Source organism: Nocardia canadensis (assembly GCF_032656385.1).
Taxonomy (GTDB): domain Bacteria; phylum Actinomycetota; class Actinomycetes; order Mycobacteriales; family Mycobacteriaceae; genus Nocardia; species Nocardia canadensis.
Window position 1 is genome coordinate 979,829 of the sequence record NZ_JAVCWB010000010.1, and the last position, 114,118, is coordinate 1,093,946.

Here is a 114,118-nt window from a genome sequence, read left to right on the forward strand (position 1 = left end):
ATACGCGACCTACGCCGTGGGGAAATGGCATCTCGTGCGGGACGCCACGATGAATCCGTCGGCGCATCGCGATTCCTGGCCGACGCAACGGGGTTTCGACCGCTACTACGGATCGCTGGAGGGGCTGAATTCGTTCTACTACCCGAATCAGCTGGTCTCCGACAGTTCAGTGGTCGATATCGAGGAGTACCCGCAGGGCTACTACCTCACCGACGATCTCACCGACAAGGCGCTGGCCTACCTCAAGGACCTGCGCGCCCACGATGCCACCAAGCCGTTCTTCCTGTACTTCGCGCACGTGGCGATGCACGGACCACTGCAGGCCAAGGCCGAGGACCAGGCGAAGTATCGCGGCCGCTACGCCGAGGGCTGGGACGAACTGCGCCGCCAGCGTTTCGCCCAACAGCTGGCCCAGGGCCTGTTCCCGCCCGGCACGCAGCAGAAGCCGCGCAATACCGAGCCCGGTTACGAAGCCGCGGAATGGGATTCGCTCTCCGACGACGAGCGCAGGCGCTACGCCAAGTACATGGAGGTGTACGCGGGCATGGTCGACAGCATCGACCAGAGCCTGGGCCGCATCGTCGATCTGCTCGAGGACCTGGGCGAACTCGACAACACCATCATCGTGTTCACCTCCGACAACGGCGGCACCGCCGAGGGCGGCCCCGAGGGCACCCGCTCGTACTTCGCCGAGTTCGCCCATATCGACGATCCGGACTGGGTCGGCGACGTCCCGCACGACGAGGACCTGATCGGCACCGCCGAGCTGGGTGTGCACTACCCGCGCGGCTGGGGTCAGGCGTCCAACACGCCGTTCCGCTTCTACAAGGGCCAGACCTTCGCCGGTGGCGTGCGGGTGCCGCTGGTGGTGTCGTGGCCGAAGGGCCTGCCGCGCACCGACGCCGACACCGGCATCCGGCACGAGTACGCCTATGTCACCGATCTGGCCCCGACCCTGCTCGAGCTGGCCGGACTGGAGCGGCCGTCGGTGCGTAACGGGCTGCCCGCCAAAGAGTTCGACGGTGTCTCGGCGGCCGAGCTGCTGCGCGATCCGGCCGCGCCGACCCGCCACACCGAGCAGTACTCGGAGATGACCGGGCATCGCGGGTTCTATCGCGATGGGTGGAAGCTGCTGTCGCTGTACGAGGCCGGGGCCGATCTGGACGCGCCGCACTGGCAGCTGTTCGATGTGCGCGCCGATCCGACCGAGCTGCACGATCTCTCGGCGCAATACCCGGACAAGGCCGCCGAGCTGGCCGCGGCCTGGGACGAATCGGCCTGGGCGAATACCGTGTTCCCGCTGCTCACCCGCGCCGACCTGTTCCGGCGCCGTCCCGAGGAAGCCCGGTTCGCCGCACCGGTGCGGCTGCTGCCCGGCACGCCGACCCTGGAGCGCTACCGCTCACAGCGCCTGATCGCCTACCGCGATTTCACCATCACCGCAGATCTCACCGGTCGCCGGGCGGAGTCGCCGACGCCCGCCGGGGACAGTCCCACGGTCACCGGCTTCCGGCCGGGCGACGAAGGCGTGCTCGTCGCGCACGGCGACCCGCTGGGCGGCTACCTGCTCTATGTCGAGAACGACGAGGTGGTGTTCGGCGTCAACAGCTACGGCCGCTACGCGTCGGTGGCGGCCGCGCTGCCGGGCGGGGCCGGGGAGATCACCGTGCGCGCGGCGATCCGGCCGCACCTGCGCTGGGACTTCGTGGTCGAGGTCGACGGGGCGGCGGTCGCCGAGCTCATCGATCAGGTGCAGCTGGTCGGCATGGCGCCGTGGACCGGTATCTCGGTCGGCGTCGACGCGCGTGGTCCGGTCGACGGGGAGCTGCGCGAGCGCCGTGGGCCGTTCCGGTACACGGGGTCGCTGCGGGCGATCACCTACACCCCCGGTCCGATCCAGGTACCGCAGGCCACGATCGACGCCGTGGAGCGCGAGGCGGAATACGTCGCCGAGTGACCGGGGCGACCGGGCCCGGGCTTCGTGCCCGGACCAGGTCGGATACCGTTTATCAGGCACGATGACCGACCCGAAGTAAGGACACCGATGGACGACAGCTCGCTCACCTGGGACGACGGAGCGCTGCTCACCATCGACCAGCGCGGGCTGCCGCACGAGGCGCGGCAGCTGCGCCTGGGTACCGTCGACGAGATCATCGACGCGATCACCACGCTGGCCATTCGCGGCGCCCCGGCGATCGGGATCGCGGGGGCGTTCGGCGTGGTCATCGCGACCAGGGCGCACACCGCGGGCGGGGTGGTGGACGAGGCCGCCGTGCAGGCCGAGGCCGATCGGATCGCGGCGGCCAGGCCGACCGCGGTCAACCTGGCCTGGGCGGTCGAGCGGGTGCGCGGGCGGATCGCCGACGGCGCCGACGCGGTGCTGGCCGAGACCCTCGACCTGCTCGCCGAGGACGGCCGGGTGAACCTGGCCGCCGCCACCCACGCCGCCGACCTGGTGCAGCGCCTGTGTGGCGACGGGCCGCTGCGGCTGCTCACACACTGCAACACCGGCCGCCTGGCCACCAGTGCCGTCGGCACCGCGATCGGCGCGCTGCGGGTGCTGCACGAGCGCGACGCGGTCGCGGACGTGATCGTCGACGAGACCCGACCGCTGCTGCAGGGCGCCCGGCTCACCGCGTGGGAGCTGGCCGAGGCAGGCATCCCGCACCGGCTGACCATCGATTCCGCCGCCGCCTGGGCGATGGCCACCGGGCAGGTCGACGCCGTGCTCGTCGGGGCCGACCGGATCACGGCCAACGGCGACGTCGCCAACAAGATCGGCACCTTCACCCTGGCTTTGGCCGCCCGCCACCACGGCATCCCGTTCATCGTGGTCGCCCCGGAGTCCACCCGTGACACCGCGATGGCGACCGGCGCGCAGATCGTGGTCGAGCAGCGGGCCGCCGCCGAGGTCACCGGGTTCGGCGCAGTGGCGACAGCACCCGCGGGTACCGCCGTGTTCAACCCCGCCTTCGACGTGACCCCCGCCGATCTGGTGACCGCCGTCGTCACCGAAAACGGTGTGGTCTACGGGATTTCGCAGCCGCATGCCACCCAGGGCGCGGCGATCGCGGCCACCGCGCGCCAGCTATACGAGCGCGGCTGGATGCCGGGCACCGCGGGCAATATCTCGGTGCGGGTCGACGAGGACGCGCTGATCACCGCGAGCGGGCTGTCCAAAGGCGAACTGACCGAACGGGATATGGTCCTGGTCGCCGTGGCCGACACGACGCCGCGCCCGGGCCAGAGCCGGAAACCGTCCGCGGAGACCAGCATTCACACCGCCGTCTACCGCACCCGCGCGGCCGGGGCCGTCGTGCACGTGCACTCGCCGTTCGCGACCGCGCTGGCGACCACCGCCGCGCGGCCCGGTGACGCGGTGAGTACGCTGTCGATCACCGGATACGAGCTGCTCAAGGGCTTCGGCCTGGCCGACCCGGCCGCGGTCGCGGTCCCGGTGTTCCCGAACTGGCCCGAGGTCGCGCGCATCGGCGCCGACATCGAGACCTATCTGCGCGATAACCCCGGCGCCCCACCGATTCTGTTCATCACCGGGCACGGCATCACCACCTGGGGTGACACTCTTGCCCAGGCGCGCGATCGCGCCGAATGCCTGGAAGCCCTGTGCGAGTTGATCGCCCGCACGGGGCGCACCGACGCCACGCCACTCGAGATCGGATAGACAATGACCCTGCTGCAAGTGATGGCCGCCGACAACGCCGCCGACGTGCGCGTACGCACCACCGATACCGCCGAGATCGCCGCCGAGCTGGACAAGCACGGCATCGCCTTCTCACGCTGGGACGTGCTGGCCGACGCCGCGAACACCGACTCCGACACCCTGCTCGCCCACTACGCTCCGCAGATCGGCGAACTCAACGCGGCGGGCCGCTACGAGCACATCGACGTCGCCCGGATCCACCCCGACGACGACAAACCGGAATGGCCCGCCACGGCGGCGGGCGCGCGGGCGAAGTTCCTCGACGAGCACCGCCACGCCGAGGACGAGGTGCGCTTCTTCGCCGCCGGTCGCGGCTGCTTCTACCTGCACCTCGGCGACGCCGTGCTGGCGACGGTCTGCGAAGCCGGCGATCTGCTCTCGGTCCCCGCGGGCACCCTGCACTGGTTCGACATGGGCACCCGGCCCGACTTCATCGCCATCCGCTTCTTCGAGGAGGCCGACGGCTGGATCGGCGACTTCACCGGCGACAAGATCAGCGCGGGCTTCCCGACGCTGGACGAACTGCTCGCCGCGTCGTGACCCGCGCCGTCGTCCTCGACATCGAGGGCACCACCAGCCCCACCGACTCGGTGCGCAACGACCTCTACGGCTACACCGAGCAGCGGCTGCCCGCCTGGCTGGCCGAGAACGCTGCCGGCGCCGCCGAATCCGTGCTCGCCCAGACCAGGGAGCTGGCCGGTGAGCCCGGCGCCGGCACCGACCGGATCGCCGAGATCCTCATCGGCTGGTTGCGTTCCGATGTCAAGGCCGAGCCGCTCAAGGCCGCGCAGGGCGCGATCTGCGCCCAGGGGTTCCGGGCGGGCGCGCTGCACGGGCGGTTCTTCGCCGATGTGGTGCCCGCGCTGTCGGCCTGGCACGCGGCCGGGCTCGACCTGTACGTGTACTCGTCGGGTTCCGAACGCAACCAACGGGATTGGTTCGCCTTCGCCGAGTCCGGCGACCTGTCCGGCTTGATCACCGATCACTTCGATCTGGTCAGCGCCGGCCCCAAGCGCGAGGCCGCGTCCTACGACGTCATCGCCGAGCGCATCGGCGTCCCGGCCGCGCAGATCCTGTTCCTGTCCGACCACCCGGACGAACTCGATGCCGCCGTGGCCGCCGGATGGCAAGCCGTCGGCGTGCACCGCGCGGGCGAACCCAACCCGCCGCGCCCGCCGCATCGCTGGGTCGGGTCGTTCGCCGAGGTCGAGGTCGGCGCGGCGGTCTGACCGATCGGCCCGGGCGCGGTCAGCTGACGTGCGCCCGGACCGCACCCAGCTTTCCGCGCTGCACCGTGGTGAATACCCGGCGGGCGTGCACGGCGACAGGGCTGGTCGACCACGGAGCCAGGGTGGTGGTGAACATCAGTTCGCACCAGGACAGGGCCGGGATCTCGCCCGCGGCGAGGGTGGCGATCAGGGAGAGCTCGGTGTCGTGGCCGAGCCAGGACGCCACCAGCCAGGAGGCGTCGAAGCGGCCGAGGAACTCCTCGGCGTCCTCGGGCGGGCCGTGCGGGGTGTCGACGGTGAGGTGGACGACGGCGGAGACGGCGTGGCGCATCTTGGCGTCCATGCCGATCGCGTCGTGCAGCAGCAGCCCCTCCAACGCCGAGCGCAGTTCCGACCAGTGATCCGTGGCGTTTTCGTGCATGACAGGCCCTTCCTGTGGTTCGGACTGCTGTTCGAGGCCGCCGGTGATCGAGCGGAGCACCGGCGCGCTCGGCGGCTCGGCGGGATCGACCAGGCTGGTCAGTGGGCCCGAGTTCCAGTCGAGCCTGCCGAAGGCATGGCACCAGTCCTGGGCTGGATTGTCCTCGGTGACAAGGAGATCGAGGGCCAGACCGGCCATCGATGCGGTGCAGGCCAGCGTGACGGCGTCGAGCTCGTCGTCGCTGACCGACAGGTGCAGGGTCGCCTTGTCGACGCCCGTATCGTCGCGGGCCCGGCCGGCCAGCCAGATCGCGCGGCCCGCGGCACCCATGGCCGCGGCGTGGCGGTCACCGCGTGGATGGTCGACATCGGCGTCGAGATAGGGGCCGTACCAGATGGCCCTGCCTTCCGCACCGCACACCGCGAAGGTGTCCGAGAGCCCGTCGCCCGCGGCGGCAAGCCATATATGTGCGTGATTTCCGTACTCCGTCACCCTCATCAGTTCACTCCCCGAAATTCTCTGATCGAGCCGTACGTCGTTGTCCTTCGATCCAATCGGCCGTGAACACATGTGTCCATAGCAGGCGGTAAATCGGCACACCCCCTCGAGGTACATACACTCGCCAGTGAATTCACAGAACCGGCGGTGACCACATTTCTGACGGCGGGGCGAAATGGTCGTCAGCACTTGTATGTTTCGAACATGCCTTATGTGCACTCCGACTCGGTGAACATCCATTTCCGTACCGGCGCGGTTCGCGGGCCCACCCTGCTGCTCGCCCACGGATTCCTGATGGACGAATCCATGTTCGATCCGATTCGAACCATATTGGCGCACAACGGCATCAACGTCATCGCCTGGGACGCCCGCGGTCACGGCCGGACCGGCTACGGCGCCGACCCGCGCTTCGACTACTGGGACCTGGCCGAGGACGGTCTGCGCGTGCTCGACGCGGTCGGCGTCGAAACCGCGGTGGTCGGCGGAATGAGCCAGGGCGGATACGCCGCCTTACGGATGGCGCTGCTCGCGCCGGGACGGGTCAGCGGACTCGCCCTGCTCGACACCGAGGCGGGCGCGTGCACCCGGGCCGACGAAACCTACTACGAAGAATTCTTCGACGAATGGTGCGGCACCGCGGAATTGGTGCCACTGGCCGAAGAATTGGCGCCCCAATTGATCGGGGGCGATCGCCCGGATATCTGGCGCTGGTGGATCACCCGCTGGCTGACCCACGATCGCACGGCCCTGCATCCGGCGGCCCGGTGCCTGATCGATCGGGATTCCGTGCTCGAGCGGCTCGGCGAGATCACCGTGCCCGCGCTCGTCCTGCGCGGCGAATACGACCACAGCAGCACCGCCGAGAAATGCGCGCGGCTGGCGGCGGGACTCCCCGGGGCACGCGGCGTGCAGACGGTGCCCGGCGCGGGTCACGGAGCCCCCGTGACCCACCCCGACGACGTCGCCGCCGCACTGATCGAGCTGGTCACCACCTGCACACCACACACCGCGGCACCGGTCGCCGTCGCCGGCATCTAGGCGCCGTCGGGTTCCCGCACCGCCAGGTAGTACTGGATGCGGCCGGGGTAGGCCACCGAGTCGAGGCGGAAGAGCTGGACGTCGACGGTGTAGTACTCGCCGGTGTTCAGATCACACAGCCGCATGGCGGTGTGCTCGCGGCCGTAGACGGTGTCGCCGTCGTCCCAGATCCGCCGGAAGTCCTGGTACTGGGCGAGCTCGTCGAGCAGCTCCGCCGCCCACTCACCGCCACCCTGCTGACCGATCAGACCGCGCAGCCAGTGCACGGTCAGGGTCGACTCCTTCTCCCATTCCACCATCACCTTGCGCGAGAGCGGGTTGCCGAAGAACCAGCGCAGGATGTTCACGTCCTCGACCAAGCCGGGGAACGCGCGATGATAGGAGTCGTTGCCCGCCAGCACATTCCAGCGCGTGTCGACATAGGCCGCCAGGTTCGGCTCCTGGAGGGCCAGCGTCCGGCGCATCTCGGCGTTGATCTCGGCGCGCAGGTCGTCGACCGACGGATTGTCCACGGGAGCGAGCCCGGCCAGATCGAACAGATGCCTGCGCTCGATGTCGGTCACCGGGGTGATCCGGTCGAGGTAGCGCACCAACGCCTCGACGACGGCCTGCGTCGGCCGGTCCCGGTCCCCGCTCTCCAGATGCGTGATGTAGCTCGAGCTGACACCGGCCGCGAAAGCCAGTTTTTCCCGGGAAATCCGCCGATCGTCGCGCAGTCGCCGCAGCAACCCGCCGAGTGTCGGCGGCTTCGGCGGACCAGCCGGCCCGTCGGACGATGACTTCGGTAGCACCCCAACCCTCCCTGTCTGCACCGCCCCATCCTGGATGACGTTTCAACCTCGAACCAATCGCCGAACGGAAAAGTTGCCGTTTCTTTATATTGACGCGTTGTCTATTGGGTAGTTACCGACCGGCAACTGTGGGCGCGATCACGAAACACCAAGGGCCGAGGCGAAATAAAAGGATTCGAATTCTTTCCGTACAGCAGTGCTATAGACTTCGCCGCCGCACGCCAGTCGACGCGCGAGCGACCTCGATCCACCCCTCCCGCACGGGCGCCGACTCCGCCGCGACAACCCCCGCGCAGTGTGCGGGCCGTCACATCTTCCCTGTTCAGCGAGCCCGCCGGATGTGTAAACAAATGTAAACCGCCCGAGAACCAGCGGTTTCCGAAGCATCACCGCGGGCCCGGGAACAGGCTCCGCGCGACTCCCGTTCAGCCAGGTCGCCGCCCGTTGACCCAGGTCGGCCCCGAATCGCGCGCCGCCGCCCGAGCCGCGTCCGTGACCACGAGATTTCGCCGACCTCACAGCTCACCGAGGGGTCACCGAGGATGTGAAAAGTTCGTTTTGCCGGAGCACCCGGTCTCTTTACAGTTGCCCCTATCAGCCCGAAAGCACAGCTCGAAGGGGGCGTCGTGGTTAATTCGCGCACTCATGGTCCGTCGCCCACCGATATCGGCGACACGTTGCTGAACCTCGGTAAATACTTTCAGCGCGGTGAGGTCTCGCCGGACAACCGGTCGGTGTACAAGGTCGGCGGTCGCGACGCCGACGCGTTCTACCGCGACCGCTGGTCGCACGACAAGGTGGTGCGCTCCACCCACGGCGTGAACTGCACCGGTTCGTGCTCCTGGAAGATCTACGTCAAGGACGGCGTGATCACCTGGGAGTCGCAGCAGACCGACTACCCCTCGGTGGGCTCGGACAAGCCGGAATACGAACCGCGCGGCTGTCCGCGTGGCGCGTCGTTCTCCTGGTACACCTACTCCCCCGCCCGGGTGCGCTACCCGTACGTGCGCGGCACGCTGCTCGACCTGTACCGCAAGGCCAAGGCCGAGCTCAAGGACCCGGTGCTGGCGTGGGAGTCGATCGTCGAGGACCCGGCCAAGGCCAAGGCCTACAAGACCGCGCGCGGTAAGGGCGGTTTCGTCCGGGCCGAGTGGTGGGAGGCCGCCGAGATCGCCGCGGCCGCGCACGTCTACACGATCAAGCAGTACGGACCCGACCGCGTGGCCGGCTTCTCGCCGATTCCCGCGATGTCGATGGTCAGCCACGCCACCGGCGCCCGGTTCGTATCGCTCATCGGCGGCTACATGCTCTCGTTCTACGACTGGTACGCCGACCTGCCGGTGGCCTCGCCGCAGGTCTTCGGCGATCAGACCGACGTGCCGGAGTCGGCCGACTGGTTCGACGCGGGCTACCTGATCATGTGGGGCTCCAACGTCCCGGTGACCCGCACGCCCGACGCGCACTACATGACCGAGGCGCGTTACCGCGGCCAGAAGGTCGTGGTGGTCTCCCCCGACTACGCCGACAACACCAAGTTCGCCGACGAGTGGGTCGCGGCGCGACCGGGCACCGACGCGGCGCTGGCGATGGCCATGGGCCACGTGGTGCTCAAGGAGTTCTTCCTCGAGAAGCAGACGCCGAGCTTTCTGAACTACATCAAGTCCTACACCGACCTGCCCTTCCTGATCTGCCTCGACGAGGCGGACGGCCAGGGCGGCGCGCTGCCCGGCAAGTTCCTCACCGCCGCCGACCTGGGCCAGACCGGCGAGGGCGTCGAGCACAAGCCGGTGCTGCTGGACCAGGCCGGGAACCCGGTCGTGCCCAACGGTTCGCTCGGCCATCGCTTCGGCGAGGGCGACGCGGGCAAGTGGAACCTCGATCTCGAGGGTGTCGACCCGCTGCTCACCCTGCTCGGCCACTCGGGCGACGCGCCCGCCGAGATCGCGCTGCCGCGCTTCGACACCGACTCCGCCGAGTCGATCATCCGCGGCGTGCCGACCAAGATCGTCGCGGGCAAGCGGGTCACGACGGTGTTCGACCTGCTGCTGGCCCAGTACGGCCTCGGCCGCGAGGGTCTGCCCGGCCAGTGGGCCAAGGGCTACGACGACGCCGAGTCGCCGTACACCCCGGCCTGGCAGGAGACCATCACCGGTGTGCCCGCCGTGCAGGCCGCGCGCATCGGTCGCGAGTTCGCCGACAACGCCGAGCGTTCCGGCGGTCGCTCGATGATCCTGATGGGCGCGGGTACCAACCACTGGTTCCACTCCGATCAGATCTACCGCGCGTTCTTCACCCTGACGCTGCTCACCGGCTGCCAGGGCAAGAACGGCGGCGGCTGGGCCCACTATGTCGGCCAGGAGAAGTGCCGTCCCGTCACCGGCTGGGCCACGCTGGCGTCGGCCTCGGACTGGCAGCGGCCGCCGCGCCAGATGCAGGGCACCGTGTTCTGGTACCTGACCAACGACCAATGGCGCTACGACCCGTTCACCTCCGACGCCTTCGCCTCGCCGCTGGGCAAGGGCAAGTTCGCGGGCCGCACCGCCGCCGACAACATCGCGCTGGCCAGCAGGCTCGGCTGGATGCCGAGCTACCCGACCTTCAACCGCAACCCGCTCGACCTCAGCGACGAGGCCGCCGCCGCGGGCACCACCGCCGCCGACCACGTCGTCTCCCAGCTCAAGTCCGGTGACCTGCGGTTCGCCTGTGAAGACCCCGACGCTCCCGAGAACTTCCCGCGCGTGCTCACCGTGTGGCGGGCCAACCTGCTCGGCTCCTCGGGCAAGGGCAACGAGTACTTCCAGAAGCACCTGCTCGGCTGCGGCTCCAACCTGCAGACCACCGACGCCACCGGCGTGCGGCCACAGGAACTGGAATGGCGGGAGGAGGGCGCGGAGGGCAAGCTGGATCTGCTGCTGGCGCTGGACTTCCGCATGACCAGCACCACGCTGTTCGCCGATATCGTGCTGCCGGCCGCCACCTGGTACGAGAAGCACGACCTGTCCTCCACCGACATGCACCCGTTCGTGCACGCGTTCTCCCCCGCCATCTCCCCGCCGTGGGAGGCCAAGACCGACTTCGAGGCGTTCCACCGGATCGCGCGCGGTTTCTCCTGGCTGGCCGAGAAGCACCTGGGCACCCGCAAGGACATCGTCGCGGTGCCGTTGCAGCACGACTCCCCCGACGCGCTCGCGCAGGCCGGCGGCAAGGTGCTGGACTGGAAAGCCGGTGAGTGCGAGCCGATTCCGGGCAAGACCATGCCCAAGATCGTCGAAATCGAACGCGACTACACCAAGATCGCGGAGAAGCTCGCGGCACTGGGCCCGCTGGTCGACACCCTGGGTGTGACCACCAAGGGCATCACCACCTACCCGGACAAAGAGGTGGCATACCTCGCGGGCAAGAACGGCACCGTCGTCTCCGGCATCGCGGCCGGGCGGCCGTCGCTGGCCAAGGACACCTTCGCCGCCGAGACCATCCTGGCGCTGTCGGGCACCACCAACGGCCGCCTCGCGGTCGAGGGCTTCCACCAGCTCGAGCGCCGCACCGGCACCAAGCTGGCCGATCTCGCGGCCGAGGCCGAGGGCAAGCAGATCACCTTCGCCGACACCCAGGCCAGGCCGGTCCCGGTGATCACCTCGCCGGAGTGGTCGGGCAGTGAGAGCGGTGGCCGCCGGTACTCGCCGTTCACCATCAACGTCGAGCGACTCAAGCCGTGGCACACCCTCACCGGGCGCCAGCACTTCTACCTCGATCACGACTGGATGATCGAACTCGGCGAGCAACTGCCGATCTTCCGGCCGCCGCTGGACATGACCGCGCTGTTCGCCGAACCGTCGATCGGCAATGTCGCCGGTGGCGGGGTGACCGTGCGGTACCTGACGCCGCACTCCAAGTGGTCCATCCACTCGGCCTACCAGGACAACCTGCACATGCTGACGCTCTCGCGCGGCGGTCAGACGATCTGGATGTCGGACCGCGACGCCGCCAAGATCGGTGTCGCCGACAACGATTGGATCGAGGCGATCAACCGCAACGGCATCGTCGTCGCCCGCGCCATCGTCTCGCACCGCATGCCCGAGGGCACGGTCTTCATGTACCACGCGCAGGACCGCGCGGTGGACGTGCCGCGCATCGAGGGCACCGAGACCACGACCAAGGAAGCCAAGGGCAAGCGCGGCGGTATCCACAACGCGCTGACCCGGGTGCTGATCAAGCCGTCGCACCTGATCGGCGGCTACGCCCAGCAGTCCTTCGCGCTGAACTACCACGGCCCCACCGGAAACCAGCGTGACGAGGTCACGACAATTCGCCGACGCAACCAGAACGTGGAGTACTAATCATGCGCGTAATGGCTCAGCTCGCCATGGTCATGAACCTGGACAAGTGCATCGGCTGCCACACCTGCAGCGTCACCTGTAAGCAGGCGTGGACCAACCGCGGCGGCACCGAGTACGTCTGGTTCAACAATGTGGAAACCCGTCCGGGACAGGGTTATCCGCGCCAGTACCAGGATCAGGAGAAGTGGAAGGGCGGCTGGACGCTGAACAAGCGTGGCAAGCTGTCGCTGAAGTCGGGCTCGCGGTTCAAGCGCCTGATGAACATCTTCGCCAACCCGGACCTGCCCACGGTCGAGGACTACTACGAGCCGTGGAGCTACGACTACGACAACCTGCTGGCCTCCCCGCCCACCGACACCACTCCGGTCGCGCGGCCGAAGTCGCTGATCACCGGCGAGGACACCAAGGTCACCTGGGGCGCCAACTGGGACGACGACCTCGGTTCCGGTCCCGAAGCGGTCGGCAAGGACCCCTTGCTCGGCAAGCTCGAGGACAAGGTGAAACTGGAGTTCGAAGAGACCTTCATGTTCTACCTGCCGCGCATCTGCGAGCACTGCCTGAACCCGTCGTGCGCCGCGTCGTGCCCGTCGGGAGCGATCTACAAGCGCGAGGAGGACGGCATCGTCCTGGTCGACCAGGACAAGTGCCGTGGCTGGCGCCAGTGCATCACCGGCTGCCCGTACAAGAAGATCTACTTCAACCACAAGACGGGCAAGGCGGAGAAGTGCACCTTCTGCTACCCGCGCGTGGAGGTCGGCATCCCGACCGTGTGCTCGGAGACCTGCGTCGGGCGGCTGCGCTACATCGGCGTGATGCTCTACGACGCCGACGCGGTGCTCGAGGCGGCGTCGGTGACCGACGACAAGGACCTCTACCCGTCCCAGCTCGGGGTGTTCCTCAACCCGCACGACCCGCGCGTGATCGCCGAGGCCGAGAAGGCCGGCATCTCGCCGGAATGGATTCAGGCGGCACAGGATTCGCCGGTCTACAAGCTGATCGTGGACTACCAGCTGGCGCTGCCACTGCATCCGGAATACCGCACCATGCCGATGGTCTGGTACGTGCCGCCGCTGTCGCCCGTGGTCGACGTGCTCAGCGAGACCGGGCACGACGGTGAGGACGCGGGCAACCTGTTCGGCGCCATCGACGCGCTGCGCATCCCGATCGAATACCTGGCCGAGCTGTTCACCGCCGGGGAGATCGGGCCGGTGCGCGCCTCGCTGCAACGGCTGGCCGGCATGCGCGCGTTCATGCGCTCGGTCAACCTCGGCGAGGAGCCCGAGCCCGGTATCGCGCCGTCGATCGGGCTCGAGCCCGAGGAGATCGAGGCCATGTACCGGCTGCTCGCGATCGCCAAGTACGAGCACCGCTACGTGATCCCCTCCGGGGCGACCTCCCGTGCGCACGAACTGGATTCGCTGGCCACCGGATGCAGCCTCGACACCGACGGCGGACCCGGCATGACCGCGTTCGACCAGGTGGTGGAGAAGTTCTCGCTGGCCGACACCAATCAGGCCGCGCCCGAGGAGAAGTCGGGCCGGATCAACCTGCTCAACTGGGACGGCCGCAGCACCAGCGGGCTCGTGCCGAGCGGCGACAAGCTTGCGCCCACCGCGAACGGCAACGGCGCCGACGCAGGGAGCAACGGCAACGGCAGCAACGGCGCTGCCGTGGCCGACTCCACGGTCAGCGGTGCGGCGCAATGAGTCTGCTCTCGATCCGCAAGCGACCCCAGCCGGTCACCGCCATGCCCGAGCACGATCGGCGGGTCGTGTGGCGGCTGGCCGCGCTGCTGCTGGACTACCCCGGTGAGTCGACGCTGGCGCTGCTGGACCAGATGTCCACGGCCGCGGCCGAATTGCCCGCCAAGGTGCGGGCGCACTTCGACGCGGTGCTGACCTACCTGCGGGAGACGCCCTCGATCGAGGTGGCACAGAGCTATGTCGAGACCTTCGACATGCGCCGCCGGGCCAGCCTGCATCTGACCTTCTACGCCTACGGCGACACCCGCAAGCGCGGCATGGCGCTGCTGCGGTTCAAGCATGCCTACCGGCAGGCGGGGGTGGAACTCGGTGACGAGGAACTGCCCGACCACCTGCCGGTACTGCTGGAGTTCGCCGCCACCGTCGACCCGATCGGCGGTGAGCGCCTGCTCGGCGAGCACGTTCCGGTCATGGAGCTGCTGCGACTGTCCTTGGGCGACAACGACTCGCCCTACAGCGGCGTGCTGGCCGCGGTGCTGACGACGCTGCCGCCGGTGACCACCGCCGACCGGCGCCGCATCGCCGAGCTCGCCGCGCAGGGGCCGCCCGAAGAGGAAGTCGGGCTGGAACCCTTCGCCATGGACCCCTCGTTGTTCGACGCCACGGAAGGCCGCCGATGAACGCCACCATCCCGCTCCCCGAAGGCCTGTGGCTGATCCTGCCCTATATCGCCGCCACGTCCTTCGTGCTCGGCCACATCTGGCGCTACCGGTTCGACCAGTTCGGCTGGACCACCCGGTCCTCGCAGATCTACGAGTCCAAGCTGCTGCAACTGGGCAGCCCGCTGTTCCACTTCGGCATGCTCGGGGTGTTCGGCGGGCACGTGATGGGTCTGCTGATCCCCGAGTCGTGGACCAGCGCGCTCGGCATCTCCGAACACGCCTACCACCTCGTCGCGGTGGGCGCGGGTTCGGTCGCCGGGCTGATGGTGGTGGCCGGTGTCGCCATCCTCTGCTACCGCCGCATCGTCGTTCCCGCCGTGCGCAAGGCGACCAGCCGCAACGACATCATGATGTACACCCTGCTGACGCTGGCCCTGGTCACCGGTCTGCTCAACACCTGGGGTTCCAACCTGCTCTGGGGCACCTACAACTACCGCGAGACCGTCTCCCCCTGGTTCCGCAGCCTGTTCACCATCAACCCGGAACCGGGGCTGATGGTCGGTGTCCCGTGGACCTTCCAGCTGCACGGCCTGGTCGTGCTGGCCCTGGTCGCGGCCTGGCCGTACACCCGCCTGGTGCACATGTTCAGCGCCCCCATCGGCTACCTCACCCGCCCCTACATCGTCTACCGCCGCAAGGAAGTCGACACCAAGGACAAGACCCGCTTCGCCAAGGCCTGGGACGCCCCGGTCACCCCCGACCGCTGGTAGGGCCCGGATTCGCTCGCTCGTACCCCCTGACCCGGGCCAGCGCCATACTGGTCCGGTCAGCTGGAACACCAACTAGCGAGGGGACCGATCTGGATCGTCTGACCGGCCTTCCCCCGCACACCGAGCTGATCGACGGGAGCCTCGTCTTCGGGAGCCGCAGATGGCGTTTCACATGCTGGTCATCGACTACCTTCGCGACAGTCTCAAAGCGCAGGCTCCACGCCATCTCCACGTGCGTCGGGAAATGACCGTGACGCTGTCCGCACGGCAGCGACCGGAGCCCGACATCATGATCGTCGATGCGGCGGCGAGCACCGGCCTCGAACAAACGACCTACGAACCACAGGACGTGCTTCTCGCGATCGAGGTCGTCTCCCCGGACTCGATCATCCGCGACCGCAAGCGCAAGCCGGTGCTCTACGCGGACGCAGGCATCCCGCACTTCTGGCGCGTCGAGAACGTCGACGGGCGCGCTGTCGTCTACGTCTTCGAACTGGACCCGGCCACCGGTCAGTACGCACCGACCGGGATATACCATGACACCCTCGACCTGACCCTGCCGTTCCCCATCACCCTCCACCTGGCCGAGGCCACGGCACCGTAGGGGGCGTACAGCACGCATCCGTGTCCTCACGGCCGACGCCGGCGAACGGACCATCGGGGTTGGCGGCCGTCGCGGCGAGATGGTCGATGCCCAGCACTGCGGCACCGGTCACGGAGCGCTGTGGACGCGCGGCGTGGGCTTGTTCTCAGCTCAGGACGAAGTGGGGCCCAGAGTTGCGCGGACGGCGTCGAACCAGGCCTGGGTGTCGACGAGGCCCTTCTCGTTGTCCTTGCGGCCGCCGGTGAAGCCGAAGAGGTCGGCGGCGAAGCGGCTCAGGACGGTCTTGTCGGTCTCGTCGAGTCCGGTGAGGACCTCGGTGTCGCCGAGCAGGTAGGCGACGACGGCTACCTGGCCCGCGGGCCAGGTCTCGCGGTGGGCCGACCAGCCGTCGGAGCGTACGGCGCGGGCCTTGCTCAGCAGGTCCTCGCGCAGGGCGTCGCGATCTGCGTCGCTGGGCCGACGTGGCTTGCCCCAGGTGATCCGTTTCGCGTTCGACATGGCGATCCTCTCGCTGGAGCGTCCCGGGGTCGACAACCCGGACTTGCCTCGACTGTCCCAGATCGAGGAACGCGGACAGCCCACCGGCCCGCCCCACGGGCGATTCGGTGGGCGGTCGCGCCGGCTACCCGGCGCGCAGGAACCGGCCGACGCGCTCGGTGCCGAGCACGGGATCCTTGCTACCCGCGCCGAACACGTACCGCCCGCCGACGAACACCGCGGTCACGGTCTCGTCGTTGCGGTTGACCATGCGCGGCAGGTTGTCGAACTCCGGGATCGGATTCTCCGCGTAGGCGTCGAGGCTGTCGTCGAGGTGGGCCGGGTCGATGACGACAGCGTCGGCGCGGTCGCCGACCCGCAGATGACCCGCGTCGAGCCCGTACCAGTCGGCCAGCTCGCCGGTGATCCGGTGCACCGCGTGCTCGATCGTCATGAACGGGGCGCCCGCGCGCTCCGCGTCGGCGACCCGCCGCAGCAGGCGCAGGCCGAAGTTGTAGAAGGCCATGTTGCGCAGGTGCGCGCCCGCGTCGGAGAAGCCGAGCTGGATTCCGGGATCGGCGGCGAGGACATCGAGCACCGCGGGCCGGTGGTTGGAGATGGTGGTGCGCCAGCGCAGCTTCGATCCGTGCTCGACGACCAGGTCGAGGAAGGCGTCGACCGGGTGCACGCCGCCGCGATCGAGGCCGACCTGGCCGAAGGTCTTGCCGACGACGGTGGGGTCGGGGCACTCGACGATGTCGGCGTCGAAGAAATCGCGGTGCCAGACCCGGGGACCGTACTTCTGGTCGTAGTCCTTGCGGAACCGGCGCCGGTACTGCTCGTCCTGCATGAGGTGGCGCTGCTCGTCGATGTGGTTCGACAGGTGTAGTGCCGCCGCGCCGGAACCGAATTCCTCGAAGATCGGCAGGTCGATGCCGTCGGAGTAGACCTCGAACGGCACCGGCAGGTGCTGCCACCGGAAGTCGCCCTTCAGCGCGTTGATCGCGCGGGCCAGCAGCGGAAACACCTTGGCCACACCGGGAATCGCCTTGATGTCGGCGGCGGAGAGCAGGCTCACCTTCAGCGGCTTGCGCCACAGGCCGATGCTGCTCGCCGCCATCGCGATCATCGTGTCGGCCCGGTTGACGTCGGGCCCGCCCTGGAGTGCGCGACCGCGAGTCCGCAGGATGGTGTTGAGTGTCTTGCGTTCGGCCCGGGTCGAATACGTGGAGGGCAGCGTGCGTGAGCGGCACATTTCGCCGTCGAGTTTGTCGAACAGCAGCCGCTGCGAGGACATCCCGACGAAGCCGGCGTCGAGCGCCTCGGTCAGCTTGGTGGCCATCGCGGCGAGTTCGATGTCACTGGGCTCGACGTCCTTGCGGGTCGCCCGGTCCAAGCCCATCACCGCGGACCTGATGTCGGAGTGCCCGATGAAGCTCGCCACGTTGGGTCCCAGTGGCAAGGTGTCGAGGGCGGCGGCGTATTCGGCCGCGCTGTGCCAGGACTTGGTCTCCTCCACCGCGCGCACCACGTGGGGGCGCGGAATCGCCTCGACCCGGCCGAACAGGTCACCGGCGATCTCGCCGTCGACGTGCACCGTCGACAGCGAGCACGAACCGAGCAGCACGGTGGTCACCCCGTGGCGCACCGATTCCGACAGCGACGGATCGAGCAGTACCTCGACGTCGTAGTGGGTGTGGATGTCGATCATGCCGGGCACGACCCACTTGCCGGTGGCGTCGACGACCCGGGCGCAGCCGGTCTCGTCGAGTGGCGTCGCCGAGATCTCGGCGACCTTGCCGTCCTTGATGCCGAGGTGGCGGATGGCGGACGCGGCCCCGGTGCCGTCGAACCAGCGGCCGCCCTTGATGATGCTGTCGAACATAACCGTTCCCTCTTACAGCGCGAGATCGCGTCGGGTGACTTTGCCTGTCGCGTTGCGCGGCAGGGCTTCGGTGGTGAACCGCCATCGGGCGGGCACCTTGAAGTAGGCGAGCCGCGCGGCGACGAAGTCGCGCAGTTCGTCCGGCTCGACCGCGCCGGGCTCGGCGACCACCACGGCCGCCACCTCCTGGCCGAGATCGGGATGGGCGACGCCGAAGACCGCGCACTCGGCGACGGCGGGATGCTCGGACAGCACGTTCTCGATCTCGGTGGGGTAGACGTTCTCGCCGCCGCGCAGGATCAGGTCGGTGCGCCGGCCGGACACGGTGAGCCTGCCGTCGGTGACAGTGCCGAAATCGCCCGAGCGCAGCCAGCGTGCACTGTCGATGGCCTTGGCGGTCGCGGCCTCGTCGTTCCAGTAGCCGAGCATCACGTACGGGCTGCGGATGCAGATCTCGCCCTCCTCGCCGTCGGGCACGACCGCGCCCTCGGCGTCGCGGATCTCCACCGCCACCCCGAAGATCGGCCTGCCGACCGAGGCGTCGTCGGCGACCAGATCCAGCGGCGTGGCCACCGTCGCGGCGGTGCCGCTCTCGGTGAGCCCGTAGCTGGTGGTCAGCGCGAACTGCAGGGACGGGATCTTCTCGCGCAGGCTGGCCAGCAGCGCGGGCGAGGACGGCGCCGAATTGAGCGACAGCGCGCCCAGCGAGGACAGATCGTGCTGGGAGACATCGTGATCCAGCAGCCGCGAGGCCATGGTCGGCACGGCGGCCCAGTTGGTGACCCGCTCGCGCTCGACCAGGTTCAGCACCCGGCCGACCTCGAACGCGCCGTGCGGGAACACCGCGGCCGCGCCGGTCACCAGCCGGGGAATGACCAGGTTGTGCAGGCTGGCGATGTGGAACAGCGGCGCGGTGACCAGGTAGCGGCGATCGCTCGGCGCGTCGCTGGGCGGCTGACCGGCGAACGCGGCGAGCATCGCGTCGGTGAAGCGGTGATAGTCGCTGATCGCCACCATGTTCCGCTGCGAGTGCACCACGCCCTTGGGCCTGCCGCTGGTGCCGCTGGTGTAGAGGATCACGGCCGGATCGTCTTCGCCCACCGGCGTATTCGGGATCTCGCCGCCGCCGAACTCGGTGATCAGGGCGGGCAGGTCGTCGTCCATGGTGAGGACCGGGATGTCGGTGCCGGTCTCGGCCAGCAGCGCGGCCCGCTTCGCGTCGGCGATCACCACGGTGGGCGCGGTGTGCTCGAGCCCGTAGGCGATCTCCGGCGGCGCCCACCAGGCGTTGTAGCCGACCGGGATGGCGCCCAGGCACTGCGCGGCCCAGAAGGCGATCACCCAGTCCGGGCCGTTGGCGGCCAGGATGCCGACCCGGTCGCCCTTGCCGACGCCGTAGCGGGTCGCCAGCGCGGTGGCCAGCGCGCCCGCCGCCGCGGCGTGCTCGGTGAAGGACAGCCGCCGGTCCTCGGTGATCAGGTAGTCACGCTCCCCCCAGCCCAGCGAGTGTTCGAGCAGTTCGCGCAGGCTGCGGCGGCGGTGCGCCAGCACCGGAATCGGCACGCCGAGCACCGGTTCGACGGTCAGTTCGAAGGGCGCGCCGGGCGCGGTCAGGCCCGCGGCGACCTTGGCCACGAATTCCTGTGGGTCCACTACATCGGTCATGGTCTTGTTCTCCATCAGGGAATGAGGACGGCGCGTCCGCGGATCGCACCCGCGTCGAGCCGGTCGAAGGCGGTGCGGGCATCGGCGAGGTCGAAGCGTTCGACCTCGGCGCGGACCTTGCCCGCGGCGGCCAGCGCGATGACGTCGACGAGGTCGCTTCTGGTGCCGCCGTAGGACTTACGCACCGTGGCACCCCAGGGCAGGCCGGGGCCACCGGCCGGACCGGAGTCGATGCCGGGGATGCCACCGGCCAGACCCACCATCCGGTAGGCGCCGTTGGGCGCGACGGTTCGCACGGCCAGCTCGGCCGTGGCGTCGGCGCCGACGAAGTCGAACACCGCCTCGGCGCCGCGTCCGCCGGTGAGCTCGAGAATGGTGGCCGCGGTGTCGTCTCCGGCGGTCAGCGCGATGTCGGCGCCGCAGGCGGTGGCCAGGGCCAGCTTGTCGGGATCGACGTCGACCGCGATCACCCTGGTCTCGGTGAGCGCCTTCAGCAGTTGGACGGCGACGTGGCCGAGGCCGCCGATGCCGATCGCGACCGCGGTCGCGCCCGGCCACAGCTGATCCAGCGCGCCGCGGATGGCGTGCATCGGGGTGAGCGCCGCGTCGGCCAGCGGGGCAGCCTGCGCGAAATCCATGTCGCCGATCGGGACGAACGAGCGCACCGGGATCCGCACGTACTCGGCCATGCCGCCGTCGGGGCCGAGGCCGGGGCACGGCGGCATGGCCGTACGCCCCGCCGCCAGACAGACGTTCTCGTTGCCGTGCAGGCACTCCCGGCACTCGCCACAGGACCAGCACAGGTAGACGAGCCCGCGCTCGCCGACCCGGCGGCCCGCCACCCGCGACCCGACCGCCTCGATGGTGCCCGCGATCTCGTGACCGAGGGTGAGCGGCTGCTCGCTCATCGGGAACGGCAGGCTCAGCACGAACGAATCCGAGTGGCAGATCCCGGCCGCACCGACCCGCAGGAGCAGATCGTCGGGTCCGAGATCGGGCACCGGCACCGTCCGCAGCTCCAGGGTGCCGGGCGCGGTCAGCTGCATGACGCGCATCGTCATCGCAGCTCCCCCACCGCGTCGAAGGTGGCCTTCAGGTACCGGTCGCAGCGATCGGAGCCGATCAGGCCGGTCGCCATCCGATTCATGGTGTAGGCGAAGGTGATCCGGCGATCCAGGTCGTTGACGACCATCGAGCCGCCGTAGCCCGCCCACCAGCACACCCGGCCGTCGGGAATGTGCGGGAAGGTCTGCGGCCGGGGCAGCCCGTAGCCGATGCCGAAACGCAGCGGAGTCAGCAGCGCCAGGTCGATGCCGTCGGCCTGCTCGCGGAAGATCAGATCGATGGTGGCGGGCGAGAGGAACCGCCTGCCGCTGAGCTCACCCGCGGTGGTGAGCAACGACTGGATCCGGGCCACCGAGCGCGCGTTGCCGTGTCCGTTGGTGCCGCCGATCTCGGCCGCCCGCCACTGCGGCGTCGCCGTCTCGCCGATCTCGAGCCAGGGACTGGTGAGCGTCTTGATCAGCACGCTGTCCTGGTCGAGGGTCGACAGGTCGAACTCGGGCAGCTCCGGCGGGATCAGGGTGGCGATCCGGTCGGCGTGCTCGGGGCCGGTGCCGATGTGGAAGTCGGCGCCCAGCGGGCCCGCCAGTTCCTCGGCGAAGAAGCGACCCAGCGAGCGACCGGTGATGCGGCGCACCAGCTCACCGATGAGATGGCCGTAGTTGATGGCGTGATAGCCCGACGCGGTGCCGGGCTCCCACCAGGGCGCCTGGGTCGCCAGCCGGGCGGCGGCGGCCTCGGTGTCGTAGATGTCGGACAGCTCGATCGGCTTCTCCCAGCCGGACACGCCCGAGGTGTGCGAGAGCAGGTGCCGGACCAGGATGGCGTCCTTGCCATTGGCCGCGAACTCCGGCCAGTAGGCGGCCACCCGCGCGTCGAGGTCGAGCTCGCCGCGGTCGACCAGCAGCAGCGCGCACAGGGCGGTCATCGTCTTGGTCACCGAGAAGACGTTGACCAAGGTGTCGGCACCCCACGGCATGGTCCTGTCCGGATCGCGGTAGCCGCCCCAGAGATCCAGGACCGGATCACCGTCCACGGTGACACACAGTGCCGCGCCGACTTCGGAGCCCGCGTCGAGCTCCCCGTCGAAAGCGGCGCGCACACCGGCGAATTCGTCGCGACAGAAGCCGGCGGCGCTCATCGGAGCACCCCGGTGGTCGCGCGCGCGGGCACCGGCAGCGTATTGCCCGCCGCGGCGGCGCGTTTCGCACCGCGCGCCATCTCCTTGGTCATCGCGCGCACATACGGCTCGAATTCGATCTGGATGGTGTGCCGGGGCGAGTCGTAGTAGCGACCGGTGCGCCGGGATTCCTGCTCGCGCAACACCGTATCGATCTCCGCGCGCGGCGGCAGGTGGTAGCGGCCGGTCAGGTACGCGGCGACCAGCTTGCTCTGCTGCTCGGCGAAGTTCACCAGCGTCGGCATCGGCTGGGCCAGGCCGAGATAGAACAGATTGTCCACGCCGGGCTTGTGCATCATCTGGAACAACGGGAACCGGTTGGCGGCGTCGGGGACCAGCGCGGCGTCGGTGAGGAACGGGAAACTGATGTGATAGCCGGTGGCGCACACGATCACGTCGATCTGTTCGCTGCTGCCGTCGGCGAAATGTACGGTGTCGCCGTCCAAGCGGGTGATCGCGGGCTTGCATTCCACGTCGCCGCAGCCGGCCCGGTGCAGGAATTCCTCGCTCGCCGACGGGTGCGCCTCGAACGGCTCGTGGTCGGGCGCCGGCAGGCCGTAGTTGCGCATGTCGCCGCGATTCTTGCGGACGAATCGCTGCTTGAGTTTCAGCGCCACCTTCGCCGGAATCCAGGACGGCATCGAACGCCGGTCGCCGACTTCGCCGTTCACGTACTTGGGCAGGACCCAGACACCGCGGCGAGCCGAGACGAACAGCTTCTCCGCGATGAATCGCTGGGACAGTTCCGAGGCGATATCGAGCCCGGAATTGCCCATCCCCACCACCACGACCCGCTTGCCGCGCATGTCGACCGGATCGAACGGGTCGTTGTAGGCGTGGCTGTGCATCAGCACGCCGTCGAATTCGCCCGGATAGTCGGGGAATCGGGGATTCCAGTGGTGGCCGTTGCACACGATCAGCGCGTCGTAGACCTCGGTGTCGCCCGCCGCGGTGGTCACCCGCCAGAGCCCGGCGTCGTCGCGCTCGGCGGCGGTGACCAGGGTGTTGAACCGGATGTGGTCACGCAGCTCGAAATGGTCGACGTAGTCCTTGAAGTACTGCAGCAGCTGGGAATGGTGCGGGAAGTGCGGCCATTCCTCGGGCGCCGGGAAGTCCTCGAACTGCAGGCGGTACTTCGAGGTGTCGATGTGCAGACTCTGATAGCAGGCCGACATCCCGTTGGGGTTCTTGTAGTACCAGTTGCCGCCGACTTCGTCGGACGCCTCGTAGCAGTCGAACGGAATTCCGTTCTCGGCCAGCCTTTTGGCGACGGTGATCCCCGAGGGTCCGGCGCCGATGACGCATACCCGGGGCAATTCGCGTGTATTCATGCACAACTCCTGAACAGCGCGGTCACCGATGACCGCGCCGAGTGACGTGAACCACAGCGTAGCGGCTCGCTAGACATGGTGTCTAGTGAATGGGCGGATCGTCTAAGATGAGCCGCATGCCGACCGAACCCGCTGCGCGCCGCGGCTCCCTGCGCGAGGAACAGAAGCGCCTCACCAGGAACAAGATCGTGGAAACCGCGCGCTCACTGTTCGAGACCGAGGGTTACTCCGCGGTCCGGGTCGACGACATCGTCGCCGCCGTCGGCTGTAGCCGGGCCACGTTCTACCTGCACTTCACGAGCAAGAGCGAGGTGCTGCGAGCGATCGCCAACGAGGGCACGCTGACCAGCGTCCGGGAGTTCTACGCCGACCTGGACCGGGTGCTCACCACCGGCTCCAGGGCGGCGTTCGAGGAGTGGATGACCCGCGCGATCTACTGGTTCCTCACCAACAAGGACATGCTCCCGGCCTGGGACGAGGCCACCGCGCTCGAACCGGAGTTCCGCGCGGTCGCCCGCGAGGGGATCATGACGCTGGCCGACAGCATGCCCGCCTACCTCGCCCGCTGGCCCGAACAGCGCCGCGACGAGGCCCGGCTGCGGATCGAACTGCTCGTCGCCCAGCTCGAGCGGTTCTTCACCCGGTGGGCCATGCAGGGCGTCATCGACGTCACGGCAGAGAAGGCCGCCACCGTGCTCACCGACGTCTGGTTCCCCGCGCTGCAGGCGCCGGTCGAGTAGCCGCTAGCGGGTGGGCCAGCCACCGTTGCGTTTGCTCTGATCGATCTCGTCGTCGCCGCCGGCCAGGTGCTGGATCCCGAGCTTCTCGGCGAACAGGTGCCGCTGGGTGATCCAGCCGAGCAGCGCCAGCCCGATCCAGGCCAGCACGGAGGTCACCTGCTGCCAGCCGGGCTCGGGATCGCGCAGGAACGCCAGCGAATCGCTCATCCGGCCCAGGCCGCTGACCACCATGCTGGCGCCGCCGATCGAGGTCAGCCACAGCAGCGCGCGGGCGCGGAACTTCTCGGCCAGGAACGCGCCTGCCACGCACATGGCCAGCGCGACGATCATGCTCAGCGCGACGTTCTTGTCGCCCGGCTGCAGGACCGTCGCCAACTTGGTGCCGATCATCGCGCCGGTCAGGCCGCCGATGAAATACGACGCGAAGCGGAACACCAGCGAGGTCACCACCCACGACGACACCGCGCCGATCAAGCCGACCAGCACCAGCCACGCCAGCGAGGCGTTGAACAGGTCGGCGATCATCCAGCCGAGGCCGAAGCCGATCGCCAGGATGCCCAGGTGGACCGAGCGGATCCCGTAGAAGCACAGCAGCGCTCCGACGATCACGACGACGATGCCATTCATAGCTTCCACGCTAGAACTCCGGGCGCCACCCCGGTTCACCCGATTCGGGTGAGGTGGACGCCGCCGGATCGGCGCACGATCAGGCCATGGGATCAACACCTGCGCTGGGCCCGGTCGATTTCCTCGTGCTCACCTTCCCCGGCACCGCCGTCGACGCGACCGTCGCCGACGCGCTCGCCGAGGTGGTCGGAAACGGCCTGGTGACGCTGCTCGACCTGATCGTGCTGACGATGGACGAAGCGGGCACGATCACCGAATCGGAGATCGACGACGACCTGGTCGAGGTGGGTCTCACCGGGCTCACCGCCGCCGACATCGACCTGGTCAGCGCGGCCGACGTGGAAGTCGTGCGCACCTCGATGGCGCCCGGCAGCACCGCGGTGATCCTGGTCTTCGAACAGACCTGGGCCGCGCGGCTGGCGGCCGCGGTACGCGACGCCAGGGGTGAGGTGACGCTGCACGTTCAGGTGCCGCGCGATGTCGTCGAGTCCGCGGTCTCCGCGGCGACGACCGGCTGAGGAGGAACCAGCATGCCACTACGAAGGGGCCGCGCCGGACGGCCGGGACTCCTGGGCACGATCGCCCGCACCGCGGTCGTCGCCGGCACCGCGACCGCCACCTCCAACGCCGTGAACAACCGGGCGGCCAGGAAACGCTCGGCCGAGCAGCAGACCGCCGCCCCGCCACCCGCGGCCGCCGCACCGCCGCCCCCGGCGTATGCCGCGCCGCCCCCGGTGTACGCCGCGCCGCCACCACCCGCCGCACCGGTCGATCTGGTCGGGAAGTTGAAGGAGCTGAGCGACCTGCATTCGGCCGGTGCGCTCTCCGATGCCGAGTTCGCCGCCGCGAAGGCACAGCTGCTCGGCTGAGACCCCGCGCGACAGCGCCCCCGGCCCTGGGCGGCCGGGGGCGCTGTTCATGAACCCCGAGCTGGGTCTCAGGGTGTGACGATCGGGAACCGCGGGTCGGGGGTCTCGATCACGCCGACCAGGGCCTTCAGGACCGACTGGTCGCCGTCGACCGTGACGCCTGCGAAGCCCTGGCCACCGAGCCCGGCCAGCAGTTGCGCCTTGGTCAGCGTCAGGGTGAGGTCGGCGGGACCGCGCAAGGGCGCGTACTCGGAGGCGGTCCGGTGGGTGAGCGCGCCGTTGGACATGGTCAGCCGGGTGACCGTGCCGCTGTCGGTCAGGTTCAGGTCCAGCACGAAGTCCGATTCGGCGGCGCGCAGGCCGTCGACCCGGATCGCGATCGAGTCGATGATCATGTCGATCGTCAGCGCCGCCAGCATCTGCGGATCGGCGGTGTCGAGGGTGACCGGGGTCGGGCCGTTGCGCAGCTCGGTCGCGCCGACCAGGAAGAAGTTGCGCCAGGTCCCGTTCTCGCTGCCGTAGCCGAGGGTCTGATAGACCTCGGCCAGCGCTTCCTTGGCCGCCGTGTTGCCCGGGTCGGCGAAGACGGCGTGATTGAGCAGCGTCGCCGCGAACCGGTGGTCGCCCTCGGCCGCGTACGCCCGCCCCTTGGCCACGACCGCCTCGACACCGCCGTAGTCGGCGACGTAGCGCTTGGCCTGCTCCACCTCGGTGTGCTCCCACAGATGCGCCGGATTGCCGTCGAACCAGCCGAGATAGCGCTGGTAGATCGCTTTCACGTTGTGGCTGAGCGAGCCGTAGTAGCCGCGGTTGGCCCAGATGCCGTCCAAGCCGGGCGGGAAGGTGAGGACCTCCGCGATCTCCGGGCCGTTGAGACCCTGGTTGAGCAGGCGCAGGGTCTGATCGTGCAGGTAGGCGTACATGTCGCGCTGACCGGCCAGCCATGCGGTCCAATTGTCGGCGCCCCAGGTCGGCCAGTGGTGGGAGGCGAAGGCGACATCGGCCCGGTCGGCGAAAAGGGCGATGGCTTCGTCGAGATAGCTCGACCAGATCCGCGAGTCGCGGACGAGTGCGCCGCGCAGGGTGAGCACGTTGTGCATGTTGTGGGTGGCGTTCTCGGCCATGCACAGGGCGCGGCGGTCCGGGAACAGGAAGTTCATCTCGGCGGGTGCCTCGGTACCGGGGGTGAGCTGGAAGAGGATGCGGACGCCGTCGACCACTTCCTCCTGGCCGGTGCGGGTGATGTCCACGGTCGGCGGGATCAGGGTGACCGTGCCGGTGGAGGTGGTCATCCCCAGGCCGCAGCCGAGCTGGCCGTCGGGAGCCTTGGCCAGGCCGGTGCCGTACATGAAGATCGCGCGCCGGGTCATCGCGTTGCCCGCGTAGACGTTCTCGCTGACGGCGTGCTCGAGGAAGCCCTCCGGGGCGATGATCGGCACCTTCGGATGCCCTTCGGGCACGACGCCGCGCGCGCCGCCGAAGTGGTCGGCGTGCGAATGCGTGTAGATCAGGCCGGTGACCGGGCGGTCACCGCGATGCTTGCGATAGATCGCGAGTGCGGCGGCCGCGGTCTCGGCGGAGATGAGCGGGTCGATGACGATCACGCCCCGGTCGCCCTCGACGATCGTCATGTTCGACAGGTCGAAGTTGCGCACCTGGTAGATGCCCTCGGTGACCTCGAAAAGGCCCTGGATGTTGCACAACTGGCTCTGGCGCCACAGGCTCGGGTCGGCCGTCGGCGGGCACCGGTCGTCGAGGAAATCGTAGGCGCCGATATCCCACACCACCCGGCCGTCCGCCGCGGTGATGACCGGCGGGTCGAGCTTGTCGATCAAGCCCCGATTGGCGTTGTCGAAGTCGGTCGTGTTCCCGAAGTCCGGATACGTGCCCATGGTCCACCCTTGCCTCGTCGGAATCCTGGCGGTCCCGCGACCGTATCCGCGCGGGACGGGCGGGAAATCACCCGTTGTGGGTGAGTTCGGGCGGTATCAGATCAGGCCGACGCGGCGGGCGCTGCCGATCGCGTCGGCGCGGGCGTTGACGCCGAGCTTCTGGTAGATGCCGCGCAGGTGGGTCTTCACGGTGTTCACCGAGACGCCCATGTTCGCGGCGATATTGATCGCGGTCATGCCGGACGGGAGCTGGCGCAGCACCGCCAGCTCGGTCTCGGTGAGCTGCGGCGCGTCGGTGGCGGGCGCGCGATGCGAACGGACCAGGTCGACGAAGGCGTCGAAGCGTCCGAACCGCCCGCCCAGGCGGTCGAGGGTCTCGGCCGCGCCGGGCACGTCGAGGAACGGGCGGATCAGCCGTTCGCCGCACGCGAGGGCGAGTGCCTGCTCGAACGCGTCCTCGGCCTTGCGCGGCCGGTCCAGCCGGTCGGCGGCGACGCCCTCCAGCAGCCTGGCGGTGACCAGGGCGCCCGCCGTCAGCCGCGGGGCTCCGCCGAGCAGCGGCTCGAGGATGGTCAGCGCCGCGCTGGGCCGATGGGTGTAGACGGCCAGGGCCGCCTCGGCGACGGCCAGCTGCGGGGTCGACCCGAACACCCGGGTCGCGTGATCGACCAGGTGCTGGGCGTCGGTCTTGGCCTGTAGACGCAGCAGCACCCACAGCACATCGGTGACCAGCGTGCCGATGCCGAAGGCCGCCGGGGAGTCGTCGAGCAGGCGGTGGGTCTGGGTACAGAGCAGGGTCGCGGCGGCCGCGCGATCGGGGGCCGCGTCGAACATCAGCACGCCGGTGATCACGGCGGCCTGCCGGGCGGGCGCCGGGGCGCTCGCCTCCGCCGCCGGCCCACCGGGCTGACCGGGCAGTGGCAGTTGCACGGCCTCGCCTTGCTGGTACGCACCGTAGGCCTCGATCAGCCGGGCGAACACGCCTTCGGGAGCCTGCGCCAGGTCGTAGCGATCGGCACAGTCGCGCGCGGCGGCGGCCAGGGCTCGCAGGTCTCCGACCCGACCCGCGTACCCGGCGGCGACCGCGACCGCGGTCCGGGCCCGCACCGCGACGCTGCCGAGCCCCACTTCCTCCGCGTGCACGATGGCGTGCCGCAACGCGGCGATGCCGCTGTCGATCGCGCCGCCGGTGACCTCGGCGGTACCGCAGTGCAGCGCGGCGTAGCAATCCAGGTCGGGTTGGCCGGTCACCGCGGGCAGCGGCCAGCTCATCGAGGCCGAATCCCCCACCAGCACAGCCAGCCCCGCGCTGACCGCCCGGTCCAGTGAGACCGTCCAGGCATCGGGAACCAGCCGCGAGACCTGCTCGGACCCGAGATGCGCGGCCTCGAGATAGACCTCGGCGGCGGCGATCTCGCCCGCCTCCACCGCGACCGCCGCGCGTAGCAGCCGCACGAAGGTGTCCTCGGTCGCATCCGGCAGATACTCCATGGCGGCGAGCACCTGCTGGCCCGCGCCGTCGAGGACCATGCGCGGGCCCCAGTCCCGCAGGAACGACACCAGGCCGGGCGCGCCCGGTTCGGCCAGGACGTGCTCGAGCGCGGGGCCCGGCAGCGCGGCCGCCCCGAACCACTCGGCGACGCGACGGTGCACGGTGGGCAGGCGGTCGGCCCGCGAGTGCGCGGCCTCGGCCAGCAGATACGCCCGCAGCAGCGGGTGGTAGCTGTGCCAGAGCTGACCCGCGTCGGCCACGGTCTGCATGGGGAAGTTGGCCCGCAGCAGTTCGTCGACGATCCGGGCCGCGTTCTCACCGGCCAGCTCCTCCGCCAGCGGCAGGCAGAACCGGGTGGGAATCGCGGTGACCAGCAGGAAATCCAGGGTCGACGTGGGCAGCGACTGCATCAGCTCCGCGACCAGGAAATCCGCGACCGCGTGTGACGGCCGGGCCAGCGTGGTGAGCGCGGTATCGCGATCCTCGCCATTGGCGGCCACGTAGATCGCGGCGATCCGGACCAGCGCGGCCCAGCCGCGGGTCAGCGAGTGCACCGTGGCGAGTTCGTCGTCGTCGAGCCGGCAGCCGTGCTGGGCGAACAGCTGGACGATCCGCTCGGGCGAGAGCGCCAGTTCGCCCACACCGATCCGGGTCAGCCTGCCCCCCAGCTCCAGCGCGTGCCAGCGCAATGGCGGATCGAACCGGCCCGCCAGCAGCACGGTGACCGTGCCGGGCAGGTGCGCGAGCAGGTACTCCAGGCCCGCCAGCTGCAGCGGGTCGGTGATCAGGTGGGCGTCGTCGAGCACCAGGACGGCGTGCTCGGCCCGCGCGGCCAGCGCGTCGACCAGGTCGGCGGCCTGGTCGGCCGGGGTGCGCAGGGTCGTGTCGACGGCGTCGGCGGGGCGGTGCAGGAGCCGCGCGATCGTGGGGAGCAGCTCGCCGCTGTCCGCCAGGCGCGCGGTGACGGTGAGCCAGCCGACGGTGGCCGCGCGAGCCTTGCGTGACCGGGTCACCCAGTCGACCAGGGCGACGGTCTTGCCGCTGCCCGCCGGGCCGGACACCAGCACCGTGTGCCCGCCCGCGGCGTGCGCGCGGTCGAGCCGGGCGGCGAGGTCGCCGGAGCGCACGGAGGCGAAGGACAGCTCGGGAATCTGGACACCGACCGCCGAGACGTCGTCAGCTAACGCGCGGTACGAGGTTGCCACCACCACACTCCTCAGCTCGTCATCTCCCCGCGGGGTCGATCCACCAGCAGGTTCGACGGTAGGCCAAACGCGACCAGCGCGTTCGCCGGTGGTGCGGCGTCGACGCGCTCGTTATGAGATCGACGTCATCGTGAGGGTTTGCCGCAACCGGCTATCGTTCGGCAACCTCACGATCAATCGGGCAGGCGAGACATTCCGAGCAGGGTGAGCCCGAGGACATCGATGCGGGCGAGCACGCCGCGCATGGCGGTGTTGTCGGCCAGCTCGCCGTAGAGGGTGGTGGTTCCGGTCGGCGAATGGGCGCTACGCCGAAGCTCCGGGAACGCGGCGACAGCACGTTCCGTGAGTTCGCCCTCGATGACGAACTGGTAGCGAACCGCATCCGACGTCGGCATGTGTCCAGTCTCGACGACAGCCGCCGCGATCGCCTCATCCGCACGGGATGATTCCGGCGTCACCTGTGACGAAGCGGTCGCGACAATTTTAAACAGTCGTTTTTCTGTTTCCCGGACAGCGCGGCGACCGGGTCGATAGTGTCGCCACACCCACAGCGGTGGGACAGCGCGATACAGGAGAACAACCATGCAGACCAACCAGGCTCGGCGGGCCGGCTTCGGACTCACAGCTTTCACCGCGGTCGCCGCGGCAGGCGTCCTGGTGGCGCCGCAGGCCTCGGCACTCGTCCAGGGTGTCACCGTCAGCGGCAGCACCCACTACGTCGGCACGGCCTACACCGTCACCGCCGATGTCACCGCGACGTCGTTCCTGTTCAAGGTGACCTTCACCGACAACGGCACCCAGATCGGCGAGCCGGTCTCGGTCTCCGACGGCAAGGCCACCATCACCTGGACCCCGACGACCCCCGGTTCGCACGAGATCAAGGCCGTGCAGGAACTGATCAGCTCCAAGACCGTCACCGTCGAGGTCACCACGAAGCCGACGACGCCCGGCGGCGGCACCGGCACCGGCTCGGCCGACCTGGGCGGTCTGCTGACCGGCTCGGCGGGCTGACCCGACCCGACACGCCTCGACGGCCGCCGCGGACTACCGATCCGCGGCGGCCGTCGACGTATCGGGCCTCAGGCCTGGTCGTAGGCCTGTTGCAGAGCGGCGATGTCGAGCTTGGACATCGACCGCAGCGCGGTGCCGACCGCGATGACCCGGTCGGTGTCGCCGCTCATCAGCTTCGGCAGCACCGAAGGCACGACCTGCCAGGACAGCCCGAAACGGTCTTTCAGCCAGCCACACGGGCCGGGCTCGCCGCCCTCGGACAGGGTGTCCCACAGCCGGTCGACCTCGTCCTGGGTGTCCACGACGACCTGCAGCGAGGCGGCGTCGGTGTGCGGATGCGCCGGTCCGCCGTTCATCAGCGTGACGGCCTGACCGTCGAGATCGAGGGTGACGATGAAGGCCGAGCCGTCGGCCTGCCGGGTGACCTCGACGACGCGCGAATTCGGCACCGTCGCGGCGTAGAGCTCACCGGCCGCTTCGGCGTCGGTATCGAACCAGAGGAAGGTGTTGACGGACATGATGTGCTCCTTCGGGAGGGTGATGCGCAGGCTTGCTGTCACCCACTGGTCGGAGCCGAGCACGCGGTCTCGACACATCCATCGAAGTTCTCTCTACTTTTTTCGCGGCAGGGTTCTGGCGTAGCTCACGCCGCGCTCGACCCACTCGCGCAACACCGCGTCGTCGGCGACGGCGGCGGTGTCGACCCGCAGCCAGCCCACCATCTCCCGCCCGCCCATCACCATCGGCGACACCGACAGCCCGTCGACGAGCGACTCCCCCTCGGCCCGGTCGACCCGCACCAGCAGCCCGCCCTTGCCGCTGGCGGCGACGGCCATATTGCCGCCGACCAGGAACGCGAGTCCACCGAACATCGGTTGCTCGACCAGATCCGGTCCGGGGTAGACGATCTCCCGGATGCGCTCGGCGAGTTCCTCGTCATAGGCCATGGACCCAGTGTGCGCCGGGGCACCGACAGTTTTCAGAGGCCGAGGGCGGCGGCGAACATCGGCCACGAATCGTGCACGTCGTCCTGCCAATACGGCCAGGCGTGGGTGCCCGCGGTCCGGAAACGCACGTCGGCGGGGATGCCGAGCTGGGCCAGCCGGGCCGCCATCGGGCCGGTGCAGCTGCCCGCGACTGCCTCCATCGTGCCGCCGACCAGCAGCCGGTCGACCAGCACGCCGAGATTGCCCGCGATGCTCGGATCGTTGATCGCCTCGTGCTGACCCGGGATGCCGTTGCCGGCGGACAGGTAGATCGCGGTGCCGCGCAGGCGTTCGGCCTGCACGACCGGGTCGTTGCCGATCCAGGCCGGGTCGATCGGGCCGCCCCACATATTGGTGGCGTCCGCGGCGAAGGTCGCCAGCTGGGCGCGAACCAGCGCCTGCGCCAAGGGGTTCGCGGTCTGAGTGCACCCGCTGAACGCGCCGACCGCGCGGTAGAGGCCGGGCGCGGCGATGGCCAGGTTCAGCGCCGAGGTGGCCGACATCGACAGCCCGGCGACCGCGTTGGCGCCGGTCATGCCGAAGCGCTGATCGAGCAGCGGTGGGAGTTCGCCGGTGAGGAAGGTCGTCCACTTGTTGCGGCCCAGGATCGCGTCGTCGCGCTGCCAGTCGGTGTACATGCTGGCCCGGCCGCCGATCGGGACCACCACATTGACCGGCTTGTCGGCGAAGAAGTCCACCACGTCGGTGCGGCGCATCCAGGGCCCGCCGCTCTCCCCGCCGTCGACCGCGTTCAACAGATACAGCGCGGGCGCTCCCGCGCCGGGATGCGACAGCCACAGCGTGATCGGGCGGTTCATCGCCGCCGAATACACGACCACTTCGTATTGCCTGCCACCGAGCGGCCGGACGTCGATGATCCCCGCCTCCGCCACCGCGCGCGGCGCGATCACGAACCCACAGCCGAGCAGCACGAGCACACCGCACAGGAGCCGAAGCATACCCCGAGCATGCCCTACCGAACGGCCGATATCCGGCATTGACGGGCTCGTGTCCGCCGTCGCGCACGGCGTCGGCAAACCTAGAGCATCCCCGCTGTCGCACCCTCGGGCAGGACCGCGCGCAGCACCTCGCCGAGCGCGGAGGCGGTGACGCCGAAGGTGGTGCGCAGTGCGGAATCGTCGGCAACGAACTCCCGGTGCGACATGTGCGCGGTCTCGAAGAGTTCGCCCCAGAACGGATCACCCTGCGCCAGTTCGGCGATCTCGGCGTCCGCCAGCACAGCGAGGTCGGGCTCGGGCGCACCGGCCAATGCCGCCAGCCGGCCCGCGACCGTGCGCACGGTGGTGGTGATCATCGGCGCGTGCCAGGCACGACCCCACGCGCGGTCGTCGCGGGCGACGGCGACCAGCGCCGTGGCGGCGTCGTCGATCGCGGTGAACGAATGCGCCAGGTCCAGCGCCTGCGGCACCTTCGCCGGTGCGCCCGCGAGCACCGCGGGCTGCACCAGCAGGGAGAAGACCGAGACCGCGCCCGCGCCGAGGAACTGGCCCGCCCGCACCTCGGTGACCCGCAGCCTGCCCGCCTCGTGCGCGGCCAGCGCCTCGATCCACATCCTGGCCCTGACCTCGCCCTTGCTGCCGGCGGCGGCCAGCGGTGTCGCCTCGTCGACGATGCCGTCGACGGGTCCGTAGCCGTAGAGATTGCCCATCATCACCAGGTTCGCGCCGGTGGCCTCGGCGGCGGACCTGATCGAACCGAACAGGGGCGGAACGGTTTCCGGCCACGTGTGATACGCGGGCATGGCGAGGTTGAACACGGTCTCGGCACCGGTGGCCTGCGCGATCAGCGCGGTGGTGTCGGTGGCGTCGAGGGCGACGCGGTCGATGCCGGGGTGGTCGGGACCGAGGCCGCCGCGGCTGATCATCGTCACGCGGTCGCCGGACTCGGCGAGGCGCAGCGCAGTGGCGGACGCGGTCGCCCCGCGACCGATCACGACATGCTTGGTCATGTGAATTCTCTTTTCCAGCAAAGTATTTCAGGCGATTCGGCGCTGTTCGCCGGGTGCACTGTCAACGATGCCGAGCGGGAGCGGGCTAGACTAGTGGCCGGAATGCCAGCTATCCCAAGGATCAGGCCATGAAGACTGTCGCCGTCGTCGCGGTTCCCCCGGTGAAGTCGTTCGATCTGGCCATGCCGGGATCGCTGATGGAATCGGTGACGATCGACGGCGCGCCCGGCTATCGCGTGCTGGTGTGCACCGCCGAACCCGGTGTGGTGCTCGCGAACTCGGGTGGGTTCGACGTGGTGATCCCGCACGGGCTCGACGTCCTCGAGTCGGCCGACACCGTGATCGTGCCCAGCACCGGCGCCCGGACCGACGCCGAACCGGCTATCCTGGCCGCGCTGCGCGCCGCCGTCGACCGGGGCACCCCGGTCACCTCGATCTGTAGCGGCGCTTTCGTCCTGGCCCAGGCCGGACTGCTCGACGGGCGGGCCGCCACCACGCACTGGGCGCTGGCCGACGAACTGGCGGACGCGCATCCGGGCGTCCGGGTGCGCACCGACGCGCTGTTCGTCGCGGACGGCCCGGTCACCACCTCGGCAGGCGCCGCCGCGGGAATCGACCTGTGCCTGCACCTGATTCGCCAGGACTACGGTGCCACCGTCGCCAACGAGGCGGCTCGGGCCGCCGTGGTGACGCCGGTGCGTCCCGGCGGGCAGGCCCAGTTCGTCGACACCGCGCTGCCGCCCGACGACGACCTCTCGCTCTCGGCCACCCGTGCCTGGGCACTGACCCGGCTCGACACTCCCCTGTCGCTGCGCGAACTCGCCGAGCACGCCACCACGAGTGTGCGCACGCTGACCCGGCGCTTCCACGAGGAGACCGGGCTCAGCCCGCAGAAATGGCTGTTGCACCAGCGCCTGCACCGGGCCAGGGAGCTGCTGGAATCGACGTCGCTGCCGATCGAGCAGGTGGCCAGGCACAGCGGGATCGGGTCGGCGGAATCGTTGCGGCAGCACATGATCCGCCAGCTCGGCGTCCCCCCGAGCACCTACCGGGCGAACTTCACCAGGGCCCGGTAGGCGGGTAGGGCTGGTATCCCGGCGGTGGGGCCGGGGCGAAGAAGGCGGCGGAGCGGGGGTTCCAGAGCAGGATCACCGCGGCGAGGCCGATGATCACGGTCACCACGGTGAAGGCCATCGATTGCAGGTCGGTCCGGGATCCGGTGGCGAACACGCTGATCACGCTGACAGCCGAGGACAACACATTGAGGCCGAAGAACACCGTGCCGGTGATACGGGCCCAGTTCTTGCCCGCGCGGCAGGCGAAGGCCATCCACACCCACAGCCCCGCCGTCACCAGCGAGACCAGGATCCCGCCCGCGAGCCCCGCGTACACGACGACGTCGAGGTCGTCGCCGCGGAAGACCCCGCCCGAGGCGTCGAGCGCGTCCGAGCGGATCCGGTCGATCGTGGTCAGCATGTAGGCGGCACTGAGGAGGGTGACCACCGCGCCGGCCAGCATCACGTAGAACGCGATCTGCACATTCTGCGGAACCACTTTCGGGCCCGCGCCGACCGGCGCTGCCGTTGGAAAGGGGGTCGCCGGCGGATAGGGCGACTGCCCGCCCGGCACCGCCGACGGATAGATCGCGGGGCCGGCGCCGGGCCCGGCCTGCGGGTAGGGCCCGCCCGGGTGACCCGTGGCGTGTGGATATGGCTGGTGCGCAGCCGGATTCGGGGAGGGAGCGCTCGCCGCATTCGGCGGGGGCGGGTACGGTGCCCCGGAACTCGGGGGTACCACCGGGGGCGGATACGGCGTGGGCCCCCCGACGCCACTCGGGGACGGTGGCACCGCCGCGCTCTGGTTGGCCGGTGCCTGCGGAATCGCGTCGGGATACGACGTCAGCTCGTCCTGGTGCGGTCGCGGATCCTCGTGGTCCGCCGACGAATCCTGCACGGTGCCCCCTCGCTGTGAAGTCGGGCCCAACTCTAGCCGCCGGAGCCCGTACTCACCGGGCAGCGGCGACGCGCGTCCGACGAGGTCCGCGCACCCGCGCGAGGCCGTCGCGCACAGCGGCGGCGGACCTCGGCGCGGACGCGGACAACTCGGTCAGCGCACCCGGGCGCGGACGAGTTCCCGTGCGGCCGTGCGGTATCGGTCCGCGATCAGGCGGACCACCGCGGGATGGACACCGATCGGCTCGGCCACCCCGTCGGCGCCCGCGTCGTGCAGGCGCTGGTGGAACAGGCCGTGGGCCAGCAGATAGGAGGCGACGAAGACCCGCCCCGCACCCGCTTCCCGCAGTTCGGCGACGACCTCGGGCACCCGCGGCGCCCCGGTCGCGACGTAGGCGATCCGCACCGGCACGCCGAGTTGTTCGGCCAGCATGCCCGCCGCCCGGCGGACGTCCTGGCGGGCTCGCGCGTCCGAAGATCCCGCGGCGGCGAAGACCACCGCGTCACCGGGACGCCAGCCGGCGGCCCGCAGCCGCACCGCCATGATCCTGGTGAGCGCCGGATCGGGGCCCATGGCCGCGGTGACCGCGACCTCGGCGTGTCCGCTCTCGGCGACTTCGCGCGGCACGTCCTGGTAGACGTGGTAGCCCGAGGCGAGGAAGGCGGGCACGACGACGGCCGGACCGTCGAGGTCGCGCAGGACCTCCGACGGTAACGGGCCGAGCACGTCGACGAAGGCGGTCCGCAGCGCCGCGTTGGGCGCCGCGCCGTCGGAGTCCGCGCCCTCGGCGCCGCGCCCCGAAACCGCGGCGCCGAGTTCGGCGGCCACCGCGTCGGCGAGCGCGGCGATCATCTCCACACCGCGCGCGCTGCGGGTGCCGTGCGCGACCAGCACCAGGGCCGGCTCATCCGGCCGCGCGGTGCTCACCAGACTCCGATCGGTTGCGCCGGGCGCGGCGACCGGGCGGGCGTGCCGATCCCGGCCTGGTGCGGCGGCTGCACCGGCGGGCGGGCCGCCGGGGTGTCCGAGCAGTCCGCGGCGTCGAGCGCCAGCCGGTAGCCACGCTTGACCACGGTCTGGATCGCCTTGGGCGTGCCCAGACCGGCACGCAGCCGGGCGATCGCGGTCTCCACGGCGTGGGTGTCGTCGCCGCCGCCGGGCAGGGCCGAGAGCAGGTCCTCGCGGGAGACGACCCGGCCGGGCTGACGGGCCAGCGACCGCATCAACGCCATCGGCGCGGGCGCCAGCTGACGCACCTCACCGTCGACGACGACGCAGCCACCACGCACGCTGATCAGGTGACCGGCCGCGTAGATCCGGCTCGCCCGGCGCGGCAGCTCCTCGGCGACGTGGCGGGCCAGCGCGCCGAGCCGCGCACGGCCCGGCATGGTGGTCGGCACGCCGAGCTCCTCCAGCGGCGCGGCGGTGATCGGGCCGACGCAGGCCGCGAGCACGCGCCCGCGCAGCGCGTGCAGCACGGACTCGAGCAGGCCGGTCTCCTTGGCCCGCATCAGCAGCGAGGCCACGGCCGGGGCGCTGGTGAAGGTGACACAGTCGAGACTGCCGGAGATGATCGACTCGATCATGGCGTCCATCGGGCCGCGATCGGCGGGCGGCTCCCAGCGGTACACCGGCACCGGGACCACGTCGGCGCCCGCGCAGCGCAGCACCTCGCAGAAGTCGGGAACCGGCTCCCACTCGGTGGTCGCGCCGTGCAGCTGCACCGCGATGCGGACGCCTTCGACGCCCTCGGCGAGCAGGTGATCGAGCACCTCGGCCGAGGACTCCGAGGCGGGCGACCATTCCTCGCGCAGTTCGGCGGCGCGGATCGCGCCCTTGGCCTTGGGGCCGCGGGCCAGCATCCGGGTCGAGGCGAGCGTGTCACGCAGCGTCTCGGCCAGACCCCAGCCCTCGGCCGCTTCCATCCAGCCGCGGAAACCGATGCCGGTGGTGGCGACGGTGATCTGCGGCGGATCGGCGATCAGCAGCTCGGTGACGCGCTCGAGCTCGGTGTCGTCGGCCAGCGGGATGATGCGGATGGCGGGGGCGGAGACCACGGTCGCGCCCTTGCGGGTGAGCAAGGTGCCGAATTCCTCGGCGCGGCGCGCGGCGGTCACGCCGATGGTGAAGCCGGCCAGGCCGGGGCCACTGTCGGTGGGAGCAGTCATGAAATCAGCCGTCCGAGGATTCGAGGGCCGCGACCTGCACCGGCTCGTTGGATACCGCGACGACGCCACCGTCGAGTTGCACGGCGTAGACCGGGAGGGACTTGGTCGGGTCGTCCAGACAACGACCGTCGATCAGCGAGAAAGCCTGCTTGAGCAGGGGCGAGGCGACGACCGGAATGCCACCGCGATCACCGACGATGCCGCGCGACATCACCGCGGCCCGGCCGAACGGATCGATGTTGCCGACGGCGGCGAGGGTGCCGTCCGTGAGTAGGAACAGGGCGGCCTGCTTGCCACCCTTGAGCAGGACAGCAACGCCGCGGCCCGGGATCAGGAAGTCGAGTCGGCACGCCTGTGTCCAGGTCGCCGTCTCCGTGGTGATGGTGGGTGTGTCGATAACGGTCATCGGTTCCTCCTCCGAACGCCTTACCTATTGGTACAGGCGCCCTGTTTCCGCAGGGTTAAGCGCTTATTTCCCGGCCGCTGCTGTGTCGGAGCCAACACCGGCGGGCATGCCGGGCAGGCCGAGAAGCACAGGCACCTTGCGCTCGCCGCTGTCGTCGAACGAGATGGTCGGGTCGGCTTCGCCAGGGGCGTTGACGAACGAGACGAAGCGCGAGAGCTTGTTCTCGTCCTCGAGCACGGCCGCCCACTCGTCCTTGTAGCCGTCGACGTGCTTGGCCATCGCGGCCTCCAGGTCGTCGGCGATGCCCAGGCTGTCCTCGCACACGACGGCCTTGAGGTAGTCGATGCCGCCCTCGAGCGCCTCCTGCCAGGGCGCGGTGCGCTGCAAGCGGTCGGCGGTGCGGATGTAGAACATCAGGTAGCGGTCGATGTAGCGGATCAGCGTCTCGTCGTCGAGGTCGCCGGCCAGCAGCACCGCGTGCTTGGGAGTCAGGCCGCCGTTGCCGCCGACGTAGAGGTTCCAGCCGTGCTCGGTGGCGATCACGCCGACGTCCTTGCCGCGGGCCTCGGCGCACTCCCGGGCGCAGCCCGAGACGGCCAGCTTCAGCTTGTGCGGCGAGCGCAGGCCGCGGTAGCGCTTCTCCAGCAGCACGGCCATGCCGACCGAGTCCTGCTGGCCGTAGCGGCACCAGGTGGAACCGACGCAGCTCTTGACGGTGCGCAGCGACTTGCCGTACGCGTGGCCCGACTCCATGCCCGCGTCGACCAGGCGCTTCCAGATCAGCGGCAGCTGCTCCACGGTCGCGCCGAACAGGTCGATGCGCTGACCACCGGTGACCTTGACGTAGAGGTCGAACTCCTTGGCGACCTCACCGATGACGATCAGCTGCTCGGCGGTGACCTCACCACCGGGCATCCGCGGCACCACCGAGTAGGTGCCGTTCTTCTGCATGTTGGCCAGGAAGTGGTCGTTGGTGTCCTGCAGCGCGGCCTGCTCGCCGTCGAGGATGTGATCGCTCGAGGTCGAGGCCAGGATCGAGGCGACGGTCGGCTTGCAGATATCGCAGCCGGTGCCCTTGCCGTGCTTGGCGATCAGCTCGGAGAAGGTGCGGATGCCGGTGACCTGCACGACCTGGAACAGCTCGGCGCGCGACTGGGTGAAGTGCTCGCACAGCGCCTTGGACATCTCCACGCCGGACTGCTCGAGCAGCTTCTTGATCATCGGCACGCAGCCACCGCAGGAGGTGCCGGCGTTGGTGCAGCTCTTGATGCCGGGGATGTCGCAGGCGCCCTCGGCGATGGCGCCGCAGATCGCGCCCTTGCTGACGTTGTTGCAGGAGCAGATCTGGGCGTCGTCGGGCAGCGCGTCGGCGCCCAGTTCGGCGCCGGCCGGCGAGATCAGCGCGGCGGCGTCGGCGGGCAGCGGACGGCCGACCAGCGGACGCAGGGCCGCGTACTGGCTGGCGTCGCCGACGAGGATGCCGCCGAGCAGGGTCTGCGCGTCGTCGGAGACGACCAGCTTGGCGTAGGTGCCCTTGGCCGCGTCGTGCAGCACGACCTCGAGCGCGCCCTCGGTGGTGCCGTGCGCGTCACCGAAGGAGGCGACGTCGACGCCCATGAGCTTGAGCTTGGTCGACATGTCGGCGCCGGGGAACTCGCCGGCGCCGCCGAGCAGCCGGTCGGCGACGATCTCGGCGGTGGTGTAGCCGGGGGCGACCAGGCCGTAGCAGATGCCCTCGATCGCGGCGCACTCACCGATGGCGTAGACGCTCGGGTCCGAGGTCTGCAGGGCGAGGTCGGTCAGGATGCCGCCGCGGGCGCCGATCTCGAGGCCCGCGGCCTTGGCCAGGGCGTCGTGCGGTCGGATACCGGCCGAGAACACCACCAGCGAGGCGTGGATCTCGGACTCGTCCGACAGGTGCAGGGTGACGTTGTTCGCCCCCTCCTCCTCGATCGAGACGATCTTGGCGGTGCCGACGCCGGTGTGCACGTTGAGGCCGATGTCGCTGACCAGCTTCTCCAGGATCGCGCCACCACCGGCGTCGACCTGGGCGGGCATCAGGCGGTCGTTGTACTCGATCACGTGCGGGGTCATGCCCATCAGCCGCAGCGCGTTGGCGGCTTCCAGGCCGAGCAGACCGCCACCGACGACGACGCCGTGCGCGCCGGGACCGGCGGCTTCGGCGGCGGCGCGGATGCCGTCGAGGTCGTCGATGGTGCGGTAGACGAAGCACTCGGGCAGATCGTGGCCGGGCACCGGCGGGACGAACGGGTAGGAACCGGTCGCCATGACCAGCGCGTCGTAGGCGATGACGTCGCCGTTGGAGCTGGTGACGGTCTTGGCCGCGGTGTCGATGGCTTCGCCGCGCTGGCCCAGCCGCAGCTCGACCAGGGCGTCGCCGTCGTAGGTGTTACCCGGCAGCGCCAGCTCCTCGGCCTTCCAGCTGCCGACGTAGTAGGACAGGCCGACGCGGTCGTAGGCGGGCAGCTTCTCCTCGGAGAGGATGACGATCCGCCATTCGCCTGCCTCGTCGCGCGAGCGCAGGGCCTCGACGAAGCGGTGACCGACCATGCCGTGGCCGACCACGACCACTGTCTTGCGAGTGCTGTTCATGAGAGTGACCTCCTTGGTAGTGGTCGGTAGTCAGCGAGCCGACGTCTTGGCCGACGAAGCGTTGGTTTCGGCCTCGAGGACCAGGGACTCGGCCTCGACCACGACATCGGAGTCGGTAGGCACGGACAGGCGGGGACGGCGCAGGAACACCGTCCAGGTGACGGCCGCGCAGACCACGTAGAAGGCGAGGAACACCCAGAACGCGGTGGTGGCCGAGGCGGTGGCGGAGTAGGACGAGCGCAGCACCATGTTGATGCCGACGCCGCCCAGGGAGCCGATCGCGCCGACGAAGCCGATCAGGGCGCCGCCGGCGTTCTGCGACCACGCGGCCTGCTCGGCACGCGGGAGCGGCAGGCTCTTGGACTTGGCCTCGAACACCGACGGGATGATCTTGGTGACGGCGCCGTTGCCGAAACCGGAGAGCACGAACAGGGCGATGAAGCCGACGACCAGGAAGGCCATGGTGGCGCCGGAGGCGACGCCGTTGTTGCGGTCGGCCATGGTCGAAGCAAAGATCACGATCAGCGCGGCGGCCATCATGGCGCCGAAGGTGCCGAGCGCGACCTTGCTGCCGCCGATCCGGTCGGCCATCTTGCCGCCGTAGGGGCGAGCCAGCGAACCCAGCAGCGGGCCGATGAAGGCGATCGAGGCGGCGTGCACGGCGGCCTGGGCGGCGGTGTCGCCACCGGCTTTGAAGCTGATCTGCAGGACCTGGCCGAAGGCGAAGCTGTAGCCGATGAACGAACCGAAGGTGCCGATGTACAGGAAGGCGATCGCCCAGGACTGCGGCACCCGCAGGGCCGTGCCCATGGAGGACAGGTCGGCCTTCTGGTTGGTCAGGTTGTCCATGTACAACGCCGCGCCGACCGCGGTGAGAGCGACGAGGACCAGGTAGATCGCGCAGATGAGGTAGGCGTAGTCGCCGCCGAGGGTGACCAGCACCAACAGACCGAGCAGCTGGATCACCGGGACACCGACGTTGCCGCCGCCCGCGTTCATGCCCAGCGCCCAGCCCTTGAGCCGCTGCGGATAGAAGGCGTTGATGTTGGTCATCGACGAGGCGAAGTTGCCGCCGCCGACACCGGCGAACGCGGCGACGACCAGGAAGGTCGTGTACGAGGTGCCCGGCTGGGTGACGAAGTACAGCGTCAGCAGCAGCGGGACCACCAGCAGCAGCGCGCTGAAGATCGTCCAGTTGCGACCGCCGAAGCGAGCGGTGGCCACGGTGTAGGGGATCCGCAGGAACCCACCGACCAGGGTCGGCATGGCGACCAGGAAGAACTTGCCCGCCGGGTCGATGCCGAACTTGTCGGCGGGCATGAACAGCACCATCACCGACCAGATCGACCACACCGAGAACCCGATGTGCTCGGCGAAGACCGACCAGATCAGGTTGCGCTTGGCAATGTCCTTGCCGCCGGCCTCCCAGGCCGCGACATCTTCGGCATCCCAGTGCTCGATGTCGTGGTTACGCTTCAGCGTGCTCAAGTTGGGCCTCCCAAAAGTGCGATGGCCCAACGGTAGGAAATGGGTATTGCCGGAATGCTGCGGGAAATGTCGCGCGAATCAACGGTTTCTCACCTACCGCACTTCGGGTAGGTGAGATCAGCCCGTTTGTTTCCGGCGTGTGACACAACGATTTCCGCAGGTAAGGAAGCGGCCAGAAATCGTCGGAATCACCCGTGAGGGTGTGACCTACACAGCATTACTCTCGACGCACACGCGTGCAACTCGAGCGGTGAGATTTTCTCGGCTCAATTCCAGGTGTCTTCGAGCATCCGCGGTTTGCAGGCCTGCCAGGCACCAGCCAGCAGCACGCCGAGGGCGACCAGGAGCAGGGCGAACGGGGCCGGCCAGCCGCCGGTCCAGGTGTGCAGCATGCCGAACAGCAACGGACCGACACAGGCGACGGCGTACCCGACGCCCTGAGTGAACCCGGACAGCGCCGCCGAGCCCCGCGGGGTGCGGGTGCGCAGGTTGATCAGGGTCAGCGCCATCGGGAAAGTGCTCGGGCCGAGGCCCAGCAGCACCACCCACAGCACCGGCGCGCCCATGGGCGCGATCAGCAGACCGGCGAAGGCGACGACGAACAGCACCATGCAGGCCACCACGACGGGGAACGGATTGCGCATCCGCGAGACCACGGTCGGCGCACCGAGCGCGGGGATCAGGCCCATCAGCGCGAACAGGCCGACCATGCTGCCGCCGAAACCGGCGCTCGCCCCCGCGTCGGACAGGATCTTGGGCAGCCAGGCGAACATGGCGTAAGTGGTCAGCGAGGTCATGCCGAACATCGCGGCCATCCCCCAGGCCACCGGCGAACGCCAGATCCTGCCGGTGTCCGTCGCTGAATCGACGGGCAGGGCGGTGACGTCGTGCCGGTCGCGGCCCTTGCGGTCGCGCAGGACGAACACCCACGGCACCGCGGCGGCGAAGCCGACCAGCGCCCACACACCCATCGAGATCCGCCACCCGTGGTCTTCCGCCAGCGGCACCGCGACGAACGCGGGGACGACGGTGCTCAACTGCACCATCACGATGTACAAGGAGCTGATCGCGGCCAGCTGATCGGCGAAATACCGCTTCACCAGCGGCGGGATCACCACATTGCCGATGCCCATCCCGAGCAGCACCACACCGGAGAAGGCCAGCAGCTCGCCCGTGCCCGCGGAGAACACGCGGGTGAGCGACCCCGTCCCGGCCAGCAGCATCGCGATGAGCACCGTGCGCTCCAGCCCGAACCGGCGCACCAGCAGCGGCGTCACCAGCCCGGCGATGGCGAACATCGCGGTCGGCAGCATGCCGAACACGCCGACGATCGCGGTCCCGTACCCGATATCGGCGCCGATCTCCTCCGCCAGCGGGCTGAACGCGGTGACCGCGGCGCGCAACGTCAGCGCGGACATGACAATGGCCGCCAGCACGAGCAGGCGGCCTTCGATCAGCGCGCGGGTACGACTGCGCGTACCGGAATCGGGCAGAGTTCGGGCATCGGGGAGGGTCGCGGTCACCGACAAATCATAGGATGACCCGATGACTAACGCCAAGGGACTGTGAGCGATCTCCAACGCGAGAACATGGACAACTCACCGGGGACGGGCTCACCCGACCCCGCACCCAAGGCTTGCCGCGGCCCCAGATCTCCACGCACCTGAGTCTGGCCGATATTCGCGGGGCGGCGGGTGAGTACCCTGGCTGACGTGCAACCCGTCCGGCGAACCAGCCTCATCGCTCAGGTCACCGAGCAGCTTCGGGCCGAGATCCGTTCCGGCCGTTGGCCCGTGGGCCAGCGAATTCCCACGGAACCGGAACTCACCGAGCTCACCGGGACCGGGCGAAACACCGTCCGCGAAGGCGTCCAGGCCCTCGTGCACGCGGGCATGCTCGAACGCAGGCAGGGCTCGGGCACCTATGTGATCGCCACCTCCGAGGTCGGCGGCACCCTGGGCAAGTTCTTCGCCGACGCCGAGGAGCGCGACATCCTCGAACTCCGCCAGGCGCTCGACACCACCGCCGCCGGCCTGGCCGCACGCCGCCGCGACGACGCCGACATCGCCACCCTGCGCCGACTGCTCGCCGAGCGCAGCAACCGCAACTGGACCGAACCCGACCCGGTCGCCATCGCCGCCGACGTGGAACTGCACCGCGCGATCGTCGTCGCCAGCCACAACGCGGTATACCTGGAGTTCTACGATTCGCTGCTGCCGATCATCGAGCAGGTGATCCACGCGCGCACCGCCCGCTCCGACGACGCCTACGACACCGAGCACGCCGAACTCGTGCAGGCCGTGATCGACGGTGACGCCGACAAGGCGATGCAGGCGACGCGTTGTTTCCTCGGCTCGCTGATCGCCGAGTACCCCGATCGCTGAGTACAGCGAACGGCGGCTGTCCTACATCCAGGTTTCCGGCCGGTCACCGGTCCGCGTTTTCCACGGTGAGCGTGAGTTGGCTGGAACGTCACCTGAGGCCATTGTCACGCAACAACCGGCTTCTACCTTTATCTCGACCCCGCAAGAAGCGCATCGAACGCCACGAAATCCGATGCGCCTCTATCGAGCCCGATCGAGAGGAAGCCGATGACCGCAATCGCCGCCACCGGCCAGGAGACGGAATCCCCGTCCTTCGAATATCAGAAGAAGGGTCGCTGGCTGACCCAGTGGAATCCTGACAATCCGGCGTTCTGGGAAGCCGGCGGCAAGCAGACCGCCCGCAAGAACCTCTGGTTCTCGGTCTTCGCCGAGAACCTGGGCTTCAGCATCTGGGTGATCTGGGGCTCCATCGTCACCGCCATGGGCGCGGCCGGCTTCGACTTCCTGGCCGGACTGGGCAAGGGCAACCCGACCGCGGTCAGCAACGCCCTGCTGCTGACCTCCATCCCGACCCTGGTCGGCGCCGCCCTGCGCATCCCCTACACCTTCGCCGTTCCGAAGTTCGGTGGTCGCGCCTTCACCGCCTTCAGCGCGGCGATGCTGTTCATCCCGACCCTGGGCATCCTCTACTTCGTCAATCAGCCCGGAACGCCGATGTGGGTCTTCCTCGTGCTGGCCTCGCTGGCCGGTGTCGGTGGCGGTAACTTCTCGTCCTCGATGGCCAACATCTCGTTCTTCTTCCCCGAGGGCAAGAAGGGCGCCGCGCTGGGCCTCAACGCCGCCGGTGGCAACCTCGGCGTCGCGCAGACCCAGCTGATCGTGCCGCTGCTGATCACCTTCGGCACCCACGTGATGGCCAAGGACGCGGGCGGCTACCGCTTCGGCATCACCCTGGCGGTGCTGTTCTGGCTGCCGTTCATCGCGGTCGCCACCGTGGGCGCGCTGTACTTCATGGACTCCATCGCCGAGGCGAAGTCCGACGGCAAGTCCTACAAGCTGGCCCTGACCAACCGCCACACCTGGATCATGGCCTTCCTCTACATCGGCACCTTCGGTTCGTTCATCGGCTTCTCCTTCGCCTTCCCGACCCTGATCAAGGCCACCTTCCCGGACCTGGCCAAGATCAGCTGGATCACCACCCTCGGTAACCTCGCCTTCCTCGGCGCGCTGGTCGGTTCGTTCAGCCGTCCGTTCGGTGGCTGGGTCGCCGACAAGGTCGGCGGTGGCGCCAAGATCACCGTCTACGTCTTCGGCGGCATGTCGATCTCGGTCGCGTTCATCGTCCTCGCGGTGGACCTGAAGAGCTTCCCGCTCTACCTGGTCGCCTTCCTGGCGCTGTTCGTCCTGGCCGGCATCGGCAACGGTTCCACCTACCGGATGATCCCGTCGATCTTCAACGCCACCTCCAAGAAGTACGCCGCCGAGCACGGCATCGACATCGCCGAAGCCGCCATCTCGGCCAAGCGTCAGGCCGGCGCCGCCATCGGCGTCATCGGCGCGGTCGGCGCCGCGGGTGGCTTCGTCGTCCAGCAGGCGCTGCGCCTGTCCAACGTCCACCTCAAGACCATGGCCCCCGCCTTCTGGGCCTACGCCGTGGTGTTCCTGGTGATGGCGGCGGTCACCTGGTGGTGCTACCTGCGCACCAGCTTCGCCACCGACCGGGCGCCCTCGCTGGCCTACGCCAGCGTCTGATCCACCCAGCGCGACCCCGAAAGCCACGTTCGGCTCCCCTCACCGAACGTGGCTTTCGGCTGTGTGACAACACTTTTCGTCCGTGGTTGTGGCCGCGATCACCGATCTGCGCTTACCCTGGAGTCCAGACTTGCACCGGGGCGGCAGAGGTGAGCGGTATTGAACATCTCGAACGAGCAGGCAGAGTTACGATTCCGATCCGCAACGGTCGATGATCTGGCCGCCATCGCCGAGCTCGAATCGAGCGAGTTCAGGCCACTGGCCTACCCCTATTTCGCCATTCGGCAATTGTTCGATATCCACGGATCACATTGGCTGGTGGCCGATGTGGATGGTTCGCTCTGCGGGTACGCGATGGTGGCCGTCGGACCGGATTCCGCCTGGCTGATCGGCCTGGCCGTCTCGGCGAATTATCAGGGCCGGGGACTGGGCCGGTCGCTGCTCGATCTCGCTGTCGCGCAATGTCGTTCGTCGCAGGTCGACGCCGTCTTCATCACGGTTCGCCCGTCGAACGTGCCCGCGGCGACGCTGTACAAGAATTCCGGCTTCGTCTGGGCGGGCTACGAGGACCAGTATTTCGGGGTGGGGGAACCGCGAGATCTTTTGGTGCACCGCATCGTTCCCGATTGGCCGAACGCCGATCCCACCGATCGCCGGTGGTACAAGGACCGTGGGCCGGTCGACGAGGGATGACCGACTACGCCGAACACGATCGGCTCGGCGACTTCGTCGCCTCCAAGACCACCCTGATCCGCAGGCACGCGGGCGCTTTCGCCGAGGTCGTCGCCGATTTCCTGCGCGCGCCCGGACCCGCGGGCGAATACACCCTGCTCGACGAGCTCAACCATCGCGTCGAGCAGTTCCTGGCCGACTACGTGCCGCCCTCGACCCGGCGGGTCGGCGACAGCCTGGTCTTCGCCCATCTCTACCGCGACGCCGATCCGGACATGCTCGACAACGCCGGGCGCGAGCTGTCCTGCGAGACCGTGCTCACCGCGCTGTTCGCCGCCGAGGTCGAATTCCGCGGTCCGCTGCGCCTGAGCCGCACCCAGTCCATCCTGCTGGCCGAGGTGTACGAGGAACTCGGCGCACAACTCTCGGCGCACAAGCTGCCCGCGCACGCCGCGCTCGCCTACCGGCAGGCCTACCGCCTGCACACCACCACCGAGAACCCGCGTGGCCAGGACCGCTGCGGCCTGAACATGGCCCGCGCCAAGACCAGGGCGCGCAGTCCGCGCTGGCGGCGGCTGCCCGGGATGACCTCGGATCTGCTGTGCGGCTACGGCTATCGGCCGTTCCTGCTGCTGGCCTGGATCGCGGTGGAGATCGCGCTGTTCGTCGGGGTCTTCTATCTGTCGAGCACCGGGATCGGCGTCAACACCGCCGTGCGGGTGGGACTGCTGAACTTCCTGAATCCGGTAGGCACCGACGATCTGCCGAAGCTGGGATCGTTCGCGCAGGCCACCCTGATCGTGGAGTCCTACGCCGGCATCGTGTCGACCTCGGTGTTCTTCGCGCTGCTGGTGCGCCAGTTGTTCCGGCTGTGATCACCACCGCGACTGGCTGCGGGTCAGCGCCCCGAGGGTCGCCACCGCGACCCGGTCGCGCAGCTGCCCGATCCGGGTATTCCACTGCACGGTGAAGCCGGGATCGGCCTCCAACCCCGTCCACAGGCCACGCAGCGGGGCGGGGGTGAACGCACCGGGCAGCCACAGGTGCACGAGGTGTTCCAGCAGTGGGGTGAGCACCTGGGCGGGCGAGCTACGCGACAGCTCGGCCATCTCGGCCTCGTCGATCACCTCGGTGAGCACCGTCAACAGCCAGTCGTGCATGGCCAGGTCCTCACAGAAGCCCTGCACCGCCGCCAGTTCCGCCTCGTCGCCGACCACGACCGAGGCCAGCCGAGTCTCCTCGTCGAGCAGCACGAACGACATGCTCGGCGCCTGCTCGCGGTCCACCCGCGCGGCCCAGCGCAGCCGCGACGCGCTGGTCTGGATCGGCGGCTTCTGATTCAGCATCGGATCGGTGCGGACCCGCATGTGCAGCCGGGCCGCGATCGCGCCCGGGTCCAGGGTGGCCGTCGCCGCGTCGCCGGGACCGAGGAAGCCGTCGGCCAGCTGCGCGCCGATGTCCGGCGGTATCCGGGTGAGGATCTCGACGATGCCGATCCGGCTCAGGTAGTGCCCCCAGCCGCGCCGGTGCGTGCCTTGCCCGGCGGTGACGGTGGCCGTGGCCGAGCTCTGCAGGATCCGCCCGCCCAGGACCACGGCGTGGGCAGCGACGGTCCCGACCGCGCGCACCCGGGTGCGCGTCGGGGTGGCGAGCCGGCAGTCGACGCCTTCGGAGATCACCGGTGACCGCGCCCAGCTGACCGGCCGTTCCCGTGATTGCACGCGCCTGCCCCGTACGAGGGTCAGCAATTCCGCGGCCGACCCGCGGCTCAGTGCCGCCGACTCCGGGAGCAGGCCGGTGCGCACTTCGCCCAGAAGCGCCAGCGGTCCACCGCTGAGTTGCATTGCTGCAGCGTAGCCCGTCTGCGCTGGGGACGGCATCGGATCAGAGGCTGCTGAGGAAGAAATGCGAGAGCCGGTCGGTGACGTCGTCGGTCATCGCGATCCCCTGCTCGCTCGCACGCCGGGTGATCAGCCCGACGACGGCGGGGTCGGGCTGCACATGGTCGAGGATCATCCGCACCGCGTGCTCGATGCCCACGTACCGCTGCGGCAGCAGCGACAGGGAGCGGAACGCGGCGAACGGCGCCGCCCGCTCCTGCAGCCGGATCACGCTCGGGAAGTCCGCCCAGCGCGCCGGCCATTCGTGGCCCGGCTGCCAGTACTCGGCGTCCACGATGGCTCTGCCCTCGTAGCGCAGCATCCCCAGGCGCAGCAGTTGCCAGACCGAGGCCAGGAACGGACACGACCACAGCACGTCTTGGCCGGCGCCCCGGTCCCGCCACATCTCGACGTCGAGGAAGATGTTGTGATTGCGCGCCGCGAACTCCACCGGCGGCCGATAGCTGACCTCCATGGCGTGGCCCGGCTCGTGGTCGCTGGACCGCTCGCCGTTGCACAGCCAGCCGGATTCCGCGGTCGGTGGCCTGCGCCCGGTACTGCCCGGCGCCGGTTCGGCCACGATCGAGTCGGCGACCATCTGGGCCAGCGGGATCCGCGGTTCGTCGTGCTGACGGCGCAGATACCGGCTGCACCCGGCCTCACTGGCCAGGTAGTCGATCCGGACGCCGCACTCCTGCGCGATACGCAGCAGTTTCGGCACGATCCGGCGCGGATCGGCGTCGGTCTGGAAGTAGTCGTCGAGCAGGAAGCAGGTGCTCACCCGCACCCGCGAGGCACCGCCTGCGGCCTCGGCGAAGTCCTGCCTGGCGATCTCGGTGAACGCCTCGAGCAGTGGTGCCACGCGCCGGAATTGGGCGGCGATCGTCGCTTCACCGTTGAGCAGATCCGACATGTAGAAGTGCCCGACCTCGATGGACACATGCGACAGCGGTACATCCTCGACACGCACTGACGCCGTCGACTCGGCGTAGACGGCGCCACCCACAACCACAGCCCCTGTCAACCCGTCCGGATAGAATCGTCGCGATTCTAGCCATCACGTCGGCGCGCCCATCGATCGGACACGCCCGATCGAATTTTCTCCTCCCCCAGTCCCTTTCGCAAGTTTTGTCGCGATTGCGCGCATCGTCCCCACCCGGCGTCTTCCTGCGGTTACACCCGCACCCACGTCGCGCGATCCCACAGCCGCCGCGCCAGTTCCTCGAACGCGTCGACGGTGGCGCGATTGGCGATACCCGCGTTCACATCCGCGTCGAGCACGATCTGCTCCCGCCACTGCAGCACGGGCTCGACCGGCGTCTCCCCCAGCAACGCGCCTGCCCCGAGCCGGTACTCGGCCGCCAGCGAGCGCAGCGCGTCGTTCTGCTTGAGCAGCCACGCCGCCTGGGGTCCGCCGTTGGCCGCGTGCTCGTCGGTGACACGCGGAACGGCGGTGCGGACGAAGCGGATCCGGGCCAGCAGGTCGTCGGGGGCGTAGCCGAGTTCGACGCCGGTCTTCAGCAGGCCCTTGGGCCCGTGCACCAGACCCTGGGCGGCCATCAGGTGCTGCCGAGTCCAGCGGTGGTAGACCAGCCAGCACACCTCCTTGTCCGGCATGTCCTGGGGACGCGTCGCTTCCAGCGCGATCTGCATGGCCACCGACCGGCCGGCGCTCAGGTCGACGATGACCACCTTGTAGGTGCTGTCCAGGTCGAGCAGCAGCTCGCGGCAGCGGCGCACCACGTGCGCGTCGTTGGCCGACATGGCCTCGCCGCCGCCCTCGTCGCCGGGCAGCAGGACCAGCTTGCCGCCGCGAGATCGCTGGCTGCGCAACGCGTCCCGGTTGGTGTTGGCCCGCACGTCGATGCGCTGCGGCAGGCTGTTGTGGCCGCGCAGGTACGAGTGCAGGCCGCTGCCGGAGGCGGTGCCCCGCTCCACCGCGCTGATCTCGAACAGCGCGCCCGCGGTCGGCGAGCCGAAGTCGAAGTCGAGGTAGGCCGTGCTGATCCCGCGCAATCCCAGCCGGTAGGCCAGATTGCAACTGGTCACCGACCGTCCGGTGCCGCCCTTGTCCGAGGTGGCGAAAACGATCATGGGATCACGTGCTCCTCATCGCGTCGAGACGAGCGTAGGCGAGCCGGTCGAGTTCGATCAGGGCCGCCGAGGCGAGCGTGAACGCCGTTCCCGGTTGCAGATTCACCACGTCTCTGGCCCGGGCCAGCTGCTGCTCGACACCGTCGAGCGCGATGCGGTTGGCCGAGGTGTCCTCGACGCTGACATTGAGCATCTCCTGGTTGAGCAGGTGCTCGGCCTCGTTGAGCAGTTCGACCGCGCGCACCACCATGGCCGGTGAGCGCAACGGCGCCTCCCGGTAGGTGCGGTCGGCGGTGACCAGGCATTCGATCACGCGCTCGGTCATGTACCAGGACGGCAGGGTCTGGCCCGGCTGGGCCGCGGCGCCGAAGGCCGCGCCGGGATCGTCCCACAGGCCCGCGGCGTCACCCTCGGTGATCATCCGCAGGTCCAGGTGGTCCATCACCTTCTTGGCGAGTTCCATCAGGCGATCGCGCGCGGTGATGTTGCCCGACAGCCGGGCCGCCTGCAGGCTGCGCTTGAGCAGCACCGGCGCGAAGTCCGAGGCGATCCACTCCAGCCGGGAACCGCCGCCGTCGACGAGTTCGCTGCCGCGCAGTGTCATCCGGACGCCGGGATGGTGCAGGGCCAGCGACGGGTCGTCCTGGGTGGGCCTGCGGATGATGCGGCCGCGGCGGGCCAGCTCGTCGAAGATGCCGATCGCGCGGGTCAGGTCGTCGTCGGAGGCGGTGCGGGCCACCAGTTCCTGGATCAGCACCGCGGACACGAGCAGGGAGAAGTAGTCCGATTCCTCGCCGTCGGAGGTGCGCCACGGGATGTCTTCCAGCGGCCAGGTGCCGCTACCGAATCGCGCGACGGTCGCCCAGTAGCGCTGGGTGATGTCCCAGCGGATGCGCAGCGCCTCGGCCAGGCGGTACTGGGTGTCGTCGAGCAGGTCGAGTTCCCGGGTGCGCTGGGAGAGCACGTCGTTGATGCCGTCGAGGGCGGTGATGGTGAAGTAGAGGTAGGGCCTGGGGTCGGCGTAGCCGACGCTGGAACCGATCGCGTCCGGGACGAAGTCGACCGGGTCGGCGCCCTGCACCACACCCCAGCTCCAGCCGCACTCGAACAGCAGATCCTCGTCGTCGAGTTCGGATTCCGGTGCCCGGCCCAGCGTGACGTCGTTGCGCAGCCGGGCGCGCACACGATCGAGGCTGCGGGCGACGGCGTCGACGACGACCTTCTCCGGCTGCCCCGACTGGTTGAGCATGCCCAGCATCACCTTGCCGGCCGGCGAGCGCGGCGAGGCCGTGTTGACCACGAAACTGCGCACCAGGCCGGTCATGGCGGCGGTCAGCCGGGTACTCAAACCGGTACTGAGCTCGGCGATCCTGGCGCTGATGTCCTTGCGCCGCTCGGTGCGCGCCCAGCGGTCGAACACGCGCGCGAAGCCCAGCGCCGCGATGCACAGCGTCACCGACATGGAGTAGCCGTCGACCACCTCGAGCGCGTGCTGGGCGGGCGACGGCTCGGTGTCACCGGTGGTGCGCAGGTAGCTGCCCGCGTCGAACCGGGGCAGGCCGTCGGGCGCGGTGTTGCGCGCCAGGTACTCCTCGACCAGGCCGAGCACGGTGATCCCGATCCTGGCCTGGCCGCCGAACGCCTCGAGGACGACCCTGACGTCGTCGGACATCGCCTCGGGACGGTCCAGCGCGAAGCTCTCGATCTCGGTGGCCGGATACAGCAGGCACAGCAACTGTTCGGAATCACTGATCGAATTGGCGCCGAGGACACCGTCCCAATGCCATTTCTCGTCCCGATAGCAGGCCGAGAGCATGGCGCTCCAAATATCCAGAATCTGTTGTCTGGGCTGGATTCTCACCCGCAGCAATCCTCACCGCTCGTGACGGGCCGCACGGGTCCCCCGGTCCGGCGCAGGACACATGGCGGCGATGCTCGATGAAGATAGCACGGGATATCCCAGGAAACGTTGGGTCTCAACGGATTTGAAATCACATCCGACCCATCGGTCACTATCGGCGCAATTCGCCCTTACAGTGCCAATCGGACCATGTCCGCCGTGCGGGCCAGACCGGGAAAGGCCTCCGGGGTCGAGCGCGGATGCAAGGCGTGTACCGCGAGCCGGAAGATCAAGGCGCGCAACAACATCTGCGGCCATTCCGGCAGACTGGCCCAGCGGTCGAGCAGTCCGTCGTCGCCACCGCCCCAGGCCAGGGCATCCACGACGACCACGCCGGCCGCCCAGGTGGCCGGGCGCCAGTACGGCGTGATGTCGGTGAGGCCGGGCGTGTGCGCGCCGGCGAACAGGACGGTGCCGAAGAGGTCGCCGTGCACCAGCTGATCGGGGCTGCGCACCGGCTTGCGCAGGGTGGCCAGCTGGCCGATCAATTCGAGGCTGCGCTGCCCGTCGGGGGTCGCGGCGATCGGGACGCCGCCCGCGCGCAGACTGCGCAGCGGCACCGATTCCCAGGCGGCCCGGTCGGCGGCGACGAAGACATCGACGTCCACCCAGGGCGCGACCGGCGGCTGCACCAGGAAACGCGGGCGTTCCAATTGCGCTGTCGCCTTGTGCAACCGCAGCGACACCGAGACCACCTCGTCGTGGCGCGGTTCCGGCGCGCCGTCGACGAAAGTGTCGGCCCGCCAGCCGGAGACCACGTACCGGCCATCGGTGGCGCGCACCGGGCGCGCCACCCGCAGACCGTCGACCGCGAGCGTCTCGCGCACCTTCGCCGACCACGCGGCCCGCGCGTGATCGGCGACCGGACTCAGCACCACGTCACCCAGCCGCCAGCCACCGTCCCAGTCACCGAGGGAGACCGGTGTCACTTCGCGAAGCCCGAATGTGGCCCGCACATGCTCGGGAGGTTCGACTGAGGTCACGGCCGTACCGTAACCCCGCGGCTACCGCCCGAGCCCGAAGGCACGCTGGCACACTCCACTTTGCGACCTCGCCGCAATCTTCGGCGAGGTCGGCAACAGCGTGGTTACCGGATCAGTACACCGGCAGCGAGGGATCGACCTGCTTGGCCCAGGCGACGACGCCGCCCTGCAGATGCGTGGCGTCGGCGAAACCGGCCAGCTTGAGCGCCGCCAAGGCCTCCGCCGAACGGATACCGGTCTTGCAGTGCAACACGATCGGCTTGTTCTGCGGCAACTCGGCCAGCGCCTCGCCGGACAGGATGCGGTCCTTGGGAATCAACGTCGCGCCGTCGATGTGGACGATGTCCCACTCCACCGGCTCGCGGACGTCGATCAACTCGACCTTGTCCGCGTCGAGCAGATCCTTCAGCTCAGCGGCGGTGATCGTGGACCCGGCCGCGGCGGCCATGCCCTCCTCCGAGACCACACCACAGAACGCCTCGTAATCGATCAGCCCGGTGATCGGCTGACGCTCCGGATCGCGGCGCAGCTTGATGGTGCGGTAGTTCATGTCCAGTGCGTCGTAGACCATCAGCCGGCCGAGCAGCGTCTCACCGATGCCGGTGATCAACTTGATCGCCTCGGTCACCATCACCGAACCGATCGAGGCGCACAGCACGCCCAGCACGCCGCCCTCGGCGCAGGAGGGGACCATGCCCGGCGGCGGGGCCTCCGGGTACAGGTCGCGGTAGTTGATGCCACGGCCGTCGGGAGCGTCCTCCCAGAACACCGAGACTTGGCCCTCGAAGCGGTAGATCGAGCCCCACACATAGGGCTTGCCCGCGAGGACGGCGGCGTCGTTGACCAGGTAGCGGGTGGCGAAGTTGTCGGTGCCGTCCACGATCAGGTCGTACTCGCGGAACAGCTCGACCGCGTTGTCCGGTTCCAGGCGGATCTTGTGCAGCCGCACGTCGATCCCGGAGTTGATCTCCCGGATGGAATCGCGGGCGCTGTCGGCCTTCGAACGGCCGATATCGGACTCGCCGTGGATGATCTGGCGCTGCAGGTTCGACATGTCGACCTCGTCGAACTCGACGATGCCGAGGGTGCCGACACCGGCCGCGGCCAGATACAGCAGGGCGGGTGAACCCAGACCACCCGCACCGATCACGAGCACCTTGGCGTTCTTCAGGCGCTTCTGACCGTCGACGCCCAGATCGGGGATGATCAGGTGCCTGCTGTAGCGAGCGACCTCGTCCTTGGTCAGTTCCGCGGCCGGCTCGACGAGCGGCGGCAGGGACCCGTTGAATGACACGTCAGAGCTCCTGTGCTTGTTGGCGGCTGGCGCCGCGGGTTTTCGGCCTCGTGACCTCGCCGTCGAGGGGCGAGGCTCCGGCTACGCCGTTACGCCTCGCCCCTCGACGGCGAGGCGGCCGAAAACCGTACGGGTTGGCATTGGTGACAACGTCGCCTGCCGCGGGGTTCTTCCCGTCCATGGTCGCGCATCACCGCGACCGTCACCCTCTCGGGTACGGCCAGGGGTTGAAGCGGCAGGTCTTGCCGTCGGCGGGGACCACGCCGTGCGGGTCGAGCAGGGCGATGTCGTTGTTCTTGGTGCCGAAGGTCTGCTGCATCATGATCGGCGCCAGGCCGCCGTCGGTCTCGCAGGGCTGGTGCCCGTGGTAGCCGATGGCGTGGCCGACCTCGTGGTTGATCTGGTACTGCCGGTAGGAGCCGATGTCGCCGTCGAAGGCGAGCGCGCCGCGCACCCAGCGCACCTCCGAGAGCACCACGCGGTCGAGGTCTGCGTTGTAGCAGGACGAGTCGATCGGGATCTCGAATCCGCACGCGGCGCGGGTGCTCTCGCGGGAGGTCAGCGAGAGCCGGAAATCGGGTTCGCCGGTGTCGACGCGCTGGAAACCGAAGCGCGGGTCGTGGGTCCAGCTCTTAGGGTTGGCCAGGGTGGTCTCCACCATCTTGGCCACGGCGGCGTCGCCGCCGAAGGGCGCGGTGTCGATGCCGTCCTCGACCTCGACGGTGTAGCGGAACACACGCTCGGTGCCCGCGCCCACCTGCGGGCTGGTGCCGGGCACCACGTGCCAGGTGCCCGCCGCGCGGTCGACGTACTCGCCGCCCTCGGGCAGCGCGCCCAGCGGCAGATCGGCGGGGAACTTCCCGTCACCGGGCGGGGCGCCGATGATGCCGGACTGGGCGATCTTCGGGCTCAGCGCGCCGAAACCGGGCTCGGTCGCGGCGGGCATCGGGCTCGCGCGCATCGCGTCGACGACGACGAACACGGTGACGGCCAGCAATACCGGCAGCGCGTAGGCGCGCCAGCCGTAGCGGCGCACGAATCGGCCGATCGCGCTCTGCTTCTTGGCCTCCCGCTGCGGGCTGCGCGGTCGGCCGGTGTCGGCGTCGGTGGGGTTCCAGTGGGCGCGCAGCGGCTGCCGCGACTTGTCGGCGGGCTGGTAGAGCCCGAGCGGGTCGTAGACCTGCAGTTCTCGCCCTTCTGGCGCCGACGTCACGGAACCGGACTCGGTGGGTTGCGTGGGGCGAGCGACATCGCGCCCGCCGCCGGATGGTCGTTCCGGTCGGTCGGTCACCCCACCAGATTCTCACAGTGCGCAAGCGCGACCTCGCGGCGGCCGCAGGAGATCACGCGGTTACGGCCCGGCGAACCCTGGGGACTGGTACTACATTTCCAGGGCGAAACTTGATGGGAACACCGTGCGGGTATCGTTCGTGGGACACCGGACCGCACCCCTGGGCCGGGGTAAACGACAAAGAGAGCCGAGATGACAGACCTCGTGGACCGCATGACCTCGCGCCGATCGGTGCCGGAAACGGTCCCGGCAAAGCGCGGCACCCGGCTGCCCCGTGACGAGCGACGCCAGCAACTGCTGCTCGCCGCCAGCGAAGTGTTCGTCCAGCGTGGCTACCACGCCGCGGGCATGGACGAGATCTCGCAGGTGGCCGGCGTCAGCAAGCCGGTGCTCTACCAGCACTTCGCGAGCAAGCTGGAGCTGTATCTGGCGGTGCTGCAGAACTATGTCGACATCCTGGTGTCGAGCGTGCGCCAGGCGCTGCGCTCCACCACCGACAACAAACAGCGCGTGCGCGCCGCGGTCGCCGCGTACTTCGATTTCGTCGACAACGAGATGCAGGGCTTCCGCCTCGTCTTCGAATCCGATCTGACCAGCGAACCGCAGGTGCAGCGCCGGGTCGAGCAGGCCACCGAGGCGTGTGTGGACGCGGTCTTCGACCTCGTCGCCCACGACTCCGGCCTGGACCCCTACCGGGCCCGCATCCTGGCCGTCGGTCTGGTCGGCGCCAGCCAGTTCACCGCGCGCTACTGGCTCGAGGCCGACCGCCCGATCCCCAAGGACGAAGCGGTCGACACCACCGTGGCGCTGGCCTGGGGCGGCCTCAAGCACGTCCCCCTGCACCCGATCGGCTGAGCGCACCGGCCCAGACCAGACGAAAAGCCCCGCACCGGAATCCGGTGCGGGGCTTTTCGGTGTCAGGACCTTCAGACCGTGGCGAAGCCGACGCGGCCGGTGGCGGGCGAGCCGATCTCGACGTAGGCGACCTTGGCCGACTGGATCAGGAACTTGCGCCCCTTCTCGTCGGTCAGCGACACCACACCGCTCGCGCCGCTCAGCGCTTCGGAGACCAGCGCCTCGATCTCGTCAGGGCTCTGCGCGCTGTTGATGATGAGCTCGCGCGGGCTATCCGAAATACCGATCTTGACCTCCACGGCCAAACCTCCGAACGTAAGAGTCCTGTGTTGTCGACTCCAGGCTAATGCAGGCGGGCGACGCCGGTGTCATGCCCGCCTGCGCTCTGAGCGAACGGGGTCAGGCGGGCTCGACCAGTTCGATCTCGAGCTCGATCTTCACGGTGTCGGACAGCATGCCCGGCATCGGGACGCCGACGCCGAAGTCGGTGCGCTTGATCGTGCCGGCGGCGGAGAAGCCGGCGTGGCGGGTGCCGTCGGGGAAGTCGGCGACGCCGCCCCACTCGACGTCGAGGGTGACCGGCTGGGTGACAGTGCCCAGGGTGGCCTCGCCCGCGACGGTGAAGGACTCGGCGACGCGCACCGGTCCGGTGGCGCGGAAGGTGAGGGTCGGGCGGTTGGCGACGTCGAGGAAGTCGGCGGCGCGGATGTGGGCGTCGCGGTCGGCGTTGCCGGTGTCGAACGAGTCGAGGGCGATGGTGGCGCCGATGGTGGCCGCGCCGGTCTCGTCGACCACGAACTCGGTCTCGAAGCGGGTGAAGCCGCCGCGCACCTTGGCGATGCCGAGGTGGCGCACCGTGAACGAGACCGAGGAGTGGTGGGTGTCCAGCGCCCACGATCCGGTCTTCAGCTGCTGGGTCTGTGTCGAGGAAGTCATGCCTCCACCCTCACCGGACCGTGGTCCGCTAACCAGACCGCGCTTATCCTGGACCCCGCAGGGCGTGGCTGCGGGAGCGGGGACCGGGCACCATCGAGACATGGCAGGCGAAGACATGACAGAGCGGCACGGCGCCCGCTCGGCGTTCGCGGAACTTCTGGTCGCGCGCCGCGCCGAGTTGCGGCCCGAGGAGGTCGGTCTGCCCGGCGGCGGCAGGCGACGCACCCCCGGCCTGCGCCGCGAGGAGGTCGCGGTGCTGGCCGGCGTCAGCGCCGACTACCTGGCCCGGCTCGAGCAGGGGCGTGACAGCAATCCGTCGATGGCCGTCGTCGACGCGCTGGCCACCGCGCTGCGCTTCAACGACACCGAGCGCGCGCACTTCGGCTGGCTGGCGCTGACCAGCAGCGCCGAAGCCCGCTGCCCGAGCACGGCGTTCGATCCGGAACTCGATCAGGTGCCCGCCGCGCTGCGCGGCGTCGTCGACGCGATGACGCCGACGCCCGCGTTCGTGCTCGGCCCGCGGGCGAACGTGCTGGCCTGGAACAGCGCGTGGGCCGATCTGGTCGGCCCGATCGGCCTGCTCGACGATCCCGACCAGGTGAACCTGGCCGTCTGGACCTTCCGGCACGCGCAGGCCCGTGTCACGGTGACCGACTGGGCCCGGCTCGCCGATCATCTGGCCGACCAGCTGGCCCGGACCCGGCTGCGCCGCCCCGAGGACGACCGGGTCGCCGGGATCATCACCCACCTGTGCGCCGAGCCGGAATTCGCCCGGCGCTGGCAACCGCACCGACTGGCCGAGGACGTTCCCACCCTGCTCGGTTTCGAGCATCCGGTCCGCGGCACCGTCACCTTCACGGTGCAGACCCTGGCCGCCGAACGCGATCAGCAGGTCGTCGTCTGGTTGCCGAGGGAGGCCGCGACCCGTGCGCCGGAGCTGCGCCTGGTGCCCGGGCACGCGGTCGGCGAGTAGGTCCTACAAGCCGAGTTCGGCCATGCGGGCGGCGTGGCGCTCCTGCATGCGGTCGAACAGGGTGGCGATGCCGTTGAGGTCGCCGGTCGCGGCCAGCACCAGTTCGGCCAGCTCGTCGCGCTGGGCCATCACGTACTGCGCCTGGGTGATCGCCTCGCCGAGCAGCCTGCGGCCCCAGAGGGTGAGGCGGTCGCGCTCGGAGCGGCTGGCCGCCACCGCGCTGCGCACCTCGTCGACGACGAACTGGGAGTGGCCGGTCTCGGCGAGCACCTCGCGCACCACGTCGGCGACCTCGGCGGGGAGCACGCCGACGATCTCGGTGTAGAAGTCGGCGGCCAGGCCGTCACCCACGTAGAACTTGACCATCGACTCGAGCCAGGTCGAGGGGTCGGTGGAGGCGTGGTAGGAGTCCAGCGCGCCCTGGTACTGCGCCATCGAGGCCTCGGGGTCGGCGCCCCGCGCGGCCAGGGCCGCCTCCAGGGTCTCGAAGTGCGCCAGCTCGGCGGCGGCCATCTTGGCCACGGCCACCCGGCCGCGCAGCGACGGCGCCAGCTTGGCCTCTTCGGCCAGCCGGTAGAACGCGGAGATCTCACCGTAGGCGACGACCGCGAACAGCTCGGTCACCCCCGGGTGATCCGCGGCGAGCGGTTCGGTCGAGACAACATCCGACGCGGCAGAGGTCTGTGCTCCCATGACTGTCAACCTTAGTCCCGATCGATGATCAGTCGCGCTCCGCCAGGAACTTGTCGAGGTAGGTCCAGGTGGTGTGACGGGCGTCGGGCCCGGCGAGGATGCCGAGATGACTGCCCGGCGCGACCTCGTAGGTGACCGAGGGCGATCCGGTGAGGGTGCGCAGGCCCGCCTCGACGGCGGCCTTGGGCGTGATCACGTCGGCGGTGCCGCCGACCAGCAGCACCGGCACCCGCACGTCGGCGAGCTCGATGACGCGGTCGCGCAGTTGGAGCCTGCCCCGGCCGATGTCGTTGGCCAGGATGAACCGGCCCCAGATCTGACCGTAGAAGCGGCCGGGGTAGCCGGGCATGGCGGCCTGGAACCGGTCGATGGATTCCATCTTGGCCAGCGTCTCGGTGCGGGTGATGTTGTTCGCGAGGAACAGCGGCCGGGCCAGCTCACGGTCGATGGCCGCGAGCCGGTAGCCGATCTTGACCAGCGGCGCGGGAATGCCACCCGCCGCCCGCACCAGCGCGGTGGTGGCCTGGCCGCCGGTGATGCTCGCGACCGCGCGCAGCTGCGGCATCCCGAGCATCTTGTTGTAGTCCAGCGGCGAGCCGACGCCGGTCACCGAGCGGATCGGCAGTTCCGGGTTCGCGGCCGCGGTGAGCAGGGCGAAGACGCCGCCGATGGACCAGCCGACCAGGTCGACGGGGGCGCCGCCGCGATCGGCGCTGGTGCGCAGGATCGCCTCGGGCAGGATGTCGGTGACCCAGTCCTCGAAGCCCATCCGGCGATCGGCGAAGGAGATGTCGCCGTAGTCGACGAGGTAGGTGGAGCGGCCGGTCGAGACCAGGTGCCGCGCCAGGCTCTGGTCCGGGCGCAGGTCGAAGCAGGTCGCGGGCGCGGCCAGCGGTGGCACCAGCAGTACCGCGGAATCCGTTGTGGCCGAAGACGATTCGGAATCGTAGCGGCGCAGCAGACGGTGCGGCTCGTCCCACAGCACGGTCGAGGGCGCCGGGTCCGGCGCTTCGATGCCCGCGCCGAAACTCAGCGCCCACGCGTTGCGCGCGGCGGTGGTGACGGTCTCGGTGATGCTCACGCCCAAGAATGTCTCACACCCGGTACCGGCGGTACCAAGTGAGTTCTGTTACACGCGCCGGACACGCGCGAATTCCGCGCCGCCGAATTGTGCTGTGACACACCGCAGGACCACCGGAATGTGACGGCGCGCCGGTATTCACCCCGCGCTGCGACGAGCCGAAATTCGGGTTGCGAACAATATCACGCTACAATCACCGTGGACAACGCTAGTTTCCTCGCCCCGGCAGACCCTGCGGGCGCGACACTCCCGCTCTCGCGGGCGCTGCGCTCCACCGGCGGTCAGCGCGGGCGGACGGCGGCGATGTCCATGGAAAATGTGCGCGCACCGAATCCGCATCACCGATGTGCCGCACCGACGACGCGCTAGCGATCGGTGCAGGCCCGGTGAGTATCACAGGCGGATATGTGGTCGTCGCGGGCCGACCGGCCCGCCCCACCTCGTGCGTGCGAGATGCAATGACGAGGAAGGCACGAACCCTGAGCAAGATCACTGTCGAACAGGAACCCGGTTTGACCGACACTCTCCTGACGGCCGAACTGGACAACACCCACATCCCGCCGAGTTTCGCCGAATTGGGCGTGCGGGAGGAAATCGTCCGCGCGCTCGGCGAGATCGGGATCGAACGCACCTTCGCGATTCAGGAACTGACCCTGCCGCTGGCGCTGGCCGGTGAGGACCTCATCGGTCAGGCCCGCACCGGCATGGGCAAGACCTTCGGTTTCGGCGTCCCGCTGCTGCACCGCATCGCCACCGCCGACACCGGCACCACCCCGCTCGACGGCACCCCGCGCGCCCTGGTCATCGTGCCGACGCGCGAGCTGTGCATCCAGGTCACCAAGGACCTGGAGAACGCGAGCAAGTACCTGACCAACCACCAGGGTTCGCTGAAGGTCGCCGCCATCTACGGTGGCCGCCCGTACGACACCCAGATCGCCGCGCTGCGCGAGGGCGTGGACGTGGTCGTCGGCACCCCCGGCCGCCTGCTGGATCTGGCGAACCAGAACCACCTGATCCTCGGCAAGATCGGCGTGCTGGTCCTGGACGAGGCCGACGAGATGCTCGACCTGGGCTTCCTGCCCGATATCGAGCGCATCCTGTCGATGGTGCCCGACAAGCGTCAGACGATGCTGTTCTCGGCCACCATGCCCGGCCCGATCATCACCCTGGCCCGCACGTTCCTGACCAGGCCCACGCACATCCGCGCCGAGCTGGCCAACGATTCCGCCGTGCACGACCGCACCGCGCAGTTCGTCTACCGCGCGCACGCGCTGGACAAGAGCGAGCTGGTCGCGCGCGTGCTGCAGGCCGAGAGCCGCGGCGCCACGATGATCTTCACCCGCACCAAGCGCACCGCGCAGAAGGTCGCCGACGATCTGGCCGAGCGCGGTTTCGCGGTCGGCGCGGTGCACGGCGACCTGGGCCAGATCGCCCGTGAGAAGGCGCTGACCAAGTTCCGCAAGGGCAGCATCGACGTGCTCGTGGCCACCGACGTCGCCGCACGCGGCATCGACATCGACGACGTCACCCACGTCATCAACTACCAGTGCCCCGAGGACGAGAAGACCTACGTGCACCGGATCGGCCGCACCGGCCGCGCGGGCCGCACCGGTGTCGCGATCACCCTGATCGACTGGGACGAGCTGCACCGCTGGGCGTCGATCGACAAGGCGCTGGGCCTGGGCATCCCCGAGCCGGCCGAGACCTACTCCCGCTCGCCGCACCTCTACGCCGATCTCGGCATCCCGGAGGGCGTCACCGGCGTCGTCCGCAAGCCGAAGCCGGTCCGCGAGGAGGGCGACGTCGTCGAGGAGCGCGCCGAGCGTCCCAAGTCGACCCGCTCCCGCCGCCGCACCAGGGGCGGCAAGGCCGATGCCACGGCCACCGAGCCGACGCAAGCCGACGCGAGCGCCGACGAGACGGCGGCCCCGGTCGACGACGCCACCGAGGGCGATAAACCGGCCCGCCGCAGGCGTCGCCGCCGCAAGCCCGCCGAGTCGGGCGAGGCGGCCGCCACCGAGCCGGGTGCCGACGCGACCGAGTCCGCTCCGGCCGTGTCCGCTCCGACTGTGTCCGGCGACGCGGCCGCCGAGCCCGCCGCCGACGACGACGCCCCCGCCGAGGCCAAGCCCGCTCGGCGCCGTCGCCGGCGCAAGCCGGCCGAGTCCGCCGCGGCCGACAGCCCGGTGACCGTCGACGCCTGACGCGGAACCATCCACCGACCGCCCCCTGCCCGCCTCGGGCCGGGGGCGGTCGCGTCCGCCACCCCGGTCGGCCCGACGCCCGACAGCCCGCTGACCTCGGCGCCTGACGACAGCGGCCAGCTGGTCGACCTCGCCGGGTGACAGGTCTCCCACGACGAAGGCGCCACGCCGAGCGCCCGCTGCCCCACCTCGGGCGCGGGGGACAGCCCGCGAACCCGCCGGTCCTGGTCAGGCGTCCGCGCGCGGACGACAGCGCCGCGCGCGCGGGCGGGCCACCAGGGGCCGCGGATCCGGGTGCCACGGCGCGCCAAATACACTCGCCTGTGTGCTCGCACCCGAGCGGCGGACGCGCGCCGATATCTTTGCCGCAGCGGCGATCGCCGTCATCCTTGTGGTGGCGGCGATCGTGGTGTGGGCGCGAGCCGACGCCACCGGGACCGATTCGGTCACCGCGGCCTCGCCCGCGCCGACGGTGACCGCGGCGACGCAACTACCCGCGACGCTCGGCGAGGTGTGGCACGCGGCCGATACCGCCGGCCGCCGAGCCCTGACCTCCGGCAATGTGGTGGTGACCGGCGACGACGGCACCGTGAGCGGCCGCGACCCGGTCACCGGCGAGCAGCTGTGGTGGTATCGCCGCGACATGCCGCTGTGCGCGGTGGAATCCCAGTTCGGCACCGTCATCGCCACCTACCGCGATCAGCGCGGCTGCAGCCAGACCGCGATGCTCGAGTCCGACACCGGCGCGCGCAAGGTCGCGCGCAGCAGCTACATGGACGACGACATCCGGGTCACCGGCGACGGCACCTATCTGCTCGCGCTCGGCCCCGACCGGCTGGAGATGTGGCGGTCGGACCTGGTACGCACCCTCGAATTCGGCTACGTAGACGCCCCGGTGAACCCGAACACCCAGCCGCGCAGCGGGTGCGCGCTGACCTCCGCCGCGTCGAGTTCCGCGCGGCTGTCGGTGCTGGAGCGCTGCCCCGCCGACATGACCGCCCGGCTGACCGTCCTCAACCCGGCGCCGAAGGAATCGACCAACCCCGAGGAGTACGGCTCGCGGGTGCTCACCGCGCCCGGCGCGGACTCCCCCGAACTGCGCGTGCTCGCGGTGTCGGACAACAAGACCGCCGTCTACTACCCGGCCACCCCGGCGACGGCGACCGGTCTCGGCCTGCCCGCCCGGATCGCCGTGCACGACGGCACCGGCAACGAGATCGCGGTGCATCAGCTGGCCGCGCCGTGGAACCCGCGCACGACCACCGTGACCCGGCTCGGTTCGGCGATCTACGTCTTCACCGGCGACAGCCTGATCGCGTTGAGCGCGAACACCTTACAGCCGGTCTGGACGGTCCGCGACGCGCTCGGCACGCCCGCGCTGATGGCGGGCAGACTGCTGGTGCCGGTGGCCGACGGGCTGATCGCGGTGGACACCGCCACCGGCGAGACCGTCGCCCGGATCCCGCTGCAACGCACCGACTACCAGGGCGACACCATCTCCACCGCGGTCCTTGGCACGACGGTCTTCGAACGCCGCGGCGGCCAGCTCTACGCCCTCGGCTGAGGATGCCGCCGCGACGGCGCCTGCCATGATGGACCCATGTCCACTCCCGACGCCCGGTTGGTCCTGCTGCGCCACGGTGAAACCACCTGGTCCAGTCAGCGACGGCACACCAGCCACACCGATCTGCCGCTGACCCCGCTCGGTGAAGCCCAGGCGCGCTCGGCCGGACTGGTGCTGAAATCGCTCGACCTGCGCGATCCGCTGGTCTTCACCAGCCCCCGCCTGCGCGCCAGGCAGACCGCCGAACTGGCCGGGCTGACCCACGCCGCGATCGACGACGACCTCGCCGAGTGGGACTACGGCGACTACGAGGGCCTGACCACCGTCCAGATCCGCGAGACCGTGCCCGGCTGGACGGTATGGACCGCCCCCGTCCCCGGCGGCGAGAACGCCGAGCAGGTGGGCGCCCGGGCCGACCGGATCCTGGCCCGGGTCGAACCGATCCTGGCCGACCGCGATGTCGTACTGGTCGGCCACGGCCACTTCTCCCGCGTCCTGATCGCCCGCTGGGCCGAGTTCGCCGTCACCGAGGGCCGCCGCTTCGCCATGTCCACCGGCGCGATCACCGAACTCGGCTACGACCACGACGCCCACACCGTCTGGGGCCACAACCTCACCACCCGCACCGAACCGATCGAGGGAGCCGCCCGATGAGCGCTCTGGTCCGCCGCGCCACGCCCGCCGATGTGCCTGTGCTGGTGGAGTTGGTGCACGAGCTGGCCGAGTACGAGAAGGCGCCCGCGGAGTGCACGCTCACCGTCGAGCAACTGGACGCGGCGCTGTTCGGGGCGGCGCCCGCGCTGTTCGCTCATGTGGCCGAGCACGACGGGGTCGTGGTGGGGTGCGCGATCTGGTTCCTGAACTACTCCACCTGGGACGGGGTGCACGGCATCTACCTGGAGGATCTGTACGTGCGGCCGGCGGCCCGCGGCACGGGGCTCGGTCGCGCGCTGGTCGCGGCGCTGGCGGCCGAGGCGGTCGCGCACGGCTACAGCCGGGTGTCGTGGTCGGTGCTCACCTGGAACACGCCGTCGATCGCGTTCTACGAATCCCTCGGCGCCGCACCGCAGGACGAGTGGATCGGCTACCGGCTCGCGGGCGACGAATTGTCGGCGCTGGCCGCGACCGCGGGCTGATCCGTGCGGATCGACGCGCCGCGCGAGTGGCCGCGCACGCCCGCCGAGGCGATCGCGCTCCAGGACGAACTGCGCCCGCTCGTGCGCGCGGAGAATCCGGCGCCGCCGCAATTCTCGACGGCGGCGGGAATTGATTCGGCCTACGCCGCGGACGGCACCGTCGCGACGGCGGCGGTAATTCTCGATATCGCCACCCTGGAGCCGGTGGAATCGGCAGTGGCACACGGAATTTCGACCTTTCCCTATGTGCCGGGACTGCTCGCTTTCCGCGAACTCCCGGCCACCGTCGCGGCGTTGGAAAAGCTCACCGGCACACCGGATCTGCTCGTCTGCGATGCCCAGGGCCGCGCGCATCCGCGCCGCTTCGGACTGGCCTGCCACGTCGGGTTGCTGGCCGGAATTCCGACCATCGGTGTCGCCAAATCGGTCTGGGGCGATTACGCCGAGCCCGGTCCGCGCCGCGGCGACGCCACCGACGTCACCATCGACGGCGAGGTGGTGGGGCGCGCGCTGCGCACCCGCGACGAGGTGAAGCCGCTGTTCGTCTCGGTCGGCCACCTCATCGACCTCGACACCGCCTGCGCGCAGGTGCTCGCCCTCACCCGGGGCTTCCGGCAACCCGAGACCACCCGCCGCGCCGACCACCTGTGCCGGGCGGCGCTGCGCGCGGCGACGGCCTGACTACGCGCCCTTGTGCTCGGTATCGGGCAGTTCGCCGTAGTCCTGGGCCATGAACCGGCTCGACGCCGGCGCGAACAGCGCCGCCAGCCCGCCGAGCGCGATGATCGCCAGCAGGCTGCCCCACAGCGGCTGGTGCGAGTCGGTCAACAGCGACCACGCCACCGGCAGCAACAGCACCTGGGCGATGACCGCGATCGCGCGGCCCCAGCGCTTGCCGCGCAGCAGGGCGATGCCGGCGGCGAGCACGCCGCCGAAGAGCACTCCGAACCACATCGCGGTGCCGATGCCGCTGGCCACCGACTGGTCGTGGCCGGTCAGCGCGCGCACCACCAGCACGACCGCGGTCCCGACACCGGCCAGGCCTTCCAGCGTCACCAGCGCGCCCGCGACCCGGATCGAGGTCGGGATGCCGGTCGGCACCGGTTCGTCGTCGCGCTGTTCGCCACCGTCTGTCACGTCGTGCTCCGCCACGTGCCCCAGCCTACGACGAGCTGTCGTGGCAGCCCGGCGCGCGCCGGGTGTTCACGGTCTCCCATTACGCTCGACATCGTGCGGACGCTGCTCATCGTCAACCCGAATGCCACCTCGACCACCCCGGCGACCCGGGATCTGCTCGCCCATGCCCTGGAGAGCCGGACGCAGCTGACCGTTGCGCACACCCAGCATCGCGGCCACGCGGCCGAACTCGCCCAGTGGGCATCCACGCAGGAGATGGACCTGATCGTCGTCCACGGTGGCGATGGGACGGTCAACGAGACCATCAACGGCTTCCTGCCGGTGCCCCAGGTGGGCGACGATCAGGTCTGGCGACCGCGGCTCGGCATCATCCCCGGCGGCTCGGCCAACGTCTTCGCCCGCGCCCTCGGCATCTCCCCCGATCCGGTCACAGCAACCAACCAGCTCATCGATCTGCTCGCCCGCGACGCCGACCGCCGGATCGGGCTCGGGCTGGCCGACGATCGGTGGTTCACGTTCAGCGCCGGCGTAGGTCTGGACGCCGATGTGTGCGAGGCGATCGACGTCGCCAGGGCGAAGGGCCGCAAGGCCACGCCCGCGCGCTATCTGCGGACCACCGTGCGCCAGTTCTTCCGCGCTCGGCGCGAGGATCCGCGCGTCACCGTCGAGGTCCCGGGACACGATCCGATCGATGAGGTGTATTACGCCTTCGTCACGAATTCGAGTCCGTGGACCTATCTCGAGGACCGTCCGATTCGCACGAATCCGGGGACGACCTTCGAATCCGGACTGGGCGTGTTCGCGGTTCGTTCGATGAGCGTGACCCGCACCCTGCTGCTTGCCAGGCAGTTGCTGGCCGAGAATGGAAACCCCAAGTCGGACAGCCTTTTCCGGGTGGACGATGTGCCGTCGGTGCACATCGAGACGCCCGACGAGATCGGCCTGCAAATCGATGGCGACTTCATCGGAAAACGCAAGATGGTGCATTTCACATCGGTGCCCGGCATCCTCGATGTGGTGGCCCCCAAGCCGTCCTGAACTCCGGACACGCGGAAAAATCTCCCGGTTGCGCTGCGAAAACCAGGAGACGCGAGTACAAAGGACCGGGCGGGTTCCCCCTGCGGGGCCCTGAGAGCGTGATCTCCCCCACGGTGCGCCGGACACCTATTGACATCTACGGTGTTCGTGAAAGCATTCACAAGCAACCGTGCGGAAACATTCGAGTCGCACAAGTGAACGATCCACTAACCAGAGGTGCCCTTTGTGGCGCCCGCGCAAAGGAGCAGAGGAATGGACTGGCGCCACAAGGCCATCTGTCGCGACGAGGACCCCGAGCTGTTCTTCCCGGTGGGTAACAGTGGTCCTGCGCTCGCGCAGATTGCCGATGCCAAGCTGGTCTGCGCCCGCTGCCCCGTCACTGCCGATTGCCTGTCGTGGGCCCTGAAGTCCGGACAGGATGCCGGCGTGTGGGGTGGAATGAGCGAAGACGAGCGTCGCGCGCTCAAGCGGCGCAACGCGCGCACCCGTACGCGTACCTCCGTCTAGTCGACGAAGGAGGCGTTGCCGGGCCATTCAGCCCGGCCCGGTAACGCATGTTGAGAACCCGGCACCTCGCGGTGCCGGGTTTATTGTTGCCCTCCAGCGGTTTTCGGATTTCTCAGCGTCCGGAGCGGCGGCCCAGCGGGACCCGCAACACCGCATCGGTGCCCACATCGGCACCGGGATGCAGACCGATCGAACCGCCGAGTTCGGAGGTCACCAGGGTCCGCACGATCTGCAGGCCGAGGCGGTCGGACCCCTCCAGACTGAACCCCGCGGGCAGCCCACGGCCGTCGTCGCTGATGATCACATCGAGCCAGCGGGCCGACCGTTCCGACCGAATCGTCACGGTACCGTTCTGCCCCGCGTCGAAGGCGTGCTCGATCGCGTTCTGCACCAGTTCGGTCAGCACCATGACCAGCGGGGTCGCGCGCTCGGCAGAGAACACCCCGAGCGAGCCCGCCCGGCGGACCTTGATCCGCGCGGTGTGCACCGTGGCCACGTCCGCCATGATCGGCAGCAGCCGGTCGACGACCTCGTCGAGGTCGACCTCTTCGTCCACCGACATCGACAGCATCTCGTGCACCGAGGCGATGCTGGTCACCCGGCGCACCGACTCCGTCAGCGCCACTTGGGCTTCCGGATTCTCGGTGCGGCGCGCCTGTAGCCGCAGCAGCGCGGCCACGGTCTGCAGATTGTTCTTCACCCGGTGGTGGATCTCGCGGATGGTCGCGTCCTTGCTGAGCAGCGCGCGGTCACGCCGCTTCACCTCGGTGACGTCGCGCACGAGCACTGCGGGCCCGGCCAGTTCGCCGCCCGGCCGCAGCACCAGCGTGCGCAGCAACACCGTCGCCCCACGCGCCTCGACCTCCATCCGGCGGCCGGTGCGCCCGGCCAGCGCGGCCTGGATGTCGGCCACCACTTCCTGCGCGTCGAACGGGTCGGTGATCAGCGAGCGGGTGGTCACCGCGAGATCCTGGCCGACCAGATCGGCCTGCATGCCCATCCGGTGGTAGGCCGAGAGCGCGTTCGGGCTGGCGTAGACGACGATGCCCTCGGTGTCGAGCCGGATGAAACCGTCGCCGGCCCGCGGGCTCGAGTGGGTCGCCGCGCGATCCTCCGGCGTCGGGAAGCTGCCGTCGGCGATCATCTGGCACAGGTCGTCGGCACAGGAGACATAGGCCGTCTCGAGGGTGCTGCGCACCCGGGAACGCGCCAGGTCGGAGTCGCGACTGAGCACCGCGATCACATCGTCACCGCAGCGCACCGGGATGGCCTCACGGACCGCGTGCACCGGGCTCGGGTGATAGACCTCACTGACCTCGACCTCGGTGTCGGTCCGCGCCGTCTCCCCGGTCAGCAGGGCGTCGAAGACCTGCGGGAAGTCGGTGCGCGAGGCCGTGGTGCTCACCTTGTCGTCCAGGTGGACCGTCGGCGCGGTCGTCGGGCGGATCTGGGCGACGCACACGACGTCGGCACCCTCGGCGACGGGCCCGGCGCCGACCCACAGCAGCAGATCCGAGAACGAGAGGTCGGCGAGCAACTGCCAGTCACCCACCACCCGCTGCAGATGGTCCACGGCGGTGCCGGGGAGGTCGGTGTGCTCGGCCAGGAGCTCGCTCAGAGTTGCCACGGTGGATCTACGCTTCGCTTCCTGGTGCGGGTCAGGCGATGGTGGCGATCAGGTCGCCCGCCTGGAGGACCTGTCCGGGCGCCACATCGATCGAGGTGACGTCACCCTCGACCTCGGTGAGCACCGGGATCTCCATCTTCATGGATTCGAGCAGCACCAGGGTCTGGTCGACCCGCACGTGCTCGCCCACCGCGACCTCGACAGCGAGCACGGTCGAGACCATCTCCGCGCGCACTTCTTCAGGCATGGCACCCCGTTCACTAGTCGTTCGGCCACCGCGATGCGCGATGGCCGTATCCGCCGAAGCTACAGCCAATCACACATGAAACAATGGCTCTCGATCAGATCGTGCTCCGCGCTCCGGCGGGGAGGACCCAGAGAAGGGAGCAACCTATGGGTAAGCGTGGACGTAAGAAGCGCAGCCGCAAGGGCAACGCAGCCAACCACGGCAAGCGGCCCAACTCCTGAGCTGCGCTCGGAGTACGGAAAAGGGGCACCCGTCGGGTGCCCCTTTTCTGTGTCCTGACCAGGGCGCTCAGCCCTCGGTGGTCTCGATCCTGGTGACCGTGATCGACCGGTGGATCTCCAGCTTCAGCCGGTCGCGCAGGCCCTCCGGCGCGTGCTCACCCCCGCACTTGCGGCTGAGCAGGCCCTTGATCTTCTCCTCGATGCCGTAGGCCTCGATGCACGGACTGCAATGGTCCATGTGCTCCTGGAGCCGGTCCCGGGTGGCCTGATCGCATTCGCCGTCGAGCATGAGCCACACGTCCGCGAGTACGGCAGTGCAGTCCATCTCCATGTCGGGGTCGCTCACTTCGTTACCTCCTGGCGTTCCCCACGGTCGAATCCACGTTCGCGCGCCACATCGGCGAGCAAACCCTTGAGTTGCTTGCGGCCGCGGTGCAGCCGGGACATCACGGTACCGATCGGGGTACCCATGATGTCGGCGATTTCCTTATACGGGAAGCCCTCGACGTCGGCGTAATACACCGCCATCCGGAACTCCTCCGGCAGCTGCTGCAGCGCGGCCTTGATCTCGTCGTCGGGCAGCGCGTCGAGCGCCTCCACCTCGGCCGAGCGCAGGCCCGTCGAGGAGTGCTCGGCGGTAGCCGCGAGCTGCCAGTCGGTGATCTCGTCGGTCGGGTACTGCGCGGGCTGGCGCTGCTTCTTGCGATAGGAGTTGATGTAGGTGTTGGTCAGGATGCGGTACAGCCAGGCCCGCAGATTCGTGCCCTCCTTGAAGGACTTGAACCCCTGGAACGCCTTCACATACGTCTCCTGCACCAGATCCTCGGCGTCGGCCGGGTTCCTGGTCATGCGCAGGGCGGCGCCGTAGAGCTGGTCCAGCATCGGGAGCGCATCGCGCTCGAACCGCGCAGCCAGCTCGGCTTCGTCGACTTCTGAGCCGGACGCCTCCGCAGGCACCACGTCGTCGTCGCTCGTCACACCAATCCCTTCGATCGCCGTAGTAGCCGAATCTACCGGCACCACGGAATCGAAGGGCAATCGCGCACCCTGCGGCGAGACGGGACGCTCCTCGAGCAGCAGTGTCACTATCTCTCCTTCGCGAGTTCGGCGGCGGGTGGGCTTGTCACTTGGGTGCAACATGCACCCCCGCATCGGTGTTCCCGGACGGACGGAAATGTGGTTGCCGAGCGGGGCCCCCGCGTGATTAGGGTGACGCTCATGGCAGCCGCGTCGACTCCCGCGATCAAGATTCTCACCGGTGCGGGCATCGCCCACCGGGTGCACGCCTACGCGCACGATCCGCGGGCGGAGTCCTTCGGTGACGAGGCGGTCGACGCGCTCGGCGCGGAACTGGGTGTCGAGGCCGCGCAGATCTTCAAGACGCTGGTGATCGAGCTGTCCACCGGGGCGCTGGCCGTCGCGGTGCTGCCGGTGCCCGCCAAGCTGTCGCTGAAGGCGGCCGCCGCGGCGCTGGGCGCGCCGAAGGCGAGCATGGCCGACAAGACCAAGGCCGAGCGCACCACCGGCTACGTCCTGGGCGGCGTCTCCCCGCTGGGCCAGCGCAAGAAGCTGCCGACCGTCGTCGACGCCTCGGCCCTGGACTGGGACCGGGTGCTGTGCAGCGCGGGCAAACGGGGCCTGGAGATCGAGCTGGCACCGGCCGATCTGGTCCGCGCGGCGGCGGCCGTCACGGCCCCGATCACGGCCTGAGCAGCGCACAGCCATCCGATCGGGGTCTGGTTCCGAATTCACTGCGACGCAGTCCGCGCCCGGTACGACCGATTCGACCCGAGGATGTGATGCGAGAAATGTCCGCTCGTTCGACGATCGCCACCCTGTCCGGTGCTCTTGTCCTGACCTTCGGCGCTGTCGCCTTCGCCCCGCCCGTCACCGCGATCCCGCCGGTCGCCCCGACCGCGCCGACCGATCCGAGCGACTACCCGCTCAACGGTCCCGGCACCTCCAAGAACTCGCCACAAGCCGCGCCCGAGAAGGACGAAAAGGCCGAGAAGGCGGAGAAACTCGGCGGCGGGGTCGCCAGCGAGCTGATCGATCTGGCCACCGGAATCCTGAAGTGTGGCTTGAACATCGCCACCGACGCGGTGCCGTGCAAGCTCTGAGTAGTCCCTGGACGGGCCGGATCAGCGCGCTGATCCGGCCCGTTCGTTTCGGGTGACCGGCTAGAACAGTCCGGCTTCGCCGACGACCGGGTCGGCGGGGGCGAGCAACTCCGGTCCGTTGTTGCGCACGCTGTTGACCAGGGTCGACACCGGCCGCGCCACGATCGCCGACACCTCGGCGGGCGAAGCGCCGGCGAGCAGCTCGGCGGGCGCGGGATGGTCGGGGTCGAGCCAGGCGTCCCAGTGCTCGCGCGGCATCGGCAGCGGCATCCGGTCATGAATCTTCGCCAGGTCGCCGATCGCGTCGGTGGTCAGGATCGTGCACGACAGCAGCGGAGCGGCGTCGGGCACCTCCCGATCACGCCACACCGACCACAGGCCGGCCATATACAGCCGTGACCCGTCCGCGTGCGCCATGTAATACGGCCGCTTGACGGCCTTGCCCTGCGCGGCCGGGTCCGATTCGACCAGCCACTCGTACCAGCCGTCCATCGGCACCAGGCAGCGCTTGTGCTTGGCGGCCTCGCGGAACGACGGCGCGGTGACCGCCTTGTCGGCGCGGGCGTTGAACAGCGGCTTGCCCTTGGCCGGCTTGCCGGGCTCGCCCGCCTTGGTCCAGGACGGGATCAGGCCCCAGCGCATGCGCCGCACCCGCAGCTTCGGGTCGTCCTCGGGGGCGTCGTGCTCGTGGCGTTCGACCACGGTGAGCACCTGGCTGGTCGGGGCCACGTTGTAGCTGACCGTCGATTCCTGCTGGTCCGCGTCGAGGTCGGTCTCGTCGATCGCGTCGAGTTCGGCCGCCAGCCGACCCGGATTCGTGGTCGTCGCATATCGTCCGCACATACGGCCATCGTCTCACCGGAGTCCGACACGCGACGGCGACGCGACCACACCGAATTCCACACCACCCGTGTGTCCGGACCGCACATGCGCGAAGATGGGCGGGTGAGTTTCTGGCCAGCGCCCCATATCGAGGTCCCCGTCCACGCGACCGTGACCCTGCCCGGTTCGAAATCCATCACCAATCGCGCGCTCATCCTGGCCGCACTGGCCGATGGGCCGTCCACCCTCACGGGTGCGCTGCGCAGCCGCGACACCGACCTGATGATCAAGGCACTGCAGAGCCTGGGCACCGAGATCCTCGGTGACGCCGAGACGCTTGAGGTCACCCCGGCGCCGCTGCGCAGCGCCGCCGTCGACTGCGGCCTGGCCGGCACCATCATGCGCTTCCTGCCGCCCGCCGCCGCGCTGGCGACCGGCGACGTGGCCTTCTTCGGCGACGAGCAGGCCAAGTCCCGCCCGCTGACCACCATCCTCGACGCGCTGCGCAAGCTCGGCCTCGATGTCGACGGCGACGCGCTGCCGTTCGTCGTCCACGGCACCGGCAGCCTGCGCGGCGGCGCGGTCACCATCGACGCGTCGGGTTCCTCGCAGTTCGTCTCCGGCCTGCTGCTCTCGGCGGCCCGGTTCGACGAGGGCATCACCGTCCACCACGACGGCAAGCAGCTGCCGTCCATGCCGCACATCGAGATGACGGTGGAGATGCTGCGCCGCGCCGACGTGACCGTGCACACCCCGACCGATTCGCGCAGCGCGCAGACCTGGACCGTGGAGCCGGGCCCGATCCGCGCGGTGGACTGGGAGATCGAGCCCGATCTGTCCAACGCCACCCCGTTCCTGGCCGCGGCCGCGGTCACCGGCGGCGAGGTGAGCGTCCCGATGTGGCCGCGCGGCACCACCCAGCCCGGTGACGTGATCCGCGAGATCCTGGTCCGGATGGGCGCCGAGGCGCGCATCTTCGACGGCGTGCTCACCGTGCGCGGCCCCGGTCGCCTGGCCGGCATCGATATCGACCTGCACGACGTCGGCGAACTCACCCCCACCGTCGCGGCGCTGGCCGCCCTGGCCGACTCGCCCTCGTACCTGCGCGGCATCGCGCACCTGCGCGGCCACGAGACCGACCGGCTCGCGGCCCTGTCGACCGAGATCAACCGGCTCGGCGGCAATGTCACCGAGACCGAGGACGGCCTCGAGATCGTGCCCGCCCCGCTGCACGGCGGGCAGTGGCACTCCTACGCCGATCACCGGATGGCCACCGCGGGCGCGATTCTCGGTCTGCGGGTGCCCGGCGTGGAGATCGAGGACATCGGCACCACGGCCAAGACGCTGCCGACCTTCGTCACCCTGTGGGAGCAGATGCTCGACCCCGCGCTATCGGGTGAGGGAGCGGCGCGCTGAGCCGCCAAGGCCGCTCCGCAGCCAGCTACGACGAATCCGATGTCCGGGTCCGCCCGGGCAAGGCCTCGCGTCCGCGCACCAAGACGCGCCCGCGGCACAACGACGCCGAGGCCGCCATGGTGGTCGCGGTGGACCGCGGCCGCTGGGGATGTGTGCTCGACGGTGATGCCGACCGGCGCATCGTCGCCATGCGGGCCAGGGAACTGGGCCGCACGCCGATCGTGGTCGGCGACCAGGTCGACGTCGTCGGCGATCTCACCGGCAAGCCGGACACCCTCGCCCGCATCGTGCGGGTCGCCGAACGCAGCACGGTGCTGCGGCGCACCGCCGACGACACCGATCCGTTCGAGCGGATCGTCGTGGCCAATGCCGAGCAGTTGTTCATCGTGGTCGCGCTGGCCGATCCGCCGCCGCGCACCGGTTTCGTCGAGCGGGCCATGGTGGCCGCCTACGCCGGTGGGCTGGAACCGATCCTGGTGCTCACCAAGCGCGATCTGGTGGCGGAGTCCGAATTCGCCGCCGCGTTCGAGGGTTTGGACCTGAAGATCCTCTACGCCGGGATCGACGATCCGATGGAGCCGGTGCTCGAGCTGCTCGACGACCGGCTCACCGCGCTGATCGGGCACTCCGGGGTCGGTAAGTCGACGATGGTGAATCGCCTTGTGCCCGATGCCTATCGGGCCGTGGGCGAGGTGTCCGGGGTGGGCAAGGGCAAGCACACCTCCACCCAGTCGGTGGCGCTGCCGCTGCCCGAGGGCGGCTGGGTGATCGACACCCCCGGCGTGCGGTCGTTCGGTCTGGCCCACATCACGCCCGACGACGTGATCGCCTCGTTCACCGACCTCGCCGACGCCATCGAGGACTGCCCGCGCGGCTGCACCCACCTGGGTCCGCCCGCGGACCCGGAGTGCGCGCTGGACCAGCTCCCCGGCACGGAACGGCGGGTCGCCGCGATTCGTCAGCTGCTGACCGCGCTGATCTCGAACGAGACCTGGTAGCAACCGATTCCGTGCCGGGGCCGGCGCGTCAGAACCCGAAGGATCCGGTGCCGGTGCCGCCGCCGTCACCCGGGCCGGGATCGGTCGGTACGTCGGCCACGGTGACCACCTTGGTGGTCGACGAGCTGGCCACGCCGCTGCGGCCGGAGAACGTCGCGCCGATGGTGTAGGCACCCGCGGCACCCGGCGTCCACACGATCGTGGCCTTGCCGTTGGCGGCGACCGGGATGTCACCCAGGACGTTGTCGCCCGCCTTGAACTGGACGGTGCCGCCGGCCGCCGCCGGTGACACGGTGGCCTCCAGGGTGACGGCCTTGCCGACCTGCGCGCCGGTCACCTCGGTGAGCACGGTGCTCGACACGGCGTCGCTGGAGACCGTGATGTTCGGGCCCTTGCCCTGGTAGGTGCCGTCGCCGAGCGAGCCGCCGTAGTGCATGGAGGTCGGCAGCGGGGTGTCACGGGCGCAGTTGACGCCCACCTTGTACTGCACCTCGAAGGTCTGCGACTTCGGTTCGATGTTCGGGTACACCGGGTACTTGGTGATACCGAATTCGGCGCGCACCCAGTCCGAGGACGAGGTGTCGAGCTGGACCTGGTCACCGCCCATCTTGGCCGAACCCGGGACCGGGGTCAGGCAGGCCGGGTGCAGGTCCTTGATGTTGTAGATGTATTCCACCGGGATGCCGGTGCGCTCGAACTTCGTCGTCACGGTCACGGTGTCGCCGACGACCGGGTTGGTGTTGGACACCGTCCGGGTGAACTTGCTGTTCCCGTCGTTCCAGGTGATCGTTCCCGGCGCCGCCGATGCCGTCGCGGGCATCGCCGCCACCGCGAAACCGGCCGCCACCGCGAACGCGGCCATCGAACCGGCCACCCGCTGCACTCTTCTGTCCACCATCGTTGTCTCCCACGTACACCGGGCGCCCTCGACGTCGTCGTCGAGGCGACGAATCGCCCGAGCTGGCGAGCAGTAGATCACGCAGTGACACCCACGCGGATCGAATTCCGAAATGAGTCTCATTCAGATTGCGAATTCGACTCACGTTGGTTCGCGTTCCCGGCAACCGGGCCCCGACGCCGGTAGCGTCTCCCCCATGAAGCCACCGGCGATCGGTTATCTGCGCCGCGACATCTCGGGTGTCGCCCAGTCCTGGGACGAAACGCAGATCCGTTCCCTAGCCGAGCGACTCGGCTACCGCTTCACCAAGACCGTCGTGTTCAGCAATCGCACGACCAATCCCCTCGGTCGCCTGCTCGACGTGGTGACCACCACCGAGGCCGCCGCCGTGGTCACCCCCGACCTCACCCACCTGGGCTCCGACCTGCCCCACCGGCTGCTCGCCGCGTGCGACATCATCACCGTCACCCCCGAGGTCACCCACGCCCGCACCATCCCCGCCTTACCGGCCTAGCCACCGGCGGACCATGGACGTTCCTATCGTCTGATCGACGTGGGCGCGGCTGTGAGCTCGCGCGGCCTCCGGCGCGGAACGATGAACCTCGCAAAACGCCCAATTTTTGCGAGCCTCGGAGGCCGTGCCATGTGTTCCGACATACTCGATCTGGACGCTGTCGACGTCGATCCCGACGACTACGTCCGGGCCTTGATGAGCTGGCATTTCGGTGCCGACACGGGGAGTCCGTACTGGTTACGGCGGGCCGCGGAGCTCGACTTCGATCCGCGGACCGACGTGCGCGGCTTCGACGATCTGCGCTTGTTCCCCAACGTGATCGACGAGTTCCGCGACGTCGCGGTGGAGGAGCTGATCCCGCGCGGGTTGCGCGGCGCGGACCGGGAGATCGCGGGGGTCTACGAGAGCGGCGGGACGACAGGGGCGCCCAAGCGGTTCGTGATGTTCGAGCGCTGGATGGAGTTCGCGCTGTCCTGGGACGAGCACCACTACGCCGACCTGGGAACGACGAACACCCTGGCCATCGCCCCCAGCGGCCCACACATGTTCGGGGAGTTCGCCGCCCGGCGCGCCCGCAGACACCACGGCGTGAAGTTCACCGTCGATCTGGACCCGCGCTGGATCAAGCAGCTCATCGGCTCCGGGGACACCGAGGGCGCCGACCGCTACGCCGAGCACCTGATCGACCAGGCCGCCGCCATCCTCACGACCCAGTCGGTCGGCATCCTCATCGCGACCCCGCCGCTGCTCGAGCGGCTGGCCCGGCGCCCGGAGCTGGTCGACGCGGTGCGCGCGCAGGTGAAGTTCCTGTGCTGGAGCGGCGCGCACATGGATGCCGACACCCGGGAGATCCTGCGGCAGGAGGTCTTTCCCGGCATCCCGCTCAAGGGCCTCTACGGCAGCACCACCATTCTCGGCATGTCGCGCGAGCGCGATATCGAGCGCGCGGACGGGCTGGCCGTGTTCGATACGCCGAGCCCCTACATCGCGTTCCGGGTGGTCGATCCGGCCACCGGCGACGATGTCGCCGAGGGTGAGCGCGGTCAGGTGGTGATGAACCACCTCACCAAATACGCTCTGCTGCCGAACAATCTGGAACGCGACACCGCGCTGCGGGCCGCGCCCGCGCCGGGCGCGCTCGGCTGCGCCGTCGCCGATGTGCGGCCGGTGCGGACCTTCGCCGACAAGTCCGTCATCGAGGGGGTCTACTGATGATCGAGATCGACGCCCTCGGTCCCGCCGGCTCCTACCACGCCCGGCAGCGCCTGCCGATCACCGCGCTCGACGGCACCGAAGTCGGCACGCTGGGCCAGGTTCCGGCCCTGTTCGTGCGCCGCGCGCTGGCGGCGATGCGGGCCGCGCCCACCGTCCCGGCCGCCGAACGCTTCGCGCTCATGGCCAAGGCCGCCGAGCTGTTCACCACCGCCACCATCGGCGGCCTCGATCCCGAGGAGTACGTCCGGATCGTCTCGACCGTGTCCGGCGTGCCCCAGCAGGTGGTGCGCCGATCGGTCGAGTGGGTCGCCGAGGTGCTGCGATCATCCAGCGACACAATGACATTCGCCATGCCGCGGGGCGCGGTCGCGGAATGGTCCGACGATCGCACGCGCGAGGGCGCGGGCGTGTGGGTCCGCAAGGGCGACATCTTCGCGGTGCACGCGGCGGGCAATACGCCCGCGGTGCACGGGCTCTGGCCGGAGGCGCTCGCGCTGGGCTACAAGGTCGTCGTCCGGCCGTCGGCGCGCGAGCCGTTCACCGCGTTCCGACTGGTGAGCGCCCTGCGGATGGCGGGATTCCCGCCCGCGACGATCACCCTGCTGCCCACCGACTACGCCGCCGCCGACGTGATCATCGCCGAGGCCGACTACGCGATCGTCTACGGCGGTCAGGATGTCGTCGACAAGTACGGCGCGAGCTCGCGGGTGCTCACCCAGGGCCCCGGCCGGTCGAAGATCCTGATCACCGCCGACGTCGACTGGCGCGAGCACATCGACGTGATCGCCGATTCGGTGAGTCACCTGGGTGGTACCGCCTGCACCTGCACCACCGCGGTGCTGGTCGAGGGCGATCCGGAACCGGTGGCCCGGGCGCTGGCCGAGCGCCTGGCCCGCATCCCGAGCCTGCCCGCCGATCATCCCGACGCCCTGCTCACCGTGCAGCCGGTGCCGACGGTGACGGCGATCGACGCGTACCTGCACGAGGTCGCGGGCACGGCGACGCCGCTGCTCGGCGGCGACACCATCGTCGACGAACTTCCCTCCGGCGGTGCGGTCCTGCGCCCGGCCGTGCACCTGGTCGACTCCGCGACCGCGCCGCAACTCGGGGTCGAACTGGCCTTCCCCTGCGTCTGGGTCGGGCCGTGGCTGCCCACGGACGGCATTGCGCCCCTGCGCGATACGCTGGTTCTGACGGCGATGACCACGCGCCCCGAACTGGTCGAGGCGCTGCTGCACGAACCGACCATCACCAATCTCTACCTCGGCGACCATCCGACCACCTGGCTGCGGCCCGGTGTCCCGCACGACGGCTACCTGGCCGAATTCCTCATGCGCTGCAAGGGCATGATCCGCTCCGGCATCTGATCCGGCGCGCCCGCGCCCGGCCTGTCCCCGCCGGGCGTGGGCGCATGCGAGAAAATGGCCGGGTGACCACCGAGAACCCGCGCCCCCGACCACCGGCGATGAGCCCGACCATCCTGGTGATCACGCTGTCGCGCCGGGTCGAGGCCGCACTGAGCGCCGGGTTGGCGCCGCTGGATCTCACGGTGGCCAGGCTCGGGCTGCTCGGGCACATCAACGGGTTGCCGGGCGCGTCGTTCAGCGAGCTGGCGCGGATGTCGGGGACGAGCGTGCAGAGCGTGCACACCGCGGTGAAGTCGCTGGTCGCGGCCGGACTGGTGCAGGACCGCACCGCGCGCGCCGGCTCGGCGTCGGCGATCGAGCTCACCGAGGCGGGCACGCGCCTGCTCGGTGAGGCGCGAAAGGTGGTGACACGGGTCGACACCGAGCTGTTCGGACCCGACGCCGACCCGATCCAGCGGCGGGTCGGCGCGGCCGTCGTCGCCGCGTTCACCGGCGCGTCGACAGCCTGAACCGTCTGCCCGCGTGACGTGACCCCACCAACCTTCAATGTTGTTGAAACTCGAGCTAAGCTTCAGCCATATTGAAGGTCGGAGGGAGTCGACAGGTGGAACATCTCTTGCTGTCCGTGCACGTGGTCGCGGGCATCGTCTTCGTCGGGGGCTCGGCGGTCGCCACCAGCCTGTTCCCCCGCTACGCCCCGGTCACGGCGGGCGGACCCGATCCCGAGGCGGTGCGCAGCCGGTCGGTCGCGGTCGCCCTGCACCGGATCACCGGCAACTACGCCAAACTCGCGATCATCGTCCCCGTGATCGGCATCGTCCTGGCCACGATCCAGGGCCGGATGAACGAAATCTGGATCACCATCGCGATGATCACCACCGCCATCGCCGGCGGCCTGCTCGCCGTCCAGATCCACCCACTGCAGCGCCAGGCCCTCGACACCCCCGACGACGGCAAACGGCTGCGCACCCTGTCCATGCTCGCCGGCATCTACAACCTGCTCTGGACCGCCGTGGTCGTCCTCATGATCGTCCGCCCCGGCTCCGCGACCTGAAAGCGGCCGCCATCAGGCGTGTTTGGCGCCGATGGTGTGCAGGATCTCGTGGATGATCGGGTCGGTCAAGCGGTTGGTGACCGTGCGGCCTTCGCGACTGGAGGTGACGCAACCTTCGTGGCGCAGGACGCGCAGGGCCTGGGAGATCGCGTTCTCGGTGCGGCCGATGGCAGCGGCCAGTTCGCCCACGCTGATGCCGGGAGTGCGGTGCAGGCACAGCAGGATCTCCAGGCGGTTCGGGTCGGAGAGCAGGTCGAATCGCTGGGCCCAGGCGGCGATCTCGACGTCACCGATCGCGCGCCGACCGAGTTCGACCGGCGATCCCTCCAGTGTGCGTGGCTCTCCCATGGCGACGCTCAGCTTAGTCCTCGACTGGACAGCGCGGCTATTATCTGTCCATCTGTTCAGATAAACATGAGTTGGGACGAGGATGAGGCTGCGCGCTCGGTCGCTGTTCGCTGTGGGGGCCGCGTGCGCGCTGGCCGTGGCGCTGTCCTCGTGTGGCGCGCCGACGAGCGGGTCGACCGACTCACTCGCCCTCGCCGACGCCTATGAGCTGGGCGGATACAACCCGGTGGCCGGATACGGCGCGGCCGGTGAGGCCAAGATGTACGACGGCCTGCTGCGCCTGACCGGCGGTCCCGGGCTGTCCGGATTCGCCCCGGCCCTGGCCACCGCGCTGCCCACCCCGAACGCCGATGCCACGGTATGGACCGCGCCCCTGCGCACCGGCGTGCGCTTCAGCGACGGCTCCGCCTTCGACGCCGCCGACGTGGTCGCCACCTATCGGGCGATCCTGGACCCGGCCTCGGCCTCGGAGGCCCGCTCGTCGTTCTCGATGATCGAGCGGGTGGAGGCCGTCGATCCGGCCTCGGTCCGGTTCACCCTGCGCCACCCCTACGCCGCGTTCCCCACCAAGCTGCTCATCGGCATCGTCCCGGCCGAATCCGTCGCCACTCCCGGCCCCGCGACCGCGTCCACGCTCAACACCGCGCCGATCGGCACCGGCCCGTACCGGCTCGTCGGCCTCGAACCGACCCGCGCGGCCTTCGAGGCGAACGAGGACTACTGGGGCGGCGCGCCCGCGGTGAAACGGCTGACGCTGCTCTACGTCCCCGACGACAACACCCGCGCGCAGCGGATGGCCGCGGGCGAACTCGACGGCACCACGCTGCCGCCGCTGCTGGCCGAGACGTTCGGCGCCCGGACGTCGATGTCGGTGCGGGCCAACACGTCCGCGGATTGGCGCGGCATCTCGATGCCCGCCGGCGACCCGGTCGCGGGCCACCCCGCCGTGCGCCTGGCCCTCAACTACGCGGTGGACCGCCAGGCCATGATCGACAACATCCTCGGCGGCCACGGCCGTCCCGCGTACACCCCGCTGCCCGAGGTCTATGGCGATGCCCACAACCCCGCGGTGACCTTCGCGTTCGACCGGGCCCGCGCCGAGCGCATCCTGGACGAGGCGGGCTGGCGTGTCGGCCCCGACGGCATCCGCGCCAAAGACGGTGTGCGCGCGAAGTTCACGGTGATGTACAACTCCACCGACACCCTGCGCCGCGATCTGGCCCTGGCCTTCGTCTCCGACGCCAGGCGCGTCGGCGTCGAGGTCGATCCGGAGGCGCTGTCCTGGGACCGCATCGAGCCGCGCATCGACACGGCGGGCATTCTGCTCGGCGGCGGCAGCGAACCGTACGACCCCGATACCCAGGCCTACGCCACCCTGCACTCGCCCGCGGCCGACCCCGGCGCGAGCAGCCCGTACGACAACGCGAGCAGGCACCGCGACCCCGCGATCGACGCGCTCCTCGAACAGGCGAGGCGCAGTACCGATCCCGCGATCAGGGCGGCCGCCTACCGGGATGTGCAGAGCCGCTACGGCCAGGACCCGAGTCACGTGTTCCTGGTGCACCTGGATCACACCTACGTGGTGAAGGACTCGGCCTGGACCACCTCCGGCCCGATCCTCGAGCCGCACACCCACGGCGTCACCTGGGGGCCGTGGTGGTCGCTGCAGACCTGGACCCGCTCGTGACCCGCGGCCGGTTGCGCGGTCGCGGCATCGGCGCGATGGCGGGCCGGCGGTTGGTGGCGCTGATTCCGGTGCTCGTCGCGGTGTCGGCCGGGCTGTTCGCGGCCGCGGCGGTGTCACCGTTCGATCCGCTGGTCGGCTATCTCGGCGCGCGCTACGAATCGACCAGCGCCGCCGACAAGACCCTGCTCGCGGACCAGCTCGGCGTGGACGCGCCCTGGTATCAGCTCTACTGGCGATGGGTCACCGACCTGCTCGGCGGCGACCTCGGCGTCTCGCGCGGTTTCGCCCAGCCGGTGAGCGAGCTACTGGCCCAGCGCATTCCGTGGACGGTACTGCTGGTGATCGTGGCGATGACCGCGGCCGTGGTGGTCGCGCTCGGTGCGGGGGTATGGGCGGGCATGCGTCGCGGCGGGCTCGTCGACCGCGGGGTCGCCGCCGCGTGTGTGGTCCTGCAGGGGCTGCCACCGTTCGTGGTGTCGCTGGCGGCGATCGCGGTGTTCGCGGTCGGCCTCGGCTGGCTGCCACCGGCCGGGCTGACCGACGCGGGCGCCGACCCCGGATTCGCCCAGGTGGCACGGCATCTCGTGCTGCCCGCGTCCGCGCTGGCGCTGTCGCAGGTGCCCTGGCTGTTGCTGGCCGTGCGGGAGTCGGTGTCGGGCAACCGGAGTGAGGATTTCGTGGTCGGCGCGGCCACGCGCGGCATCGACGCCACGACGATCACCCGCAGGCATATCCTGCCGACCTCGCTGGCCCCGTTCGTGACCATCCTGGGTGTGCGGCTGCCGGAGGTCGTGGTCGGCGCGGTGCTGGTCGAGGAGATCTTCTCCTGGCCCGGCGTCGCCGGGGCGTTCGTGCAGTCGGCGAAGGACCTGGACATGGCCCTGCTGGCGATCCTCACCGTCGGCACCACCTGCGCGGTCATGCTCGGTTCGCTGCTGGCCGACATCGCCGTGGTCGTGCTCGATCCGCGGGTGCGGGCCGATGGCTGAGCGGCGGCGACTGTTCCTCGCGCTGGCCGTGCTGGCCGCCGTGGTGCTGTACGCGGTGCTGGTGCCGTGGGTGGCCGGTGTCGACGACCGGCTCACCGATTTCGCCGCCGCCCGCCAGGCGCCGTCGGCGCGGGCGTGGTTCGGCACCGACGCGGCGGGCAGGCCGCTGTTCGTCCGGATCGCGGCGGCATTGCGCACCTCGCTGGTGGTCGCGGCGTGCGCGGCGGCGGTGTCGACGGTGATCGGGGTCGGCGTCGGCGCGGTCTCGGCGCTGGCGGGCGGGCGGATCGATCGGGCGGTGATGCGGCTGGCCGACACCGCGAACGCGCTGCCGCACCTGCTGCTGGGGATCGTCATCGTGGCGCTGTTCCGCGGGAACGCGGCGGCGGTGGTGCTGTCGATCGGACTCACGCACTGGGTGCAGGTCGCGCGGATCGTGCGCGCGGAGAGCCTGAGTCTGCGCGAACGCGAGTACGTGGCGGCGGCGGTGCTCGCCGGAGCCGGACGGACCCATCTGCTCACCCGGCATCTGCTGCCCGCGGTCGCCCCGCAGGCACTGATCGCGGTGGTCCTGCTGCTGCCGCACGCGATCTGGCACGAGTCGACGCTGTCGTTCCTCGGTTTCGGACTGCCGCCGCACGAACCGAGCCTCGGCACCTTGCTCGAGGAAGCGCGCGCCTCCCTGCTGCTCGGCGGGTGGTGGACGCTGGTCTTCCCCGCCGGCTTCCTGGTGCTGACCACGGTCGCCGTCGCCATCGCGGGCTCGGCACTGCGCGGGGTACTGCTCCCGCCGAAACCCGCGAGGATGCCCCGGTGACCGGACTGTCGATCGACGCGCTCACCGTGCGGATTCCCCTGCGCGGCAAGGATGTCGTGCACGCGGCCACCGAGGTGTCGCTGGAGGTGGCGTCGGGAACGGTGACCGCGCTGGCAGGCGAGTCCGGCTGCGGTAAGTCGATCGTCGCCGCCGCTGTGGTCGGCGTGCTGCCGCCGACGGCGCGCACGGACGGGGCAGTACGCCTGGATCTGGGTGACCGGACCGTCGACCTGCTCGACGAGGAGAACCCGCGAACCGGAGCCCGCCCGCCACGCGCCGGACTCGGCGCCGCGACCCCGGCCCACCGGGCCTTGCGACGCCCTCGCCGCCGCGAGCACTCCTACCGTGGACGCCACATCGCCCTGATCCCGCAGTCGCCGGGGACGCACTTCACGCCGGTGCGCACGATCGGTTCCCAGCTCGCCGAGGCGATCGCCGCGCTGGGCACCGACCACACCCCCGCCGCCTTGGTCGAGCGCGCCGGGCTCGAGTCCTCGGCGCTGTCGCTGTACCCGCACGAACTCTCGGGCGGGATGGCCCAGCGGGCGGCGGTGGCGGCGGCTCTGGCCGGCGATCCGGAGGTCATCGTGGCCGACGAACCGACCGCCGGACTGGACCGGGCGCGCACCGACCAGATCGGCCAGTTGCTGCGCGAGTGCGCTGATCAGGGCGCCGCGGTCCTGCTCATCACCCACGATCTGGGGCATCTGCTGCGCGCGGGCATCGCCGACACCGTCGCGATCATGTACGCCTCGCGCCTGATGGAGGTCGGCCCCGGGCGGGAGGTTCTCGACGATCCGTGGCACGACTACACCGGCGATCTGCTCGCGGCCCTGCCCGAACGCGGGTTGCGCCCCCTGCCGCATCCGCCGCTCGCGCTGACCAACCTGTCCGAGACCTGCCCCTACGCGGGCGGGCCCACCGCGCTGGTTCGCGAGGGCGAGCGCATGATCCGCCGACCGAGGTCCCGATGCTGATCGCCGACGCCCTCACCGTGGGCTACCGAGCCGAGGAGCCCGTGGTCCGCGGGGTCGACCTACGGGTCGCGCCGGGCGAGATCGTCGGGATCACCGGCGATTCGGGCTCGGGCAAGACCACCCTGGCCAAGACCCTGGCCGGACTGCTCCCGCCGCGCGCGGGCACGGTCACCGTCGACGGCGAGCCGCCACACGCGCGGCGCGGGGCGATCGCGATGGTCTTCCAATCACCGCGCGCCGCCACCAATCCCCACTTCACCCTGGCCCGGATCATCGCCGAACCGGCCACGATCCGCCGCCTCCCCGCGCCCGATCTCACCGCGGTCGCCGCCGCGGTCGGCCTGACTCCGGACCTGCTCGGCCGCCGCCCGCACGCCCTCAGCGACGGTCAGCTCCAACGCGCCTGCGTCGCCAGGGCGCTCACCCAGCGCCCCCGCTATCTCGTCCTCGACGAGGCCACCGCCATGCTCGACGCCGCCACCACCGCCACGATCATCCGGCTGATCATGACGAAAGCCGCCGACACCCTCGGCGTGCTCCTGATCAGCCACGACCGTCCGCTCCTCGACGCCACCTGCACCCGCGTCACCGCCGTCGAGAACGGCACCCTGACCACACGCTGACGCCTCAGGCTGCCCTCAGCAACACGACTCAACGTGTGCTCCCGTGACTTTCACACAGGGGATTCCCGAGACCCAACGGCGCAGCCTGAGCGGGTGGGGGCGCACCGCGCCGACCGTCGCCGAGGTATTGCGCACGCCTGACATCGGCGTGATCGCCGAGCGGGTGCGCACGGCGGGCCCGCGCGGGGTGATCGCGCGCGGACTGGGCCGCAGCTACGGCGATCCGGCGCAGAACGGCGGCGGACTGGTCGTGGACATGACCGCGCTCGACCGCATCCACCACATCGACCCCGACAGCGGGATCGCCGACGTCGACGCCGGGGTCAGCCTGGATGCCCTGATGCGGCGCGCGCTGCCGTACGGACTGTGGGTCCCGGTGCTGCCCGGCACCCGGCAGGTGACGGTCGGTGGCGCCATCGGGTCGGATATCCATGGCAAGAACCATCATTCGCAGGGCAGCTTCGGCAACCACGTGGTGTCGCTGGATCTGCTCACCGCCGACGGTTCGGTGCGGACACTGACCCCGCAGGGCCCCGAGTCCGAGCTGTTCTGGGCGACCGTCGGCGGGATGGGGCTGACCGGCATCGTGACCGGTGCCCGAATCCGCTTGAAGCACACCGAGACCGCGTACTTCTTCGTCGACAACGACCGCACCCGCGATCTCGACGAGACGATGGCGCTGCTGACCGGCGGGTCCGACGACGGCTACGACTATTCGATGTCGGTGCCCGACACCATTTCCACCGGCGCGAAACTCGGTCGGGCCGGGTTCAGCCGCGGTTCGCTCGCAACCGTGGACCAGCTGCCGATGAAACTGCGTAGCAAACCGTTGACTTTCGATGCGCCGCAATTGTTCACCGTGCCCGATATCTTTCCGAACGGGATGGTGAACAGACGCAGTTCTATCACCCGCTGGATCTGCTCGGTGAATGGAATCGCGCCTACGGCAGGCGCGGGTTCCTGCAATACCAGTTCTCGATGCCGTTCGGCGCCGAGCGGCACCTGGCCCGCGCGGTGCAGGCCATCGCCGAGTCGGGGCACCACTCGTTCCTCAACGTCTTCAAGCGGATGGGCCCGAGCAACCCGGCGCCGCTGTCCTGGCCACACCCCGGATACATGCTGAGCTTGGACTTCCCCATCACGGCCGGCCTGGACCGCTTCTGCCGTGAGCTCGACGAGCGGGTGCTGGTCGCGGGCGGGCGGCTGTACTTCGCCAAGGACTCGCGGACCGCTCCGGAGACGATCGCGGCGATGTATCCGCGGCTGGACGAATGGCGGCGGGTGCGGGACGCGGCCGATCCCGAGCAGGTCTTCGCGTCGGATCTGTCGCGGCGGCTCCGGCTCGTCCCGGCAGTGGCCGACCAGGGACGACCCTGACGTGTTTCAGATCACGATGGCGAATTCGGGGGTGAAAGTTCCACGCGGCAAATGACATTCGAACGCAATGGCGCAGATCACTGTCCGTTTTGTGTTCTTATGACATTTTAAGTTACATCTCAGCAACATTGAGTTGGACACTTGTTCATGGGTGCTCGATCGAGGGCCTGCGCTCCCCCGGGAGCATTGCCATTGAGGGAAAGACTGCATTCATGAAGCTCAGCAAGGTTGCCGCAACCTCCGCACTTGTCATCGCCGCGCTCGGTATCGCCACCGGCACCTCGCACGCCGCCCCGGCCCCGGCCCCGGCGCCGATTCCCGCCTTCCTCGACGGCGTGAGCCAGGGCGTGAACCAGGTGCTGCCCGGCATCAACTGGAAGACCGGCATCGAGGGCGACTCGGTCGTCGTCGAAACCGACGCGGGCTCGCTGGCCAGCGAGAACGGCCAGTTCCAGGTCCGTGACGGGCAGGGCAACGTCGTCGTCGGGTTCCCGCTCGCCTACACGCTCAACGACCTCGAGTACCCGATCGACGCCGCCATCGACGGCACCCGCGCCGTGCTCACCCCGCGCACCGAGGCGGCCTCGGCCCGCCCGTCCACCCTGCTCAAGGACGTCGTCCGCCAGGACGCCTTCGACGACGCGGTGAGCGCCGCCGCCACCCAGTTCGGCATCGTCACCGCCATCGGCACCCTGGTCGGCACCCTCGTCGGTGGCGTCGCGGGCTGCGCGATCGGCGCCGCGGGCGGCCTGATCCTGGGCATCCCGGTGCTGGCGCTCGGTGGCGCGACCGGCATCGCCGGCTGCCTCGCCGGTGGCGCGGTCGGCATCCCGCTGGGCGCCGCGGCCGGTCTGGTGATCACCGGCGTGCCCGCCGCGATCGTGATCGGTATCGGCTTCAGCAACCGGATCAACGCCCCGGAAAACCAGTAGTAGCCACCGCGAAGGCCCCGTCCACCGACGGGGCCTTCGTGCTGTGCTCAGCCCGCCAGCCGGATGCGCAGCGTCTCGTAGGTGGGGATGAACACCTTGCGCCGGTAGCGGCGCTCGACGATCTCCCACGGCCTGCCCGCCGCGGTCAGCGCCTCGAGCAGCGCGGTCAGCTCGGAGTGCACGAGCTGGGCACCCAGGCACAGATGGCGGCCGCCGCCGAACCAGAGCTGCCGGGTCTCGGACACGTAGTCGCGGTGCACGCTGAACTCACCGACCGCGTTGTTGATGGTCCAGGTGAGGATCTTGACGTGCTCGCCCGCCCGCAGGTCCCGGTCCGCCACGCGCACGTCGGCGGTGACCGAGCGCCCGACCAGGTAGGCCGGGCTGGTCACCCGCAGGGTCTCGCGCACCGCGTCGGGCAGCCGGTGCGGCGCGGCGAGCAGGGCCCGGTGCTCGCCGGTGTCGTGCATGATCGCGACCATCCTGGTCATGGCGCTGGCCAGGGTGTCGGTGCCGGCCACCGCCATCAGGATGGCCAGCCCGGCCGCGTGCTCGACGTCGAGGCCGAGTTCGCGACAGCGCCCCAGCGTGGTGTCGGGATCGGCGCGCGCGTAGGCGGTAGGGACATTGACAGCCAGCTGCCCGGCCAGCTCCTTCGCCCGCGCCACCGCGACGGGGTCGAGCGTGGTCGAGGCCATGGTGCCGAAACCCAGGTTGACCAGCTCCTCCACATGGTGGAACAGCCGCAGGAACAGCGCGTCGAGGTCGTCGGTGGGATCGCCGCCGATGGCCGCGGCGATGTCCTCGGGGCGCATGCCGACCAGGTCGGACACGCTGCGGCCGACCAGGATCTGGGCGCGCGCGGCGATGTCGACGGTCTCACCCTCGGCCAGCCGATCACGCAGATCCCGCAGGTCAGGGCCGATGACGCGCGCCACGAGCGCGTCGGTGTGGGTCAGGGTGAACAGGTCTCGCACCGTGGTCCGCAGCTCGGTGTGACCCGGACCTTCGAACAGGTCCTCGACCCAGTCGCCGATGACCTGCGCCCACCAGTGCCCGGCGGCGCCCTCGGAGACGATGCTGAAGTGCGTGCTGTCGTTGTAGATCTGGCGTGCGACCAGCGGATCGGCAACGAACCAGCCGAGTTTGGGGACCTTGCGAATCGGGCGCGCGACCCGGCCCAGCAGCAATACGCCGGGCAACCAGGGCTGACCTGCGGCGAGTAGGGTGAGTTCATGGCGTCGGGCAGCACTCCACACCCCGGCACAATCTAGTTGAGCGAGACCGAATAGTGAAGGTCTGTGACTAGGATCGGCGAGATGCGCTGATGGAGGACTGTGCATCGCGCGATATTCGGAAGTGAACAAGCACATGGTGAAATCCACAATCGAGGCCGTCGGCGCGTATCTGCCCGCCCGCGAGGTGACCACGGCGGAGCTGATGAGCCGGCTGGCCATCGACGCGCCGCTGGATCTGGAGAAGGTCAGCGGGGTGGCGGCGCGGCGGGTGCGCGGCGTCGACGCGCAGGGCAGGCCGGAGGACTCGTTCAGCATCGCGCTGGCCGCCGCGCGCGAGGCGCTGGCGAACTCCCGCTACGAGGCCGCCGAGCTGGAGGTGATCATCTCCTGCTCGATCACCCGCACCCGGGGCGAGGACTTCTGCCTCGAGCCGTCGTTCGCGCTGATGCTGCGCACCGCGCTGGGGGCGAACCGGGCGATCCACTTCGACGTGTCCAACGCCTGCGCCGGGATGATGACCGGAGTCCTGCTGCTGGACCGGATGATTCGCTCCGGCGCGGTCCGCAGGGGCCTGGTGGTCTCCGGCGAGTGCATCACCCCGATCTCCGATACCGCGGTGCGCGAGATCTCGCAGAAGTACGACCCGCAGTTCGCCTCGCTGACCGTCGGCGACGCGGGCGCGGCCGTGGTCCTCGACGCCACCGACGGCCCCGGCCTGGACTACGTGGAGCTCAACACCAGCGCCGCCTTCGCGAAACTGTGCCTGGGCATGCCGAGCGATCAGGGCCCCGGCGTCGCGCTCTACACCGATAATCGCGCGATGCACAACGAGTCGCGGTATCTGCTGTGGACTTCGCGGCAGCGCGAGTTCCTGGCCGCCCGTGGTTCCGACTTCGCCGCCGAGGGCTACGACTATCTGATCCATCATCAATTCAGCGGTCCCGCCGTGGAATTGATCGACAAGATCGCCGAGCGCGAGTTCGACTCACCGATGCCGCCGAAGCTGGCGGTGCTGGATCGCTACGGCAACACCGCCTCGACCTCGCACTTCGTGGTGCTGCACGACGCACTACGGCAGGGCCGGATCGCGCCGGGGTCCAAAGTGCTGCTGGTGCCCGCCGCGTCGGGCGTGGTCGCCGGGTTCTTGTCGGTGACAATCGGCGATCTGCGGGTATAGGACAGTATGGGAATCATCATTTCTTCGGCCGTCACGCAGACCGGTGGCGTCAGCTCGGTGGGTCAGGCGGCCGCCGCCGCGCGGGCCGCGCTGACCGGTGCGGGCTGTCCGCCGGACCAGGTCGACGCGTTGATCAACGTCGGGGTCTACCGCGACGCGAACCTCGTCGAACCGGCGGTGGCCGCGCTCATCCAGCAGGCGGCGGGCATCGGCCTCGAGTACCGGCCCGGCGACGTGCCCTGCCTGTCGTTCGACCTGATGAACGGCGCCTGCGGCCTGGTCAACGCGGTCGGCGTGGCCGCGTCGCTGCTGGCCGACCTGCCCGCCGGGCACGTGGTCGTCGTCTCCGGCGACGCGCATCCGTCGATGCGCGCCGACGCGGACTTCCCGTTCGAGCCGGTCGGGGCGGCACTGGTGCTCGAGAATTCCGCCACCGCCATCGGTTTCGGCGGCGTGCACGTGAGTGCCGGTGACGCGCTGCCCGATCCGCAGGGCTACGTGACGCTCTCGGCGATGGGCGCCACCGGACGGTCGGCATTGACCGTCGACCTCGATACCGGCACAGCGGAACTCGTCGAGCACGCGACCGCGGCGGCCCGGGAAGCATTGGCTGCCGACGACATCGAGGCCGAGCGCGTGGTCCTCGTGTGCGGCAAGCCGACGCCCGAATTCGCCACGGCACTGGCCGCCGAACTCGGCGTCGCCGCGCTGGTGACCGACGACTTCGCCGGTGACGCGCACACTTCCGCGCTCACGGCCGCCTACGTGGCGGCCCGCGAGGCCGGACGCACCGATCAGCCGCTGCTGTTCGTGGCCGCCGACGGCGGACCGACGGCAGCCGCGGTGACCTACCGCGGGCCCGGGGTGCGGTGATGACCACACACGCCGCGTCGACAGCGAACGCGAACAAGGAGAGGTGGACGGTGACGGCACCGCAGCAGACTCAGGCGCGCCATCGCGCGGCGACGGCGAGCGCCCCGAGCGCAACGACAGTGTTCGCCCTGCGGGCGGTGCCGGTGCTCGGCTGGGCCTACGTGATCCTCGGGATCGTGCGGCCGTTCCGTTCCCGCCTGGCGAAGCTGGCGTTCTGGATCGATCTGGCGCTCAGCGTCGGCGCGCACCTCGCCCAGATCCCAGCCGCGCGGCGGGTGGCCGCCGAGCACGGGATCGGGCCCGGCCGGGCCGCCGCGATGACGATGCTGCTCGGTGCGACCTGGTGGAAGACACTGGGCGAGGCCGATCGGTGAATCGGCGTGGGCAGCGGCGCGCGACCGCCGGGACCGGTGCGCCCCGGCGGTCGGGCCGGGTCCACGTCGTAGGGTGACGCGATGACTGTGCTGGTGACGGGGGCGAGCGGGTTCGTCGGCGGGGCGATCGTGCGCGGCCTGCTGGCGCGCGGCGTCGCGGTCAGGGCGATGGTCCGCGACCCCGCCACGGCCCCGGCGGGCGCCGAGGTGGCGGTGGCCGATCTCGCCGACACGGCGGCGCTGGCCCGCGCGGTCTCCGGGGTGACGGCCGTCGTGCACGCCGCGGCGCTGCTCGGTGAGTTCGGGCGGCCCGCGGAGTTCTTCGCGGTCAATGTCGCCGGGACCGATCGGCTGATGCAGGAGGCCGCCGCGGCCGGAGTCGAGCGCTTCGTGTTCATCGGCAGTCCCAGCGCGCTGATGGCGCCCGACGGCGGTGATCAGCTGGGGATCGACGAGTCGGTGCCGTACCCGGCGCGATTCCTCAACAGCTACTGCGAGACCAAGGCGGTCGCCGAACAGCTGGTGCTGGCGGCCGATACGCCGACCTTCACGACGTGCTCGCTGCGGCCACGCGCCGTCTGGGGGCCCGGGGATCGACACGGGCCGATCGTGCAGATCCTGGCGAAATTGCGGGCGGGACGCCTGCCCGACCTGTCCGGCGGCCGCGAGGTGCGCGCGTCGCTGTGCTACATCGATCATCTGGTGCAGGCGGTGGAGCTGGCGCTCGCGGCCGAGAAGGTCGGCGGGCGCGCCTATTTCGTCGCCGATGCCGAGCCGGTGGCGGTGTGGCCGACGATGGCCGCGGTGGCGCGGCGGTTCGGGTTGTCCGCGCCGAGCGTGGTCGTGCCCGCGCCGGTACTCGGCGGGGCGCTGGCGGCGATCGAGACGGTGTGGCGGATTCCGGCGGTCGCGCGGCGGTGGACTCCCCCGCTGTCGCGCTACGCGGTCGCGCTGGTCACCCGGTCGGCGACCTATGATCTCTCGCGCGCCGAGGGCGAACTCGGCTACCGGCCGACCGTGCCGTTCGCGGAGGGGCTGGATCGCTTTTACGACTGGGTCACCGAGATCGGTGGTCTCGACCGGTTGGTGGCGCGGCGGTGAGCGGGCTGTGGGTCGTGATCCCCGCCTTCGACGAAGCGCGCGGGATCGACGCGACGCTGACCGCCGTTGCCGCGCAACGTGATACCGACTTCCGCGTGGTCGTGGTCGACAACAATTCGGCCGACGGCACCGCCGACATCGTGCGGGCGTTCGCGGCCGCGCATCCGGTTCCCGCGATCGAGGTGATCAGCGAAGCGCAGAAGGGCACCGGCGCCGCCGCCGACACCGGGATGCGGTACGCGATCGCGCGGGGCGCGACCCGGCTCGCCCGGACCGACGCCGATTGCCTGCCCGCGCCCGACTGGACCCAGCGGATCAACGCCGGGTTCGACGCGGGGCTGCGACTGATCAGCGGGCAGCTGATTCCCCGGACCGACGAAGGGGTGTCGTGGCGGGACCGCACGATCATCCGGGTCGCACTCGAGGTGGCCTCGGCCTTCGGGAAGGTGCGCTCGGGCAATCGCGACCCGAAGTATCTGGGCCCGTACGTGATGACGCCCGGCTGCAATATGGCGATCACGGCCGAGTTGTACACGGCCGCAGGCGGATTCCCGCGCACCGCCATCGAGGACCTGCACGAGGACCGGGCGCTGGTCAATGCCGTGCGCACGATCACCACCGACTACGGATTGCGCCGTGACGTGCGGGTGTACGGCTCGAACCGGCGGGTGCGCGCGTGGGGCATCCGCAAGACACTGGCCTGGTACGCCGACCACCGCTACCGGCCCGACATCGTCGATATCCGATGACCGCCGATTTCCTCGCTCACCTGGCGATGCAGGCCGATCGCATTCCCGACGCCTCGGCCCTCGGCACGGTCGGTCAGCGCGCGCTGACCTATCGCGAGCTCGTCGACAGCGTCGATCGGGTCGCGGCCAATCTGGGCGCGACCGGGTTCGCGCCCGGCGACCGGATGCTGTTCTCGATCCGCCCGAGCGTGGCCTCGGTGACCTTGATCTTCGGCGTGATCGCCGCGGGCGGCACCATCGTGTTCGTCGACCCGGGCATCGGGCCCGAGCTGTTCGCCCAGCGGGTGGCCCTGGTCGAACCGACCTGGGCGGCAACAGAATCGCTGCTGTACGCGGTGAGTGGCCCGCTCGCCGGCTTCGGGCGTCGGCGGGGGCTGAGCCTGCCGCGCTTCGGTGCGCTGGACGTGCGGCACATCCACAGCGGCGCGTGGCTGCCCGGCGTGCCCGCAGGCTCGATTCCCCTGCGCCGCTTCACCGGTAAGGCGGCCGGGCCCGCCGCGGCGCCCCCCGATCCCGAGGCGGCCGCGCTGATCGTGTTCACCTCCGGGACCACCGATGACCCGAAAGCCGTTGTACACACCCGTGCTTCGCTCGGCGCCGGGCTGGCGGCGATGGGCGGGCGGACGAGTCTGGCCCCCGGCGCGTTCCTGCACACCGAGCAGCTGATGATGGGGCTGCCCGCGCTGATGGCGGGCGCGCGCTGGGCGATGACGCCGTATCCACGCTTCGGCACCCACATCGACCCGGTGCGGTTCACCCACCAGCTGCGCAGCGCCACCCACGCCTTCTACACCCCCGCCGACCTGGCCGTCGCGCTCGACGCGCTCGAGGCGGGCGAGATCACCGCACCGACGAACCTGCGCCAGGTCGCCCTCGGTGGGGCACCCGTCACCTCGGCGCTGCTGCGGCGGGCGCGGAAATCCTTGCCCAGCACCGAGTTCCTCGCCATCTACGGGATGACGGAGATCTTGCCGGTCGCCGTCACCAACGACGTCGCCAAGCTCGCCCACGAGGGCGATCTGCTCGGCGCCCCCGTCCCCGGCGTGCGGGCGCGCATCGCCGCGGACGGTGAACTCGTCCTGGCAGGCCCGAATCTGTGCCGCGGCTATCTCGGCGACGAGCCGCTCACCGAGGTCGCCACCGGCGACCTGGCGCGCTGGGACGGCGAGCAGCTCGTGCTCACCGGCCGCAAGAAGGACATGATGATCCGCGGCAAGACCAATATCTACCCGGGCTTGTACGAGCCGGTGATCACCGCGATCGCCGGGGTCCGCGAGGCGATCATGGTCGGCCTGCCCGACGAGATCGGTGATGAACGTATCGTCCTCGCCGTGGTCGCCGACCCGGACGCGGGCGACATCTCGGCGTTGCTGCGCACCCGCCTGCCCCAGATCATCGACACCACGGCCGTTCCGGACGACATCGTGATCGTCGACAAGATCCCGGTCAGCGGCCGCACCAACAAACCCGACCGCGCCGCCCTCCGCGACCGGCTGCGCGCCCACCTCGGCTAGCTCCGCCGCGTGTCAGCGGGTGACGGCGGCGAGGGTGTGGTCGGCGAGGGATTCGATGGTGGAGCGCGCGAGCATCGTGTCGACGTAGCAGAAGGTGATCGACATGGTGGTGTGCAGGGTCGCCACGGCGACGGTGAGGGCGCTGGCGCAGGAGTTGGTGCCCGCGACGGTGAGGGCCGTGATGGGCAGGGGCTCTGGGGTTTCGGGGGTGGTGAGGTGACCGAGGTTGCTCAGGGTGACGTTCCATGGCGCGCGACGGTCGACGAGTTCGACTGCGCGCCTGCCTGATTCGAGCGAGCGCGGGCACCCGTAGCGAATCGCGGCCAGCGCGGTGAGGTCGGCATGGCGGTCCAGGCGCTGAGCCAGGTGAGCTTTGGCGGTGCGGGCCGCGTCCCAGAGGGAGCTTTCCGGGCCGAAGGGGATGAAGGTGGGGACCACGGCGGTGAACATGCCCGGTTCGTCGTCGGCGGGCGGCGGACGCAGGCGCGACCGCACGTCGACCGGGATGCCGATGGCGGCCATGCCGGAGCCACGGGGGCGATTCAGCTCGCCCAGCGCTTGGGCCAGCGCGGCGGTCAGCGCGGCGTTGACGGTGACGTCCGCGCGATGACAGCGGGTGCGCAGCGCGGCCAGCTCGTCGCCCTCGAGGGTGCGCAGCACGGTACGGGTGCGCCGGGCGGGCAGCGGCGGCGGGGTGCCGGGCAGGCCGACGGTGCGCCGCAGAGTCGCGGTGAGCTGGCCGGAGAGGTTCGTGCGCAGGCACCGCAGCAGGCCGGTGTGCGCGGGTGGGATCAGGTCGTCGGCGGCCGGGATCGGGGGCCGGACGATCTCGGACGCGGGCGCGCCGAAGGCGACGGCGAGGATGCGGGAGCCGAGCGAGGCCATCGAACGGCCGTCGACGAGGACATGCGAGAAGACCAGGATCAGGTCGTGCAGCTCGTCGGACGTACCCGGGCGCCAGGCCAGATCGATGAGCCTGCCGGGCGCGGTCGCGAGATCGACCGGGGTGGCGAGCTGCTCGTCGAAGACGGTGCGCCACTCGTCCGGATCGCCGACGATGCGATGCAGCACCGGCAGATGTGGGTCGGCGGCGGGCACGAACCGGGGCCCGTCCGCGACGACCACCCGCAGCAACGGGAATTCGGCGACCACCGCCGCCGCGGCGTCCTCCAGGCGATACCCGCCGATCGGGCCGCGCACCCGCAGCCGGACCACGCAATTGGCCGGGGACAGCTGATCGACCAGCCAGAACCAGCGCTCCGACGGTGACAGCGGGCGATCGATCTCGCCGTCGCGCACCCTCACGCCCGCCCTCCTCCACTCACCCGGACCCACCCGCGGCCCGTCCACACGCATCCGTTCGAGAGTACGGCCGCGACCGCACCCCGGCGCGAATCCCACGGTTCCCGGTGCGCCGGACCGGCGCCGACCCCTGCACAGGCAAGCCACCGACCCGCGGTCCCCACTGCGCCACCGAGGATTCGGTCGCTGGTGATCCCGAGGCAGGTGCGCGACTCGTTCGGCCGCTAGTGATCCTGGTGCCGGTGCATGACTCGTTCGGTCCACAGGGCGTCCGCCAGCAGCGCGCCGTCGGCGCCGCCGTGTCTGGAGAGCAGGACGGAGTGTCCCGGGTGGCGGGACGGGGTGGGCAGGCTGATGCCGCAGCTGCCGAGGTAGCTCAGCAGCATCGTGGTGCGCAGGATCGTCGCGTTGGCGGTGTCGTAGGCATCCGGGTCGGCGAGCAGGTCGGTGATCGGCGGTGGCAGGCGGCGGATCGTCGGGCAGAGGAGAGTCGCGGCGCCGAGTTCGGCGGCGAAGTCGGCGCGCAGGCCGGGCAGCGCGGCGTACACCGGGGCGATGGTGGTCGCCGTGTGGGCGTTGGCTTCCAGACGGCGGCGGGTGGCCGGTTCGATCGGCATCGTCGAGCGAAGCCGGTGGCCGTGCAGGCGGTGGGCCTCGGCGCCGACGATCGTGCCGTGGTCGTCCAGCAGTCGCTGTGCGGTCACGAGGGACGCGAGCGCGCGGACCTCGACGGCCGCTCCCGCGGCCCGCAGGTGCGCGACGGTGCGGGCGAAGTTCTCGGCGATCGGGGCCGCGAGGTCGTCGGTCCATTCGCCGGTCGGGACGACGAACCGGGGTGGCAGCGGGCGCGCGGCGGCGAACCCCGCTGTCGTGCCGAGGGATTCGAACCCATGAGCGGCGATACGCTCCCGGTCCGTTGTCCGGCCCTCGAACCCCTGGCCGACGGGCGCCGACCGGAGGGACGGCGTGGAACCTGATGGAAGCAGTAGGCCGTCGAGGGCGGCGATGTCGGTGACGGTGGTGGCGAAGAGACCGACGCTGTCGAGAGTCGGCGACAGAGGCGCGAAGTCGTGCGGCCCGTATCGCCCTGGGCTGGCGCGGAATCCGAGGACTCCGCAGAGGGCGGCGGGGATGCGCACGGAGCCCGAGGTGTCGGTGCCGACCGCCAGCGGGACCAGGCCACGGGCGACGGCGACGGCCGACCCCGACGAGGATCCGCCGGGGATCAGATCGGGGGCCACGGGGTTGGTGGGGGTGCCGAAGCGGGTGTTGACGCCGAGGCCGGAGAAGGCGAACTCGCTGAGGGTGGTCTTGCCGAGGGTGACCAGGCCCCGATCGTGGGCCCGGCGCACGAGCAGGCTGTCGACGGCGGCGGGTTCGTCGTACTGGTGGCTGGCAGAACCGCACGTCGTGACCGTGCCCTGGAGATCGAACAGGTCCTTCCACACGATCGGCACACCGTCGAGGACACTGCGCCGAAGGCCCCGTGCCGCCCGGCGATCGCCGACCGCGGCCTGGAGACGGGCGCGTTCAGCGGTGACGGTCACCAGCGTCGTGGCCGAATCAGGCTGCCGCGCAACGTCTATCGCCGAGGAGACGACCGCCGAAGAGGTCGTGTCGCCGGTCGCGATGGCGTGTGCCGTGGCGAGGGCAGTGATCATGGGCACTTCCTGTGCGTCGACCGAACGGACCATCGCACGCTATCGCACCCCAAGCCCTCGTGACATAGTGAAACATCCACCTCGAACACAAGAGAGTGTCGACATCTCCATGGCGCTCGGGTCCCGCGCACCGGTTGACTGAACGGCATGACAACGTTGAGCCACCCGGAGCCGGTCCTCGTGCCCGCCAGGCAGGCCAGGTCGGTGCTCCTGCGCCCCGGAGATCGCCTGCGGATCACCGATGTCGCCGGCGGGCAGGTCGGTGACGTGTTCGCCTACCACGCCGACGACCTCGCCGAACACCACAGCGCCGCGCACACCCGTACCCACACCAGCCGCCTGTTCCCGGCGCTGGGCGAGGCATTCGTGACCAACCGGCGCCGCCCGATCCTCACCTACCTCGCCGACACCTCCCCCGGCATTCACGACATGCTGATCGCCGCCTGCGACCCGCAACGCTATGCGGCCTACGGGGATCCGGACCACGCCAGCTGTGCGCAGAACCTGACCGACGCGCTGGCCGAACGCGGGTATCCGGCGCCGTCCCATATCCCGCAGCCCATCAACGTGTTCATGCGCATCCCCGTCGGCGCCGACGGCGAGCTGTCGTGGCTGACCGCCGCGACGCGGCCCGGCGACGCCATCACCTTGCGCGCCGAGCTGCCGTGTCTCGTCGTCGTCTCGTCCTGCCCGCAGGACCACAACGTCATCAACGGGGCGGGCCCGAGCCCGCTGTCGCTGACCGTCCTGACCACCGAGGAGAAGAACCGATGACCACCACCGACCTCGCCCACCCCGCCCTCGCCCCGTTCGATCTCGGACCCCTGCGGCTGCGCAACCGCTTCACCGTCGCCCCGATGACCCGGATCTCGGCCCAGCCCGACGGCACCCCGACCGCGCAGATGGCCGGGTACTACCGCGAATTCGCCGCAGGCGGCTTCGGCCTGATCACCACCGAGGGCATCTACCCCGACGCCGCGCACAGCCAGGGCTACTTCGGCCAGCCCGGTCTGGTCACCGAGGGCCATGTCGCCGGGTGGCGGACGGTGGTGGACGCGGTGCACGCCGAGGGCGTGCCGATCGTCGCCCAGCTGATGCACGCGGGCGCCATCTCCCAGGGCAACTCCTACGGCGTCGGGACGATCGGTCCGTCGGCCGTGGCGCCGCCGGGACGGATGATGGCCGACTACGGCGGCGTCGGCGGCGCGTGGAGCGCGCCCGCGGAGATGACCGCCCGGGATATCGACGAGGTGATCGCCGGATTCGCCGCCGCGGCCACCCGGGCCAGGGCCGCCGGGTTCGACGGCGTCGAGATCCACGGCGCCAACGGCTACCTGCTCGACCAGTTCCTCACCGACTACACCAATCTGCGCACCGACGAGTACGGCGGCCCGGTGGCGAACCGGATCCGGCTGCACGTGCGCGTGCTGGACGCGGTGCGCGAGGCCGTCGGCGACCTGCCGGTGGGAATGCGGCTGTCGCAGACTAAGGTCAACGACTTCGCCTACCGCTGGCCCGGCGGCGCGGACGACGCGCGTGTGATCTTCGACGCGCTGGCCGACGCGAGCTACCTGCACATCGCCAGCGAGGGCCGCGACTTCCTGGAGACCGCGCGGCTGGCGGGCGGCTCGACGATCACCCAGCTCGCCCGCGAGGTGACCGGTAAGCCGGTCGTCGCCAACGGCGGCATGCACGCGCTGCCCCAGGCGGCCGACGTCCTCACCGGCGGGCACGCGGATCTGCTCTCGCTCGGCACCGGCGCGCTGGCCAACCCCGACCTGCCCCGCCGGGTCGAGACCGGGGCTCCGCTCGCCGCGTTCGACCGTGAGATGCTGCACCCCATGGCGAACCTGGACACTGCCGCGGCCTGGCGCGCACGCCGATGACCTCCTGGACCCGTGGCGCGGCCGCCGTGGCGACCCTGACCTTCGACGTCGACGCCGAGACGCCGATCCTCGCCGAGGGCGGGCGCTACGCCGAGCACCCGATGGTGATGTCGCACCAGTCCTATGGGCCCGATGTCGGCGTGCCACGGATCCTCGACCTGCTCGACGAGTTGGCCGTGCCCGCGACGTTCTTCGTGCCCGGCTGGGTCGCGGAGCAGCGTCCGGGGCTGGCCGCCGCGATCGTCGATCGCGGGCACGAGGTCGCCCACCACTCCTACAGTCACCGAGCGCCCACCTCGCTGCCCCCGGGCGCCGAGCGCGCGGATTTCGTTCGGGCATTGGAGGTTTTCGCGGCACAGGGCATCGACATCGCCGGGCACCGGGCGGCGATGTGGAGCGCCAGCCGCGAAACCCTCGGGCTGGTCGCCGAATACGGGCTGGCCTACGACTCCTCGCTGATGGGTGACGACCGGCCGTATCTGGTGCCGGGCGCGCACGCGCCGGTGGTGGAACTGCCGGTGCACTGGTCGCTCGACGACTGGGAGCAGTACGCGTACCTGCCGCAACCGCGGATCGGGTCGGTCATCGAGGAGCCGGCCAAGGTCGAGCGCATGTGGCGGGCCGAACTCGACGGGATGCGCCACTACCGGTGCCTGTTCAACGTCTGCATGCACCCGTTCCTCACCGGCCGCCCTGGCCGGATGCTGGCGCTGCGCAGCCTGATCCGCTACGCCCAGGAGTGCGGGGACGTGACGTTCGCGCGCTGCCGGGACGTGGCGGCCTGGGCCCGCGCCGACACCGCGACACCGCAGCGGCCACTGCCCACCTACGACCTGGATCCGGCGATCTATCCCGGCTGAGCGCCCGCCGCGAGCGCGAGGAACAGGTCGACGGTGTCGGCGAGCCGGTGGACATCGCGGCCGGTGAGCTCGGTGATCCTGGCCATCCGGTTGCGCAGGGTGTTGACGTGCACATGCAACGCCGTCGCCGTCACCCCCCACTGCCCGTCGTTGGCGAGGAAGACGCGCAGGGTGTGCTCGAGTTCGGTGTGGGCGCGGGCGTCGTGCGCACGCAGGGCGCCGAGGACCTGGTCGGTGAATCGCTCCAGGACCCGGGCGTCGAGCAGGCCCAGCAGCATCCGGTGGGTGGCGATATCGGCGAAGGTCGCGGTGTCGGGGCCGGGCTGCGCGCGCAACGCCTGGCAGACCTCCCGCGCCCGGACCAGCGGCTCGCGCAGGCTCGCCGCGGCGGCGGCGAGGTCACCGACGCCGATGACGATGCGGGGCGCCGCCGTACGGCGGGCGATGTCGCCGGAGAGCTCGGCGGCGAAGCGGGCCAGCTCCTCGGCGGTGCCCGGCCACGGGCTCACCGCCACCACGTCGCGGCTGCCCGCGGCGGTGAACACCGGGATGCCGTGCGCGGCGAACAGGGTGCCCACCGCGTCGGCGATGTCGTCGAGGGACACGTCCGCGCCCGCGAGCGCGAGGACCGCGAGCGGCTCGTCCGACGGCACGCCGTAGGCCCGCAACCGACGGCTCACGTCGTCGTCGCGGCTGGGTCCGGACAGGATCATCTCGAGCACCTCGGCGGCGAAGCGGGCCTCGATGGCCTGCACCGCCTGCTGTTTGGTGACCTCGAGACTCAGGAACCTGGCCGCCTGCTCGAGGGCCTCCCGGTCGGCGGCGGTCAGCGTCGCCGCCGGCTCGAGGCAGTAGAGCCCGGCGTCGATCTCCCCCATCGCGCCCTCGACGAGGTACAGCGCCGACGGTCCCGACCCGAGCAGGTTCACCTCCAGCGGCGGTGGCGTGCGATTGAGCGCGGCGGCGGCCACCCTGATCTGCTCGGCGGTCGGCTCACAGCCGATGGCGGCCAGGCAGCGGCCCCGCCGATCGACCACCAGCAGCGGCAATTCCGTCTCGCCCCGCAGGATTTCGAGGACGCCCGCCGCACCGCTGCCACGCGAGAGCGCGGTGGCCAGCGCGTCGCCCCGACGCACCGTCGCGGTCAGCTCGGCTTGCAGTACCTCGTTCTGGATCCGGGCGGCGGCCCGGGTGAGGGCGGCGAACGGGACCCCGATACACAACTCGACCAGGGGCAGCTCGCGCTCGCGGCACAGGTCGACGAGTTCGGCGGGCAGCACCGGGGTCTGCGCGGTCAGCCCGAAGACCAGGCCGGCCGCACCCGCCTGGGTCAGCGCCTCGACGAACCCCGCCGCCGCGACGTGCGGCCGCCACAGCCCGTTGGTCAGCACCAGCTCGCCGGGACGCACATAGCGCGACGGGTCGGGCAGCTCGGTGGTGTGCAGCCAGCGGATCTCGGCGGCCAGGCGATCGGTGAGTTCCGGCGTCACGATCCGCAGGCCGAGCGCGGGATCGGCGACCAGTCTGCTGATGGTCAACACCCAGCGAATCTACCCACCGATCCGGTCGGGATGCTCAGTGCTTTCACAGGTAGTTACTACGTGCGTATTATGGACTTATGGGTTTCGAGTGGCCTGATTGGGCGATCGCTCACCTGATCGGCGTCGAACCCAGCGAGGTTCGGCAGGTCCTCGCAGCGTCACGACGGTGGCCACGCCCGGCCTTCGACGGCCAGGTGTCCGTTCTGACGGTGTGGGGGCGCACCACGGCCGGACGTCCGCTGATCGTGGTCACACGACAGCGCGACGACTGGACGTGGGTGATCATCGGCGCACGCGCGATGCGCGCCGAGGAGCTGGCGCAATTCGAGCAGTGGGAAAGTAGGGACCGCTCATGAGCGATCAGGATTATCCATCGAGCAAGGAAGAGCTCGCCGACTTCATGGATCGGCTGAGTTTCTCCGATGCGGCCGCCGAAGCGCCACCCCGCCTGCCCGCCAACGAGGACATCATGGTGACCACCTCCATCCGGTTGCCGCTGGGCCTGCACTCCCGATTGAAGGACCTGGCCGACGAACGTCGGGTCGGCGTGTCCACGCTGCTGCGGGAATGGGCGGAGGCCGCCGTCGCCGAGATCGACGACGAGGATCAGCTGATCTCACTCGCCGAGGCCAAACGGGCGCTGTCGCGGGTCCATCCCATCCACCGCGCCAGCTGATTCGTGTTCGTGACCCGACCGTTCCCGCGTGAGAACCGCAGGGTGTAAATACTTCTCATGATGTTCTGGCGGCGTCGGCCGAAAGCCGATCTGCACACGGTGCCCAGGTGGCCCAACGACCCCGACGCGAGGAAGGTCCTCGCCCACTATCTCGCCCAGCTCCCCGCCGACCCGACGGTGCCACGCACGACCGAGATGCTGTTCAACGGCTGGGGACTCGACCTCACCGGCAGCGATCTGTCGGGACTCGATCTGGGTGGCGCCGAGCTCGGCGAAGCCCGGCTGGCCGGTGCCCGGCTGATCGACACCGACCTCTACGGCGCCTGGATGCTCGCCACCGATCTGTCCGGGGCCGACCTCACCGGCGCCGACCTCGGGACCGCGCAGGCCCGCGACTGCGTCTTGCGCACGGCCCGGCTCGTCGGCGCGCGCCTGATGAAAGCCGATTTCGCGGCCTCCGATTTCCGCGGCGCCGACCTGACCGGCGCCGACCTGCGCCGGGCCTGCTTCGGCGACAGCGACTTCCGCGGCGCGAGTCTGCGGGACTGCCGGCTCGATCGCGCGAACTTCGACGGCGCGCGGCTGGCCGGCTGCGATCTGACCGGCGCCAGCGGGGCGGTCGACGGCGCGATCGACATCGGTTACGAGTCACCGCGGCTGGTGCGCGGCGAGGAACTCGCGGCGTGGTTCGCCCGCAACGGCGCCACCGCGGTCGGGGTAGCCGTGTGCGGATGAGGTAGCCACGCCCGAGCGCGGGGCAGGTGACCACGAATTTCCTTGCACGAGTGGGTAATACACGCGCATTCTGACGCTGTGCAGAAGCTGGTCGCGGTGGTTCTCGCGTTCGTCGTCGGATTCGGGATCGTCGGCTGCAAGGCGGACGAAGGAGCCGACACGGCGAAAGAAGTCGTGTGCGAGATGGTGGTCCCGGTCGTCGAGGTCGTCGCGACGAAGCTGAAGGCCGGAATGACGGTGACGGCCGCGCTCGTCGTCGCGGCGACCGGCATCGCGCTCTCCCAGGCCTGCACGTACCTGCTCGACCGGCTCGGCGAGGCGCCCGACGAGGAGATCCCGGTGATTCTGGACAACGGAAAGGGCACCGAGACAACGAAAGTCAGCGCGAACACCTTCACCAGCGTCACCCAGAACTGGTGCGACAAGACCGGCGGCTGCACCGGCTACGACCGCTGCCCCACCGGCTACCTGTGCCTGTTCACCGGCAGCGAGGGCACCGGCAAGATGTCGCTGTTCAAGATCGGCTCACCCGACCTCGCCGGCCAGCACATCGAGAGCGCCGCCCGCTCGGTCTACAACCGCACCGGAAAGACCGCCACCCTCTTCGCCGCCCGCGACAACACGGGCGAGTCCTATACCGTCGCGAAATCCGCCCAGGGCGACCTCCCGGGCGACTGGCAGGCGAGGGCCCGCTCCCTCACCGTCGGCCCCCTCCCGACCGCCTCCGTCAGCCGGACAAGCCCCACCACCCCCACCGGCCCGAGCACCCCGAAGTCCTCCGCGACCACCCCCTCGAGCACGCGGAGCACCTCTGGATCGTCGACCCCCACGAGCTGAATTCCGCGGCGTCGCCGACGAACCGGGGTGCGGCCGGTCGGATTTCAGCTGCTTCAACGAAGACCGAGGCCCCCGCGGGTGCGGGGGCCTCGGTGGGTCTAGCTATCGAGAGTGCGTCAGCGACGGCGCTTACCCTTGGTTTCAGCGCGGGCGGCCTCCCGGCGTTCGCGGCGGGTGCCGGGCTGCTGGCCGCCGTATTCCTGCGCGTCGGAATGGGATTCGGCGCGGCCGTCCTCGGCGGGACCCGAGTAGTTCAGGCCGCGGGGGGCCTGATCGGAGATGCCCTTGGCGCGCAGGGCGGGCGGGGCCTGGGTCTCGACGGGGGCGTCCTGGGGGCGGGCGCCGACCGGGGAGCGCAGGCCGGTGCCGACGGACACGCCTTCGGGCTGGGGCTGCTGGACCTCGACCTGGAGGTTGAACAGGAAGCCGACCGACTCCTCCTTCAGACCCTCGAGCATCGCGGCGAACATGTCGAAGCCCTCGCGCTGGTACTCGACCAGCGGGTCGCGCTGGGCCATCGCGCGCAGGCCGATGCCCTCCTTGAGGTAGTCCATCTCGTAGAGGTGCTCACGCCACTTGCGGTCCAGGACCGAGAGCAGGACCTGACGTTCCAGGTTGCGCATCGCGCCCTCGCCGGCCAGGCCGTCGATCTCCTGCTCGCGCTTCTCGTAGGCGGTGTGCGCGTCGTCGAGCAGGGCCTCGCGGAGTTCGTCGCGAGTGAGCTCGCCTGCGTCGCCGGTGTGGGTCTCGCCCACCAGCTCCTTCTGGTCCAGGCTCACCGGGTACAGCGTCTTGAGCGCGGTCCACAGCTTGTCCAGGTCCCAGTCCTCGACGTAGCCCTCGGCGGTGGCGCCGTCGACATAGGCCGCGACGACATCGGTGATCATGTTCTGGACCTGACCCTCCATGTCCTCGCCACGCAGGATCCGGTTGCGCTCGCCGTAGATGACGGTGCGCTGCTGGTTCATCACCTCGTCGTACTTCAAGACGTTCTTGCGGATCTCGAAGTTCTGCTGCTCGACCTGGGTCTGGGCGCTCTTGATGGCCTTGGAGACCATCTTCGCCTCGATCGGCACGTCGTCGGGCAGGTTCAGGCGGGTCATGATCGCCTCGAGCGCGGCACCGTTGAAGCGGCGCATCAGCTCGTCGCCCAGCGACAGATAGAAGCGGGACTCGCCCGGGTCGCCCTGGCGACCGGAACGACCGCGCAGCTGGTTGTCGATACGGCGCGACTCGTGCCGCTCGGTGCCGAGCACGTACAGACCACCGGCCTCGCGCACCTTCTCCGCGTCGTCCTCGGTCTGCTTCTTGACCTGCTCGAGGGCAGAGTGCCAGGCGGCCTCGTACTCGTCGGGGGTGTTGACCGGGTCCAGGCCCTGCTTGCGCAGCAGGATGTCGGCGATGATGTCGGCGTTGCCACCAAGCACGATATCGGTACCACGACCGGCCATGTTGGTGGCGACGGTGACCGCGCCGGGCCGACCGGCCTCGGCGATGATCTGGGCTTCCTGCTCGTGGAACTTCGCGTTCAGCACCGAGTGGGCGACGCCGCGCTTGGTGAACTGCTTGGACAGGTACTCCGAGCGCTCGACGCTGGTGGTACCGATCAGGACCGGCTGGCCCTTCTCGTGCCGCTCCACCACGTCGTCGACGACCGCGGCGAACTTGGCCTCTTCCGACTTGTAGATCAGGTCGGCCTGGTCCTTGCGGACCATCGGCTTGTTCGTCGGGATCGGGACCACGCCGAGGTTGTAGATCGAGTGCAGCTCGGCGGCCTCGGTCTCGGCGGTACCGGTCATACCGGACAGCTTGTTGTAGAGGCGGAAGTAGTTCTGCAGGGTGATCGTGGCCAGCGTCTGGTTCTCCGGCTGGATCTCGACCTTCTCCTTGGCCTCGATCGCCTGGTGCATGCCCTCGTTGTAGCGGCGGCCGACCAGGATGCGGCCGGTGAACTCGTCGACGATGATGACCTCGCCGTCGCGGACGATGTAGTCCTTGTCGCGGGTGTAGAGCTCCTTGGCCTTGATGGCGTTGTTCAAGTAGCTCACCAGCGGCGAGTTCGCGGCCTCGTAGAGGTTGTCGATACCGAGCTGGTCCTCGACGAACTCCACGCCCGCCTCGTGCACACCGATGGTGCGCTTCTTGATGTCCACCTCGTAGTGGACGTCCTTCTTCAGCAGCGGCGCGATGCGCGCGAACTCGGCGTACCACTTGGACGAGGCGTCGGCCGGGCCCGAGATGATCAGCGGGGTACGGGCCTCGTCGATGAGGATGGAGTCGACCTCGTCGACCACGGCGAAGTTGTGCCCGCGCTGGACGAGATCGTCCAGCGAGTGGGTCATGTTGTCGCGCAGGTAGTCGAAGCCGAACTCGTTGTTGGTGCCGTAGGTGACGTCGGCGTGGTAGGCCACCCGGCGCTCGGCCGGGGTCATGCCGCCGAGGATCACGCCGACCTCGAGGCCGAGGAAGCGGTGCACGCGGCCCATCCACTCGGCATCGCGCTTGGCCAGGTAGTCGTTGACGGTGACGACGTGCACGCCTTCGCCGGAGAGCGCGTTCAGGTACGCGGGGAGCACACAGGTCAGGGTCTTGCCCTCACCGGTCTTCATCTCCGAGATATTGCCCAGGTGCAGCGAGGCGCCGCCCATGATCTGCACCTTGTAGTGCTTCTGGTTCAGCACCCGCCAGGACGCCTCCCGAGCCACCGCGAACGCCTCGAGCAGCAGGTCGTCGAGGGTCTCACCGTCGGCGAAGCGCTGCTTGAACTCGCCGGTCTTGGCGCGCAGCTCGTCGTCGGTCAGCTGCTCGATCTCCTCGCCGTACGCGATGACCTCGTCGGCGAGGTTCGACAGGCGCTTGACCATGCGACCTTCACCAATCCGTAGCAACCTCGTCAGTGTCAGCGCAGGCACGGGTCTCGTCAGTCCTCTGGTCGGAGTGTGTTCGGCTAGTGAGCCACGGTGTTATGGGCCATGGTAGTCCGCAGACCACCGTACCCGGCCGGGAGTACCCGTGCCCGGTGTACCGGGCGATGGCATCGGCCCAGGTCACGCGCGCCGATGAGGCTCCTTGCCCGGCACCGCGATTCACCTACGGTGACGTAGGATGAGGCACGTGCCCGATCTGCGCGGTGCGGCACCGGAAGGAGTAGCGGAGCGCGTGATCACGAGACTGACGCCGCAGGATGCGTCGTTCTACCGACTCGAGTCGAGCAGCAACCCGATCCACATCGGCTCTCTCGCGATCCTCCAGAACACCGAAACCGGCGTCACCGGCCAGGTCCTCGACTACGACGGCCTCATCGACCTGGTCGAATCCCGGCTGCCGCTGGTGCCGCGCTACCGCCGCAAGGTGCGCGAGATCCCGCTCGCCCTGGGCAGGCCGGTGTGGGTGGAGGACAGCCGCTTCGACATCAGCTACCACATCCGCCGCTCCGCGCTGCCCGGTCCGGGCAGCGACGAACAGCTCTACGACCTGGTCGCCCGGCTCGCCTCGCGCCCGCTCGATCAGGGCAGGCCGCTGTGGGAGATGTATCTCATCGAGGGGCTGGCCGACGGGCGCAGCGCGGTGTTCACCAAATCGCACTCCGCGCTCGTCGACGGCGACACCGCCCTCGAGATCGGGCACGTGATCCTCGACAACAGCCCGCTGCCGCGCGAACTGGCCGACGACGCGTGGCGGGCCCCGCGCGAACCCACCGACGTGGAGCTGCTGGCGGGCGCGCTGTCCCAGCTGGCCGCGCAGCCGCGCGAGGCCTACGAGGTCGCCCGCGACGCCGGGTCGAACGCGTTCGGGCTGGTCCGGGGCACGCGCATGGCGGTCAAGGCGGCGACGAACGCGGTCCGCGCGGCGACCTCCGGGGTCGCCGACAGCCCGCTCAACGCCCGTACCTCGCGCAGCAGGCGGTTCGACGTGGTGCGCACCGACCTCGAGGACTACCGGACCATCCGGCGCCACTTCGACTGCTCGATCAACGACACGGTGCTCGCCGTGGTCACCGGCGCGCTGCGCAACTGGCTGCTCTCACGCAACGAGGCCCTGGTCGAATCGGACAACCTGCGGGCCGTGGTGCCGATGTCGGTCTACGTCGACGGCGGCGACCAGCTGACCCCGGCCAGCGAGGTCTCCTCGTTCCTGATCGATCTGCCGGTCGGCGAGCCGAATCCGGTGATGCGCCTGTCCCACATCTCGCACGCCACCGAAGCCGCAGGTCGGCAGCGTCGTGGCGTGCGGGCTCGCACGCTGGTGCACCTGGCCGGGTTCGCCCCGGCGAGCCTGCACGCGATGAGCGTGCGCGCGGCGAGTACCTTCGCCGACAACACGTTCAACCTGGTGATCACCAACGCGCCGGGACCACAGACCGCGATGTACATCGGCGGGGCGCGCATGCTGGAGATGTATCCGGTATCGCCGCTGCTGCGCAATCAGACGTTGAGTTTCGGGCTCACCTCGTACGACGGTCAGGTCTTCTACGGACTCAACGCCGACCGCGACGCCATGGCCGACATCGACGTCCTGGCGGCGTCGGTGCACGAATCGATGGAGGAGTTGCTCGGTGCCTGTATCTGACAACGGCAAGCTGCGCGTCTACATCCCGGCGACGATCCCGATGCTGCGCAGGCTCGTCGACGAGCGGGAGGTGTTCCCGCTCGGCGCGACCGCGTTCGCGGTGACACCCGCGCTGCGCGAGGCCTACGCCGCAGGCGACGACGACGAACTGGCCGAGGTCGCGATGCAGGAGGCGGCCAGGGCGTCGATGCGGCTGCTCGCGGCCGAACGCGATGGCCTCGACGACGCGGCCGACGACGCCACCGCCGAGGGCGAGGCGGCCGACCCCGGCAGCCCGATCTACCGGCGGGCGGTGATCGCCGCCGACGTCGCCGGCGCGAAGCTGCGGCCCGATCTGGACGACGCGGTGGTGAAGCTGGCCGGGCCGATCACCTACGACCAGGTGGCGTCGGTGCACGTCGACCTGGCCGAGGCCGAGCCGCAGGTCGCCAAGGCCGTCGACGTCATCGACGCCGCTGATCTGGGCGATACCGACGCCGAGTTCGTCCTCGGTGACGCCGAGGACCACCAGCTCGCCTGGTACGCCACCCAGGAACTACCGTTCCTGCTCGACCTGCTGTGACATCTCCCGAGATCAACGCCGTGATCACCGCTGCCACTGCCATCAAACCTACGATGCCGTAACCTGGCTGCGAGCGAGCTGCCCCACCGCGGCTCGACGGCAGGACAGGGAGACAACGGCAAGCATGGTCATGAACAAGTTCCGGGAATGGCTCGAAGCACCGGCCGCGCAGGTCGGCGACCGCGGCGGCAAGCTCAACGTGCTGCGTGGCGCGGTAGCCCGGGTGACCACTCCCCTGCTCCCCGACGACTACCTACATCTGGCCAACCCGCTGTGGTCGGCGCGGGAGCTGCGCGGGCGGATCGTCGAGGTACAGAAGGAGACCGCCGATTCGGCGACCCTGGTGATCAAGCCGGGCTGGGGTTTCGACTTCAAATACCAGCCGGGCCAGTACATCGGCATCGGCATCCTGATCGACGGCCGCTGGAACTGGCGGTCCTACTCGCTGACCTGTCCGCCGGACTGGACCGGCGAGGGCGGCAAGCGGCTGATCTCCATCGCGGTGAAGGCGATGCCGGAGGGCAAGCTGTCCAGCCACCTCGTCAACGGGGTGGCCGCGGGCACGATCGTGCGCCTGGCCGCGCCGCAGGGCGGATTCGTGCTGCCGGAGCCGCCGCCGGCGAAGGTGCTCTTCCTCACCGCGGGCAGCGGCATCACCCCGGTGATGTCGATGCTGCGGACGATGGATCGGCGCGACGGCGTCTCCGATGTGGTGCACGTGCACTCGGCGCCCACCGACGCCGATGTGATGTTCGGCGCCGAGCTGCGGGCGCTGCACGACAAGCACCCGAGCTTCGTCTCGCACCTGCAGCTGACCGACGCGCAGGGCCTGTTCTCGCTGGCGAGCCTGGACGAGCTCTACCCCGATTGGCGTGAGCGCGAGACCTGGGCGTGCGGCCCGGCCCCGATGCTCGACGCGATCGAACAGCATTGGAAGACAGCCGGAATCGCCGAGAAGCTGCACATCGAGCGCTTCGAGGTCGAGCGCTCGGCGATCGGCGAGGGCGGCACCGTGACCTTCGGCACCACCGGCCGCACCGTCTCCGCCGACGGCGCGACCAGCCTGCTCGAGGCGGGCGAGTCGGTAGGGGTCCAGCTGCCGTTCGGCTGCCGGATGGGCATCTGCCAGACCTGCGTGGTCACCCTGTCCGCCGGACACGCCCGCGACCTGCGCAACGGTGACGAACGTCAGCCGGGCGACAAGGTGCAGACCTGCATCTCCGCCGCCGCGGGTGACTGCACGCTCGACATCTGAGCACCCCACGCACTTCGGACACCAGGTACCCTCGGAGTAATGCGTCGGCCATATGAATGGCCGACAGCGGCTGGTCCCGGCTACCACGCGCCGACCGGCGCACGAGGGCCGAGAACGCGGCACAGCCAGCCGTTCTCGGCCCGTCTCCGTTCCGACCCGACCAGCCGCCACACCAACAGAGAGGACCCCGGTGGCCATCACCGATATCCAGGCCTTCGCCCACCTCACGTCGGCCGACATCGAGACCCTGGGGAAAGAACTCGATTCGATCCGCCGTTCGGTGGAGACCTCCCGCGGCGAACGCGACGCGAAGTACATCCGTCGCACCATCGCCGCCCAGCGCGCGCTGGAAGTGGCGGGACGCGCGGTGTTGTTCGGCAGCCGCAACCGCTGGGCCTGGCTCGGCGGCACGGCGCTGCTGTCGGTGGCCAAGATCATCGAGAACATGGAGCTGGGGCACAACGTCAGCCACGGGCAGTGGGACTGGATGAACGATCCGGAGATCCACTCCACCAGCTGGGAGTGGGACATGACCGGGACCTCGGCGCAGTGGCGCCGGGCGCACAACTACTCCCATCACACCTACACCAACGTGCTGGGCAAGGACGAGGATCTGGGCTTCGGCATCCTGCGGATGACCCGCGACGAGGCCTGGCACCCCAAGCATCTGGTGCAGCCCGCGGCGAATCTGTTGCTCGCGGCCACCTTCGAGTGGGGCATCGCGCTGCACGACCTCGGCATCGAGAAGGAGCTGGCCGGAGTTCCGACCAAACAGCTGCTCTCCGAGCCGAACAAGGAGTTCGCCCGCAAGGCGGGCCGCCAGGTCGTCAAGGACTTCGTGCTCTACCCCGCGCTGACCGGTCCCGCCTGGAAGTCGACCCTGAAGGCGAACACGACCGCCAACCTGGTCCGCAACCTGTGGGCCTACGCGGTGATCTTCTGCGGCCACTTCCCCGACGGCGCCGAGAAGTTCACGATCGAGCAGCTCGACGGCGAGACCCAGGGCGAGTGGTACCTGCGCCAGATGCTGGGCAGCGCCAACTTCAAGGCCGGTCCGGTGATGGCGTTCATGAGCGGCAACCTCTGCTACCAGATCGAGCACCATCTGTTCCCCGACCTGCCGAGCAACCGGTACCCCGAGGTCGCGGTGCGCGTGCGCGAACTGTGCGACAAGTACGACCTGCCCTACACGACCGGCTCGCTGGGCAAGCAGTACCTGCTGGCGTTCCGGACCATCCACAAGCTGGCCCTGCCGGACCGCTTCCTGAAGCGGACCGCCGACGACGCGCCCGAGACGTCCTCGGAGCACAAGTTCGCCGGCATCTCGCTGCCGGACGCGCTGCGGGTCGATCCGGAGACGGGCAAGCGCTTCGGCCTGCGCTCGGCGCTGCACGACGCGAAGGTGTCGCTGGAGATCAAGGCCAGGCACGAGAAGGAAGTGCTGCGCGAAGCGAAAGCGACGCTGAAGGCGCGGGCGCGGCAGGAGAAGCTGGCATTGCGCGAAGCCAAGCGCGCCCTCGGCGAGCGGGCCAAGCACGAGCGCGGCGCGCTGCGCGACCGAGCGGCCAAGCGGATGGCGCGCCGGGGATGAGATAACATCTCCATCTCGATTTCGCAATAGGACGTTTCACACAATCCGGGCCCGAAATCGCCAACCTACGCTCTCGTAACCTACGGTAGTGTAACCGGCATGGCGATCTCGGATGTCAAGGAATACGCGCACCTCACCGCCGCGGATGTCGAAGCTCTCGGTGCTGAGTTCGACGCGATCCGCCGCGAAATCGAATCTTCACGGGGGGCCGCCGACGCGCGCTACATCCGCAATGTCATCCGCCTACAGCGGGCGCTGGAG

General features: G+C 69.9%; 109 protein-coding genes and 1 pseudogene (2 of these 110 cut by a window edge). 63 read left to right on the forward strand and 47 right to left on the reverse strand.

All coding sequences use genetic code 11. The features are described from left to right. The 4 genes from Q7X29_RS27775 to mtnC form a co-directional block, all read left to right on the forward strand. A protein-coding gene (locus Q7X29_RS27775) for an arylsulfatase (protein WP_316575847.1) crosses the window boundary here: on the forward strand, positions 1-1,957 show its 3' portion. The gene continues 404 nt to the left of window position 1, outside the view; the window shows 1,957 of its 2,361 coding nt (coding positions 405-2,361); its start codon lies off the left edge, out of view; its stop codon occupies positions 1,955-1,957. A gap of 87 nt (positions 1,958-2,044) precedes the next feature. Continuing rightward, positions 2,045-3,682 carry an S-methyl-5-thioribose-1-phosphate isomerase gene (gene mtnA / locus Q7X29_RS27780; RefSeq protein WP_316575848.1) on the forward strand — a complete coding sequence of 546 codons (1,638 nt, stop codon included), beginning with the start codon at positions 2,045-2,047 and terminating at the stop codon, positions 3,680-3,682. Between the two features lie 3 nt (positions 3,683-3,685). Then, positions 3,686-4,261, forward strand: coding sequence for a 1,2-dihydroxy-3-keto-5-methylthiopentene dioxygenase (locus Q7X29_RS27785; protein ID WP_316575849.1), 576 nt, complete (start codon positions 3,686-3,688; stop codon positions 4,259-4,261). Then, positions 4,258-4,950: an acireductone synthase gene (gene mtnC / locus Q7X29_RS27790; RefSeq protein ID WP_316575850.1), complete on the forward strand. Its 693-nt coding sequence runs from the start codon at positions 4,258-4,260 to the stop codon at positions 4,948-4,950. The genes Q7X29_RS27785 and mtnC overlap by 4 nt, the downstream gene beginning before the upstream one ends. A gap of 19 nt (positions 4,951-4,969) precedes the next feature. On the opposite strand, the gene Q7X29_RS27795 is transcribed toward mtnC, so the two are convergent. Beyond that, entirely contained in the window at positions 4,970-5,869 is a 900-nt protein-coding gene (locus Q7X29_RS27795) for a hypothetical protein (RefSeq protein WP_218717997.1), read from the reverse strand. Between the two features lie 204 nt (positions 5,870-6,073). Here Q7X29_RS27795 and Q7X29_RS27800 point away from each other — a divergent pair, with 204 nt between their 5' ends. Continuing rightward, positions 6,074-6,907, forward strand: a complete 834-nt coding sequence (locus Q7X29_RS27800; protein ID WP_218717998.1) for an alpha/beta fold hydrolase — start codon at positions 6,074-6,076, stop codon at positions 6,905-6,907. Here Q7X29_RS27800 and Q7X29_RS27805 read toward each other — a convergent pair. Then, complete coding sequence (locus Q7X29_RS27805) at positions 6,904-7,635, reverse strand: helix-turn-helix transcriptional regulator (RefSeq protein WP_316575851.1); 732 nt, start codon at positions 7,633-7,635, stop codon at positions 6,904-6,906. The genes Q7X29_RS27800 and Q7X29_RS27805 overlap by 4 nt on opposite strands. Positions 7,636-8,324: 689 nt before the next feature. Between Q7X29_RS27805 and Q7X29_RS27810 the strand changes: the two genes are divergently transcribed. From Q7X29_RS27810 to Q7X29_RS27830, 5 genes are all read left to right on the forward strand, one after another. Further along, positions 8,325-12,035: a nitrate reductase subunit alpha gene (locus tag Q7X29_RS27810; RefSeq protein WP_316575852.1), complete on the forward strand. Its 3,711-nt coding sequence runs from the start codon at positions 8,325-8,327 to the stop codon at positions 12,033-12,035. 11 nt (positions 12,036-12,046) lie between these two features. After that, complete coding sequence (narH, locus tag Q7X29_RS27815) at positions 12,047-13,741, forward strand: nitrate reductase subunit beta (protein ID WP_218718001.1); 1,695 nt, start codon at positions 12,047-12,049, stop codon at positions 13,739-13,741. Next, positions 13,738-14,418 carry a nitrate reductase molybdenum cofactor assembly chaperone gene (gene narJ / locus Q7X29_RS27820; protein ID WP_316575853.1) on the forward strand — a complete coding sequence of 227 codons (681 nt, stop codon included), beginning with the start codon at positions 13,738-13,740 and terminating at the stop codon, positions 14,416-14,418. The genes narH and narJ overlap by 4 nt, the downstream gene beginning before the upstream one ends. Beyond that, on the forward strand, positions 14,415-15,170 hold the full coding sequence (gene narI, locus Q7X29_RS27825) for a respiratory nitrate reductase subunit gamma (RefSeq protein ID WP_218718003.1): 756 nt from the start codon (positions 14,415-14,417) through the stop codon (positions 15,168-15,170). The genes narJ and narI overlap by 4 nt, the downstream gene beginning before the upstream one ends. Positions 15,171-15,330: 160 nt before the next feature. Next, entirely contained in the window at positions 15,331-15,774 is a 444-nt protein-coding gene (locus Q7X29_RS27830; protein WP_316575854.1) for a Uma2 family endonuclease, read from the forward strand. Positions 15,775-15,924: 150 nt separating this feature from the next. Here Q7X29_RS27830 and Q7X29_RS27835 read toward each other — a convergent pair whose 3' ends face one another. The 6 genes from Q7X29_RS27835 to Q7X29_RS27860 all read right to left on the reverse strand — a co-directional run bounded on the left by Q7X29_RS27835 (position 15,925) and on the right by Q7X29_RS27860 (position 23,374). Continuing rightward, positions 15,925-16,272 carry a hypothetical protein gene (locus Q7X29_RS27835; protein WP_218718004.1) on the reverse strand — a complete coding sequence of 116 codons (348 nt, stop codon included), beginning with the start codon at positions 16,270-16,272 and terminating at the stop codon, positions 15,925-15,927. Between the two features lie 124 nt (positions 16,273-16,396). Beyond that, the gene (locus Q7X29_RS27840; RefSeq protein ID WP_316575855.1) at positions 16,397-18,136 is read right to left on the reverse strand and encodes an N-acyl-D-amino-acid deacylase family protein; all 1,740 of its coding nucleotides are present in this window, start codon (positions 18,134-18,136) and stop codon (positions 16,397-16,399) included. A 12-nt stretch (positions 18,137-18,148) separates the two neighbouring features. Beyond that, on the reverse strand, positions 18,149-19,801 hold the full coding sequence (locus Q7X29_RS27845) for a class I adenylate-forming enzyme family protein (protein WP_218718006.1): 1,653 nt from the start codon (positions 19,799-19,801) through the stop codon (positions 18,149-18,151). A 14-nt stretch (positions 19,802-19,815) separates the two neighbouring features. Beyond that, positions 19,816-20,856: an NAD(P)-dependent alcohol dehydrogenase gene (locus Q7X29_RS27850; protein ID WP_316576355.1), complete on the reverse strand. Its 1,041-nt coding sequence runs from the start codon at positions 20,854-20,856 to the stop codon at positions 19,816-19,818. A 2-nt stretch (positions 20,857-20,858) separates the two neighbouring features. Continuing rightward, the gene (locus tag Q7X29_RS27855) at positions 20,859-22,004 is read right to left on the reverse strand and encodes a serine hydrolase domain-containing protein (protein WP_316575856.1); all 1,146 of its coding nucleotides are present in this window, start codon (positions 22,002-22,004) and stop codon (positions 20,859-20,861) included. Beyond that, complete coding sequence (locus Q7X29_RS27860; RefSeq protein WP_218718008.1) at positions 22,001-23,374, reverse strand: flavin-containing monooxygenase; 1,374 nt, start codon at positions 23,372-23,374, stop codon at positions 22,001-22,003. The genes Q7X29_RS27855 and Q7X29_RS27860 overlap by 4 nt, the downstream gene beginning before the upstream one ends. 116 nt (positions 23,375-23,490) lie before the next feature. Between Q7X29_RS27860 and Q7X29_RS27865 the strand changes: the two genes are divergently transcribed. Beyond that, complete coding sequence (locus Q7X29_RS27865) at positions 23,491-24,114, forward strand: TetR/AcrR family transcriptional regulator (RefSeq protein ID WP_316575857.1); 624 nt, start codon at positions 23,491-23,493, stop codon at positions 24,112-24,114. 3 nt (positions 24,115-24,117) lie between these two features. On the opposite strand, the gene Q7X29_RS27870 is transcribed toward Q7X29_RS27865, so the two are convergent. Beyond that, positions 24,118-24,741, reverse strand: a complete 624-nt coding sequence (locus Q7X29_RS27870; protein ID WP_218718010.1) for a TMEM198/TM7SF3 family protein — start codon at positions 24,739-24,741, stop codon at positions 24,118-24,120. Between the two features lie 86 nt (positions 24,742-24,827). On the opposite strand from Q7X29_RS27870, the gene Q7X29_RS27875 reads away from it, so the two are divergent. Together Q7X29_RS27875 and Q7X29_RS27880 are read left to right on the forward strand one after the other, a co-directional pair. Beyond that, on the forward strand, positions 24,828-25,259 hold the full coding sequence (locus Q7X29_RS27875) for a DUF6325 family protein (RefSeq protein WP_218718011.1): 432 nt from the start codon (positions 24,828-24,830) through the stop codon (positions 25,257-25,259). A gap of 12 nt (positions 25,260-25,271) precedes the next feature. Next, complete coding sequence (locus Q7X29_RS27880) at positions 25,272-25,610, forward strand: SHOCT domain-containing protein (RefSeq protein ID WP_316575858.1); 339 nt, start codon at positions 25,272-25,274, stop codon at positions 25,608-25,610. Positions 25,611-25,678: 68 nt separating this feature from the next. Here the strand turns inward: Q7X29_RS27880 and Q7X29_RS27885 are convergent, their stop codons facing one another. The 3 genes from Q7X29_RS27885 to Q7X29_RS27895 form a co-directional block, all read right to left on the reverse strand. Then, positions 25,679-27,502, reverse strand: coding sequence for an alkyl/aryl-sulfatase (locus tag Q7X29_RS27885; RefSeq protein WP_316575859.1), 1,824 nt, complete (start codon positions 27,500-27,502; stop codon positions 25,679-25,681). A 96-nt stretch (positions 27,503-27,598) separates the two neighbouring features. Continuing rightward, positions 27,599-30,199, reverse strand: a complete 2,601-nt coding sequence (locus tag Q7X29_RS27890) for a LuxR C-terminal-related transcriptional regulator (RefSeq protein ID WP_218718014.1) — start codon at positions 30,197-30,199, stop codon at positions 27,599-27,601. Between the two features lie 173 nt (positions 30,200-30,372). After that, positions 30,373-30,594, reverse strand: a complete 222-nt coding sequence (locus Q7X29_RS27895) for a hypothetical protein (protein WP_218718015.1) — start codon at positions 30,592-30,594, stop codon at positions 30,373-30,375. A 187-nt stretch (positions 30,595-30,781) separates the two neighbouring features. Between Q7X29_RS27895 and Q7X29_RS27900 the strand changes: the two genes are divergently transcribed. Continuing rightward, entirely contained in the window at positions 30,782-31,210 is a 429-nt protein-coding gene (locus Q7X29_RS27900; RefSeq protein ID WP_316575860.1) for an Ig-like domain repeat protein, read from the forward strand. A gap of 68 nt (positions 31,211-31,278) precedes the next feature. Here the strand turns inward: Q7X29_RS27900 and Q7X29_RS27905 are convergent, their stop codons facing one another. From Q7X29_RS27905 to Q7X29_RS27920, 4 genes are all read right to left on the reverse strand, one after another. Continuing rightward, positions 31,279-31,728: a VOC family protein gene (locus tag Q7X29_RS27905; RefSeq protein ID WP_316575861.1), complete on the reverse strand. Its 450-nt coding sequence runs from the start codon at positions 31,726-31,728 to the stop codon at positions 31,279-31,281. Positions 31,729-31,821: 93 nt separating this feature from the next. Continuing rightward, positions 31,822-32,157, reverse strand: a complete 336-nt coding sequence (locus tag Q7X29_RS27910) for a TfoX/Sxy family protein (protein WP_316575862.1) — start codon at positions 32,155-32,157, stop codon at positions 31,822-31,824. 32 nt (positions 32,158-32,189) lie between these two features. Further along, positions 32,190-33,155 carry an alpha/beta hydrolase gene (locus tag Q7X29_RS27915; protein WP_316575863.1) on the reverse strand — a complete coding sequence of 322 codons (966 nt, stop codon included), beginning with the start codon at positions 33,153-33,155 and terminating at the stop codon, positions 32,190-32,192. Between the two features lie 80 nt (positions 33,156-33,235). Continuing rightward, the gene (locus Q7X29_RS27920) at positions 33,236-34,165 is read right to left on the reverse strand and encodes a Rossmann-fold NAD(P)-binding domain-containing protein (RefSeq protein ID WP_316575864.1); all 930 of its coding nucleotides are present in this window, start codon (positions 34,163-34,165) and stop codon (positions 33,236-33,238) included. Positions 34,166-34,293: 128 nt separating this feature from the next. Here Q7X29_RS27920 and Q7X29_RS27925 point away from each other — a divergent pair, with 128 nt between their 5' ends. Continuing rightward, positions 34,294-35,241, forward strand: coding sequence for a GlxA family transcriptional regulator (locus Q7X29_RS27925; protein WP_316575865.1), 948 nt, complete (start codon positions 34,294-34,296; stop codon positions 35,239-35,241). On the opposite strand, the gene Q7X29_RS27930 is transcribed toward Q7X29_RS27925, so the two are convergent. From Q7X29_RS27930 to Q7X29_RS27960, 7 genes are all read right to left on the reverse strand, one after another. Next, the gene (locus Q7X29_RS27930) at positions 35,225-35,719 is read right to left on the reverse strand and encodes a hypothetical protein (RefSeq protein WP_316575866.1); all 495 of its coding nucleotides are present in this window, start codon (positions 35,717-35,719) and stop codon (positions 35,225-35,227) included. The two genes, Q7X29_RS27925 and Q7X29_RS27930, sit on opposite strands and share 17 nt — an antisense overlap. Positions 35,720-36,271: 552 nt before the next feature. Continuing rightward, positions 36,272-36,970, reverse strand: coding sequence for a sirohydrochlorin chelatase (locus Q7X29_RS27935; protein WP_316576356.1), 699 nt, complete (start codon positions 36,968-36,970; stop codon positions 36,272-36,274). Between the two features lie 71 nt (positions 36,971-37,041). Then, a complete protein-coding gene (locus Q7X29_RS27940; protein WP_218718023.1) occupies positions 37,042-38,286 on the reverse strand; it encodes a uroporphyrinogen-III synthase in 1,245 nt (414 codons plus the stop codon). A gap of 4 nt (positions 38,287-38,290) precedes the next feature. Next, positions 38,291-38,692 (reverse strand): nitrite reductase small subunit NirD, encoded by a 402-nt coding sequence (gene nirD, locus Q7X29_RS27945; protein WP_218718024.1) that lies wholly within the window; start codon positions 38,690-38,692, stop codon positions 38,291-38,293. A gap of 63 nt (positions 38,693-38,755) precedes the next feature. Further along, positions 38,756-41,305 (reverse strand): nitrite reductase large subunit NirB, encoded by a 2,550-nt coding sequence (gene nirB / locus Q7X29_RS27950; protein WP_316575867.1) that lies wholly within the window; start codon positions 41,303-41,305, stop codon positions 38,756-38,758. A gap of 30 nt (positions 41,306-41,335) precedes the next feature. Continuing rightward, on the reverse strand, positions 41,336-42,793 hold the full coding sequence (locus Q7X29_RS27955) for a nitrate/nitrite transporter (RefSeq protein ID WP_316575868.1): 1,458 nt from the start codon (positions 42,791-42,793) through the stop codon (positions 41,336-41,338). A 266-nt stretch (positions 42,794-43,059) separates the two neighbouring features. Continuing rightward, positions 43,060-44,316, reverse strand: a complete 1,257-nt coding sequence (locus tag Q7X29_RS27960) for a CynX/NimT family MFS transporter (RefSeq protein ID WP_316575869.1) — start codon at positions 44,314-44,316, stop codon at positions 43,060-43,062. Between the two features lie 189 nt (positions 44,317-44,505). Here Q7X29_RS27960 and Q7X29_RS27965 point away from each other — a divergent pair, with 189 nt between their 5' ends. The 4 genes from Q7X29_RS27965 to Q7X29_RS27980 all read left to right on the forward strand — a co-directional run bounded on the left by Q7X29_RS27965 (position 44,506) and on the right by Q7X29_RS27980 (position 48,416). Beyond that, positions 44,506-45,177, forward strand: coding sequence for a FadR/GntR family transcriptional regulator (locus tag Q7X29_RS27965; RefSeq protein WP_218718028.1), 672 nt, complete (start codon positions 44,506-44,508; stop codon positions 45,175-45,177). Positions 45,178-45,384: 207 nt separating this feature from the next. Further along, positions 45,385-46,869 carry an MFS transporter gene (locus Q7X29_RS27970; protein ID WP_218718029.1) on the forward strand — a complete coding sequence of 495 codons (1,485 nt, stop codon included), beginning with the start codon at positions 45,385-45,387 and terminating at the stop codon, positions 46,867-46,869. A gap of 159 nt (positions 46,870-47,028) precedes the next feature. Beyond that, positions 47,029-47,562 (forward strand): GNAT family N-acetyltransferase, encoded by a 534-nt coding sequence (locus Q7X29_RS27975; protein ID WP_218718030.1) that lies wholly within the window; start codon positions 47,029-47,031, stop codon positions 47,560-47,562. Next, the gene (locus Q7X29_RS27980; protein ID WP_218718031.1) at positions 47,559-48,416 is read left to right on the forward strand and encodes a hypothetical protein; all 858 of its coding nucleotides are present in this window, start codon (positions 47,559-47,561) and stop codon (positions 48,414-48,416) included. Before Q7X29_RS27975 ends, Q7X29_RS27980 begins: the two co-directional genes overlap by 4 nt. Here the strand turns inward: Q7X29_RS27980 and Q7X29_RS27985 are convergent, their stop codons facing one another. The 7 genes from Q7X29_RS27985 to Q7X29_RS28015 all read right to left on the reverse strand — a co-directional run bounded on the left by Q7X29_RS27985 (position 48,417) and on the right by Q7X29_RS28015 (position 56,878). Beyond that, positions 48,417-49,385 (reverse strand): SCO2521 family protein, encoded by a 969-nt coding sequence (locus tag Q7X29_RS27985; protein ID WP_316575870.1) that lies wholly within the window; start codon positions 49,383-49,385, stop codon positions 48,417-48,419. Positions 49,386-49,425: 40 nt separating this feature from the next. Next, entirely contained in the window at positions 49,426-50,433 is a 1,008-nt protein-coding gene (locus Q7X29_RS27990; protein ID WP_308248449.1) for an SCO2522 family protein, read from the reverse strand. A 161-nt stretch (positions 50,434-50,594) separates the two neighbouring features. After that, positions 50,595-51,515, reverse strand: a complete 921-nt coding sequence (locus Q7X29_RS27995) for an SCO2523 family variant P-loop protein (protein ID WP_218718033.1) — start codon at positions 51,513-51,515, stop codon at positions 50,595-50,597. A 4-nt stretch (positions 51,516-51,519) separates the two neighbouring features. After that, positions 51,520-53,376, reverse strand: a complete 1,857-nt coding sequence (locus tag Q7X29_RS28000) for an SCO2524 family protein (RefSeq protein WP_308248450.1) — start codon at positions 53,374-53,376, stop codon at positions 51,520-51,522. A 170-nt stretch (positions 53,377-53,546) separates the two neighbouring features. Further along, positions 53,547-54,398 (reverse strand): TIGR02569 family protein, encoded by an 852-nt coding sequence (locus Q7X29_RS28005; RefSeq protein ID WP_218718034.1) that lies wholly within the window; start codon positions 54,396-54,398, stop codon positions 53,547-53,549. 112 nt (positions 54,399-54,510) lie between these two features. Next, positions 54,511-55,692 carry an adenylyltransferase/sulfurtransferase MoeZ gene (gene moeZ / locus Q7X29_RS28010; protein ID WP_218718035.1) on the reverse strand — a complete coding sequence of 394 codons (1,182 nt, stop codon included), beginning with the start codon at positions 55,690-55,692 and terminating at the stop codon, positions 54,511-54,513. A gap of 202 nt (positions 55,693-55,894) precedes the next feature. Continuing rightward, a complete protein-coding gene (locus tag Q7X29_RS28015) occupies positions 55,895-56,878 on the reverse strand; it encodes a DUF3152 domain-containing protein (protein ID WP_394358758.1) in 984 nt (327 codons plus the stop codon). Between the two features lie 297 nt (positions 56,879-57,175). Here Q7X29_RS28015 and Q7X29_RS28020 point away from each other — a divergent pair, with 297 nt between their 5' ends. Beyond that, positions 57,176-57,838 carry a TetR/AcrR family transcriptional regulator gene (locus Q7X29_RS28020; RefSeq protein WP_019048689.1) on the forward strand — a complete coding sequence of 221 codons (663 nt, stop codon included), beginning with the start codon at positions 57,176-57,178 and terminating at the stop codon, positions 57,836-57,838. Between the two features lie 71 nt (positions 57,839-57,909). Here Q7X29_RS28020 and Q7X29_RS28025 read toward each other — a convergent pair whose 3' ends face one another. Both Q7X29_RS28025 and Q7X29_RS28030 read right to left on the reverse strand, forming a co-directional pair. Then, positions 57,910-58,137, reverse strand: a complete 228-nt coding sequence (locus Q7X29_RS28025) for a DUF3107 domain-containing protein (RefSeq protein ID WP_218718037.1) — start codon at positions 58,135-58,137, stop codon at positions 57,910-57,912. A gap of 100 nt (positions 58,138-58,237) precedes the next feature. Next, positions 58,238-58,774 carry a YceI family protein gene (locus Q7X29_RS28030; RefSeq protein WP_218718038.1) on the reverse strand — a complete coding sequence of 179 codons (537 nt, stop codon included), beginning with the start codon at positions 58,772-58,774 and terminating at the stop codon, positions 58,238-58,240. 100 nt (positions 58,775-58,874) lie between these two features. Between Q7X29_RS28030 and Q7X29_RS28035 the strand changes: the two genes are divergently transcribed. Next, positions 58,875-59,747, forward strand: a complete 873-nt coding sequence (locus Q7X29_RS28035; RefSeq protein ID WP_255587591.1) for a helix-turn-helix transcriptional regulator — start codon at positions 58,875-58,877, stop codon at positions 59,745-59,747. 3 nt (positions 59,748-59,750) lie between these two features. Here Q7X29_RS28035 and Q7X29_RS28040 read toward each other — a convergent pair whose 3' ends face one another. After that, entirely contained in the window at positions 59,751-60,440 is a 690-nt protein-coding gene (locus tag Q7X29_RS28040; RefSeq protein WP_218718039.1) for a ferritin-like fold-containing protein, read from the reverse strand. A gap of 28 nt (positions 60,441-60,468) precedes the next feature. Beyond that, complete coding sequence (locus tag Q7X29_RS28045) at positions 60,469-61,521, reverse strand: alpha/beta fold hydrolase (RefSeq protein WP_218718040.1); 1,053 nt, start codon at positions 61,519-61,521, stop codon at positions 60,469-60,471. A 458-nt stretch (positions 61,522-61,979) separates the two neighbouring features. Here Q7X29_RS28045 and Q7X29_RS28050 point away from each other — a divergent pair, with 458 nt between their 5' ends. From Q7X29_RS28050 to Q7X29_RS28070, 5 genes are all read left to right on the forward strand, one after another. Continuing rightward, positions 61,980-63,725, forward strand: a complete 1,746-nt coding sequence (locus Q7X29_RS28050) for a DEAD/DEAH box helicase (RefSeq protein ID WP_316575872.1) — start codon at positions 61,980-61,982, stop codon at positions 63,723-63,725. A 325-nt stretch (positions 63,726-64,050) separates the two neighbouring features. Continuing rightward, positions 64,051-65,289, forward strand: a complete 1,239-nt coding sequence (locus Q7X29_RS28055; protein WP_316575873.1) for an Rv3212 family protein — start codon at positions 64,051-64,053, stop codon at positions 65,287-65,289. Positions 65,290-65,325: 36 nt separating this feature from the next. Continuing rightward, positions 65,326-65,943 carry an acid phosphatase gene (locus Q7X29_RS28060; protein ID WP_218718678.1) on the forward strand — a complete coding sequence of 206 codons (618 nt, stop codon included), beginning with the start codon at positions 65,326-65,328 and terminating at the stop codon, positions 65,941-65,943. Further along, positions 65,940-66,425: a GNAT family N-acetyltransferase gene (locus Q7X29_RS28065; RefSeq protein WP_316575874.1), complete on the forward strand. Its 486-nt coding sequence runs from the start codon at positions 65,940-65,942 to the stop codon at positions 66,423-66,425. The genes Q7X29_RS28060 and Q7X29_RS28065 overlap by 4 nt, the downstream gene beginning before the upstream one ends. Positions 66,426-66,428: 3 nt before the next feature. Next, positions 66,429-67,106: an endonuclease V gene (locus Q7X29_RS28070; protein WP_218718676.1), complete on the forward strand. Its 678-nt coding sequence runs from the start codon at positions 66,429-66,431 to the stop codon at positions 67,104-67,106. Here the strand turns inward: Q7X29_RS28070 and Q7X29_RS28075 are convergent, their stop codons facing one another. Next, complete coding sequence (locus Q7X29_RS28075) at positions 67,107-67,514, reverse strand: hypothetical protein (RefSeq protein WP_449411958.1); 408 nt, start codon at positions 67,512-67,514, stop codon at positions 67,107-67,109. Positions 67,515-67,655: 141 nt separating this feature from the next. On the opposite strand from Q7X29_RS28075, the gene Q7X29_RS28080 reads away from it, so the two are divergent. Together Q7X29_RS28080 and Q7X29_RS28085 are read left to right on the forward strand one after the other, a co-directional pair. Next, complete coding sequence (locus Q7X29_RS28080; protein ID WP_218718675.1) at positions 67,656-68,600, forward strand: diacylglycerol/lipid kinase family protein; 945 nt, start codon at positions 67,656-67,658, stop codon at positions 68,598-68,600. Positions 68,601-68,852: 252 nt separating this feature from the next. Then, positions 68,853-69,107, forward strand: a complete 255-nt coding sequence (locus tag Q7X29_RS28085) for a WhiB family transcriptional regulator (RefSeq protein WP_022567051.1) — start codon at positions 68,853-68,855, stop codon at positions 69,105-69,107. Positions 69,108-69,219: 112 nt separating this feature from the next. On the opposite strand, the gene Q7X29_RS28090 is transcribed toward Q7X29_RS28085, so the two are convergent. Then, the gene (locus Q7X29_RS28090) at positions 69,220-70,734 is read right to left on the reverse strand and encodes a sensor histidine kinase (RefSeq protein WP_218718674.1); all 1,515 of its coding nucleotides are present in this window, start codon (positions 70,732-70,734) and stop codon (positions 69,220-69,222) included. A 31-nt stretch (positions 70,735-70,765) separates the two neighbouring features. Next, positions 70,766-70,981 (reverse strand): biotin/lipoyl-binding carrier protein, encoded by a 216-nt coding sequence (locus Q7X29_RS28095; RefSeq protein ID WP_189026708.1) that lies wholly within the window; start codon positions 70,979-70,981, stop codon positions 70,766-70,768. A 146-nt stretch (positions 70,982-71,127) separates the two neighbouring features. On the opposite strand from Q7X29_RS28095, the gene Q7X29_RS33150 reads away from it, so the two are divergent. Then, entirely contained in the window at positions 71,128-71,202 is a 75-nt protein-coding gene (locus tag Q7X29_RS33150) for a 50S ribosomal protein bL37 (RefSeq protein WP_110293457.1), read from the forward strand. Between the two features lie 67 nt (positions 71,203-71,269). Here Q7X29_RS33150 and rsrA read toward each other — a convergent pair whose 3' ends face one another. Further along, entirely contained in the window at positions 71,270-71,533 is a 264-nt protein-coding gene (rsrA, locus tag Q7X29_RS28100) for a mycothiol system anti-sigma-R factor (RefSeq protein ID WP_218718691.1), read from the reverse strand. 11 nt (positions 71,534-71,544) lie between these two features. After that, the gene (locus tag Q7X29_RS28105; RefSeq protein WP_316576358.1) at positions 71,545-72,342 is read right to left on the reverse strand and encodes a sigma-70 family RNA polymerase sigma factor; all 798 of its coding nucleotides are present in this window, start codon (positions 72,340-72,342) and stop codon (positions 71,545-71,547) included. A 78-nt stretch (positions 72,343-72,420) separates the two neighbouring features. On the opposite strand from Q7X29_RS28105, the gene ybaK reads away from it, so the two are divergent. Continuing rightward, a complete protein-coding gene (gene ybaK, locus Q7X29_RS28110; RefSeq protein ID WP_316575875.1) occupies positions 72,421-72,912 on the forward strand; it encodes a Cys-tRNA(Pro) deacylase in 492 nt (163 codons plus the stop codon). Positions 72,913-73,010: 98 nt separating this feature from the next. Further along, positions 73,011-73,322 (forward strand): hypothetical protein, encoded by a 312-nt coding sequence (locus Q7X29_RS28115; protein WP_218718672.1) that lies wholly within the window; start codon positions 73,011-73,013, stop codon positions 73,320-73,322. Positions 73,323-73,382: 60 nt separating this feature from the next. Here Q7X29_RS28115 and Q7X29_RS28120 read toward each other — a convergent pair whose 3' ends face one another. After that, positions 73,383-74,165 carry an SOS response-associated peptidase gene (locus Q7X29_RS28120; protein WP_218718671.1) on the reverse strand — a complete coding sequence of 261 codons (783 nt, stop codon included), beginning with the start codon at positions 74,163-74,165 and terminating at the stop codon, positions 73,383-73,385. A gap of 84 nt (positions 74,166-74,249) precedes the next feature. Between Q7X29_RS28120 and aroA the strand changes: the two genes are divergently transcribed. Together aroA and rsgA are read left to right on the forward strand one after the other, a co-directional pair. Next, entirely contained in the window at positions 74,250-75,560 is a 1,311-nt protein-coding gene (aroA, locus tag Q7X29_RS28125; RefSeq protein WP_218718670.1) for a 3-phosphoshikimate 1-carboxyvinyltransferase, read from the forward strand. 116 nt (positions 75,561-75,676) lie between these two features. Then, positions 75,677-76,558 (forward strand): ribosome small subunit-dependent GTPase A, encoded by an 882-nt coding sequence (gene rsgA / locus Q7X29_RS28130; RefSeq protein WP_218718669.1) that lies wholly within the window; start codon positions 75,677-75,679, stop codon positions 76,556-76,558. A 28-nt stretch (positions 76,559-76,586) separates the two neighbouring features. On the opposite strand, the gene Q7X29_RS28135 is transcribed toward rsgA, so the two are convergent. Continuing rightward, positions 76,587-77,456: an Ig-like domain-containing protein gene (locus Q7X29_RS28135; RefSeq protein WP_218718668.1), complete on the reverse strand. Its 870-nt coding sequence runs from the start codon at positions 77,454-77,456 to the stop codon at positions 76,587-76,589. Positions 77,457-77,652: 196 nt separating this feature from the next. Here Q7X29_RS28135 and Q7X29_RS28140 point away from each other — a divergent pair, with 196 nt between their 5' ends. The 5 genes from Q7X29_RS28140 to Q7X29_RS28160 all read left to right on the forward strand — a co-directional run bounded on the left by Q7X29_RS28140 (position 77,653) and on the right by Q7X29_RS28160 (position 81,606). Continuing rightward, positions 77,653-77,970 (forward strand): hypothetical protein, encoded by a 318-nt coding sequence (locus Q7X29_RS28140; RefSeq protein WP_218718667.1) that lies wholly within the window; start codon positions 77,653-77,655, stop codon positions 77,968-77,970. Positions 77,971-78,099: 129 nt separating this feature from the next. Continuing rightward, entirely contained in the window at positions 78,100-79,182 is a 1,083-nt protein-coding gene (locus Q7X29_RS28145) for an AMP-binding protein (protein ID WP_218718666.1), read from the forward strand. Then, positions 79,182-80,552, forward strand: a complete 1,371-nt coding sequence (locus Q7X29_RS28150) for an aldehyde dehydrogenase family protein (RefSeq protein WP_316575876.1) — start codon at positions 79,182-79,184, stop codon at positions 80,550-80,552. Before Q7X29_RS28145 ends, Q7X29_RS28150 begins: the two co-directional genes overlap by 1 nt. 62 nt (positions 80,553-80,614) lie before the next feature. Next, the gene (locus Q7X29_RS28155; protein WP_308248487.1) at positions 80,615-81,061 is read left to right on the forward strand and encodes a MarR family winged helix-turn-helix transcriptional regulator; all 447 of its coding nucleotides are present in this window, start codon (positions 80,615-80,617) and stop codon (positions 81,059-81,061) included. Positions 81,062-81,156: 95 nt separating this feature from the next. Beyond that, positions 81,157-81,606 (forward strand): hypothetical protein, encoded by a 450-nt coding sequence (locus tag Q7X29_RS28160; RefSeq protein WP_316575877.1) that lies wholly within the window; start codon positions 81,157-81,159, stop codon positions 81,604-81,606. 12 nt (positions 81,607-81,618) lie between these two features. Here Q7X29_RS28160 and Q7X29_RS28165 read toward each other — a convergent pair whose 3' ends face one another. Beyond that, the gene (locus Q7X29_RS28165) at positions 81,619-81,954 is read right to left on the reverse strand and encodes an ArsR/SmtB family transcription factor (RefSeq protein WP_316575878.1); all 336 of its coding nucleotides are present in this window, start codon (positions 81,952-81,954) and stop codon (positions 81,619-81,621) included. Positions 81,955-82,036: 82 nt separating this feature from the next. On the opposite strand from Q7X29_RS28165, the gene Q7X29_RS28170 reads away from it, so the two are divergent. From Q7X29_RS28170 to Q7X29_RS28200, 7 genes and pseudogenes are all read left to right on the forward strand, one after another. Next, positions 82,037-83,641 (forward strand): ABC transporter substrate-binding protein, encoded by a 1,605-nt coding sequence (locus Q7X29_RS28170; RefSeq protein ID WP_316575879.1) that lies wholly within the window; start codon positions 82,037-82,039, stop codon positions 83,639-83,641. After that, on the forward strand, positions 83,599-84,630 hold the full coding sequence (locus tag Q7X29_RS28175) for an ABC transporter permease (RefSeq protein ID WP_394358759.1): 1,032 nt from the start codon (positions 83,599-83,601) through the stop codon (positions 84,628-84,630). Before Q7X29_RS28170 ends, Q7X29_RS28175 begins: the two co-directional genes overlap by 43 nt. Beyond that, positions 84,623-85,447 (forward strand): ABC transporter permease, encoded by an 825-nt coding sequence (locus tag Q7X29_RS28180; protein WP_316575880.1) that lies wholly within the window; start codon positions 84,623-84,625, stop codon positions 85,445-85,447. Before Q7X29_RS28175 ends, Q7X29_RS28180 begins: the two co-directional genes overlap by 8 nt. Then, complete coding sequence (locus Q7X29_RS28185; protein ID WP_218718660.1) at positions 85,444-86,424, forward strand: ATP-binding cassette domain-containing protein; 981 nt, start codon at positions 85,444-85,446, stop codon at positions 86,422-86,424. The genes Q7X29_RS28180 and Q7X29_RS28185 overlap by 4 nt, the downstream gene beginning before the upstream one ends. Then, positions 86,418-87,047 (forward strand): ABC transporter ATP-binding protein, encoded by a 630-nt coding sequence (locus Q7X29_RS28190; protein WP_316575881.1) that lies wholly within the window; start codon positions 86,418-86,420, stop codon positions 87,045-87,047. Before Q7X29_RS28185 ends, Q7X29_RS28190 begins: the two co-directional genes overlap by 7 nt. Positions 87,048-87,090: 43 nt before the next feature. Continuing rightward, positions 87,091-88,424 (forward strand): annotated as a pseudogene (locus tag Q7X29_RS28195) (FAD-binding protein). 212 nt (positions 88,425-88,636) lie between these two features. Further along, entirely contained in the window at positions 88,637-89,356 is a 720-nt protein-coding gene (locus Q7X29_RS28200) for a hypothetical protein (RefSeq protein WP_218718658.1), read from the forward strand. A 47-nt stretch (positions 89,357-89,403) separates the two neighbouring features. Here Q7X29_RS28200 and Q7X29_RS28205 read toward each other — a convergent pair whose 3' ends face one another. Beyond that, positions 89,404-90,558, reverse strand: a complete 1,155-nt coding sequence (locus Q7X29_RS28205) for a cytochrome P450 (RefSeq protein ID WP_316575882.1) — start codon at positions 90,556-90,558, stop codon at positions 89,404-89,406. 169 nt (positions 90,559-90,727) lie between these two features. Here Q7X29_RS28205 and Q7X29_RS28210 point away from each other — a divergent pair, with 169 nt between their 5' ends. The 6 genes from Q7X29_RS28210 to Q7X29_RS28235 all read left to right on the forward strand — a co-directional run bounded on the left by Q7X29_RS28210 (position 90,728) and on the right by Q7X29_RS28235 (position 96,382). Continuing rightward, positions 90,728-91,771, forward strand: a complete 1,044-nt coding sequence (locus tag Q7X29_RS28210; protein WP_316575883.1) for a 3-oxoacyl-ACP synthase III family protein — start codon at positions 90,728-90,730, stop codon at positions 91,769-91,771. Positions 91,772-91,777: 6 nt separating this feature from the next. Continuing rightward, a complete protein-coding gene (locus Q7X29_RS28215) occupies positions 91,778-92,644 on the forward strand; it encodes a hypothetical protein (RefSeq protein ID WP_316575884.1) in 867 nt (288 codons plus the stop codon). A gap of 50 nt (positions 92,645-92,694) precedes the next feature. After that, positions 92,695-93,018, forward strand: a complete 324-nt coding sequence (locus Q7X29_RS28220) for a hypothetical protein (RefSeq protein ID WP_316575885.1) — start codon at positions 92,695-92,697, stop codon at positions 93,016-93,018. Positions 93,019-93,099: 81 nt separating this feature from the next. Continuing rightward, positions 93,100-94,119, forward strand: a complete 1,020-nt coding sequence (locus Q7X29_RS28225; protein WP_316575886.1) for an NAD-dependent epimerase/dehydratase family protein — start codon at positions 93,100-93,102, stop codon at positions 94,117-94,119. Further along, the gene (locus Q7X29_RS28230; protein WP_218718654.1) at positions 94,116-94,868 is read left to right on the forward strand and encodes a glycosyltransferase family 2 protein; all 753 of its coding nucleotides are present in this window, start codon (positions 94,116-94,118) and stop codon (positions 94,866-94,868) included. Before Q7X29_RS28225 ends, Q7X29_RS28230 begins: the two co-directional genes overlap by 4 nt. Further along, on the forward strand, positions 94,865-96,382 hold the full coding sequence (locus Q7X29_RS28235) for a class I adenylate-forming enzyme family protein (RefSeq protein WP_316575887.1): 1,518 nt from the start codon (positions 94,865-94,867) through the stop codon (positions 96,380-96,382). The genes Q7X29_RS28230 and Q7X29_RS28235 overlap by 4 nt, the downstream gene beginning before the upstream one ends. 12 nt (positions 96,383-96,394) lie before the next feature. Here Q7X29_RS28235 and Q7X29_RS28240 read toward each other — a convergent pair whose 3' ends face one another. Together Q7X29_RS28240 and Q7X29_RS28245 are read right to left on the reverse strand one after the other, a co-directional pair. After that, entirely contained in the window at positions 96,395-97,687 is a 1,293-nt protein-coding gene (locus tag Q7X29_RS28240) for a phthiocerol/phthiodiolone dimycocerosyl transferase family protein (RefSeq protein ID WP_316575888.1), read from the reverse strand. 221 nt (positions 97,688-97,908) lie between these two features. Next, positions 97,909-99,345 (reverse strand): amidase family protein, encoded by a 1,437-nt coding sequence (locus tag Q7X29_RS28245; protein WP_316575889.1) that lies wholly within the window; start codon positions 99,343-99,345, stop codon positions 97,909-97,911. 147 nt (positions 99,346-99,492) lie between these two features. Between Q7X29_RS28245 and Q7X29_RS28250 the strand changes: the two genes are divergently transcribed. The 3 genes from Q7X29_RS28250 to Q7X29_RS28260 are packed head-to-tail and all read left to right on the forward strand — an operon-like array spanning position 99,493 to position 102,091. After that, positions 99,493-100,119: a DUF1989 domain-containing protein gene (locus Q7X29_RS28250; protein ID WP_218718650.1), complete on the forward strand. Its 627-nt coding sequence runs from the start codon at positions 99,493-99,495 to the stop codon at positions 100,117-100,119. Next, entirely contained in the window at positions 100,116-101,231 is a 1,116-nt protein-coding gene (locus Q7X29_RS28255; RefSeq protein WP_218718649.1) for an NADH:flavin oxidoreductase, read from the forward strand. Before Q7X29_RS28250 ends, Q7X29_RS28255 begins: the two co-directional genes overlap by 4 nt. After that, positions 101,228-102,091 carry a polysaccharide deacetylase family protein gene (locus Q7X29_RS28260; RefSeq protein ID WP_218718648.1) on the forward strand — a complete coding sequence of 288 codons (864 nt, stop codon included), beginning with the start codon at positions 101,228-101,230 and terminating at the stop codon, positions 102,089-102,091. The genes Q7X29_RS28255 and Q7X29_RS28260 overlap by 4 nt, the downstream gene beginning before the upstream one ends. Here the strand turns inward: Q7X29_RS28260 and Q7X29_RS28265 are convergent. After that, the gene (locus Q7X29_RS28265; protein WP_316575890.1) at positions 102,079-103,632 is read right to left on the reverse strand and encodes a PucR family transcriptional regulator; all 1,554 of its coding nucleotides are present in this window, start codon (positions 103,630-103,632) and stop codon (positions 102,079-102,081) included. The two genes, Q7X29_RS28260 and Q7X29_RS28265, sit on opposite strands and share 13 nt — an antisense overlap. Positions 103,633-103,709: 77 nt before the next feature. Here Q7X29_RS28265 and Q7X29_RS28270 point away from each other — a divergent pair, with 77 nt between their 5' ends. The 4 genes from Q7X29_RS28270 (at position 103,710) to Q7X29_RS28285 (ending at position 105,880) form a co-directional block, all read left to right on the forward strand. Then, positions 103,710-103,988 (forward strand): hypothetical protein, encoded by a 279-nt coding sequence (locus tag Q7X29_RS28270; protein ID WP_218718646.1) that lies wholly within the window; start codon positions 103,710-103,712, stop codon positions 103,986-103,988. Further along, positions 103,985-104,308 (forward strand): hypothetical protein, encoded by a 324-nt coding sequence (locus Q7X29_RS28275; RefSeq protein WP_218718645.1) that lies wholly within the window; start codon positions 103,985-103,987, stop codon positions 104,306-104,308. Before Q7X29_RS28270 ends, Q7X29_RS28275 begins: the two co-directional genes overlap by 4 nt. A gap of 60 nt (positions 104,309-104,368) precedes the next feature. After that, a complete protein-coding gene (locus Q7X29_RS28280; RefSeq protein ID WP_218718644.1) occupies positions 104,369-105,043 on the forward strand; it encodes a pentapeptide repeat-containing protein in 675 nt (224 codons plus the stop codon). A gap of 78 nt (positions 105,044-105,121) precedes the next feature. Next, complete coding sequence (locus Q7X29_RS28285) at positions 105,122-105,880, forward strand: peptidase inhibitor family I36 protein (RefSeq protein WP_316575891.1); 759 nt, start codon at positions 105,122-105,124, stop codon at positions 105,878-105,880. Positions 105,881-105,996: 116 nt separating this feature from the next. Here the strand turns inward: Q7X29_RS28285 and secA are convergent, their stop codons facing one another. After that, complete coding sequence (gene secA, locus Q7X29_RS28290; RefSeq protein ID WP_316575892.1) at positions 105,997-108,792, reverse strand: preprotein translocase subunit SecA; 2,796 nt, start codon at positions 108,790-108,792, stop codon at positions 105,997-105,999. Between the two features lie 247 nt (positions 108,793-109,039). On the opposite strand from secA, the gene Q7X29_RS28295 reads away from it, so the two are divergent. From Q7X29_RS28295 to Q7X29_RS28315, 5 genes are all read left to right on the forward strand, one after another. Then, the gene (locus Q7X29_RS28295) at positions 109,040-110,449 is read left to right on the forward strand and encodes a WS/DGAT/MGAT family O-acyltransferase (RefSeq protein ID WP_218718641.1); all 1,410 of its coding nucleotides are present in this window, start codon (positions 109,040-109,042) and stop codon (positions 110,447-110,449) included. 40 nt (positions 110,450-110,489) lie between these two features. Next, on the forward strand, positions 110,490-111,011 hold the full coding sequence (locus Q7X29_RS28300) for a DUF6912 family protein (RefSeq protein WP_218718684.1): 522 nt from the start codon (positions 110,490-110,492) through the stop codon (positions 111,009-111,011). Positions 111,012-111,135: 124 nt separating this feature from the next. Further along, positions 111,136-112,266: a ferredoxin reductase gene (locus tag Q7X29_RS28305; RefSeq protein ID WP_218718640.1), complete on the forward strand. Its 1,131-nt coding sequence runs from the start codon at positions 111,136-111,138 to the stop codon at positions 112,264-112,266. A gap of 190 nt (positions 112,267-112,456) precedes the next feature. Further along, positions 112,457-113,857 (forward strand): fatty acid desaturase family protein, encoded by a 1,401-nt coding sequence (locus Q7X29_RS28310; RefSeq protein ID WP_218718639.1) that lies wholly within the window; start codon positions 112,457-112,459, stop codon positions 113,855-113,857. Positions 113,858-113,956: 99 nt separating this feature from the next. Continuing rightward, positions 113,957-114,118, forward strand: the 5' end (the start) of a protein-coding gene (locus Q7X29_RS28315) for a fatty acid desaturase family protein (protein ID WP_218718638.1). Its footprint extends 1,083 nt past the window's final position; only the first 162 of its 1,245 coding nucleotides appear in the window; the start codon lies at positions 113,957-113,959; its stop codon lies off the right edge, out of view.

Bases quoted from the DNA above. Each gene is read 5' to 3' on its own strand.
- mtnA (WP_316575848.1), top strand. From the start codon at position 2,045: ATGGACGACAGCTCGCTCACCTGGGACGACGGAGCGCTGCTCACCATC.
- Q7X29_RS27785 (WP_316575849.1), top strand. From the start codon at position 3,686: ATGACCCTGCTGCAAGTGATGGCCGCCGACAACGCCGCCGACGTGCGC.
- Q7X29_RS27795 (WP_218717997.1), bottom strand. From the start codon at position 5,869: ATGAGGGTGACGGAGTACGGAAATCACGCACATATATGGCTTGCCGCC.
- Q7X29_RS27800 (WP_218717998.1), top strand. From the start codon at position 6,074: ATGCCTTATGTGCACTCCGACTCGGTGAACATCCATTTCCGTACCGGC.
- narH (WP_218718001.1), top strand. From the start codon at position 12,047: ATGGCTCAGCTCGCCATGGTCATGAACCTGGACAAGTGCATCGGCTGC.
- narJ (WP_316575853.1), top strand. From the start codon at position 13,738: ATGAGTCTGCTCTCGATCCGCAAGCGACCCCAGCCGGTCACCGCCATG.
- narI (WP_218718003.1), top strand. From the start codon at position 14,415: ATGAACGCCACCATCCCGCTCCCCGAAGGCCTGTGGCTGATCCTGCCC.
- Q7X29_RS27830 (WP_316575854.1), top strand. From the start codon at position 15,331: ATGGCGTTTCACATGCTGGTCATCGACTACCTTCGCGACAGTCTCAAA.
- Q7X29_RS27835 (WP_218718004.1), bottom strand. From the start codon at position 16,272: ATGTCGAACGCGAAACGGATCACCTGGGGCAAGCCACGTCGGCCCAGC.
- Q7X29_RS27840 (WP_316575855.1), bottom strand. From the start codon at position 18,136: ATGTTCGACAGCATCATCAAGGGCGGCCGCTGGTTCGACGGCACCGGG.
- Q7X29_RS27845 (WP_218718006.1), bottom strand. From the start codon at position 19,801: ATGACCGATGTAGTGGACCCACAGGAATTCGTGGCCAAGGTCGCCGCG.
- Q7X29_RS27850 (WP_316576355.1), bottom strand. From the start codon at position 20,856: ATGCGCGTCATGCAGCTGACCGCGCCCGGCACCCTGGAGCTGCGGACG.
- Q7X29_RS27855 (WP_316575856.1), bottom strand. From the start codon at position 22,004: ATGAGCGCCGCCGGCTTCTGTCGCGACGAATTCGCCGGTGTGCGCGCC.
- Q7X29_RS27860 (WP_218718008.1), bottom strand. From the start codon at position 23,374: ATGAATACACGCGAATTGCCCCGGGTATGCGTCATCGGCGCCGGACCC.
- Q7X29_RS27865 (WP_316575857.1), top strand. From the start codon at position 23,491: ATGCCGACCGAACCCGCTGCGCGCCGCGGCTCCCTGCGCGAGGAACAG.
- Q7X29_RS27870 (WP_218718010.1), bottom strand. From the start codon at position 24,741: ATGAATGGCATCGTCGTCGTGATCGTCGGAGCGCTGCTGTGCTTCTAC.
- Q7X29_RS27875 (WP_218718011.1), top strand. From the start codon at position 24,828: ATGGGATCAACACCTGCGCTGGGCCCGGTCGATTTCCTCGTGCTCACC.
- Q7X29_RS27880 (WP_316575858.1), top strand. From the start codon at position 25,272: ATGCCACTACGAAGGGGCCGCGCCGGACGGCCGGGACTCCTGGGCACG.
- Q7X29_RS27885 (WP_316575859.1), bottom strand. From the start codon at position 27,502: ATGGGCACGTATCCGGACTTCGGGAACACGACCGACTTCGACAACGCC.
- Q7X29_RS27895 (WP_218718015.1), bottom strand. From the start codon at position 30,594: ATGCCGACGTCGGATGCGGTTCGCTACCAGTTCGTCATCGAGGGCGAA.
- Q7X29_RS27900 (WP_316575860.1), top strand. From the start codon at position 30,782: ATGCAGACCAACCAGGCTCGGCGGGCCGGCTTCGGACTCACAGCTTTC.
- Q7X29_RS27905 (WP_316575861.1), bottom strand. From the start codon at position 31,728: ATGTCCGTCAACACCTTCCTCTGGTTCGATACCGACGCCGAAGCGGCC.
- Q7X29_RS27910 (WP_316575862.1), bottom strand. From the start codon at position 32,157: ATGGCCTATGACGAGGAACTCGCCGAGCGCATCCGGGAGATCGTCTAC.
- Q7X29_RS27915 (WP_316575863.1), bottom strand. From the start codon at position 33,155: ATGCTTCGGCTCCTGTGCGGTGTGCTCGTGCTGCTCGGCTGTGGGTTC.
- Q7X29_RS27920 (WP_316575864.1), bottom strand. From the start codon at position 34,165: ATGACCAAGCATGTCGTGATCGGTCGCGGGGCGACCGCGTCCGCCACT.
- Q7X29_RS27925 (WP_316575865.1), top strand. From the start codon at position 34,294: ATGAAGACTGTCGCCGTCGTCGCGGTTCCCCCGGTGAAGTCGTTCGAT.
- Q7X29_RS27935 (WP_316576356.1), bottom strand. From the start codon at position 36,970: ATGATCGCCGCGCTCGCCGACGCGGTGGCCGCCGAACTCGGCGCCGCG.
- Q7X29_RS27940 (WP_218718023.1), bottom strand. From the start codon at position 38,286: ATGACTGCTCCCACCGACAGTGGCCCCGGCCTGGCCGGCTTCACCATC.
- nirD (WP_218718024.1), bottom strand. From the start codon at position 38,692: ATGACCGTTATCGACACACCCACCATCACCACGGAGACGGCGACCTGG.
- nirB (WP_316575867.1), bottom strand. From the start codon at position 41,305: ATGAACAGCACTCGCAAGACAGTGGTCGTGGTCGGCCACGGCATGGTC.
- Q7X29_RS27970 (WP_218718029.1), top strand. From the start codon at position 45,385: ATGACCGCAATCGCCGCCACCGGCCAGGAGACGGAATCCCCGTCCTTC.
- Q7X29_RS27980 (WP_218718031.1), top strand. From the start codon at position 47,559: ATGACCGACTACGCCGAACACGATCGGCTCGGCGACTTCGTCGCCTCC.
- Q7X29_RS27985 (WP_316575870.1), bottom strand. From the start codon at position 49,385: ATGCAACTCAGCGGTGGACCGCTGGCGCTTCTGGGCGAAGTGCGCACC.
- Q7X29_RS27995 (WP_218718033.1), bottom strand. From the start codon at position 51,515: ATGATCGTTTTCGCCACCTCGGACAAGGGCGGCACCGGACGGTCGGTG.
- Q7X29_RS28020 (WP_019048689.1), top strand. From the start codon at position 57,176: ATGACAGACCTCGTGGACCGCATGACCTCGCGCCGATCGGTGCCGGAA.
- Q7X29_RS28030 (WP_218718038.1), bottom strand. From the start codon at position 58,774: ATGACTTCCTCGACACAGACCCAGCAGCTGAAGACCGGATCGTGGGCG.
- Q7X29_RS28035 (WP_255587591.1), top strand. From the start codon at position 58,875: ATGGCAGGCGAAGACATGACAGAGCGGCACGGCGCCCGCTCGGCGTTC.
- Q7X29_RS28040 (WP_218718039.1), bottom strand. From the start codon at position 60,440: ATGGGAGCACAGACCTCTGCCGCGTCGGATGTTGTCTCGACCGAACCG.
- Q7X29_RS28050 (WP_316575872.1), top strand. From the start codon at position 61,980: ATGACGAGGAAGGCACGAACCCTGAGCAAGATCACTGTCGAACAGGAA.
- Q7X29_RS28060 (WP_218718678.1), top strand. From the start codon at position 65,326: ATGTCCACTCCCGACGCCCGGTTGGTCCTGCTGCGCCACGGTGAAACC.
- Q7X29_RS28065 (WP_316575874.1), top strand. From the start codon at position 65,940: ATGAGCGCTCTGGTCCGCCGCGCCACGCCCGCCGATGTGCCTGTGCTG.
- Q7X29_RS28085 (WP_022567051.1), top strand. From the start codon at position 68,853: ATGGACTGGCGCCACAAGGCCATCTGTCGCGACGAGGACCCCGAGCTG.
- Q7X29_RS28095 (WP_189026708.1), bottom strand. From the start codon at position 70,981: ATGCCTGAAGAAGTGCGCGCGGAGATGGTCTCGACCGTGCTCGCTGTC.
- rsrA (WP_218718691.1), bottom strand. From the start codon at position 71,533: ATGGAGATGGACTGCACTGCCGTACTCGCGGACGTGTGGCTCATGCTC.
- Q7X29_RS28105 (WP_316576358.1), bottom strand. From the start codon at position 72,342: ATGTTGCACCCAAGTGACAAGCCCACCCGCCGCCGAACTCGCGAAGGA.
- ybaK (WP_316575875.1), top strand. From the start codon at position 72,421: ATGGCAGCCGCGTCGACTCCCGCGATCAAGATTCTCACCGGTGCGGGC.
- Q7X29_RS28115 (WP_218718672.1), top strand. From the start codon at position 73,011: ATGTCCGCTCGTTCGACGATCGCCACCCTGTCCGGTGCTCTTGTCCTG.
- Q7X29_RS28120 (WP_218718671.1), bottom strand. From the start codon at position 74,165: ATGTGCGGACGATATGCGACGACCACGAATCCGGGTCGGCTGGCGGCC.
- aroA (WP_218718670.1), top strand. From the start codon at position 74,250: ATGCGCGAAGATGGGCGGGTGAGTTTCTGGCCAGCGCCCCATATCGAG.
- rsgA (WP_218718669.1), top strand. From the start codon at position 75,677: ATGGTGGTCGCGGTGGACCGCGGCCGCTGGGGATGTGTGCTCGACGGT.
- Q7X29_RS28135 (WP_218718668.1), bottom strand. From the start codon at position 77,456: ATGGTGGACAGAAGAGTGCAGCGGGTGGCCGGTTCGATGGCCGCGTTC.
- Q7X29_RS28140 (WP_218718667.1), top strand. From the start codon at position 77,653: ATGAAGCCACCGGCGATCGGTTATCTGCGCCGCGACATCTCGGGTGTC.
- Q7X29_RS28145 (WP_218718666.1), top strand. From the start codon at position 78,100: ATGTGTTCCGACATACTCGATCTGGACGCTGTCGACGTCGATCCCGAC.
- Q7X29_RS28150 (WP_316575876.1), top strand. From the start codon at position 79,182: ATGATCGAGATCGACGCCCTCGGTCCCGCCGGCTCCTACCACGCCCGG.
- Q7X29_RS28165 (WP_316575878.1), bottom strand. From the start codon at position 81,954: ATGGGAGAGCCACGCACACTGGAGGGATCGCCGGTCGAACTCGGTCGG.
- Q7X29_RS28170 (WP_316575879.1), top strand. From the start codon at position 82,037: ATGAGGCTGCGCGCTCGGTCGCTGTTCGCTGTGGGGGCCGCGTGCGCG.
- Q7X29_RS28180 (WP_316575880.1), top strand. From the start codon at position 84,623: ATGGCTGAGCGGCGGCGACTGTTCCTCGCGCTGGCCGTGCTGGCCGCC.
- Q7X29_RS28190 (WP_316575881.1), top strand. From the start codon at position 86,418: ATGCTGATCGCCGACGCCCTCACCGTGGGCTACCGAGCCGAGGAGCCC.
- Q7X29_RS28200 (WP_218718658.1), top strand. From the start codon at position 88,637: ATGAAGCTCAGCAAGGTTGCCGCAACCTCCGCACTTGTCATCGCCGCG.
- Q7X29_RS28210 (WP_316575883.1), top strand. From the start codon at position 90,728: ATGGTGAAATCCACAATCGAGGCCGTCGGCGCGTATCTGCCCGCCCGC.
- Q7X29_RS28215 (WP_316575884.1), top strand. From the start codon at position 91,778: ATGGGAATCATCATTTCTTCGGCCGTCACGCAGACCGGTGGCGTCAGC.
- Q7X29_RS28225 (WP_316575886.1), top strand. From the start codon at position 93,100: ATGACTGTGCTGGTGACGGGGGCGAGCGGGTTCGTCGGCGGGGCGATC.
- Q7X29_RS28235 (WP_316575887.1), top strand. From the start codon at position 94,865: ATGACCGCCGATTTCCTCGCTCACCTGGCGATGCAGGCCGATCGCATT.
- Q7X29_RS28245 (WP_316575889.1), bottom strand. From the start codon at position 99,345: ATGATCACTGCCCTCGCCACGGCACACGCCATCGCGACCGGCGACACG.
- Q7X29_RS28250 (WP_218718650.1), top strand. From the start codon at position 99,493: ATGACAACGTTGAGCCACCCGGAGCCGGTCCTCGTGCCCGCCAGGCAG.
- Q7X29_RS28255 (WP_218718649.1), top strand. From the start codon at position 100,116: ATGACCACCACCGACCTCGCCCACCCCGCCCTCGCCCCGTTCGATCTC.
- Q7X29_RS28260 (WP_218718648.1), top strand. From the start codon at position 101,228: ATGACCTCCTGGACCCGTGGCGCGGCCGCCGTGGCGACCCTGACCTTC.
- Q7X29_RS28270 (WP_218718646.1), top strand. From the start codon at position 103,710: ATGGGTTTCGAGTGGCCTGATTGGGCGATCGCTCACCTGATCGGCGTC.
- Q7X29_RS28275 (WP_218718645.1), top strand. From the start codon at position 103,985: ATGAGCGATCAGGATTATCCATCGAGCAAGGAAGAGCTCGCCGACTTC.
- Q7X29_RS28280 (WP_218718644.1), top strand. From the start codon at position 104,369: ATGTTCTGGCGGCGTCGGCCGAAAGCCGATCTGCACACGGTGCCCAGG.
- Q7X29_RS28300 (WP_218718684.1), top strand. From the start codon at position 110,490: ATGCTGCGCAGGCTCGTCGACGAGCGGGAGGTGTTCCCGCTCGGCGCG.
- Q7X29_RS28305 (WP_218718640.1), top strand. From the start codon at position 111,136: ATGGTCATGAACAAGTTCCGGGAATGGCTCGAAGCACCGGCCGCGCAG.